This is a genomic window from Streptomyces sp. NPDC091282, from assembly GCF_044757385.1.
Lineage (GTDB): Bacteria > Actinomycetota > Actinomycetes > Streptomycetales > Streptomycetaceae > Streptomyces > Streptomyces gramineus.
In genome coordinates, this window is sequence record NZ_JBIVUX010000005.1 from 561,799 (window position 1) to 673,560 (window position 111,762).

Genomic DNA, 111,762 nt, shown 5'->3' on the forward strand with positions numbered 1-111,762 from the left:
ACGAAGGACGACGCGCCGCTGCACAGCCACAGCGCCGCCTGCGCCACCTCGACCGGCGCCGCGAACCTCTTCTGGACGGCCCGCGCGAAGAACGCCTGCTCCACGCCCGGCAGTTGCTCGACCACCGACTCCATCATCTCGGTGAGCGTGCTGCCCACGGCCAGGGCGTTCACCCGGATGCCCCGGTCCCCGTACGAGGCCGCCGCGGCCTTGGTGAGGCCGATCACCGCGTGCTTGGCGGCCACGTAGGGCGCGCCCACGCCGGTGGCGATGAGCCCGGCCACGCTCGCGGTGTTGACGATCGCGCCGCCGCCGGTGCCGAGCATGGCGCGGATCTGGTGGCGCATGCAGTTCCACACACCCCGGACGTTGACGTCCATGACGGTGTCGTAGTCGCTGTCCCGCATCTCGTGCAGATCGGTGCCGAGCGTGGCGTGACCGGCGTTGTTGAAGGCGGCGTCCAGGCGGCCGAACCGGTCCACCGCCGTCTCCACGACCCGTGCGACCTCCTCGCCGCTGCGCACGTCCGCGGTGACGTAGGCCGCCCGGCCGCCCTTGGCCTCGATCTCCTCGGTCACCGCGGCGAGCTGCTCGCCGCGGCGGGCCGTGAGCACGACGGCCGCGCCGTGCTCGGCGAAGAGCCGGGCCGCCGCCGCGCCGATACCCGACGACGCTCCGGTGATCATGACTACCCGGTCCCGCATGACGCACGCCTGTTCGATCATGAAGCCCAGTCAAACAGGCGTCCGGCGAACCGGTCAGCCGGATGGGACAGCCGTTACCGGCCAACCTGCCAAGAACGTTCCGAGCTGCCCGTTCTCCGGATCTCTTGGTAATTTCTTGACCTATGGTGGTGCTGTCGCGGGCCGTCCGCGGCACACGGGGGACGGGAGGAGGGGTGGGCGCGGATGGCGCGACAGGAGAGGGCCGAGCAGACCAGGCGGCGGATCGTAGAGGCGGCCGCCGCCGAATTCGCCGAGCACGGCTACGACGGCACCTCCCTGCACCGGATCGTCAGATCCGCCGGTGTCACCATGGGTGCGCTGACCTTCCACTTCCCCAGCAAGTCGGCCCTGGCGGACGCCGTCCAGGAGGCCGGCACCACGGCCACCCGTGAGGTGATGCGCCACTCCGCGCCCGTACCGGGCCTGCAGGGCGTGCTCGACGAGGTGCTGACGCTGGCCGACGCCCTGCGCACCACGCAGTGCATCCGCGCGGCCGCCCGGCTCACCCGCGAGGGCCACGCCGCCGACCACGGCTGGTACGGCACCTGGGTCCCCGGCCTGCGCGAGGCGCTGGAGCGGGCCTGGCGCGAGGAGCGACTGGACGGCGGGCTGACCCCGCTGGCCGCGGCCTCGCTGCTCTCGCACGTCCTGCTCGGGGTCGAGGCCGCGGTCACCGCCCCGCAGGCGCTGCGCAGCATCACCGGCGACGGACCCGAGGAGGGTCTGGCCCAGGCGCTGAAGGCGCTCGGCGCGCTGCTCGTCTCCTCGTCCGCCGCCGCTCCCGGCGACGGCTGACGGTCTCCGCGCGCTCCGCGAACGGGCCGCGTCCCGCCCCCGGTTCCGCTCACTGAACGCACCGTTCCGGACACGTGGCGTACGAGCGCGCCGGGCGCCCTCCGTGCCCACGGGGGAATTTCCGCGCCCGGTCCGCGCCCCTGGGCGCCGCTCCCGTCCCAGCTCAGCGATGCCGCCCCCGGCTCCGTGCGGCCCTCCCCGCCGCCGCGGGGCCACGGTCGGCCCTGGAAACATAGAGAATGTTCTGTATATTTGAGCCGGACCGGGGGAGAGGAGTCCGTCATGCATCCGGCCACCGAGCACGACCCGCCGGCCCAGCGGCTCTTCGCCCACCTGCCGCGGGCCGACCAACGGCGCTGGGCCGGCGTCTACCTGAAGGGGCTGCTGGCCACCCAGGGCAAGAAGTCGCTGCGCCGCATCGCGGCCTCGGTGACGCCGTCCCCGACGGCACCCCAGTCCCTGCAGCAGTTCGTCAACGACAGCGCCTGGCCCTGGCGTCCGGTCCGCGCCGAACTCGCCCGCTGGGTCGCCGGGCACACCGCCGCACACGCCTGGACGCTCTCCCCCGTGGTCATCCCGAAGCGGGGCGAGCTGGCCGCCGGCGTCCACCGGCGCTTCGTGCCCGCCCTGGGACGCACCGTCAACTGCCAGCTCGCCGTGGGGGCGTTCCTCTCCGGCGACCTGGGCGACGTCTCCGTGGACTGGCGGCTGTACCTGCCCCGGCGCTGGACCGAGGACGCCGCGCTGCGGCACCGCGCCCGCATCCCCGAGGTGACCGGCCACGCCACCGCGGCCGAGCTGTGCCTCGCCCTCGCCGACCAACTCGCCCGGATCACACCCCAGATGCCGCCCGTGGTCGTCCGCACCGACGGCCACATCGACGCCGTGGCCGTGCTGGAGGGACTCGGGGCGCGCGGCCTGGACTGGATCGTGGCCGTCCCCGGCACCCTCCCGCTGACCCCCGCCCCGGCCGCCGACCCCCACCAGGACGCCGCGGCGGCCCTTGGCGCCGTTCCCGCGGCCGACCTGCTGCGGCGCCGCGCCCGGCCGTCCGCCACCGCCGCCACCGCCGACCCCGCCCGGCCCCGGCTCGGCACCCTGCGGGTGCTGCTGCCGGCCGGCACCGGGTCCGCGCTGCTGGTCGGCGTCTGGACCACCGCACGCGCCGAGCCCGACCGGGTCTGGCTGACCAACCTGTCACCGTCCCGGTGCGACCGGGCCCTCGCGGTCATCGGCTCCGCCACGGCCGCCCGGGTCGGCGTCACCGAGGCCGAGCTGGGCCTGCACGACTTCGCCGGCCGCTCCTATCCGGGCTGGCACCGCCACGCCACGCTGGTGTCCATCGCCTCGGCGCACCGCAGGCTCGGGCACGAGGTGTGCCTGGCCCCGGGCGCCGGCTGACCGCCGTACGCCGGCCGACGGCCCTTCCCCCCGCACAGCACCACGGGAGCACCGCGCCCCGCAGGGCTCCCGCCGACCCGTTCGCCCGTACACCGCTCACCGGGCGGTGACGCCCAACCTTGAGGAGGGGCTGTGGAGTTCCGTGTCCTCGGACCGATCGACATCCGCGTGCAGGGGCGTGACATCACCCCCAGGGCGCCCAAGCAGCGGCAGGTGCTCGCCCTGCTCATGGCGAAGGCCAACCACCGGGTGTCCGTGCCGGCGCTGCTGAGCGAGGTGTGGGACGGCGAGCCGCCGCGCACCGCGACCACCGCGCTGCAGACGTACATCGGGGCGATACGCAAGGCGCTGGCCGCCGGCACCGGCACCAGCGCCCGCGAGATCGCCGACCACCGGCTCGTCACCGACGGCAACGGCTACGTGCTGCGCCTCGGACCCGACGAATGGGACAGGCCGCACTTCGAACGGCTGGTCCTGGAGGCCCGCGGCCTGCTGGACAAGGGCGAGGCGTACGCCGCCGCCGAGGTGCTCGGCACGGCGCTCGCCGTGTGGCGCGGGGCCCCCTTCGGCAACGTCCGGCACGGCAGCGGACTCACCGTGCAGGCCAGAGTGCTGAACGAGGCGCACCTCGCGGCCTGCGAGGCGCGGCTCGACGCGCTGCTGCTGAGCCGCCGCTTCCAGGAGGCCGTCGGCGAGGCCGTCGCCCTGGTCGCCGAGCACCCGTACCACGAGAACCTGCACGCCCGGCTGATGCGGGCGCTCTACGCATCCGGCCGCCGGGCCACGGCGCTGGAGGTCTACCAGTCCCTGCACCGCCGTATGACCGACGACCTCGGCATCCCGCCGTCGCCCGCCACCACCACCCTGCACCACGTGATGCTCCAGGACAGCCCCGACCAGCGCTACCTCACCGCCGCGGGCGCGGGCGCCCTGCACTGAGCCGCCGCGCCCCCGGTGGCGCGGCGCCGCTCCGGCGGCGGCCTCAGGTGCCCGGCGCCCCGTCCGTCCACAGACTCTCGACGGCCCGCGCGGGGCCGCCCACCGCGCGCACCCGCTCCATGGCCACCTGGACGAACGCCCGCAGCCTGGCCGTCTCGTGGCCGGTCGGCCACACGAACGCGTAGTCGATGCCCGGGGCGTCCGTGAGCGGCCGGAAGACCAGGCCGGGACGGCTGTAGTAGTGCGCGCCGGCGGCCGCGACCGGGGTCACGCCCTTGCCCGCGAGGACCAGCGAGAGCGCGTCCTCCCAGTGCGTCATGGCCTGCCCGTGCGGGATGGGCCGGCCCGACGGCGTCTGCCGCGGGAAATGGTGGTCCAGCCAGTGCGCCGGCACGTTCCCGGCCACCGTCAGCAAGGTCGCCTCCGCCAGGTCCTCCACGCTCACCGACGCCCGGCGTGCGAACGGATGCGTGGACGACATCAGCAGCACCCTCGGCTGCGACACCAGCACCGGACCCAGCGTCAGATCGGGTTCGGTCACCGGCGGTTCGGTGACCTGCAGCTCGACGTCTCCGGCGCGCAGCGGACCGTAGGGGTCCGAGATCTGCACCTGCCGTATCTGCACGTCCACGCCCGGATACCGGCGCCCGAACACCTCGGCGACGCTGTGCAGCAGATGGCCCGTGAACGCCCCCGAGAAGCCGATCCGCAGCGAGCCGGTGATGCCCCGCCCGGCCGCCATGGCCTTGGCGACGGCCTCCTCCAGCGCCCGCCACGCGGGAGCCAGATCGTCCCTGAGCTGCTCCCCGATGGGCGTGAGGGTGACCTGACGGCTCGTGCGGTCGAACAGCTTCGCGCCGACCCGGCGCTCCACCCGCGCGATGGTCTGGCTGACCCGGCTCTGCGAGACGCCCACGCGCTCCGCCGTCCGCCCGAAGTGCAGCTCTTCCGCGAGAGTCAGGAAAATCTCGATCTCCTGGCGTTCCATGACCGGTTGTCCCGCGCCCCTCACTTCCGCGACCTCGAACGATGAGTCCAGCGAATCGATCGTTGCACAGAACGTCCTTGTTGCGCAGGTCCCCCGATTCGAAGCTGGAGGAGCCAGCGAGATCATCAGGAAGGACCGCTCATGGCCGTCACCGAATCCTCTCCCCCCGCCAACACCACGCACGAGGCCACCGCACCTCCCGCCGCCGCCGGCGTCTTCGGGACACGTGAATGGCTGGTGCTGATCACCCTGTGCTGCGCCACCTTCATGTGCGGCCTGGACTTCTCCATCGTCACCGTCGCCCTGCCCGACATCGGCAACGCCCTCGGCTTCTCCTCGGCCGGCACCCTCCAGTGGGTGGCCACCGCGAGCCTGCTGCCGTCGGCGAGCCTGCTGCCCCTGTTCGCCCGGGTCGCCGACCTGATCGGCCGCAAGCGGCTGTTCACCCTCGGCGTCAGCGTCTTCACCCTGTTCTCGCTCGGCGCCGCCCTCGCGAACAGCCCCGGCGTGCTGATCGCCACCCGCATCGGCCAGGGCACCGCCGCCGCGATGATCGCCCCGTCCGCCATCGCCCTGATGACCGGCTACTTCCAGGAGGGCCCCAAGCGCGCCCGCGCCCTGGGCCTCAACGGCGCCGTCATGTCGCTGGGATTCGTGCTCGGCGCGCTCGGCGGCGGCGTGATCACCAACGGCTTCAGCTGGCGCTGGACCATGGTCGCGCTCTGCGTGATGGGCGCGCTGGCGCTGGCCGGGGCGCTGGCCCTGCCGACGATCGACGAGTCCCGCGCCGCCCACCGGATGGACATCCCGGGCGCGATCCTGGCCACCCTCGGCCTGTTCGGACTGGTCTACGGCATCTCCACCGGCGGTGACCAGGGCTGGACCCGTCCGGCCGCGCTCGGCCCGATCCTCGGCGGCCTGGTGCTGCTGGGCGCGTTCCTGCTGGTCGAGCGGCGCCACCCGGAGCCGCTGGTGCCGCTGTCGGTGCTGAACCGGCCCACCGTGAAGTGGTCGGGACTGTTCGGCGTCATCACCTTCGGCATGTGCGCCGGTACGACCGTGCTGCTGAGCCTGTACATGCAGGACGTGCTGGGCTTCACCGCCCTCCAGGCCGGTCTGAGCTACCTCGGCGAGGGCCTGGCCGCCACGCTCGGCGGCATGTACGTCGCCCGGCTGCTCGGCCGGTTCGGCGGCGTCAAGGTGCTCGCCGCGGGCCTGCTCATCCAGGGGGTCGGCACGGCCGGGATGTTCGCCCTGCCGGTCCACGTCAACCTGGCCGCGCTGCTCGTCACCTCGTCCGTCATGGGGCTCGGCCACGTCTTCAGCGTCGTCTCCTTCATCACCGTGATGACCACCGGCGTCACCGAGCAGGACCAGGGCGTCGTCGGCGGTCTGTCGCAGCTGCCGCAGTACGTGGCCGCGATCGGCGTCTCGGGTCTGAGCGCGATCGCCGCCGCCCGCACCAACGCCCTCGCGTCGGGCGCCACGCCGTCCCGCGCCGACATCCTGGGCGGGCTGCACGCGGGCATGGTCACGGCCGGTGTGGTCGCTCTCGCCGGCGCCCTGCTCGTCGGTGTCGTGCTGCGCAAGCGGACCGCTGCGTAGGCCGTCCCGTGCCGGGCCTGTGCCACTGCCCGCCGGAAGGAACCGTCCGCGCACCCGGCTCGGCCGCCCGCCGCCACCCGGCGGACGGCCGGGCCGTCCCCGTTCCCGAGCCGCGCCGGGCACCGCCGCCCACGAGGAGACCAGCCGTGACCGACAGCCGACTGCGCAGGCCCTCCGCCGTGCGTACGCTGCGCGTGGGGGAGATGAAGGTCAGCTACGTGCCCGACGGCGCGATGCTGCTGAAGCCGGCCGGCACCCCGCCCGCGGCCGTCGACCGCCACTGGGACAGGTACGGCGCCCACCTCAACGACACCCGCCGGCTCGTCGCCAACACCGGCGGCCTGCTCGTCGAGCACGGCACCCGGGCGCTGCTGATCGACGCCGGGTTCGGCCCGCGCGCGGTACCGGAGGACCCCGGCCACCCCGACCGCGGGGCGGTGCACGGCGGCTCGCTGCCCGGCAATCTGGCCCTGCTCGGGCGGGCGCCCACGGACATCGGGACGGTGGCCTTCACCTGCCTCCACCCCGACCGCGTCGGCTGGGCCCGCGTCGACCCGCCGCTGTTCACCCGGGCCGCCTTCGTCATCCCCAAGGCCGAATGGGACCACCGCGACCCCGCGGCGGCGGCCCTCGAATCCCGGTCCCGGCTGGTGCTCGCCGGTGACGAGGTCTTCCCCGGCGTCCACGCCATGGCGCTGCCCGGACACACCGGCTACGTCATCGCCTCCCGCGGAACGCGCCTGCTGGCCTTCGGCGACGCCCTGGTCTCCCCGCTCCAGATACGGCACCCCGAGTGGTCCGCGATCTCCGAGGCCGATCCCGCGGGAGCGGAGCTGCGCCGCCGCGAGCTGATCGCCGAACTCCTGCGCCCGGACACCGTCGGCTTCGGCATCCGCTTCGCGGACGTGGTCTTCGGCCGGGTGCTCCCGGACGGCCCGGACGCCGTCTGGCATCCGCTGTGAGCACCGTGCGCGGGGCGGCCCCTTCCTAGGAGTAGCTCCAGTCCATCTCGCTCTGCTGGACCGGTTCCCTGATCACCACCAGGCGCTGGGCGTCCTCGTCCCAGATGCTGACGGAACCGGTCTCGTCGTCGACGTAGGTCACCTGCCCGATGCTGTCGACCTGCCGGGTGTAGCCGGGGAAGTCGGGGTACTGCGCGGTTCCGGTGGACGTTCCGACGTCCGCGATCGCGTAGGTGCGGGCGGCGCTCGGTGCGGTCAGGGTCCTGGAGTAGCCGCCCTGCGAGGCGCCGCCGCCCGTGCCGGACATCGGCACGTCGTCGTCGTACACCGGCCCGGACGCCTGGCCGTCCGGCACGTTGGCGGCCTCCACCGAGTTGACGAGACGGGTGAGGGATCGTTCCGCCATGTGCAGCATGCGGGCCATCGAGGACACGGTGTACTCGTTGCTGAGCGCGGCCACGGTCTGGGCGAGGGCCTCGGGCATGTACCTGGGCTCGATGTGCGACTTCTCCTTGCCCTTCTCCCTGCGGCGCCACTCGGAGCGGAAGTAGTCGTCGCCCTCCATCACCGACTTGATCGTGCTCCAGCCGGAGGACTTCTCGTTCATGGACTTGCGGCTGGGCTTGGACGACTTCTTCTTGCCCGAATCCGCCTTCTTGTCGGCGTACCTGCCCTTGTCCGGCCTGCGGGTGACGGGCGCGCCCGCCTCGCGGCCGTCGCGGGCCTCGTGGCCGGTCCGGTCCTTCACGTACCGGTAGAGGGCGGACTTGATGCCCTCCATGCTCCGCTCGCCGTCCACCTCGTGGATGATCTCGGCGAGTTCCGGACGGCTCGCCCGCGCCGTCTCCTCCCAGTACTTGAAGAGGTTCTTCTTGTCCTCCGGCGTGCCGTTCAGCCAGGTGTCCTGGATCTGCCGGCGGTGAGCGGGGTCGGTGATGATGCGGTCGGCGCGCAGCCTCGACTTGATCTGGTCCGAGCCCTGGCCGACGCGGGCGGCCCCGGCCTCCGTGCCGGCGATGTCCTGCTCGCGCGTGTAGGAGGAGAAGACCGGCTTCCCGTGCTCGTCCGTGTCCATCTCGATGTCGCTGAGGGACGGGGTCCGGTAGTTCCGGCGGGAGGCGAGCCCGGCGTCCACGACGCTCTCCGGCCCGTTGTTCTCGTAGGCGTCCCCGGGCGGCTGCATGCGGGACAGGGCGGGCGTGGCCGGCATCTGCGACGCCAGGTGCAGCATGTAGCGCTTGAAATCGGGGTCGTTGACGACGTGCGCCTGGTGCCGGTACAGGTTCTCGAGCGATTCCCAGTAGTAGAAGCCGGGGTTCGGGTCGAAGTCGAGGTTCCCGAACCCCGCCGTGCTCCGGTAGTACTCCAGGGCCGCGGTGCAGCAGAGGCAGCCCCGGTACCGGCCCATGATGGCGTGCTGGCCCCGGACCTCCTTGGGCTTGATCCCGGACCGGTGCAGCGCCAGCAGCAGCTTCTGCTCGGCGTGCAGCAGCGCCTTCTCCTCCTTGAAGGTGAGCAGGAAGATCGAGCCCTCGAACTGATCGCTGGTGAGCAGCGTGTGCAGATGCCGATCGCTGACGTCCACCAGGGCCACGGGCTTGCCGTAGCGCTTGCGCAGGGTCTCGGCGGTGGCGTCGTCCGCTCCGCCGCGCTGGCCCGCCATGACCGCCTGGGTCTTGACGTCGGCCCGGTTCACCCGGTCCGAGTACTCCCGCGCGTCCGGTCCCGCCATTCCCCGTTCCCGGCCTGCCGTGCTCTGGTGCGTCGACACCAGGTCGGCGTAGCCGTCCTTGCTGCCGTCGGTCGTGAACCCCTTGAGCGCGTCCATCGACTCGTTGTAGTTCGAGGCGAAGAGCAGCCGGTTGTTGATCAGCATGCCCTGGACCTCGCGCTCGCGGTCGTCCCTGGCGCCCTGCTCCTCCTGCACGCCCGCGACCGCGTCGTACACCAGGAACGCCTGGTGGGACAGGGTCTGCGAGGTCTCGTCGTCCTCCATGGAACGCGCGTACCGGCGCCGGACCTGGTCGGGGCCCTGGCCGTGCCGTCCGCCGCCGTAGGCCTTCTTCCACTTCTCCTTGACGGCCTCGTCGATGTCCTTCGCCGTCTGCCGGGGCGTCTTCTTCTTGTCGTCCTTGCCCATGCGCTGCACGGGAGCCGTCCCCGGAGCGAGCAGCCGTGCGACGGCGTGGTTGCCGGCCGTGCCCTGCAAGGAGCGCATCCGGGCCAGCACGGGCCCGGCGGCCGACCGCTGGACCGTCCAGGCCGGTGCGGCCCCGTGGCCGCCCGCGCCCGCCGACGGCGCCGTGCGGGCGCCCGCCGCGAAGGCCGCGCCGTCGGCCGCCGCCGTCCGCTCGGAGTCCTGCCCGGGGTCGGTCACGCTGAGACCGGCGCCGTTGTCGGCGCCGGTCTCCCGGACGCCCCTCAGGTTCTTGTCGACGTGGCCCAGTTCGTGGCCCATGACCTCCTTGTTGCCGGCCATGCCCGGCCCCAGGAAGACATGCGCGCCCACCGTCATCGCCTGCGCGCCCAGCGCCTCGGTGGCCCGCTGCGCCACGTGGTTGTCGTGGATGCGGGCGCTGGAGAAGTCGTTCCGGTAGAAGGAGTCCGCCTCGGCGCGCAGCGCACCGGACAGCGGCCGGCTCGGCGAGGAGATGGCGGACGCCAGCAGCGCGCTCTGGGCGGCGGGGTCGGCGCCCTCGCCGCCGTCGTGACCGCAGCCGGAGCCGTGGACGTGCCGGTCAGGCCCGGCGTCACGGGCGACGACACCGGGATCCGCCAGGCGCTGGAGCGAGGTCAGCTCCGCGGAGGTCAGCGGGCGTGGTGCGGGCGGGACCGGGGCGGAGGCCCGCTGCCGGGCGCCGGGCGCGCCCCCGTCCGACTGCTCCGACCGCGACCGCATCTGTGTTCGCCTCCGCGTGGCTGGGGGATCATGTCCCGTTCATCCATGCACGCGTGCCGCGGCGGCGCAAGGGCCCGCCGTGCGCGATTCCGGGCAGAGCCCGCTGCCCTTGTGGGCCTTCGGGCGGTGCCGTTCGCGGCGGCGGCGCGGTCCGGCCGGTCCGCGCGCGGAGGGGTTCCGGCGCCCGCGACGCCCGGCACGGCCGGCAGCCGTCCGGCCCCCGGAGGAGTCCGGCCGACAACGGAGGCTGCCGTGACCGTGCCGCGGGTGCGCCCTACTTGCTGACGGCGAAACGCATCAGGGCCAGCTCGTCCCCCTGCTTGATCTTTCCCGTCGTGTTGATCACCTCCAGCTTCCAGGTGCCGCCGACCCGCATCGCCTTGGCGACGGCGCAGCCGTTGTCCTGGGTGAGCAGGCTCGGCCAGATGTCGGCGACCTGCTGGGAGCTGCCGCCGGTCGCGTCGTACACCTTGAAGCTGATGTTGCGCGCCTTCTGGAAGGAGCTGCCCTTCTTGTAGGCGGCGGCTATGAACACGATCGACGTGATGTTCGGCGGGATCCGGCCGAACTCGACGGTCACCGTCTCGTCGTCGCCGTCCCCGCGCCCGGTCTGGTTGTCGCCGCTGTGGACCAGCGAACCGTTGCCCATCGGGTCGAGCGAGTCGAGACCCGCGAGGCGCACCGGGTCACCGCCCTGCATGGCGACGGCGATCAGGTCGAGGTCGGTGCCGGTCTTGCGGCGGATCTTGCCGAGCACTCCGCCGGTGCTGCCGGCGGTGGGGTCCCAGGAGACCCCGAGGGACAGATGGGTCACTCCGTCCAGGTCCGCGGGACCGTCTTCCTTGGTGAGCGTGATCATGGGTGGCGCATCCTTGTGTCGGAGGGACTACAACACGCAGAGTGTGCCCGCCGCCCTCGCGGTTCCGTAGGAGGGGTCCGCCCACCGTGCTCGTCCCGCCCCGCCGAGCGGCGTCCTGGGACGGTGGCCGCGTACGGTGGGGGGCATGGCGCCGCCGCTTCCGGGACCGCTGGCCCACCTGGCTCCGCTGCTCGGCCACTACGGGTACTGGGCCGTCGGCGCCGTCGTCCTCGTGGAGGACTTCGGCGTGCCCGCGCCGGGGGAGACGATCCTGATCGCCGCGGGGGTCTACGCGGGCGCCGGACGGCTGGACATCGTGGCCGTGGCGGCGATCGCGTTCGCGGCGGCCGTCGTCGGGGACAACATCGGCTATCTGATCGGCCACACCGGCGGGCGGGCCTTCGTGCACCGCTGGGGCCGGTACGTGTTCCTGACGCCGGAGCGCTTCCGCACGGCCGAGGAGTTCTTCGTCCGGCACGGCGGCAAGATCGTCACCGTCGCCCGGTTCGTCGAGGGGCTGCGGCAGGTCAACGGCATCATCGCGGGCACCAGCGGCATGCCCTGGCTCCGTTTCCTCGCCTTCAACGCGCTCGGCGCCGCGCTGTGGGTCGGCCTGTGGACGAGCCTGTCCTATCTCGCGGGCACCCACATCACCGCGATCTACGACGAGATCAGCCGCTACCAGCTCTACGCGCTCATCGCTCTCGGCGTCCTGGCCGCCGCCCTCGTCCTGCGGCGGGTGCTGCGCCACCGCCGCCGCGACCGGCAGCAGGACTGACCCGGCCGCCCACGCCCGCGCGGGCGACACCGCCGCGGACATGCGAAAGGGCCGGCCACCGAGGGCCGGCCCCTTCGCAGGGCTGTACGGGATCAGATCACCATCGGTACCAGCGTCCCCGGCCGCCTCCGGCATTGGTGGAACGCATCACGAAACCGAGCAGCCACAGCACGAGCACGACGATGGCCACCCACCACAGCACCTTGACGGCGAAGCCGACGCCGAAAAGGATCAGGGCGAGAAGCAGAACAAGAAGCAAGGGAACCATGTTTATCGACCTCCTGGCCCTCCGAGTGCCCCGCCATTTCACCGTCACTCCCGATCAGTGCCTGGTTTGTGAAGGGAAAGTGTGGGCATAGGCTTTCTTCCCTGGCAGCGGGCGGTCCTTTCAGGAGACGATCCCGTACGGCCCTTCGCAATTGTCCGCCGGAACTCCGTTCTGTCCCGTCCCCTCATGAATGCGGCGACCCCGGGTAAACGACAGGGAGAACGACGGCGACAGCCTGCGACGAAAAGACAAGGACGACCCACGGGAAGAGTTCTATGGTCACCCCGCTGAAGACTCGGGCATCGGACGAACAGGAACCCGCGGCGCCCCTGCGGTACAGCACCGCGTGGGACACGGCGGCCGCGTCGGTCACCGACGCCCGCGCGGCCGTGCGCGCGCTGCTGGACCGGGCCGGTCACCCTCCCGGCCACCGGCCGAGCCAGGACGCCCAGCTCATCGTCAGTGAACTGGTCACCAACGCGCTGCGTCACGCGCCAGGTCCTGGCGGCCTGGCGCTGGAGGTGTCACCCGACACCGGCGTACTGCGCATCGCCGTGCGGGACAGTTCCCCGCAGCCGCCCGTACTGCCCGAGCACGACGCGGGCCGGGTCGGCGGACACGGCCTGCACCTGGTGATCCGGCTGTGCGGCAGGCTGCAGACCGTCGTGCACGACACCGGCAAACAGGTGGTCGCGCACTTCCGTCTGCATCCCGCCGCCGCACCGGAACCCGGGATTCTCTAGGGCGTGTGCGGACCCGGCCTGGGGCATGCGGATTTTCCAGGGCATGCGGGAAGGCCCTTTCCCGCGCCGGACCGGGTGGCCCGGGACCGTGCGGGAAAGGGCCGTCTCCGTCAGGTGAGCATGCCCTCGCGCAGGCGGGTCAGGGTGCGGGACAGCAGCCGGGAGACGTGCATCTGGGAAATGCCCAGGCGCTCGCCGATCTGGGCCTGGGTGAGTTCCTCCACGAACCGCATGTGGATGATCTGGCGGTCCCGCTCCTCGAGTTCGGCGACCAGCGGGGCCAGCGTGTGGAAGTCCTCGACCAGTTCCAGCGCGGTGTCCTCGGTGCCGATGAAGTCCTGCAGCGCGCTCTCGCCGTCCTCGCTGCCGCCGATCGCGGCGTCCAGGGAGGCGGAGTTGTAGCCGTTGGCCGCCAGCCGGGCCTCGCGGACCTCGTCCTCGGGCAGGCTCATCAGCTCCGAGAGTTCCTTGACCGTGGGCGTGCGGTCGAGGCGGCTGCGGAGTTCCTCGGTGGCGCGGGCGAGCTGGACGCGCGCCTCCTGGAGCCGGCGCGGGACGTGCACGGCCCAGGTGGTGTCGCGGAAGAAGCGCTTGATCTCGCCGACGATGTACGGCACCGCGAAGGAGGTGAACTCGACCTCGCGGGAGAGCTCGAAGCGGTCGATCGCCTTGATCAGGCCGATCATGCCGACCTGGACGATGTCCTCCATCTCCTCCGCGCCACGGCTGCGGAAGCGGCCGGCCGCGAAGCGCACCAGGGACATGTTCATCTCGATCAGCGTGTTGCGGGCGCAGCTGTACTCGGGCGTGCCCTCCTCCAGGACCGCAAGCCGGTCGAAGAACAGCTTCGACAACTCCCGCGCGTCCTTGGGCGCGACCTTGGACGGGTCCGCGATCTCAGGAACGTCCGCCCTCTGCCCGGCGGTCTGAACGGTCGTCGTCGGCATGCTGAGCCCTCCCAGTCGGTCACCCGTGTCGTGTCCTCGCCGGACCGTCGCCCGGCACGCACGCGTATACCCGGGTCTCCGTCAGGCATTCCTCATTTTATTGTCACGGGTTTCCAGGACCGGTGCCCCGGGTGCGCCTGGATGGCCCTGTCCTTCGGGGGCACCCGGTACGGCATGGCTACTGGATCGGTAACGGCAGGCGGACAGGATCGAGTTCGCCGTGCGGCGAACAGCAAGGCGGTCGACGTGGCCGCCCGCGCGGGCTTCGTCGCCCGCGGGATCATCTACGTGCTGATCGGGGTGCTCTCCCTGCGGATCGCGTTCTCCGGCGGAGGCGAGCAGGCCGACCGGGGCGGCGCGATCGCCGAGATCGCCCAGAAACCCTTCGGCACGGTGCTGTTGTGGCTGCTCGGCATCGCCCTGGCGGGGATGGCGCTGTGGCGGCTGTCCGAGGCCGCCTTCGGGCAGGCGGGCCCCGACGGCGACAAGGCGAGCAAGCGGGCGATGGCGGCGGGCCGTTGTGTCTTCTACGGGTTCGTCGCCTACTCCGTGCTCTCCTTCGCGGCCGGGGACAAGGGCAGCGGCAGCGGGAGTTCCGACAAGAACTCCCAGGACGTCACGGCGAAGGCGCTGGACTGGCCCGGCGGGCAGTGGATCGTCGGCGTCGCGGGTGCCGCGGTGACCGCCGCCGGCCTCTGGATCGCCGTCCGGGCCGTGATGCGCAAGTTCGAGAAGCACCTCAAGATGCAGGAGATGTCGGCGCGGATGCGCAAGGCCGTCGCCTTCTTCGGGGTGTTCGGCGGTACGGCCCGGGGCATCGTGTTCGCCACCGCGGGCGGCTTCGCCATCGCCGCGGCCGTCCAGCACCAGCCCGGCAAGGCCAAGGGCATGGACGACACCCTGCGCACGTTCGCCGGCACCCCCGCGGGCCCCTGGCTGCTGGCGCTGATCGCCGTCGGCCTGATGGCGTTCGGGGTGTTCTCCTGGGCCAACGCCCGCTGGCGCAAGGTCTGACGGACGGCTCGGCGCGGCCCGCGCCGGACGGCATTCCACGGCCCGCGGCCGGTCACCCGACCGGTGCGCGGGCCGCGACGTCCACCGGCTCCAGACGGCGCATCCGGCCCCGGCCGCGCCGCAGCAGCGGCCGCTCCAGCAGCGCGTACGAGGCGAGGGCCACCGCGAGCGTCGCCGCCAGGCCCGCCGGGAGCAGCAGGCCGCCCGGTACGCCGAGGTCGTGGAGGAGCCGCAGGACGGGGTAGTGCCACAGGTACATCCCGTAGCTGAGGTTGCGGCCGATCCACGCGGGCCCCGACAGCGACAGCAGGCGGGAGAGCGGGGACCGCGGGCACAGCTGAAGCGCGGCCACCACGCAGGCCGACAGCACGGCGGCGGCCAAAAATCCGGCCGTGTACCAGAGGGGGCTCCAGCCGCCGGTCTCGGTGATCGGGATCCGCCAGGCGATCAGCGCGAGGAGCGCGGCCGCCGGCGCCCAGAGCCGTCCCGCCCACCGGCGCAGCCGCTCCCGGCGGGGGTCGTCGGCGCGCAGCCGGGCCAGGACGAGGGCCAGCAGGGCGCCGACCAGGAGCTGATCGGCGCGGGTGTCGGGCCCGTTGTAGATGCGGTGCACGGCGGCGGGGTCCCACAGGACCGTCCGCCACAGCACCGGCAGCACGCACAGCGCCGCGACCGCGCCCAGCACCACGCGCGGAGCCGAGCGCCGCAGCAGCGCCAGCAGCAGCAGCGGCCAGGCGAGATAGAACTGCTCCTCCACGCCCAGCGACCAGGTGTGGCCGAGCGGCGCGGTGAGGTCCGCGGAGTCACCGGCCCGCACCAGGTTGACCACCGAACCCGCGGCCAGCAGCGCCGCCACCCACGTCCCGTGGAACAGCGGCAGGGGAAGGACCAGCGACAGCAGGGCGGTGACCGCGCACATCACCAGCAGGGCCGGCATCAGCCGCAGCCACCGCCGCCGGTAGAACGGCCACAGGCCGATCCCGCCGGTACGGGCGTACTCGGCGACCAGCAGCCGGGTGATGACGAAGCCGCTGATCGTGAAGAACACGTCCACGCCCACCGAGCCGCCGGGCACCAGGTCGGGCCGTACGTGGTAGACGATCACCAGCAGCACCGCGACGGTCCGCAGCCCGTCCAGCCCGGTCACCCGCCCGCCGCCGCCGAGCGCCGGTGCGAACCCCCGGCCGCCGCCCGCGCCCCGGTCCGCGGGCACGTCGGGCGGCGCCCCGCGCGCGCCGGATCCGAGCCGGGCGGTCCCGTCCGCGGTGCTCCGATGGAGGGTGCTCATGATGAGCGCCGTCTGCCCCCGCCGGCCGCGACCACACCCGTGCGCCGGTTCCCCGCAGGTCAGCGCCGTGGACCGGGCGGGGTCGCTACGGTGGGACGCGTGACTCGGGAACCGGGACGGCGGCGGTGGCGCGGGCCGGGTGCGCCGTCCGCCGGCGCGTTCGGCCCGGCGGTCGGGGCCCTCGTCGTGCCGGCGGTCGCGGTGGCGGGCGCGGTGGCGTCGGCGGCGGCCGGAGCGGACCGGCGGACGGCGCTGGCGGCCGGTCTGGCCGTGCTCCAGTTCGGTGCGCTGCGGTGGGTCCCGCGCCGTCCGGCGGCCGTGCTCGGCGTGACGGCGGTGACCGGCCTCGCGGTGTTCGCGCTGTTCCCGGCAGTGACCCTGACGGGCGCGCTGCTCGCCGCGCAGGTCGCGCTGTGCGCGCTGGCGGCGACGCGGCCCCGGCGGACCTCCCTGCGCGGTGCGGCGGCGCTGTGCGTGCCGGCGCCGCTCGCGCCGCTGGCCGGCGGCGGCCTCGGTCTGCCGCTCTACCTGCTGGCCGTCGCGCTGGCCTGGACCGCGGGGGAGCTGTACCGGACGCGGCGGGCCAGGGCGGCGGCGGAGACGCGGCGGGCGGTGGCGGAGGAACGGGCCCGCATCGCACGCGACGTGCACGACGTGGTCGCGCACACCGTGTCCGTGATGGTGATCCAGGCGAGCGCCGCCGAGGACGGTTTCACGGCCCGTCCCGAACAGGCCCGGCAGGCGCTGCGGGACATCGAGGCCGTGGGACGCTCGGCCCTGACCGAACTGCGCTGGCTGCTGCGGGCGTTCCGGGACGACGGGCCGGCGGCCGAGCCCGGCGCCGGGCCGCCGGGGCTGGCCCGGCTGGACGCGCTGGCGGACACCGCACGGGCGGCCGGTCTGTCCGTCGTCGTACGCCGGGACGGTCCCGGGGACGCCGCCGGGGACGGTCCGCCCGCTGCCGTGGACCTCACGGCCTACCGGATCGTCCAGGAGGCGCTCACCAACGTGCTGCGCCATGCCGAAGGCGCCGCCGAGGTGCGGGTGTCGGTGCGCCTCGGCGCGGCGGCGGTGGACGTCGAGGTGGTCGACGACGGCCGCCCGCGCCCCCGGCCGCGGACGGCATTGCCGGGCACGGGCAACGGCCTCACCGGCATGCGGGAGCGGGCGGCGCTGCTGGGCGGCAGCCTGCGCGCGGGCCCGCTCGACGGCGGCGGCTGGCGCGTGCACGCGACCCTGCCCACCGGGCACACGGCGGTGGCCGCCGGGGGCACGACACCGCCCGGGGAGGGCTCGACATGACGATCCGAGTCGTGGTGGCCGACGACCAGGCCCTGGTCCGTACCGGATTCCGCATGATCATCGACGCCCGGGACGACCTGGAGGTGGTCGGCGAGGCGGCCGACGGGGACGAGGCGGTGCGGCTGGTGCGCCGGACGCACCCCGACGTGGTGCTGATGGACGTACGGATGCCGGTCCTGGACGGCATCGAGGCGACCCGGCGGATCGTCGCCGACGGCGGTGCGGCCCGGGTGCTGGTGCTGACCACGTGGGACGTCGACGAGCACGTGCCGGCCGCGCTGCGGGCCGGAGCCAGCGGGTTCCTGCTCAAGGACATCCGGCCCGCCGAACTGGTCGACGCGATCCGGCGCACCGCCGAGGGAGGCCTGCCGCTGGCGCCGAGCGTCACCCGCCGCATGCTCGACCACCTGCTGCGCACCGCGCCCCGCACGGCCCCCGCGGAGGGGCTGGAGGGCCTGTCGCCGCGGGAGACCGAGGTGCTCACGCTGGTCGGGCAGGCGCTGTCCAACGCGGAGATCGCGCGGGAGCTGGACCTGTCGGAGGCCACCGTCAAGAACCACGTCTCCGCGGTGCTGCGCAAGCTGGGGCTGCGCGACCGGGTCCAGGCCGTGGTCGCGGCCTACGACCGCGGACTGGTCCGCCCGCGTCGCCCCTGACCATCCCGAAACGGGCGGCCGGCCCGGAAGGGGGCTCGTCTCCTCCCTGAGGATGACGTTCCCGCGCGCTGGGTCCCGGCGCCCATCGCGGGTCCGTCCCCGGGGCCGATCTGCGGCGGGCGCGCCGGGCCTAGCGTCGAAGGCATGACCGACGCGCTGCCCTACCGGATGTATCTGCTCGCCCACGACGCCTCGGCCCGCGGCCCCTACGACCGCCGCAGGACGGGGTTCCTGGTGCGGGCCGCCGTCCTCGTCGAACTCGCTCTGCGCGGGCATCTCGTGCCGGACGACGACGGCGCCGTCCGGCGCGCGGCCGAGGCCGCGCCGACCGGTGACCCGGTGCTGGACGAGGTCCTGCGGGAGGCCGCCGGCCGGCCGCACGGCTGGAAGACGCTCGTGCGGCGGCACCGCGAACGGACCCTGCGGGCCGTGGAGGACCGGCTCGCGGCCCTCGGCCCGGTCAGCGTCGACCAGCGCGCCGGCCCGTTCGCCCGCCGCCGCGTGACCGTGTCGGACCCGGCGGCCGTCCGGGCGCTCACCGCCCGTGCCGCGGCCGTCCTGCACGCCACCGGCCCGGCCGCCGAGGTCGACGCCGCCGACGCCGCCCTGGTCGTGCTGTCCGCGGCCGGTCACGTCCCGTCCGTCGCCCCGCGCCGCGACACCCGGGCCCACCGGGCCCGGATCGACGCCCTCACCGGACGGCTCGGCGCCGTCGCGCCCGGCCTGGAGACGGCGGTGCGCGGACTGCGGACGACCATGATCGCCGCCCAGGGCGGCATGGGCGGCAGCTGAACCACCACCGGCACCGACCACACCGCGACGGGGGAGACGATGCGCACGACCTCGAACCTACGACGACCGACCACGGTCCTGGCGTGCCCGGCCGCCGGCTGGACCGCCGTACCCGCCGGGCCCGCGGGCGCCGCGCAGCGGGTGCCCCGTCGTGACGGCCCGCGCCGCCGGTCAGCGCGGCACCGGCTCCGGCTCCCGCCCGGCACCGGCCAGGCGCCGCAGCAGGGGCAGCGCGTCGGTGGCGGTGCGGGCCCGCGCGGTGAGCAGGCGGGCGACGGGGGCGGGCAGGCGCATGCCGTCGCGCGGGACGGCGAGGACCCGCATGCCCGCGGCGGCCGCCGCGCGGATGCCGTTCGGGGAGTCCTCGACGGCGAGGCAGCCTGCGGGCTCCACGCCGATCCGCGCGGCCGCCCGCAGGTAGGCGTCGGGCGCGGGCTTGGCCCGCACCACGTCCTCGCCGCACACGACGGCGGCCAGCCGGTCGGTCAGGCCCAGGCCGTCGAGGACGGCGTGCACGAAGCGCCGCGGACTGGCGGTGGCCACCGCGACCGGGCCGTGCCGCTCGGCTTCGAGGACGAGTTCCAGCGCCCCCGGCAGCGCCCGCACCAGACCGGCGGCGTGCTCGCCGACCATCGCGGTGGTGCAGGCCTCGACGACGTCAGCGGCGTCGGCCGTACCGCCGCACAGGCCGGCGACGTACGACGCCCAGCCGCCGTTGCCGTGCAGCGCGGCGGTGTCCGCGGCGCTCCACCGGTGGCCGTGGCCGGCGCAGAACGCGGCGCAGGCGCGGGCCCAGCCGCCGGCGGTGTCGATGAGCGTGTCGTCCAGGTCGAAGACGGTCGCGCGGTGCGTCACGGCCACGCCGTCGCCCGGTCGCCGAGGTGCGGACGGGGCGCGAGCTGCTCGATGGAGATGAGCGTGAGCCCGTGCTCCGCGGCGAAGGCGCGCAGCCGGCCGGAGCGGGCCAGCGAGCCGTCGTCCTCGCAGACCTCGCTGATCGCGCCGACCGGCGACAGGCCCGCGAGCCGCAGCAGGTCGACGGCGGCCTCGGTGTGCCCGCGGCGTTCGGCGGTCCCGCCGGGCCGGGCCCGGAGCGGGAACACGTGCCCCGGGCGGATCAGCCCGGCGGGCCGGGTCCTGGGGTCGGCCAGGGTCCGCAGGGTCAGGGCCCGGTCCTCGGCGGAGATGCCCGAGCCGGTGCCTACCGCGTCCACCGACACGGTGTACGCGGTGGTGTCCGGCGGGCCCGCGCCGGTGTCCGGGGCGGGCGGGACCATCAGCGGCAGCTCCAGCCGGTCGGCGACCTCGGGCGCCAGCGGCGCGCAGATCAGGCCGCTGGTGTGGCGCACGAAGAAGCCGATGGTCCGGGCGGTGGCGAACTGGGCGGCCATGACGAGGTCTCCCTCGTCCTCGCGGTCCGCGTCGTCCGTCACGATCACGGGCCGCCCGGCCCGCAGTTCGTCGACGGCCGCGGCCACCGTGTCGCGCTCCGCGGGTGGCCGCGGCACCGAAACCGACGTCACAGGAACCAGCCCCTTCCCGGCTCAAGCGTTCCTGCGGGATGCATCGGCGGCCCGCGGCGCCGACTTGAGGCCGGGCACGGCGGCGCGTGCGGCACGACGGCCGCAGGCCGGGGCGTCCGGAGCGCTCCGGTGCGCCCCGGCGCTTCCGTACGGGCCGCGGGCGGCCGGCGGCTACCAGGCGAGGGCGTCCTGGGCGTTGTCCTGCCAGTAGGTGACGTTGGCGGCGCTGTTGAAGAAGACACCGCCGCCGGGCAGCGTCAGGGTCTTCTCCCCGTTGAGCGCGTGGCCGTTGCGGTCCGTGAAGATCACGCCGAGGGTCTTCTCCTTGGCGCCGCCCTCGCCCTCCGGGCTGGACGTCGTGATGCCCGCGTACGCCGACGCGCCGGGTTCGAGGGTCACGACGGCCTGCGGAGTGGTCTCGTCGGCCCAGGCCAGCGGCGCCTGGGCGTCGGCGCCGGCCCGCAGGAAGGGGGCGATGTAGGCGTAGCAGGGCTTGGTGCCGGTGTTGGTGGCCTTGAGCAGCAGGTGGTTGATCGGGCGGGACACCTGGGTGACCGTCAGCTTGGTGTTCGCCGTGGTGCAGGTGACGACCGAGGCGGCCTTCTTGGCGGTGGCGGCCGAGGCGGTCTGCGCGGTGGCCTGGACGCCGACGGCCGCGAGGGCGGCGGCGACGACCAGGGAGGAGGCGGCGGTGCGGGAGGCGAAACGGGAGCGAACGCGCATGAGAGAGCTGCTTTCTCTGAATATCCGGAAGATGCGGATCTGAAGGTCCGGACGCTGTCGTGCTCGGACGTTCAAAGCCTGTGCCGGGGGCCGTCCCGCGCGCCATCACCGACCGGCGGTTCGGGAAGCTGGAACGCGGACACCGACTCTGACCTGCGACGACGCGGTGTTCCTGGAACGCCTGACGGGACGGGACACGCTGGTGGGCGGCTCCGTCCCGGCGGCGGCAGGCCCTACGCTGATCCCCGTGAGGCAGACAGGCGCTCGGAAGGACGGTCGGCGATGACGCCCCTGAGCCCCGGGGACCCGGAGTCCATCGGCGGGTACACCCTTCTCGGCCGGCTCGGGGCGGGCGGCATGGGAGTCGTCTACCTGGGGGTCTCCGCCTCGGGACGGCGGGTCGCGGTCAAGCTCGTGCGCGGGCCGTACGCCGAGGAGGAGGAGTTCCGGACGCGGTTCCGGCAGGAGATCGCGGCGGCGCGCCGGGTGAGCGGCGCCTTCACGGCACCCGTCGTGGACGCCGACGCGGACGCCGAGCGGCCGTGGATGGCGACGCTCTACGTGCCGGGGGCCAACCTCGCCGAAGTCGTCGAGAAGAGCGGCCCGCTGAGCGGGCGTGAACTGCGCGCGCTGGGGCTCGGGCTCACCGAGGCGCTGCGGGACATCCACCGCGCGGGCCTGGTGCACCGGGACCTCAAACCGCGCAACGTCCTGATGACCGACGACGGTCCGCGCGTCATCGACTTCGGCATATCCCGCGCCGCGGACAACCAGAGCCTCACCACGACCGGGCGGATGATCGGCACCCCGCCCTTCATGTCGCCGGAGCAACTGGCCGCCCCGCGGGACGTCACCCCGGCCTCGGACGTGTTCTCGCTCGGCTCGCTGCTGGTCTTCGCGGCCGTCGGCACCGGGCCGTTCGACGCCGACAGCCCGTACATCACCGGCTACCAGGTGGTGCACGGCACTCCGGACCTCGCCGGGGTGCCCGGCGCGTTCCTGGCCATCGTCGAGCGCTGCCTGGACAAGGACCCGGCCGCCCGCCCGGAACTGACGGACGTGCAGCGGATGCTCCAGGCGCTCCCGGACTCCGACGACGCCCCCGCCCCGGTCCCGCACCCCGCCCCCGTACCGGACCCGGTCGTGGAGACCGGCACCGGCGCGGACCCGCGCCTCCGCCGTCGGACCCGCATGCTGCTCGCCGGCCTCGCCGCGCTGGTCCTCACCGTGCTGTGCGCCGTGACCGGGGTCCTCCTGTCCGGTCCTGACGCCCCCGCCGGGACCGCCGCCCCCGGCGCCACCGCCCGTGCCGCCGACCTGCCCGACGGCTGGCGGCCGTGGACGACGAAGCTGCGGTACGACGTGAAGGGCGTCCCGCTCGACTACGACAGCCCCGGCTGCGTGACGTCAAAAGACGCCCTGTTCTGCGGCGGCACGGGGTTCACGGCCGCCCGGGTCGACGCGGCCACCGGCCGTGTCCTGTGGCGGGCCGGCACCCGCCCGCAGGGGACGCGGCCGATCGGCGTCCGCGACGGCCTGGTCTACGTGTACGAGGATCCGGACGACAGGATCAGGCGCGTGGTGGCCCTCGACGCCGCCACCGGGCAGCGCAGGTGGCAGCGCGACATCAGCAAGTCCGAGCAGGCCGTCCCGTACGATGGCGGACTGCTGACCCTGTCCCCCGACTACGCGTCGTTCGTGGCCTACGGCCCGTCCGGCAAGGAGCTGTGGCGGGCGCCCTCGCTGGACGAGTACTGCACTCCGGTGGCGCTGGGCGGCAAGCCCTGGGCCCTGTGCTCACGGGGCACCGAGCCCGGACAGGCCCCGATCGAGCTGATGAAGCCGGAGGACGGCGGCTTCACCGAGGTCGCCACGCTCCCCGAGAAGGCGCCGGCGCTCGGCGCCGTCGGCGGCCGGCCCCTCTTCCTCGCCCCGCAGACCGCGAAGGACGTGTACGAATCCGGGTACGAGCGGCCGTACGACGCGCTGTTGCTGGTGTCCACGGAGACCGGGCAGGTCACCCGGACACCGCTCGCGCATCCGCTGACCGGCGCGGCGACCCTGGTGGACGGCGTCGTCTACTTCGTCCGCTCCGACGGGGTGGTCACCGCGGTGTCCGCGGACAGCGGCCGGCAGCTGTGGCAGAAGGTGACGGACGTGGAGAGCCTGTCCGCGCCCGCGGTGTCGGCGTCGCACCGGCGGGTCTACTTCGCCAACCGGTTCGGGCGGCTGCTGGCACTCGACAGCCGGACCGGAGCGGCGCTGTGGCGCACCTCCGCGCTCGCGGACCCCGGCGACAAGGCACAGGACTACCCGCCGCACGTCCTGCTCGTCGGGGACGCGATCGTGGCGACGGCCGGCGACACGGCCTTCTCCCGGGGCCCGGACGGCCCCGGCTGACCGGACGCGGACGTGGACGCGCGGCCGTCAGCCGTGCGGGTCGGCGCACAGGTCGAGGATCTTCGTGAACGGTCGGCGCAGCAGCACGGCCACCGGCTCGGGGTCCTCCTCCTTGTACCGGGCCAGCGCGGCGCGGGCGGCGGCCGCGTCCCGGCCCGGGTCGCGTCCTTCGAGCAGGGCCCGCAGGGCGCCCGCGGTGGCCTCGGCGACCGGGACGAGACGGGTCCTGGCCCGGGACAGGACCGCCGTGGGCCCGTCGCGCGCGGTGAAGAAGTCCACCTCGGCGGCCAGGGCGAGGACATGGGGCGCGGCCTGGGCGGCGCGGCCGATCCGGTCGCCCAGTTCCGCGACCTCGGCCCGGTGGCGGCGGCGCAGCGGATTGAACCGCATGGCTTTCCGCGCCTCCCCGGCCCGCTCCCCGTACTCCCGCAGCCTGGCCGCCTCCGCCTGCGTGTACGCCCGGTTCGCGTACGCGGCGTCCGGTGAGCCGATCGCGCGGGTGCCGCGGACCAGGCCCGCCGCCAGGTCGTCCGCGTACCGGCGGGCCAGCGTCGCCGCCTCCCGGCGGGGGTTGCGCGGCCACAGCAGCGGAGCGAGGACGGCGGTGACCGCGCCGCCCAGCGCGTTCTCCCACAGCCGGGCGAAGCCGTAGGACTCCGGCGAGGGGTTGGCGAAGACCAGCAGCGAGGTGACCGCGACCTGCACGTTCAGCGTGGTGCCCGAGCTGATGACGGTCCCGCAGAGCAGGGCGAGACCGAGCACGACGGCGAGGACGCCGGTGGAGGGGCGGAAGAAGTGGACCACGGTCACGCCGAGGGCCACGCCGGCCATCACGCCGAGGATCCGCAGCAGCAGGGCCGTCATCGAGGAAGCGGAGTCGCCGCGCAGGCACAGCAGCGGGACGATGGCGGCGAACACCGGCGGCTGTTCGGCACCGGCCCACAGCGCGGTCTGCCAGCAGAACAGCGCGATCACCAGGATCCGGGCCGCCGTCGGCCCCTGTGCCGAGAGCCTGGAGCGCACCCGCGTCCACGGCGAAACGCCTGTCACCCGCCCACCTTAGGCACCGCGCCCCGCCGCGCTCCGGTGCCGGCGCCCCCGCGTGTCACCCGGCGGCGCCGCTGACCGGACACGGCTCAGTGCGTCGCCTCCGGCTGGAGGTCCTGGCGGGGTGTCAGCGGCGGCTCGGCCACGGCCTCGCGCTGGGTGCGCAGGTAGCCGTAGACGGCCGAGGCGAGCGCGAGCAGCAGGAGCGGTCCGGCCACCCACGGGTAGCGGGCCATCTCCAGCGGCAGCCAGCGGTAGGACACCAGGAGCGCGACGAAGACGGTCGTGCCGTAGCCGACGAACCGGAGTCCGGGCCGGTCCCAGCCGCGGTCGAACGAGCGCAGCGCCGCCTCGACGGTGAGCGTGAACACCGCGCCGGCGATGAGGTCCACGCCGTAGTGGTAGCCGAAGCCCAGCGTCGCGGTGAGCGTGGCGACCAGCCAGAACGCGCCGGCGAAGCGCAGCACGCGGGGGCCGCTGCGGGAGTGGATGAAGATCGCGACGGCCCAGGCGGTGTGCAGGCTGGGCATGCAGTTGCGCGGGGTGAACCCGTCGAACGGCATGCCGTGCGGGGTGTCGACGGCCGGCATCGTGTGCGGCCACAGGTCGGCCACCTCCCAGTGGCCCGGGTCGTGGCCGCCGCCGACCGGCGCCTCCGGCCACAGGCTGACCGAGGCCCAGTGCTCGACGCCGGTGCCGTAGGCGAAGACCGGCCCGACCACCGGGAAGATCAGGTAGACGGCCGGTCCGAGGAGGCCGATCACCAGGAACGTGCGCACCAGGTGGTGCCGGGGGAAGCGCCGTTCGACCGCGACGTGGCGCAGCTGGTACAGCGCGACGGCGACCGCGGCCACGGCGAGCTGGCCGTAGACGATGTCGAGGAGGTTGAAGCCGACCGGTCCGGTGGCCGTGACGAGCCGGCCCACCAGCCACGACGGATCGCCCAGCGCGTGGTCGGCGGTGGCCACGTACTGGTCGAGCACCGTCGGGCGGGTCTTGGAGGTGAGGAGCAGCCAGGTGTCGCCGGTCTTGCGGCCGGTCACCAGCAGCAGGCCGAGCCCCGCGCCCTTGAGCAGCAGGACCCGCTCGTCGCCGGTGCGCCGGGTGACCGCGAGGACCGCGGTGCCCAGGATCACCCACAGCGCGCCGTTGCCGAAGGGGTGGCCGTCGGTCACCTGGACGCCGAGCGCCCACCGCAGCGCGGCGACGGCGAGGTCGATGCCGATCGCGGCGGCCAGTGCGACGAACCGTTGCCGCCAGGTCAGCACCGTCATCATCAGCGCCATGCCGGCGTACAGCAGGAAGCCCGACTTGGGGGCGAAGACCGCCTCCCGCGCCTGGTTGGTGAGCGGGCCCGGCAGACCGTAGTGCCGTGCCGCGATCTCCATGGCGAGCAGGAAGCCGAGGGCCGTGACCCCGGCCGCGGCCCAGAGTCCCGCACCGGCCCGGTGCCGGCGGGTGAGCGGCATCCCGTCGCTCGTTCGCGAAGGACCCCGCGATGGTATGGATCTCAATTTCCGGCCGATTCGCTAGACGACGACACCTGCCCGATCCGGGAAGACGGAAGGAGCGCCTGCCGGGTTCCGGTCTCGTTCAGGAAAGACTCCCGGATTGTTCACCCTCGCGTGGCGGGGGACCAGAGGGGGTCCACAGGTTGTGCACAGACGCCCCGCCGGGGCCGCTCACCCGGTGGTGTGAACCTCGTCCCGTACGAGCAGGGCAGGCACCGGAGTTGGGCATTTTGCGGTGGTCTGTCCGGCCTAGACTCCGCGGTCATGTCGCTCTGGCTGCTCAATCACTTCAGCACCCTCACGCTGGCCGTCCTCACCGTCGGCGGGACCGTCGGCCTGGCCGTCGCGGGCAGTGTGCTGCTGCGCCGCAGGTACCCGTCGCTGGCCCGCGGGGAGCACAACGACATGGTCGGTGTGACGCTCGGCATGTTCGGCGCCATCTACGGCATCATCCTCGCGTTCGTGATCGTCACCCTGTGGACGCAGCTGGAGGACACCCAGACCATCGTCGCGTCCGAGGCCACCGACGCGGCGCTCATCACCCGCGACGCCGCCTCGTTCCCGGCCGCGGTGCGCACGCGTCTGGAGGCCACGATGAGCGGCTACGTGCACGCGGTCGTCGAGGACCAGTGGCCCCGGATGCGCGCGGGCCACCCCTCCTACGGGGCCACCGAGACCCACCTCCAGGACGCCTTCGGGGTGCTGCAGGCCTACGACCCGAAGGACGAGCGCGAGCAGGTCTTCTACGAGCAGGCCGTCGGCCACCTCGACGACGTGGCCTCCCAGCGCCGGGCCCGCATCACCATGGCCCGCCAGGAACTCCCGCCGCTGCTGCAGGTGCTGGCCGTCGGCGGTGCGCTGGTCCTGGTCCCGCTCACGTTCCTGTACGGCATGCGCAAGCTGCGGGTGCAGATCCTGTTCGTCGCCTCGGTCGCCGGGCTCGTCGGCTTCAGCCTGCTGCTGGTCTTCGTCCTGGACCGCCCCTTCGCCGGCGATCTCAGCGTCAGTCCTGCCCCGTACCGGGAAGGGGCCCTCGCCAGGTACTGGACCCCGTGAGGATCATGGTCGCAGAGTGGGGTCCGTGCCTCGGGCGGTCCCGCCCGCGGACCACGGAACGGATGAGGAGTTGCCGGTGACCAGCGACACACGTACCGGACCGCCCGCCTTCGGCGGCGAGCGCGAGACGCTGCGGGCCTTTCTCGACTACCACCGGGCCACCCTCGCCATGAAGTGCGAAGGGCTCACCGACGAGGAGCTGCGGCGGCGGTCGATGCCCCCGTCCACGCTCTGCCTGCTCGGTCTGGTGCGGCACATGGCGGAGGTGGAACGGGCCTGGTTCCGGCGGGTGTTCGAGGACCACGACGCACCCATGGTGTGGTCCGACGAGATCGACTTCCAGGCGGCATACGACGCGAGCGCGTCGACCCGCGAGGAGGCGTTCACCGCCTGGGAGGCCGAGGTGGCGGCCTCCCGCCGCATCGAGCGCGAGGCCGCCTCGCTGGACGTCGCCGGATACCAGCCGCGCTGGCAGGAGGAGGTGTCGCTGCGCATGGTGATGACCCACGTCCTCCTGGAGTACGGCCGCCACAACGGCCACGCCGACTTCCTCCGGGAGGGCATCGACGGGACCGTGGGGGCCTGAGTCCTGCCGCGCGGGTCAGGCGTCCGCGCCGATCCAGACGGTCTTGGCGTTCATGAACTCGCGCATCCCGAGGTCGGACAGCTCCCGGCCGTAGCCGCTGCGCTTGACGCCGCCGAAGGGGATCTCGGGGTAGCTGGTCGTGTTGCCGTTGATGAAGGCCATGCCGGACTGCACGTCGCGGACGAACAGCTCGCGTTCGGCCTCGTCCTCGCTCCACAGGTTCGAACCGAGGCCGTAGGGATGCCCGTTGGCCTCCCGCAGCGCCTCCTCCAGGGAGGCGACCGTCCACACCTGGGCCACCGGGCCGAAGACCTCCTCGTGGTACATCCGCATCTCCGGGGTGATGTCGGTCAGCACCGTGGGCGGGTAGTACCAGCCGGGCCCCTCCGGGATCCGGCCGCCCAGCAGCACCGTCGCCCCCTTGCTCACGGCGTCGTCGACGTAGGCCGCCACGTCCTGGCGCCCCGACTCGGTGGCCAGCGGACCGACGTCGGTGCCCGCGTCCATCGGGTCGCCCACCGTCAGCGCGCCCATCTTCGCGACGAACATCTCCAGGAACGCCTCGCCGATGTCCTGGTGGACGAAGAACCGCTTGCCGTTGATGCAGGACTGCCCGTTGTTGAGGCACCGCGCCTTCACCGCGACGTCGGTGGCCCGGTCCAGGTCGGTGGAGGGCATGACGATGAACGGGTCGGAACCGCCGAGTTCGAGGACCACCTTCTTGATCTCGTCACCGGCGATCGAGGCCACCGACCGGCCCGCCGGCTCGCTGCCGGTCAGCGTCGCGGCGGCCACCCGCGGGTCGCGCAGCACCTGTTCCACCCGCCCGGAGGAGATCAGCAGGGTCTGGAAGACGTCGTCGGGGAAGCCCGCGTCCCGGAAGAGCTCCTCCAGGTACAGGGCGCACTGCGGCACGTTCGAGGCGTGCTTGAGCAGGCCCACGTTCCCGGCCGTCAGCGCGGGCGCCGCGAACCGCATGGCCTGCCACAGGGGCAGGTTCCACGGCATCACGGCGAGCACCACACCGATCGGCTGGTACGTCACGAACGTCTGCTTCGCCTGCACGCGTTCGGCGTCACCGTCCAGGTCGCGCAGGAAACCGGGGCCCTCGGCGGCGTAGAAGTGCAGCCCGTGCACGCACTTGGCCACCTCCTGCTCCGCCGCGCGGAAGGTCTTGCCCATCTCCTCGGTGATCATCCGGCTGACGCTCTCGACCTCCTTCTCCAGGCGTTCGGCCGCGTGCTGCAGCCAGCGCGCCCGCTCCTCGACGCTCGTCAGCCGGTACGTGGCGGCCGCGGCCGCCGCCCGCGCGAGCCGGTCCTCCAGCTCCTCGGAGGTCAGTTCGTCGAAGGTCCTGAGCACCTGGCCCGTCACCGGGCTGGTCGTTGCGATGGCCATGGTTCACTCACCTGTCCGCGGCGGCCAGCACCTCGACGAGTTCCTGGGCCAGCGGGCCCGAGGACGCCGGGTTCTGGCCGGTGTAGAGGTTGCGGTCCGCGACCGTGTACGGCTCCCACGCCGGGCCCCGCGAGTACTCGGTCGGCAGCTTCTTCAGCTCGTCCTCCAGCAGCCACTTGGCCTTGTCGGCGAAACCGACGCCGGCCTCCTCCTCGTTGCAGAATCCCGTCAGCCGGTAGTTCGCGAACGGCGTGTCGCCGTTCTCGTCGCGGGTGGCCAGGATCGCGGCCGGGGCATGGCAGACGATGCCGAGCGGATTGCCGGACGCGAGCGCCCTGCGCAGCAGTTCGCCGGATTCCGGATCGACCGCGAGATCCTCCATCGGGCCGTGTCCGCCGGGGTAGTAGACCGCGTCGTAGTCCTCCAGGCGCACGTCCCGCAGCGGGACGGGGTGGCGCAGTTCGTCCGCGGACTCGATGACGGCCTCCTCCTGGAGGGAGTTCTCCTCGCCGCCCGCCATGCGCGGCTCCAGGCTCATCGTGTCCACAACGGGGACGACACCGTGCGGAGTTGCCACGGTGACCTCGTGTCCGGCGGCGGTGAACACGCTGTAGGGCGCGACGAACTCCTCGGCCCAGTAGCCGGTCGGGTGCCGGTGTCCGTCCTTGAGGGTCCAGTAACTCGCGCCGGTCAGCACGCACAGGATCTTGGCCATGGGAAACTCCGGAGGTGCGCGGACGAATTGAGCAGATGAATTCAATTCTGAGCGGGCCGCCCGACGGCAGCAACTCGTGACGGATTCCCCCGCGTTTTCCCGCCGCCTGATAACGGCCTGTCCGCGGTCCGTTGCTATCCGCGCAGGTCCGCTGAGCGTGCAGGTCCGCCGCGCGCCGGTTCCGGTTTGACCGCCGTCGATACGGGACTACGCTGATCTAATCCCGAAACCCGACCTCCCGGTCCTCCCTTTTCGCTTTGTACGCCGAGGAATTCGTACGCCGAGGAAGTGGACGCACATGACCGCCTCTGGGATCTTGAAATCAGGCAAGGGCAGACTGGCCCTCGGGGTGTCGGTGCTCGCCGCCCTGACCGTGGTGCCCGCGCACGCGGCGGACGGCGCCGCCGCGGCGCCGGGCGGGCAGAAGCCGACGGTGGTGCTGGTGCACGGGGCGTTCGCCGACGGGTCCAGCTGGAACGCGGTGGTCCAGCGCCTCCAGCGGGACGGCTACCGGGTCATCGCTCCGCCCAACACGCTGCGTGGCATACCGCAGGACTCCACGTATCTGAACAGCCTGTTGAAGACGATCAAGGGTCCGGTCGTGCTGGTCGGGCACTCCTACGGCGGCGAGGTGATCTCGCAGGCGGCCGACGGCCTCGACAACGTCAAGGCGCTCGTCTACATCAACGCGATCATGCCGGACAAGGGCGAGTCGTTCTCCAGCCTCTCCGCCAAGTTCCCGGCGGTCCCGCTCACCAAGGCGTTCCAGCCGGTGCCGTTCCGTAACGGCGACGGCACCACCGGCACGGACGTGTACATCCAGCCCGCCAAGCTGCGCGCGACCTTCGCCCAGGACCTCTCGCAGCAGCAGGCGTCCGTCCTCGCGTCGACGCAACGCCCGATCGCCCAGTCCGCGTTCACCGACAAGGTCACCGCGGCGGCCTGGCGCACCAAGCCGGTCTACGTGCTCGTCGGCAACCAGGACCGGGCGATCAACCCGAGCCTGGAGAGGTACGAGGCCAAGCGCGCCCACGCGCGCAAGACCGTGCAGATCGACTCCTCGCACGTGTCCCTGATCTCGCACCCCCAGGAGGTCACCGCACTCATCGTGAGCGCCGCCCGGGACTCCGGTCAGCAGCAGCACTAGCACCCGCGGGCGGCAGGGCGGGCACGGCGGTCCGGTCCCGCCCCGTACCGCCACCCGGATGACAGGGCCGCCCACGGCGATCGCGGAAGCGAAGTGCCCGCACTTCACGGGACCTTCACCGGTTCCCGTCCCCGGGGCGACGAAACCCGCACATTCGGCGGCCTCGCACACACCGTCCCGATCATGCCGCTCTGACCAGCAACGACGCTCGTCCTGCCCCGGATTGCCGCTGCGTCGCGCGGCGCGCCGCCCAACGGCCGCGGCGCCCGCGCGGCTTGACGCGCCCGGCCGCTCCGCGTTTGCTTCCTTCACATCATCGGTTGCGCATGATGCTCCCCCCACTCGGAAGGCGCCTGATGTGAGCGCTCCTGTCCTCCACGGCACCCCCGTGACCCGTGCCGCCCTGGCCGTGGCCGCCGCCGTGTCCGCCCTCGCGCTCAGCGCGTGCGGGGTCGTCGACACCATCGGCGGAAGCGGTGACTCCGAGCCCTCGGCGAAGGGCGACGACATCACGGTGGGTCTGCTCCTGCCCGACAAGGACACGGCCCGGTTCGAGACGTTCGACCACCCCATCTTCACGAAGGAGGTCGCCTCCCTGACCCACGGCAAGGGCAAGGTCCTCTACGCCAACGCCGAGGCGAGCCCGGCCACCCAGAGCCGGCAGTTCCGGCGGATGGTGGACCGGAAGGTCGACATCGTCCTGGTGGACGCCGTCGACGCCAAGGCCATCGAGCCTGAGGTCCGCAGGGCGAAGGACGCCGGCATCCCCGTCATCGCCTACGACCGGCTGGCCCGGGGCCCGGTCGACGCCTACGTCTCCCACGACAACGAACTCGTCGGCGAGGTCCAGGGCCGCGCCATCATGACGGCGCTCGGCAGCAAGGCGGAGACCAGCGAGATTGTGATGATGAACGGCGACCCGGCGGACCCGAACACGGCGCGGTTCAAGGAGGGCGCCCTCGACGAGTTCCGCAACAAGGTCCGCATCGCCAAGGCGTACGACACCGACAAGTGGTCGCCGGTGGCCGCCGAGACGAACATGAAGAAGGCGATCCAGGCCGTCGGCCTCAAGAACATCGCCGCCGTCTACTCGGCCAACGACGGCATGGCGGGCGCCGTCATCGACGCGATGAAGAAGGCCGGGGCCACCCGGATCCCGCCGGTCACCGGTCAGGACGCCAACCTGGACGCGGTGCAGCGGGTCGTCTCGGGCGAGCAGTACATGACCGTCTACAAGTCCTTCCTGGACGAGGCCACCCAGGCCGCCCAGATGGCCGTGTACAAGGTCCAGGGCAAGGACATCCAGTACGACGCGCTCACCCACGACACGGTCGCGGGACCGGACGGCCGGAAGATCCCGGCGACCCTCGTGCCGGTGGTCTCCCTCACCAGGGACAACATCAAGGACACGGTGGTCGCGGACGGCGTCTACTCCGTCTCCCAGATCTGCACCCCGGCGTACGCGGCGGACTGCGCGGCGATCGGCCTGCACTGACCTCCGGACCGGCCTCCGTTCCGTCGCCCGTCGCCCGCTACGCGGCGACGACGGCGACCCCGGTCCTGCCGCCGTCCACGTCCACCACGGTGCCGTGCACGAAGGACGCCTCGTCGCCGGCCAGCCAGACCACGGCACGGGCGATGGCGTCCGGCGTGCCGACCCGGCCGGCCGGGGTGCCCTTCATCATGACCTCGCCCGGGTGGGGTTCCGTGCCGGGCGGGCTCGGGGGCAGGACCACGCCCGGCGAGACGGCGTTGACCCGCACGCCCCGCGGGCCGAACTCGGCCGCCCAGGCCCGGGTCAGGGTCTCCATGGCCCCCTTGGTGGAGCTGTACAGCGCGCCGACGGGCACGGCGAGCCGGGCGATCCACGAGCCGAGGTTGATGATCGCCCCGCCGCCTGCCGCCGCCATCTCCGGGGCGATCGCGGCGGTCAGGAAGAAGGGCGCCTTCACGTTCACCGCGTAGACGTGGTCGAACGTCTTCTCGTCGGTGGCGGCGGTGCCCGGCGCCGGATAGACGCCGGCGTTGTTCACCAGGATGTCGATCCGCCCGCCCAGGGTCTGCCGGGCGCGGGCGGCCAGGTCCCGGGAGGCCTCGGGGCTGCCGTCCAGGTCGGCCGCCAGGAAGTCGGCCCGGCCGCCCGCGGCGCGGATCCCCGCCACGACCTGTGCGCCCCGTTCCGCGTTGCGTCCGGACACGACGACGTGTGCCCCCTCGGCGGCGAACGCCTCCGCGATCGCCTGTCCGATGTTGCTGGTCGACCCCGTGACCAGGGCCGTCTTGTTCCGCAGCCGTTCACTCATGATGCCGTCTCCCTCGTTCCGTTCTCCTGTGCCGAGCGGCGTGCGGTCCACTGTGCGTCGCGTAAAATGGACCGGCAAGTCCAGAAGTTCGGCACGGCCGAGGGACCCACAGGAGGCGTCGGATGGCGCAAGCGCTGACCGCGAAGGGGCGGGCCACCCGGGCCCGGATCGTGGAGGGTGCCGCCGAGGTGCTGCGTGCGCACGGCGTCGCCGGCACCACGCTCGACGACATCCGCGGCCGTACCGGCACCAGCAAGAGCCAGCTCTTCCACTACTTCCCCGACGGCAAGGACGCCCTGCTGCTCGCGGTGGCCCGCTACGAGGCGGACCGCGTCCTGGAGGACCAGCAGCCGCACCTGGGCCGGCTGGACTCCTGGGAGTCCTGGGGGCGTTGGCGGGACGTGGTGGTGGAGCGCTACGAACTCCAGGGCGACCGGTGTCCGCTGGGCGCGCTGTTCCTCCAGGTCGGGCGGTCCTCGCCCGGGGCGCGCGCGATCGTCACGGAGCTGATGCGGCAGTGGCAGGAGCAACTCGCCCGCGGCATCCGCGCGCTGCAGGCGAACGGGCTGGTGTCAGCGGACCTCGACGTCGGCCGTACGTCCGCCGCGCTGCTGGCGGGCATCCAGGGCGGGGTCTCCCTGATGATGTCCACCGGTGACTCGGCCCACCTCAGGGCGGCCCTGGACACCGGTATCGAGCACCTGCGGCTCAGCGGGCCGGGGCGGGCGCGGACTTCTTGCGGGCCCGGTACGCAGCTGCCTTGATCTTGTTGCCGCAGGACTCCATCCCGCACCACTGCCGGCGCATCCCGCGGGAGCGGTCGATGTAGGTGCGGGTGCACTCCGGGTTCTCGCACTCCTTGAGCAGCGGCACGTCCGCCCCGCTCAGCAGCTCGACGGCGTGCCGCGCCACCAGGGAGAGGGCCTCCTCCGGGCTCGCCTGCGTCCAGCGGCCGGAGGGGGTGAGCTGCGGCACGGCCGGCGGCTTGCGCGCCGCGTTGTTGACCACGGTCAGGGCCGCCCCGTCGTACTCCTCGCCCAGCCGGCGTGCGGTCACCAGCCGGTAGACGGCCTCGCGCACGGCCCGCGCCTGCTCGACGTCGGCCTCCTCGCCGGGCGAGACCGCGTCGACGAGGCCCGACTCCACGTACCAGGCGTTGAGCCGGTCCGGCGTCACGAACATCTCGAAGCGCGCCGAACGGCGTGCCCGGAGCGTGGCGGCGAAGTCGAGGGCCGGGTTTCCGCAGACGAAGACGTGGTCGAGGTTCACATCACCATTCTGACGGGTGACTGAGCCGCCGACAAGGCCGGGCTCACAGGCCCAGGTCGGCGGCCAGGCAGGAGAACGACGCCCAGGATCCCTCGGGGTCGTAGGCGAACCGGGCCGGGTCGGCCGGGACGGCCGGGTGTTCCTCGACCATGTCCTCGTGGCGGACGCGTGCGGGCAGCGCTCCGAACCGGGCCCGCCGCAGTGCCGCCGCCGCGCTGTCCGTGACGCCCTCTGCGCTCTGGCTCCCCATCACTGGACTCCCTTCGTCCGGCACCGTGCCTGGTGTGACGTTCGCACGGATCGGCGTCACCAGTCAAGAGGGTGACGATCGAGAGAGGGGGAGGGTGTGTCTGGTATTTTCCCCTCTTCGGTTCACTGTCTTGACTGGTGACGAGAATGGCTGCGCTCTCTGATCACCGCTTCAGCGGGTGATGCCGCGCATCTCGAGTGGCTGTTCGTGGCGGGCCGGGCAGCGTGTTTCGCGGGTGCGGCGGGCCGGGCGGCCGTCCCGCGCTCGGACTCGGGGGCGTCGGCGACGCGAGGGCCGCCCGGTAATTCCGGTCCCGCGGTGTGCGGCGGCGCACCGGGGTGATTGTCTGGCCCCGGCAACCCGTCCCGACCCGGCCCCGCCGGCAGGAGGATCCCGCAGACATGAGCAGTGCCTACGCCTACGAGTACAAGGTCGTCACCTTCCGGGAGTCGCTGATCGGCGACGCCCTGGACAGCGACAAGCTGGAGAAGGTCCTCAACAAGCACGCCGAGGACGGCTGGGGCCTCAAGGCCATCACCGCCGCCGACGTCAAGGGCCGGATAGGTCCCGGCGCCGTCGAGGGCCTGCTGCTCACCTTCGAGCGCCCGCGCGGCTGACCCGGCCGGAACACGGAACGCCCCCCGGCCCGCAGTGGGCCGGGGGGCGTTCCTCGTGCGCGGGGGCTACTGCACCGGCTCCGGCTCCGGCGCGCTCTCCTCCTCCGCGGTGCCCGCCGGGTCGACCGGGGTCTTCACGGAGTCGAGGAGCAGCTGGGCCACGTCGACCACCGTGATGGACTCCTTGGCCTTGCCGTCGTTCTTCTTGCCGTTGACCGAGTCGGTCAGCATCACCAGGCAGAACGGGCAGGCCGTGGAGACGATGTCCGGGTTGACGGAGAGGGCCTCGTCGACGCGCTCGTTGTTGATGCGCTTGCCGATCCGCTCCTCCATCCACATCCGGGCACCGCCGGCGCCGCAGCAGAAGCCGCGCTCCTTGTGGCGGTGCATCTCCTCGTTGCGCAGGCCCGGGACGCTCGCGATGATCTCGCGCGGCGGCGTGTAGATCTTGTTGTGGCGGCCCAGGTAGCAGGGGTCGTGGTAGGTGATGATGCCCTCGACCGGGGTGACCGGGACCAGCTTGCCCTCGTCCACCAGGTGCTGGAGCAGCTGGGTGTGGTGGATGACCTCGTAGTCGCCGCCGAGCTGCGGGTACTCGTTGCCGATGGTGTTGAGGCAGTGCGGGCAGGTGGCGACGATCTTCTTGGCCGACTTCGGCTTGCGGGACTCGGCGGTCACCTTGCCGTCGTCGTCCAGCTCCTCGCCGAACGCCATGTTCAGCGCCATGACGTTCTCCATGCCGAGCTCCTGGAACAGGGGCTCGTTGCCGAGGCGGCGGGCGGAGTCGCCGGTGCACTTCTCGTCGCCGCCCATGATCGCGAACTTGACGCCCGCGATGTGCAGCAGCTCGGCGAAGGCCTTGGTGGTCTTCTTGGCGCGGTCCTCCAGGGAGCCGGCGCAGCCCACCCAGTACAGGTACTCGACCTCGGTGAGGTCCTCGATGTCCTGGCCGACGACCGGGACCTCGAAGTCGACCTCCTTGAGCCACTCCAGGCGCTGCTTCTTCGCCAGGCCCCAGGGGTTGCCCTTCTTCTCCAGGTTCTTGAGCATCGTGCCCGCCTCGGACGGGAACGCGGACTCGATCATCACCTGGTAGCGGCGCATGTCGACGATGTGGTCGACGTGCTCGATGTCCACCGGGCACTGCTCGACGCAGGCGCCGCAGGTGGTGCAGGACCACAGGACGTCCGGGTCGATGACGCCGTTCTCCTCGGCGGTGCCGATGAGGGGGCGCTCGGCCTCGGCGAGGGCGGCGGCGGGGACCTGGGCCAGCTGCTCCTCGGACGCCTTCTCCTCGCCCTCCATGGTCTTGCCGCCGCCGGCGAGCAGGTAGGGCGCCTTGGCGTGCGCGTGGTCGCGCAGCGACATGATCAGCAGCTTCGGGGAGAGCGGCTTGCCGGTGTTCCAGGCCGGGCACTGCGACTGGCAGCGGCCGCACTCGGTGCAGGTGGAGAAGTCCAGCAGGCCCTTCCAGGAGAACTGCTCGACCTGGGAGACGCCGAAGACGTCGTCGTCACCGGGGTCGGTGAAGTCGATGGGCTCGCCGCCCGACGTCATCGGCAGCAGGCCGCCCAGGGAGGTCTCGCCGGTGGCGTTCCGCTTGAACCAGATGTTCGGGAACGCCAGGAAGCGGTGCCAGGCCACACCCATGTCGGTCTTGAGGGCGACCACGATCATCCAGATGAAGGAGGTCGCGATCTTCAGCCCGGCGAAGAAGTAGGTGAGGTTCTGGAGCGTGGAGAGGTCCATGCCCCGGAACCAGGAGACCACCGGGTAGGAGATGAAGAACGACGCCTCGTAGGAGTCCACGTGGTGCTGCGCGCCCTCCAGGGCGTGCAGCGTGAAGATGCAGACGCCGACGATCAGGATGACCGTCTCGACGAAGTACGCCTGGCCGAAGTTCGAGCCGGCGAAGCGGGACTTGCGGCCCGGCCGGTTCGGCTTGCTCAGCTGGCGGATGACGATCAGCACCAGGATGCCGAGGACGGTCATGGTGCCGATGAACTCGACGAAGACGTTGTACGGCGCCCACTCGCCGATGACCGGCAGGATCCAGTCGGCCTTGAACAGCTGGCCGACGGCGTTGACGATCGTCAGCAGCAGCGAGAAGAAGCCGACCGCGACGAACCAGTGCGCCACGCCGACGATGCCCCAGCGGTTCATCCGGGTGTGGCCGAGGAACTCCCTCACCACCGTCACGGTCCGCTGGACGGGCTCGTCGGTACGGGTGCCGGCGGGCACGTTCTGACCGAGCCGCATGAAGTTGTAGATCTGCACGACGGCGCGGGCGAACAACGCCACGCCGACCACGATCAGAACCAGCGACACGATGATCGCGGCGAGTTGCATGGGGGCTCCTCGGGCCTGCGAGGGGTCTCTTCGGGTCTCTTCGCTAGAGAGGGTTCCCGAAATTACTAAGCGGTAACTTATGCAGTCGGTCTGAGACTACCCGCATCTTTACTCGCACTGTAGTCAGGTGCGAGGTGATCTGAATCGCTGAGGTGTGCCTGACCTGCCGTTGCCTTGCGGCGGCAAAGTGATCGTGTTATTCGTGTTACTCGTACTGAATTGTTACATTTGGGTCTAATTTAGACCTGTGCTCTACGGGATCGCCGCCGCCACCACCGCCCTGCTGCTCGCCGCCGTCCTCGCCGCGCTGATCCGGCCGCTCGCGCTGCGGCTGGGGCTCGTCGACCGCCGGCGGACGCGGCCCGTCCCGCTGCTCGGCGGCCTCGCCGTCGTGGGCGCCACCTGTCTGGTCGCCGGCGCCGGCGACTGGAGCGGGGTCGCCCCGCTCGGCAGCGGCGTCGGGCAGCTGCTGGCCGCCGGGGGAGCGGTGGCGCTGCTCGGGCTGATCGCCGACGTGTGGCGGCTGAAGACCCGCTTCCTGCTCCTCGGTACGGCCGTGGCCGCCGCGTGCGTGGTGCCGTACGCGGAGTTCGGCGTGGCCGAGGGGGTGCTCGGGGTCGGGTGGATCGCCTTCGTCGCCGTCGCCTTCAAGGGGCTCGACCACGCGGACGGGCTGGCCGGGACCGTCGGAGTGGTCACCGCCTTCGGGGTGGGGGCCTGCGCCTCCGCGGAGGTCATGGACGGGCTGGCCGTCCTGCTGAGCGTGCTCGCCGCCGCGCTCACCGGGTTCCTCATGCACAACTGGCATCCCGCGCGGACCGCCCTCGGTGCCACCGGCTCGCTGTTCGCCGGATTCGTGCTGGCGGCGGCCGCGCTGATCACCCGGACCGGGTACGACCCCGTCGCCAGCACCGGCGTGCTGTTCGCGCTCACCGCCGTCGCGAGCGCCGACGTACTGCTCGTCGTGCTGTCACGGCTGCTCGCCGGGCGGCCGGTGCTGCGGCGCGGGCCCGACCATCTCGCCCACCGGCTGCGGCGGCTCGGCCTGACCCCGCCGGGCGCGACCGTCGTCCTCGGGTCCGCGTCCTTCGCGGGCGTACTCGTCGGCGTGCTCGTGCATGGCGGCTGGGTCGGGCGGACAGGCGCCACCTGCGTCGCCTGCGTCACCGTCAGCGTGGTGCTGCTCCTCCTTCGGGTGCCGGTCTACGGACCCCGGCGCCTGGAATCGACGCAGGTCAGCGGCCACTTGCGTGTAAGGAACGGATAAGAGTTGAGTCGCCACGGCTCATGTCTGTTGACCCGCGGCGAGGCTTGATGCACACTTGAGTCCGTTCCACTCAAGTCAGCTGGAGGAAATCACCATGGCACGTGCGGTCGGCATCGACCTGGGCACGACTAACTCTGTCGTCAGCGTTCTTGAAGGCGGCGAGCCCACCGTCATCACCAACGCCGAGGGTGCCCGGACCACGCCGTCCGTCGTCGCCTTCGCCAAGAACGGCGAGGTTCTGGTCGGCGAGGTCGCCAAGCGCCAGGCGGTCACCAACGTGGACCGCACCATCCGGTCCGTGAAGCGTCACATGGGCACCGACTGGAAGATCCAGCTGGACGGGAAGGACTTCAACCCCCAGCAGATCTCCGCCTTCATCCTGCAGAAGCTGAAGCGGGACGCGGAGGCCTACCTGGGCGAGAAGGTGACCGACGCGGTCATCACCGTCCCGGCCTACTTCAACGACTCCGAGCGCCAGGCGACGAAGGAGGCCGGCGAGATCGCGGGCCTGAACGTCCTGCGCATCGTGAACGAGCCCACGGCGGCCGCGCTCGCCTACGGCCTCGACAAGGACGACCAGACGATCCTCGTCTTCGACCTCGGCGGCGGCACCTTCGACGTGTCCCTCCTGGAGATCGGTGACGGCGTCGTCGAGGTGAAGGCCACCAACGGCGACAACCACCTCGGCGGCGACGACTGGGACCAGCGCGTCGTCGACTACCTGGTCAAGCAGTTCGCGGCCGGCCACGGCGTGGACCTCGGCAAGGACAAGATGGCCCTCCAGCGCCTGCGCGAGGCCGCCGAGAAGGCCAAGATCGAGCTGTCCTCGTCCACCGAGACCTCGATCAACCTCCCCTACATCACGGCGTCCGCCGAGGGCCCGCTGCACCTGGACGAGAAGCTCACGCGCGCCCAGTTCCAGCAGCTGACCGCGGACCTGCTGGAGCGCTGCAAGACGCCGTTCCACAACGTGATCAAGGACGCCGGCATCCAGCTCGGCGAGATCGACCACGTCGTCCTCGTCGGCGGCTCCACCCGTATGCCCGCCGTGGCCGAGCTCGTCAAGGAGCTGACCGGCGGCAAGGACGCCAACAAGGGCGTCAACCCGGACGAGGTCGTCGCCATCGGCGCCGCCCTGCAGGCCGGTGTCCTCAAGGGTGAGGTCAAGGACGTCCTGCTCCTCGACGTGACCCCGCTGTCCCTCGGCATCGAGACCAAGGGCGGCATCATGACCAAGCTCATCGAGCGGAACACGACGATCCCGACCAAGCGGTCCGAGATCTTCACCACCGCCGAGGACAACCAGCCCTCCGTGCAGATCCAGGTCTACCAGGGCGAGCGCGAGATCGCGGCGTACAACAAGAAGCTCGGCATGTTCGAGCTGACCGGTCTGCCGCCGGCCCCGCGCGGTGTCCCGCAGATCGAGGTCGCCTTCGACATCGACGCCAACGGCATCATGCACGTGACCGCGAAGGACCTGGGCACGGGCAAGGAGCAGAAGATGACCGTCACCGGCGGCTCCTCGCTGCCGAAGGACGAGGTCGACCGCATGCGCCAGGAGGCCGAGCAGTACGCGGAGGAGGACCACCGCCGCCGCGAGGCCGCCGAGACCCGCAACCAGGGCGAGCAGCTCGTCTACCAGACCGAGAAGTTCCTCAAGGACAACGAGGACAAGGTCCCGGGCGAGATCAAGACCGAGGTCGAGGGTGCGATCGCCGAGCTGAAGGAGACGCTCAAGGGCGAGGACACCGCGGAGATCCGCACCGCCACCGAGAAGGTCGCGGCCGTCTCCCAGAAGCTGGGCCAGGCCATGTACGCCGACGCCCAGGCCTCGGGTGCCGCCGCCGGCGGCGCGCCCGCCGGTGACGCCGCGGACACGGACGACGTGGTGGACGCCGAGATCGTCGACGACGAGCGCAAGGACGGTGCCGCGTGACGGAGGAGACCCCGGGCTTCGAGGAGAAGCCCGACGTCCCCTCCGGCGCCACCTCCGACGACGCCGAGCCGAAGGCCGCCCCCGCACAGGGGGCGGCCCCGGCCGGGGACGCAAACGCAAGCGAGCTGGCCGGTCTGACGGCGCAGCTGGACCAGGTCCGCACCGCCCTCGGCGAGCGCACCGGGGACCTCCAGCGCCTGCAGGCCGAGTACCAGAACTACCGCCGCCGGGTGGAGCGCGACCGGATCACGGTCCGGGAGATCGCCATCGCGAACCTCCTGACCGAACTCCTGCCGACGCTCGACGACATCGGCCGCGCGCGGGAACACGGCGAACTGGTCGGCGGTTTCAAGTCGGTGGCCGAGTCGCTGGAGACGGTCGCGGCGAAGATGGGCCTGCAGCAGTTCGGCAAGGAGGGCGAGCCCTTCGACCCGACGATCCACGAGGCGCTGATGCACAGCTACGCGCCGGACGTCACCGAGACGACGTGCGTGGCGATCCTGCAGCCCGGGTATCGCATCGGCGAGCGCACCATCCGCCCCGCGCGGGTGGCGGTCGCCGAACCGCAGCCGGGGGCGACCGCGGCCAAGGCCGAGGGGGCCGACGAGGCCCCGGCGGCCGGCGACGAGAAGGACAACGGCCCTGAGGAGGGCTGACGTCATAGGTACCGAGCGGAAGGAGGGGCGTCGGGGATGAGCACCAAGGACTTCATCGAGAAGGACTACTACAAGGTCCTCGGCGTCCCCAAGGACGCCACCGAGGCCGAGATCAAGAAGGCGTACCGGAAGCTCGCCCGCGAGTTCCACCCGGACGCCAACAAGGGCAACGCCAAGGCCGAGGAGCGCTTCAAGGAGATCTCCGAGGCGAACGACGTGCTCGGTGACACCAAGAAGCGCAAGGAGTACGACGAGGCACGCGCCCTCTTCGGCAACGGCGGCTTCCGCCCGGGGCCGGGCGCGGGCGGCGGCAACTTCAACTTCGACCTGGGCGACCTCTTCGGAGGCGGCGCCCAGGCCGGAGGCGGCGGCTTCGGCGGTGGCGGCGGCGGCTTCAGCGACGTCCTGGGGGGCCTGTTCAACCGGGGCGGCGGCGCGGGCGCACGGACCCAGCCCCGGCGCGGCCAGGACATCGAGTCCGAGGTCACGCTCAGCTTCACGGAGGCCATCGAGGGCGCCACGGTCCCGCTGCGGATGTCCTCGCAGGCACCCTGCAAGGCCTGTTCGGGCACCGGCGACGTGAACGGCACACCCCGTGTGTGCCCGACCTGCGTCGGCACCGGCCAGGTGGCGCGGGGATCCGGCGGCGGCTTCTCGCTCACCGATCCCTGCCCCGACTGCAAGGGCCGCGGCCTCATCGCGGAGAACCCCTGCCCGGACTGCAAGGGCAGCGGCCGCGCCAAGTCGTCCCGGACCATGCAGGTCCGCATCCCCGCCGGGGTGACGGACGGCCAGCGCATCCGCCTGCGCGGCAAGGGCGCACCCGGCGAACGCGGTGGCCCGGCCGGTGACCTGTACGTCATGGTCCACGTCGACACCCACCCAGTGTTCGGCCGCAAGGAGGACAACCTCACGGTGACCGTGCCGGTGACCTTCACCGAGGCGGCGCTCGGCGGCGAGGTCAGGGTCCCGACCCTGGGCGGACCGCCGGTCACCCTGAAGCTGCCTCCGGGCACGCCCAACGGCCGCACCATGCGCGCCCGCGGCAAGGGCGCGGTCCGCAAGGACGGCACCCGCGGCGACCTTCTGGTCACCGTCGAGGTGAGTGTCCCGAAGGACCTGTCGGGGAATGCTCGTGACGCGCTGGAGGCGTATCGCGAGGCGACCGCGGGTGAGGACCCGCGGGCCGAGCTGTTCGAGGCCGCGAAGGGAGCATGACAGAGATGGACGGCCGTCGACGCAATCCGTATGAACTGACCGAGGAGACCCCGGTCTACGTCATCTCGGTGGCGGCCCAGCTCTCCGGACTGCACCCGCAGACGCTGCGCCAGTACGACCGCCTGGGCCTGGTCTCCCCGGACCGCACGGCCGGGCGGGGCCGCCGCTACTCGGCCCGCGACATCGAACTGCTCCGTCAGGTGCAGGCGTTGTCGCAGGACGAGGGCATCAACCTGGCCGGCATCAAGCGCATCATCGAACTGGAGAACCAGGTCGCCGCGCTCCAGGCCCGCATGGCCGAGATGGAAGCGGCCCTGGACGGCGCCGCGGCCGCGATGCGCCAGCGCGAAGCGGCGGTGCACGCCTCGTACCGCCGTGACCTGGTCCCGTACCAGGAGGTCCAGCAGACCAGCGCGCTGGTGGTGTGGCGGCCGAAGAAGGCCAAGGACTAGCGGCAGGACCGTCGGTACGCGTGCGAAGGGGCCCGAAGGACATGTCCTTCGGGCCCCTTCGCCATGCGGTCAGTAGTCCCAGATGCCGTAGGCAGCCTCGGTGACCGACGCCTCGGCGCCGGAGGCGTCCAGGCGGACGACCCGGTAGTAGTGCAGGCCCAGTTCGTCCCCGGACACGGTGGTGTCCATGAAGAACGAGGCGGTGCCCGTCGGGCCCTCGGACAGGGTGACGTAGGCCCCTGCGGCCGGGTCCCAGCGCTCCACGCGGTAGGCGGCGAACCGGGCGCAGTCGCCGAGGCAGCCGGAGCTCTCCGAGCAGCCGACGTGCAGCTCCGGGTAACGGTCCGCGCGGACGGTGGCCGTGGTCCAGCCGGGCGGCCGGGTGTCCGGCAGGGCGACCTCGACGGTCGTGGTGCGGAAGAAGTCGGGGCCCTCGTTCTCGTACAGGTGGAAACCGTCCGCGGCGGCCACGCGGTAGACGTGGGTGGCGCCGTCCGGCACGGTCGGGCAGATGATCCCGGTCTGCGAGGAGTTCGAGGTCCAGCAGTTCTTCGTCCAGACCGTCCCGCCGGTCTCCGGGTCGGTCGTGCCCTGCCACACGTAGTACTCGGTGACGTCGTCGTCGGCGGGCGGCGTCCAGGTCAGGCGGACGCCCAGCGGCACGGTTTCGGCCGTCAGGTTCTCCACCGGAGCCGGGCGCACGGTGTCCGGCGTGGTCGCCGTGGCGGCCGGACCGGGCCGCGACGCGTGACCGTACGGGTCGACCGTCACGACCGTGTAGTCGTACGCCGTCTCGGAGGCGCCGGAGACGTCCCAGCAGGAGCCGTTGATCTGCCGGTCCCCGGCGTACGCCGGGGCGTCGTCGCCGGTCCAGGTCCAGTAGGTGTGCGGGTCCGTCAGCGGCAGGTCCCGCGCGTCGTCCGGCTTGCACCCGGCCACCGTGCTGCTGACGCCGGTCGCCCGGTCGGTGCGCACGACCCGGTAGGTGAGCAGGGGCCGGTCCTCGCCGAAGGTCCACGGATCGGCGCTGCTCCACTCGACCATCACGCCCTCGTCGAACCGGTGCGCGGTGGTCCGGAAGGAGGGCACGGCCTCCGGGCGGTCCGCCATCGTCAGCGTGACCTGTGCCGGGGCGGCCGCGTTGCCCGCCGCGTCCACCGAACGCACCGCGTACCGGTAGCCGTCGGCGACCGCGAGCCGCTGGAGCGGGACGACGTCGGTGGCCTTGGTGGTGCGGACGGCGGTGCCGCTGCCGGGCAGCGCGTCGAGCCAGCCGCCGGTCGCCGGGTCGTACTGGAGGACCTGGTAGGAGGCGGCGCCGTCGACCGGGGACCACACCAGGTGGGGCACGCCGGAGCGGTACTCCGTCCGGACGGCGGACACGGCCGCGGGAGGCGTCCGGTCGCTGGTGGTGAAGGTGGCGGCGGCCGAGTACGCGGACCAGTTCCCGGCGGCGTCGCGGGCCCGGCCCCGGTAGGTCACCTTGCTGCCGTCGGCCGGCTGCCCGGTGTCGCAGATCGCGCCCTTGGTCCCCGTGTACACGGTGCTCCAGGCGCCGCTGACGGGGTTTCGCCGCTGCAGCTCGTACAGCGCGATGTCCGCCGCGTTCTCGGCGGTCGTGACGAGCTCGGGGCCGGGGTGGGGCCGGTCGGCCGGGCAGCTGTCCATCTCGACGAACGGCGCGGCGGGCGGCGTCCTGTCGGGGGTCGTGACGCCCAGGTCGGCGGTGCCGGCGGACCGGTTGCCGGCCCTGTCGTGGGCGCGGACCTCGTAGTAGTAGACGGCGCCGGTCCTCGGCGGGGTGTCGGTGTACGTGGTGGACGCGGTCGTGGCCAGGGGCTTGCTGCCGAAGGAGCCGCCCTTGAGCCGCCGGTAGACCCGGTACCCGGCGAGGTCCAGCTCCCGGTTCTTCGACCAGGTGAGCCTCGCCCGGCCGGTGGCCTTGTCGTACGAGAGGGACGTTCCGCTCGGCGTGAGCGGCGCGGTCTTGTCGACGGTCGCCGAAGTGCGGGGCGTGTAGGCGAACTTGACCTTGGCGGCGCCGGTCCAGTTGACGTAGTCGATCCGCAGGGTGTGCCGGCCCCTGGGAACGGTGACGGCGACGGTCCTGCTCACCGTCGAGGCCGTGTTCTTCCACAGGTCGATCCTGCGCACGCCGTCGAGGTACACCCGGATGCCGTCGAGTCCGGAGGCGGCGAGGGTGAACGGGCCGCCGGAGCCGAAGTCGCGGGTCACCGTCCAGCGGACGCCGAAGTTGTCCCGTGGCAGGCCGGAGGCGGGGGCGCCGCTCCAGCTCTCGCTGATCGTGGAGTCGCAGCCGGTCTTCCTCGGGGCGCCCTTGAACGTGGTGTTCGCGAACAACTGCCGTTGGTAGACGGGTGCGGTGCAGGTCGTCGTGGCCGCCGTGGCGGGCGCGACGGCGCCGCCGAGCAGGGTGCCGGCGGTGGCGAGCACCACGGCGCCGGCCGCGGTGCGTCTGGCTGGCTTCATTCGATCCTCTGGTCGTTTCCGTTATGACGGAGATGGCCGTTGCCGTTGTCGACTCATGAGGAAAGGAGTTGGTTGTACTGATCTTTGCCTTCCCATGAACTCCCTTTGGATGGAGGGTCCGTAAAGGGTGTTTGCAGGCGATTCCGCATCCCCTTCACAGTCGCAGCGGAGCGTAGTGTTGCGCACTCGTTAAGTGGTTCCGCTTGACGCCGGGTACGGCCTACGCGTTGTCTTTTCAGACATCTGGGTCGCAAGCAGTCCCAAGTCCGGAACGCACCTGAAGTGAGCCCCCGAATGCGTCGTATAGCCATGTTTGTGGCCGCGTCCACGATGACCCTCTCGCTCGCCGGCTGCGGCGTGCTCAACGCGTCGGGATCGTCGACCACCGCGAGCCCGACCAAGGGCAACGACATCACCGTGGGTGTGCTGATGCCGGACATCATCAACACCCGGTACCAGAACTTCGACTACCCGATCATGAAGGCGAAGATCGCCGAGCTGACCAACAAGCAGGGGCGGATCGCGTACGCCAACGCCGGGTCGATCGCCTCCAAGCAGTCCGAGCAGATGCAGAAGATGATCGACGACAAGGTCGACGTGATCATCCTGGACTCGGTCGACTCGCACGCCATCAGGGGCGAGGTGAAGAAGGCCAAGGCCGCGGGCATCCCGGTCATCGCCTACGACCGCCTCGCCGAGGGCCCGATCGACGCCTACGTCTCCTTCGACAACGAACTGGTGGGCGAGGTGCAGGCCCGCACGCTGCTGGAGGGGCTCGGACCGGACGCCGACACCTCCGACAAGGTCATCATGGTCAACGGCTCGCCGACGGACCCGAACGCCAAGCAGTTCAAGACGGGTGCGATGTCCGAGCTGTCGGGCAAGGTGGACATCCCCTCCGGCGCCTCCTTCGACACCAAGGACTGGGACCCGCCGACCGCCGGCAAGGAGGTCACCAAGGCCATCAACGCGATCGGCAAGGACAACGTGGCCGCCGTCTACTCCGCCAACGACGCCATGGCGGGCGAGATCATCAAGTCCCTCAAGGCGGCCGGCATCACCAACCTGCCGCCGGTCACCGGCCAGGACGCCGACCTCGACGCCATTCAGCGGATCCTCATCGGCGAGCAGTACATGACCGTCTACAAGCCCTACCCGAACGAGGCCGAGGCCGCCGCCGAGATGGCCGTCTACAAGGTGCAGGGCAAGGACATCCAGTTCGACGCGCTCACCCAGGACCAGGTCGACAGCCCGACCAACAAGGACATTCCGGCCCAGCTGGTGCAGGTCAGCGCCGTGACGAAGAGCAAGATCAAGGACACCGTCGTCGCCGACGGCATCTACAAGATCTCGCAGATCTGCACCGCCGCCTACAAGACGGCCTGCGCCGAGGCCGGCCTCAAGTAGCCCCCGGCGGGGCGCACAAAGACGCCGGGCCCTCCACGACCGCCGTCCGTCGTGGAGGAGCCCCGAGGCGGCCCTTCGGCAACGCCCCACCCCCGCACGCGAGTTGCGGGGCCCCGGCATCCGGCGGGGAAGGCCTGACCGGGCCCCTGCGAGGGCCCGGCGACCACCTCTGGCAGGCGCTGCCCGCGATGCCCGCGCGGCCCCGCCGCGACCGCCGTCATCCTGGTGCGGAGCGGCCCGCGGAGGCCGGGAGATAGGGGACGTACCAGGGTATTGCGACGCCCGGTGCGAGGGGAGCCGTGTTGCGGACCCGGTCCTGACCGCTCATAGTTGCGCTGCGGAAGAGGCAGCAAACCGGGGGTGGAATGGCCGATGGCCGGGCACGGGACGGACAAGCATCCACATGGTGCCGACCGACTGTGCGCCGCCGGGGACCGCGTGTACTCCCGGGCCGTGCGCCGGGGCCGGGTACCGCGCACGGACGCCGACGCGGTGCCGTGCCTGCTGGAGCTGGCACTGCTGCACCCCGACCCCGACGACATGGACTGGCTGGTGCCGACCTCCCCGCAGGAGGTCATGATCCGGCTGCTGCGCGGGGTCCACGACGAGGTCACCGACAGCCAGCGGCGGGTGGGCTCGGCGGTCTCCGCCTTCGAGTGGTACGCCGGTCTGGGACGGCAGTTGCAGGCCGCCTCGGCCTCCGCGGAGGGCACGGCGGCGATCCGGGTCCTGGACGGGCTGTCACGGATCCAGGCGGCCATGGACGAGGCGACGGAGGCCTGCACCAGTGAGGTGCTGACCGTCCAGCCGGGCGGCATCCGCCGGGAGTCGGAGCTGACCGAGGGACTGCACCGGGCGGTCGCCCTGCGCGGCCGCGGCGTTCGGATGCGGGACCTGTACACCCATGTCGCCCGGCACGGCCAGGGTCTGCTCAACTACCTGGAGCTGATGGGCGACGCGGTGGAGGCCCGGACGCTCGACGAGGTCATCGACCGCCTCATCCTCTTCGACCGCACGGTCGCCTTCATCCCCGCCAACGCCGACCGCACGATGGCCCTGGAACTGCGCCACCCCGCCCTCGTCGAGTACTTCGTCACCGTCTTCGAGCGCCTGTGGCGCCTCGCGATCCCCCTCACCGCCCCGCTCCCCGACACCGGCATCGAGGGCATCTCGCACCGCGAGCAGTCCATCGCGGCGCTGCTCGCCGAGGGCCACCAGGACGCGGTGATCGCCGAACGCCTCGGCATCAGCGTCCGCACCTGCCGCGCCCACATCGCCCGCCTCTCGGAGACGCTCGGCGCGGCCAGCCGCACCCAACTGGGCGTGCGCATAGCCCAGGTGGGCCTGGACCGGCCACCGGGCGAGACGGGCACGGCACCGCCCGCCGTCAGCCTTCCCGACCAGGAATCCCCGAGCGTGCGCTGAGGCGGCCGGGCCGGGCGGCTCCCGGCGCGCTCGGGGTCAACGGCCGGCCTCCGGCGCCGGAGGCGTGCTGTCGCTGTCCAGGATCCCCGACTGCGCTATCAGGTAGCCGAGTTGGGCACGGCTGCCGCTGCCGAGCGCCTGGGCCAGCTTGGCGATGTGGGCGCGGCAGGTGCGGACGTTCATCCCGAGCCTGCGGGCGATGGCCTCGTCCACGTGGCCCTCCACGAGCAGCTTCGCGATGGAGTGCTGGATCTCCGTGATGCCGTCGGGCGCCGCTTCGTAGGGCCCGTCGATGTTCAGCGGGACCGCGCGGGACCACATGAACTCGAAGACCTTGATCAGGTAGCGGACCAGGCCCGGGTGGCGCACTTCGAGCGCGACCTGCTGGTCGTCCCGGATGGGGATGAAGGCGACCGTCTCGTCACAGATGATCAGGCGTTCCACGACCTCGTCGATCGTGCGGTACTCCGCCTTGCCGTCGGCGAGGAAGGCGGCGTAGGCCAGCTTCTCCGGGCTGTGCCGCGCTGTGTGCTGGTACAGGGTGCGGATCCGGACCCCGCGCTCGACGAGCGGCCGGTCGCGCTCCATCCCGAGCAGCACGTTGCGCTCGGAGATCCGCTCGCTCGGATGGACGCTCAGCACCTCTTTCTGGCACTGGGCCGTGGCCAGGTTGAGCGCCGCGTTGATCCGTTCGCCGCCCTCCAGCACGGCGATCGAGTCACTGCTCGCCGCGACCTGTGTGCCGAGCATCATGAAGGGCTCGAACGACTCGGCCAGCTCGGTGGAGAGCCGCCGGCGGTCGGAGATCTCGCGTTCGAGAGGGCCGAGCCGTCGCGCCAGCGCCACCGCGGGGGGCACCGGACGCAGCCAGTCGGGGTCGTCCGGATCCGGGTGGAGCAGGGCGAACTCCATCAGGCAAGGGGCTGTCTCCGCCTCTGCGCGCGCGACGCGTCCCGCGCGCAGAGCTGTGGAGTAGACACGGGCACCGTCCTCACACAGTTCTGTCACAGCGTGGGGATGCGTCTCCTTTGTCTGATTCGTTATCAAATCTCCACCCCCCAGGGTCCTGAACATGCAGGAACATGATGCATTGATTGTGTGGCCATGACGTGCCCGAATGAGCCATCGTCGTACAAGACGGGGAAGCAGGAACTTCAAGTGAGGACGAAGTCGAACATGCGCGGGAAATTGCTTCGCTCGGTGCTTGTCGCGACCTGCTCCGTCGTCGCGGCCCTCGTTGCGTGGAGTGGTGTTTCCGGAGCGAAGGGTGATGTTCAGGCCAACACCAGCTGGCCGAGTGTCGCCGTGGACACCGTGGAAGGAACCGGGAGCTGACGTGACCACCCCACCGGACGACCGATCCTTCCGCCGCGAGATGGCCACCGCCTACCGCTCCGGCTGGCACTTCATCGACCTGGTCACCGCCATCCCCCACAGCGGTGACTCGCTGATGGTGACCGTGTTCGGAGAGCCGGTCGTCGTGACGCGCGACGAGGACGAGGACGTACGGGCCTACCGGTGCCTGCGCAAGCCGCGGGGCGCGCCACAGCCCGTGCGGTGTGCCGTCCGGTACGGAATGATCTTTGTGAACCTGGACCAACGGGACCACCGGCTGGCTGAGCCGGACGTCCCGGACGTGAGGACCATCTCGGCCACCCCCCGCAGTGCCTGACGCGATTCCCCCGTCGTAAAAGATCGCTCAGGTGCTTCCCCCCGCAGCGGCGTCACCGTGACCTGAACACGGTGACGCCGCTGCAGTTTTCGGGGGACATTTCTGTTTATCGGCTGGTTTCGGCCAAGGTCCACGGTGGCTGAATTCCGTCGCTGGACCGCCCGCAGAACGGGGTGGCCGCCCCGGCTCGGCGGCTCGATCCCGCCCCTCGCCCCTCGCCTTCGGTGTCACCGCGGCCCCGGCGCCCCTCTTTCTTCCCCTTCCGGCCGCCGGCCGGCCCCGCCGGCGTCTTCCGGCCGCCGTACCGTCGCGCCCCCGCCCTTCCGGCGCTCCGGGCCGCCCGTCCCCGAACCCGGCGAACCCGGTTCCCGGAAGGACTCCCGTCTCCACCTTGAGTGGAATAGACTCAACTTTGTGTACGTTGGCTGAGTCAGCCGAACGATGCCGAGGAGGAGAACGCGAACGTGGACGCCGAGCTGACCAACAGGAGCCGGGACGCGATCAACGCGGCCAGCAGCCGGGCCGTGACCGAGGGGCACGCGGACCTCACCCCTGCCCACCTGCTGCTGGCTCTGCTTGCGGGCCAGGACAACGAGAACATCACCGACCTGCTCGCGGCCGTGGACGCGGACCAGGCCGTCGTACGGCAGGGCGCCGAGCGGGTGCTGACCACCCTGCCCAGCGTGACCGGCTCCACGGTCGCGCCCCCGCAGCCCAACCGCGAGCTGCTCGCGGTCCTCGCCGACGCGGGCGAGCGGGCCCGCGACCTCGGTGACGACTTCCTCTCCACCGAACACCTGCTCATCGGCATCGCCGCCAAGGGCGGCGCGGCCGGCGAGGTGCTCGGCCGGCAGGGCGCCACCGCGAAGAAGCTGGTGGAGGCCTTCCAGAAGACGCGCGGCGGCCGCCGCGTGACCAACGCCGACCCCGAGGGCCAGTACAAGGCCCTGGAGAAGTTCGGCACCGACTTCACGGCCGCCGCGCGGGACGGCAAGCTCGACCCCGTCATCGGGCGCGACCAGGAGATCCGGCGGGTCGTGCAGGTGCTGTCCCGCCGTACCAAGAACAACCCCGTGCTCATCGGCGAGCCCGGCGTCGGCAAGACCGCCGTGGTCGAGGGCCTGGCCCAGCGGATCGTCAAGGGCGACGTGCCCGAGTCGCTGAAGGACAAGCGGCTGGTGTCGCTCGACCTGGGCGCGATGGTCGCGGGCGCGAAGTACCGGGGTGAGTTCGAGGAGCGGCTGAAGACCGTCCTGGCCGAGATCAAGGACTCCGACGGACAGGTCATCACCTTCATCGACGAGCTGCACACGGTCGTCGGCGCGGGCGCCGGCGGCGACTCCGCGATGGACGCCGGCAACATGCTGAAGCCGATGCTGGCCCGCGGCGAGCTGCGCATGGTCGGCGCCACCACCCTGGACGAGTACCGCGAGCGGATCGAGAAGGACCCGGCGCTGGAGCGCCGCTTCCAGCAGGTGCTGGTGGCGGAGCCGACCGTCGAGGACACCATCGCCATCCTCCGCGGCCTCAAGGGCCGTTACGAGGCGCACCACAAGGTGCAGATCGCGGACAGCGCGCTGGTCGCCGCCGCGACCCTCTCCGACCGCTACATCACCTCCCGCTTCCTCCCCGACAAGGCCATCGACCTGGTCGACGAGGCGGCCTCGCGGCTCCGCATGGAGATCGACTCCTCGCCCGTCGAGATCGACGAACTCCAGCGTGTCGTGGACCGGTTGAAGATGGAGGAGCTGGCGCTGGAGAAGGAGACCGACCCGGCCTCCCGGGAGCGCCTGGAGAAGCTGCGCCGCGACCTCGCCGACAAGGAGGAGGACCTGCGCGGCCTCAACGCCCGCTGGGAGCGCGAGAAGCAGTCCCTGAACCGGGTCGGCGAGCTGAAGGAGAGGCTCGACGCCCTGCGCGGCACCGCCGAACGCGCCCAGCGCGACGGCGACTTCGACACCGCCTCCAAGCTGCTGTACGGCGAGATCCCGCAGCTGGAGAAGGAGCTGGAGGCCGCGTCCGAGGCCGAGGAGGAGACGGCCAAGGACACCATGGTCAAGGACGAGGTCGGCTCCGACGACATCGCGGACGTGGTGGCCGCCTGGACCGGCATCCCCGCCGGGCGCCTCCTGGAGGGCGAGACCCAGAAGCTGCTGCGCATGGAGGAGGAGCTGGGCCGCCGCCTGATCGGCCAGACCGAGGCCGTGCGCGCGGTGTCGGACGCGGTACGGCGCTCCCGTGCCGGTATCGCCGACCCGGACCGCCCGACCGGCTCCTTCCTCTTCCTCGGCCCCACCGGTGTCGGCAAGACGGAACTGGCCAAGGCTCTCGCGGACTTCCTCTTCGACGACGAGCGGGCGATGGTCCGCATCGACATGTCGGAGTACAGCGAGAAGCACAGCGTGGCCCGGCTGGTCGGCGCCCCGCCCGGATACGTCGGCTACGAGGAGGGCGGTCAGCTGACCGAGGCGGTCCGCCGCCGGCCCTACACCGTGGTGCTCCTGGACGAGGTGGAGAAGGCCCACCCGGAGGTCTTCGACATCCTCCTCCAGGTGCTGGACGACGGCCGCCTCACCGACGGCCAGGGCCGCACGGTCGACTTCCGCAACACCATCCTGGTGCTGACGTCGAACCTGGGCAGCCAGTACCTGGTGGACCCCGTGCTCGGCGAGGAGGAGAAGAAGAGCCAGGTCCTGGAGACGGTCCGGCACTCCTTCAAGCCCGAGTTCCTCAACCGCCTGGACGACCTGGTCGTCTTCTCCGCGCTGGCCAAGGACGAACTGGCGCGGATCGCCCGGCTCCAGATCGACCGGCTGGCCCGGCGGCTGGCCGAGCGCCGGCTCACGCTGGAGATCACCCAGGAGGCCCTGGCCTGGCTCGCCGAGGAGGGCAACGACCCGGCGTACGGCGCCCGGCCGCTGCGCCGCCTGGTCCAGACCGCCATCGGTGACCGGCTCGCCAAGGAGATCCTCTCCGGCGAGGTCAAGGACGGCGACACGATCCGGGTGGACGCCTTCGGCGACGGCCTGCTCGTGGGCCCGGTGACGGCGCGGGAACCGGCCGCGGAGGGCGTCGAAAGCACCGGTCAGGAGTCCGGGAAAACGCTCTGAGCGGAATTGCGCCAACGGGAGATGAACCCGCCGGGGCGGGGGTTGCCACCCCCCTCCCCGGATGGGGGAGGATGGCGGGATCCGTATGAAGGGAAAATCACGGTGACCATCGACCCGTCCTCGATTCCGAACTTCGGGGGCCAGCCCGAGCCGCAGCCCCAAGGACCGGCGGGCCCCGTCGTCCCGGATCAGGATCTTGTGAAGCAGCTCCTCGACCAGATGGAGCTGAAGTACGTCGTCGACGACGAGGGCGACCTCGCGGCGCCGTGGGAGCAGTTCCGCACCTACTTCATGTTCCGCGGCGAGGACGAGCAGTCCGTCTTCTCCGTGCGGACGTTCTACGACCGCCCCCACAAGATCGACGAGAAGCCCCAGCTCCTGGAGTCCATCGACGACTGGAACCGGCGGACGCTGTGGCCCAAGGTCTACACGCACACGCATGACGACGGCACCGTCCGCCTCATCGGCGAGGCGCAGATGCTGATCGGCATGGGCGTCGACATCAACCACTTCGTCTCCTCCACGGTCAGCTGGGTGCGGGCCGCGATCGAGTTCGACAAGTGGCTGGTGGAGCAGCTGGGCCTGGAGGAGGCCGTCGACGAGGCCGGCGAGGCCGAGGGCGACGACGAGGCGTAGGCGGCGCTACAGGGGTGTGCCGGCGAAGACGACCAGGTAAGCGCCGTAGCCGAACGAGAGCCCGGCCAGGGCCGCGACCACCACGGACGCGTGCCAGGGCCGGGCTCTCGCCGTCCGGACCAGCGCGCGGGCCAGGGGGAGCAGGAGGGGGAAGGCCGGCAGCAGGAAGCGGGGCTTGGACTCGAAGAAGCCCGAGCCGCCGACCGCGATCAGCAGCAGGACGCCGGTGTAGGCCAGCAGCGGGAGCGGCGCCCGGTCCAGGAGCAGCAGCGCGAAGAGCACCACCGCCACCGCCACGATCATCAGGGCCATCGGGAAGACGAAGCGGTCGCCGCGGGCCAGCATGGCGCGGACGAAGCGCAGCGAACCCCGGCCGAAGTCGAACCGCGACCCCCAAAGGCGCTGTACGCCGAAGTAGCCGCCCAGCGGATCGCCGGTGCGCAGGCCCACCCACAGGACGTACCCGAGCCAGCCGAGCGGTGCCAGCGCCGCGCCCGCCCACACCCTGGGGGCGGCCCTGCCGCGGCGGCGGTGTGCCTCGCAGGCGGCGGCGACCAGCACGGCCGCCGCCACCGCGAAGCCGTTCGGCCGGGACAGGCCCGCCAGCGCGGCCAGGGCGCCCGCCCACAGCCAGTTCCCGGCCAGCACCGCGTACAGGGACCAGGCCGCGAACGCGGTCAGGACCGGTTCCGTGTACGCCATGGACAGCACGACGGAGTGCGGGAGCAGCCCCCACAGGAGGACCAGGGCGGTGGCCACCGTACGGCCGTGCAGCCGGGCGCCGACCGCGTAGATGCCCGCGGCGGCCACGCCCGCGGCCGTCCAGGACACCAGCAGCCCGGCGCCCGCCCCGCTCAGCGGGGTGACGGCGGTCAGGACGCGGACCAGGCCCGGGTACAGCGGGAAGAACGCCAGGTCGCTGTGGACGACGTCGGGGCGGAAGGAGAGGGTGCGGCCGTAGCCGTGGGCCGCGATACCCAGGTACCAGACCGAGTCCCAGGACCGGCCGAGCAGCGTCAGCGGATGCCTGCCGCCCGCCCAGGCGGCCAGCGCGACCACGGCCATGCCGGTGAGCCGGGCCGCCGCGAACAGCCCCAGCGCGACACCGCCCGCCGTGACGAGCGACGGCGTCAGGGCGGTGCTGCCGGTGGTCGGACCGGTGCTGGTGCTGGCGGTGGTGCTGGCGTGGCTCACATTCGCACCCTGCGGGGGACCGGGGCGAAGTGCGAGAAATATGCGCCCGATGGGGTAGCGGAGGAGCCCGCCCGCTGGCGTGGCGCGGGCCGCGGCCGGGCCGCCGGGTGGTATCGGCGGCGGCCCGCGCGCGGAGTGCCTAGGCCAGCCGCCGCAGCCGCTCCGCGGCCTCCTTCAGCACCTCGGGCCGCTTGCAGAACGCGAACCGCACGAACGGCGCCCCTTCCTCCCGGTGGTCGTAGAAGACCGCGTTCGGGATGGCGACGACCCCGGCGCGTTCCGGCAGCGAACGGCAGAAGGCGAAGCCGTCGCTCTCGCCCAGCGGGCGGATGTCGGTGGTGATGAAGTACGTGCCGGCGGTGTCGTAGACCGTGAAGCCCGCCTCCGCGAGGCCCGCGGCGAGGATGTCGCGCTTGGTCCGCATGTCGTCGCGGAAGGCCTCGAAGTAGGCGTCGGGCAGGGCGAGGGCCTCGGCGACCGCGTACTGGAAGGGGCCCGAGGAGACGTACGTCAGGAACTGCTTCGCCGCCCGCACCGCCGTCACCAGCCGGGGCGTCGAGGTCACCCAGCCGACACCGCGTTCATGCACCTGTTCGGGAGCCGTGCGGCACGCCCCGCCATCCGCAGCACGACGGAGCGAGGTCACAGCCGTATCGCCGAGCTCGTTGGCGCTGCACTGTCCGCCGTATCCTGACCACACACGGGAAGGAGCCGTCCATGAGCGTCGACGCGATCGTGCACACCGAGTTCCCCAAGGGATACACGGTCCTGTTCGGGGCCGACGGAAAGGTGATCATGACCCCGCAGAGCGAAGAGCACTCCAGCACCATCAGGTCGATGCAGATCGACTCTCTCGCCCTCGGTCGTCACGCGAAGGTCACCTCCGACGTCTACATCGACTTCCCCGCCGACGAGAACTCCGCCCCCGACCTGGCGATCCTGCGCGAGGACGCCCGCCGGGAGGGCAAGCGTTACAGCTTCGAGGACGTCCTGCTGATCTCCGAGGTCGTCTCGACCTCTTCCGCGCGCAAGGACTACGACGACTGCACCGCGAAGTACGGCCGCTACGGAATCCCGGTCTACCTGGTCGTGGACCCCTACGCCCAGGAAGTCGTCCTCCACACCCAGCCGACCGCCACCGGTTACATCGCCGCACACACTCACAAGTACGGCACGGGCAAGCTCCCCATCCCCCTGGCCGACGGCCGCACCTTCACCCTCGACCTCGACGAACTCCCGCGCCCGGAGCCCGAGGCGGACGCCCGCTGACGAAGGCCGCCGGTGCGGCCAGGCCCGCGCCGTCGGCGCACCGCTGCCATCGGACGTTGTCGTTCCTGGTCGGGGCAGTCGGCTGCGATTGCCTCGCCTTTCGCGATCGGGATCGGCCAGGGGGCGTGCCGAGGAGAACGAAGATCCCGAGCGATGGCTGTACGTGCCGATTCTGGGGACCCGGGCCGGTTACCGGGAGATGGAGCTGTTCATCGAGGAAGTGGAGGACATCGCCCTTGCCGACCGGCTGCGGATCGCCATCGGCGGGCGGGGCGCCTTCCGGCGCTTCAAAAGGCTGTCGCAGCCAGGGCCGCCGCCCTGGGATGTCTGCGTGTCACGCACCGAGACGCGCCCGACATGGTCTTGACCACGGCCGTATACGCAGAGCGCGCCGAGGAAAACCTGACCACGGCGTCCCGGCTGTTCCTTGCACTGTTGAAGCAGGACGACGGTGCCAAGTCGCTTCTGCTTGCGCTGCCCGAGGTGTTCCCGTGGGTGCGCCACCTGGACGCTGAGGAAGTCCGGGAATTCACTGTCGAGCTTCTGGAAGCGCTGTCCGACGCCGCTGAACTGGGTGCCAGGGAGGCTGTGCACCGAGCGATCGTCTCGTGGCGGGCCACCGCCCGCATCAACGCCGATCCTGACCAGCTCAGGGAAGCCCTCCGTCCGCTCGGTGGCGTCGACCTCGGCTCCGTCGAGGTGCACGAGTGAGTCCGACGAAAGGCGATCGGGCCAGTGTTCCTCCGCTGAGCGGCTGGAACGTCGTTTACGGCACGACGGAGCCCGCGACCGGTTGGAAGGAGCTGTGCCGGGTGGCGTTGCCGAACGCGCACCAGCGGCGGCCGGGTCCGCTACCTGGTCAGTCCGGACACTTCGACTGTGATCCTCGTGTATGCCTCCCCGCGACACCCGAAGGACACCGCATAGACTCCGGCGTTTCGCCCGTACGGAAAGCAAGGTGAACCGGGGTGCGGGGGGCGATGGGCTCTTGCGGTGCAGGTGGCGGGCAGACCGGAGTCGGAGGACGGCCCCGCCAAGGACGACTGACCCCGTTGAGCGGCGGTCAGTGCGCGAACGCCTTGCGGAGCCGTTCCGCCGCGTCCGCCAGTACCTCGGTGCGTTTGCAGAACGCGAACCTGACGTAGGAGGCGCCCGCCTCTTGATGGTCGTAGAAGACCGCGTTCGGGATGGCGACGACCCCGGCCCGTTCCGGCAGGGCGCGACAGAAGGTGAAGCCGTCGCTTTCGCCGAGGGGGCGGATGTCGGTGGTGATGAAATACGTGCCGCTCGGGCGGAAGACCCTGAAGCCCGCCCGCTCCAGGCCGCCCGCGAGCAGGTCCCGCTTGGCCAGCATGTCCGCGCGGAATTCCGCGAAGTATGAGTCGGGCAGGCGCAGGGCCTCGGCCACGGCGTACTGGAAGGGCCCGGAGGCGACGTATGTCAGGAACTGCTTGGCCGAACGGACCGCGGCCACCAGATTCGGGGTGGCCGTAACCCAGCCGACCTTCCAGCCGGTGAAGGAGAAGGTCTTGCCGGCCGACCCGATGGTGACCGTGCGCTCGCGCATGCCCGGCAGGGTGGCGAGCGGCAGGTGCCCGGCGTCGTCGAAGACCAGGTGCTCGTAGACCTCGTCGGTGACGACCAGCAGGTCACGTTCGACCGCCAGTTCGGCGATCGCCGTCAGCTCGGCACGGGTGAGGACCGTGCCGGTCGGGTTGTGCGGGGTGTTGACCAGCAGGAGCCGGGTGCGGGGAGTGACCGCGGCGCGCAGTTCGTCGAGGTCCAGGCGGAAGGCGGTGCCGTCCGGGCGGAGCGTGACCGGCACCCGGGTGCCGCCGGCCATGGCGATGCAGGCCGCGTAGGAGTCGTAGTACGGCTCCAGCGCGACGACCTCGTCGCCCGGCTCCACGAGGGCCAGCAGGGCGGCCGCGATCGCCTCCGTGGCGCCCGCCGTGACCAGCACCTCCGCGTCCGGGTCGTACGACAGCCCGTACCGGCGCTCCTGGTGCGCGGCGACCGCGGCGCGCAGCTCGGGGACGCCCGGACCCGGCGGGTACTGGTTGCCGCGTCCGTCCCGCAGCGCCCGCACGGCCGCCTCCCTGACCTCCTCGGGACCGTCGGTGTCCGGGAACCCCTGGCCCAGGTTGATGGAGCCGGTGCGCAGCGCCAGCGCGGACATCTCGGCGAAGATCGTGGTCCCGAACTCAGCAAGCCGGCGATTCAGAAGAGGACGTTCGCTGGAGGTCATGCCGGTCATCCTGCGCCCAAGCTCTGGAGTTCCTCAACTCTGCTTTGCCCGCCGCGGGGGCCGGGCATCACCGGTTCACGCCGCGCTCGCGCGGCGGCCGGGGCGCCCACGGGGGGTCGCTCCGCGCCGAACGAAAGTAGGTGGCGCCATGAACGCAGTCATCATCGTGGCGGTGGCCGCGGTCGTCTGCCTGGCGATCGTCGCGGGCGCGGTCCGCAAGGGCGGTACCGGCCGGCGGGGCGGGTCCGGCTCGTACGACGGGGGCGGCAGCTGGTGGGCCGGCGACTCGGGGTCCTCCTCGCACGGCGGAGGCCACGGCGGGCACGGCGGCGGACACGGGGGTCACTCGTGCGGCGGAGGGCACTCCTCCTGCGGCGGCGGCTCGTCGTGCGGCGGCGGTGGCGGCTGCGGCGGGGGCAACTGACCGGGAACCACGGGGGCCACGGGGGGACACGGGGGAAGCGGGGCGTCCGGACGGAGCGCGGGTACGGCTCCGTCCGGACGCTCCGGCGTGTGCCAGAGGGAGCAGGGTGCACCGCGTTGTTGAACAGTTGAGCTGTGGGGCCCTCTGAGGGATGGAAACCCCACGAAGTTGGGTAAAAACGCTGTGGTGGCGCCACTGTTCATGATTCCCTCTAAATCACCGAAGCAGTGCCTCGGACGTCCTGACGACACCCTTCCCCGGCCGGCCCTGCCGGGCCGATCTCCCGGTGTCCACCGAGGTGCGCCGGACCTCCCTCCTCCCCATCTGCGCGTTAGCGGAGCCGATCCATGCTCACGACCCTGAACACCACCTACACCGATACGCGCGCGGCCGACCTCGCCTGGGCCCTCGGTCGCGAGCCGCTGCCCGCGCTCGCCACCCTCGACCTGGAGCTGTCCGGGGCGAAGCTGCAGCTCCGACTGCTGGGCGCGTCCCACCAGGTCCTCCTGGAGGAGGAGTGCGGCGGCTGTTCGGAGACGGTGGCATGCATCCCGGGGTCCAGCACTCCGCTGCCGCTCGGCGTCGCCAAGCGCATCGGCGACTGGGAGTACGAGTTCGCGGCCCGCGTCGAGGTGCTGTCACCCGGCTCCTTCGCGGGCCGTGCCCAGGAACTCCTCGCCCTCGTCTCCGAGCACCCGTACGGCCTCGCGGGCGTCTTCCCGGGCAGCCCGCACGCGTTCACCGCACTGCTCGCCCAGCGCCACGAGGGCCAGGTGCACTGGCGGACCTGGCACGCCTACCCGCAGGACGGACAGCTGGTGGCGACCCGGACGCGGGTCGGCGTACGGGTCCCGGTGGCGCAACCCGTCCCGGGATGACATAAACCAACGAGCCGTCAAGGAGGCCGTTTTCCACACGTGTGGGTGACGAAGCGTACCGAGCGAGTGACGTAACGTCGCAGAGTGATCGATCCGCACGCACCCGCTCCTCCCGGCGCCCCGCCGCCCTGGGGCACCCTCGCGCCGCTGCCCGTGCGGCCGGGCACGGGCCGGTTCCTGGTCCTGGCGTGCGTCTTCGTCTGCGCGGCCTGCGGGCTCGTGTACGAACTCGAACTCGTCGCCCTCGCCTCCTACCTGATCGGCGACTCGGTCACCCAGGCCTCCGTGGTGCTGTCCGTGATGGTCTTCGCCATGGGCGTCGGCTCACTGGCCGCGAAGCGGCTGCGCTGGCACGCGGCCGCCGGATTCTGCGCCCTCGAGGCCGCGCTGGCGCTGGTCGGCGGCTGCAGCGCGCTGGCCCTGTACGCCGTCTTCGCCTGGACCGGCGCCTGGGGCGGCCTGTGGGCGGCCGGGCCGCGCTGCCTCCTGGTCGCGTTCTCCCTCGCCATCGGCCTGCTGATCGGCGCCGAGGTGCCGCTTTTGATGGAACTCATCCAGCGCATCCGCCGCCAGGACGCCGGCGGCGCCGTGGCCGACCTGTTCGCGGCGGACTACGTGGGCGCGCTCGTCGGCGGCCTCGCCTTCCCCTTCCTCCTGCTGCCCTTCCTCGGCCAGCTGACGGGCACCCTGCTCACCGGCACGGTCAACGTCCTGGCCGGCGGCGCCCTGGTCCTCGGCCTGTTCCGCGGCGACCTGACCCGCCGGACCCGCTGGCGGCTCCTCGTCGTCAACGTGACCGTCCTCGGCGTCCTCGCGACCGCCGCCGCCCACGTCGGCGACTTCGAACGGGCCGCGCGGCACGCCGTCTACGGCGACGACGTCCGGGTCGCCCTCCAGACGGGCGTCCAGGAGATAGTCCTCACCGGCGGCACCCACGGCCGCCCCCTCGACCTCTTCCTCGACGGCCGGCTGCGCGTCGGCGGCCGCGACGAACGCCGCTACCACGAAGCCCTCGTCCACCCGGCGATGAGCGGCCCGCACGCGCGCGTGCTGATCCTCGGCGGCGGCGACGGCCTGGCCGCCCGCGAGGTGCTCCGGCACACCGGCGTCGACCGCGTCGACGTCGTCGAACTCGACGCCGACCTGATCCGCCTCGCCCGCACCGACCCCGGCCTCGCCGCGCTCAACGCCCATGCCTACGACGACCCGCACGTCCGCGTGACCATCGCCGACGCCTTCTGCTGGCTGCGCGAGTCCGCGCCGCGCGCCGGGTACGACGTGGTGATCGCCGACCTGCCCGACCCGGCCATCACGGCCAGCACCAAGCTGTACTCCGAGGAGTTCTACGGCCTGGCCCGCCGCGCCCTCGCACCCGGCGGCCGCCTGGTCGTGCACGCCGGTCCGGTCCAGTCCCGCCCGCGCGACTTCTGGACGGTGGACGCGACCCTGCGCGCCGCCGGCCTGGCCACCACCGCCTACCGGGTGCACGGCCGCGACCCCGGCTTCGCCGCCGGACCCGACCGCTCGGCCGGCGGTTCCGGGTCCCCGCACGACTGGGGCTTCGTGCTGGCGACGGCGGGCGGGCGCGCACCGCGGCTGCGGCTGGCGGCGGGCGGTCCGCGGCTGCGCACGCTGACCGGACGGGAGCTGCGCGCCGACGCGTTGCGCGCCCCGCGGCCCGCACCGCCGCCCTCCACGCTGATCGATCCGCGGTACTGACCGCGGGCCCCCGGCCGTGCGTCATGGAGGGTACGGCGGCCCGACTCCTGGGTAGGCTCAGTCGGCATGGAGCACCAGGTGTACGTCCCGGCCCCGGCCTCGCGGCTCAGGGAGGCGCTGGCCGACCCCGCGCGGGTCGCCCGGGCGCTCCCCGGCCTCCAGCAGGACGCGGGCGCGGCCCCCGGCTCCGGCCGCGTCAAGGTCCGCATCGGCAGCCACTCGATCACCTACCGGGGCTCCTTGCGGGTCACCGCCCGGGACGACGGTTCCTACGCGGTCGACGGCGACGCCACCGAGGCGCGCGGCGACGGCGCGGTGAAACTGGCGCTCACGCTCCGCCTCGCGGACACGGACGAGGGGTGCGAGGTCACGGTGACGGGCACGGCGTCCGCCGGCGGGCGGGTCGCCGAACTGGCCCCGGAGGCCGTGGAGTCGGCCGCCACCCGACTGCTCAACCGGTTCGTGGAGGGGCTCGGGGAGGCCCGGCCCGAGCCGCCCGAGCAGCCGCCGCCGGTCTTCGAGACGGAGGCACCGCCGCCGTCGCTGGGACCCGAGCCGGTCGAGGAACCGCTGCCCGAGATCTTCGCCGAGGCGGCCCACGCCCGCCGCACGATGATCGGCCGCAGCGCCGAGGAGGTCGACCACGCGCCGCCCCGCGGCCGGTACGCGCCGGTTCCCGCGCCGCAGACGGTCGCGGCGGGCTCGGCCCTGCGCTGGGCCGCACCGGCCGCGGCCGTGGCCCTGGCCTCGGCGATCGTCGTCACCAGGGCACTGCGCAAACGCCGCTGACCGCCCGCGCCGCGCCCCCCGGTACTGTCATCCCGTGAGTAACGAAGACATCACGCTGACCGCGGGTGACGCGGAGGTCCTGCTGCGCCCCGGCAACGGCGGCCGTATCGCCGGCCTGAAGGTCGGGTCCCTCGAACTCCTGCGCCAGGGCGACCGCTTCGGCTGCTTCCCGATGGTGCCGTGGTGCGGCCGCATCCGGGACGGCCGCTTCCGGGACGGCGCCCACGTCGTCCAGATGCCGCTCAACTCCCCGCCGCACGCCATCCACGGCACCGCCCGCGACGGCGCCTGGCGCACCGCCCGCCGCTCCGCGGACGAGGCCGTGATCACGTGCGAACTCGGCGCCCCCTGGCCGCACCCGGCCCGCGTCACCCACGACGTGCGGCTCACCGAGGACTCGCTGACGCTGACGATGGCCGTGGAGACGTACGACGACTCCTTCCCGGCGCAGATCGGCTGGCACCCCTGGTTCAACCGCACCCTCGACGGCCAGGACGCCCGGGTCGACTTCACCCCGGCCTGGCAGGAGGAGCGCGGCGCGGACCACCTGCCCACCGGCAACCGCGTCGATCCCCGGCCCGGCCCCTGGGACGACTGCTTCGGCATGCCCGAGGGCGTCGACGTCACCCTCACCTGGCCGGGCCTGCTGGAGCTGAAGGTGGCCAGCCGCGAGCAGTGGGTCGTGGTCTACGACGAGCAGGACGCGGCCGTGTGCGTGGAGCCGCAGACCGGTCCGCCGAACGGACTCAACACGGCCCCTCGTCTGGTCACCCCGCTGGAGCCGCTGGAAGCCACCACCACCTGGACCTGGCGGCGCCTGTGAGCCCGTCGCCTCTAAGCTGGGCGGCATGACGGACGTACGCGCTGAGCTGCTGCAACAGATCAAGGACAAGGCCGTGGTGCACGGCAGGGTGACCCTGTCGTCGGGGCTGGAGGCCGACTACTACGTCGACCTCCGCCGCGTCACCCTCGACGGCGAGGCCGCCCCGCTGGTCGGCCAGGTGCTCCTCGACCTGACCGAGGGGCTGGAGTTCGACGCCGTCGGCGGTCTCACCATGGGCGCCGACCCGGTCGCCGGCGCGATGCTGCACGCGGCCGCCGCGCGCGGCCGCCGTCTCGACGCCTTCGTCGTCCGCAAGGCGGCCAAGGCGCACGGGCTGCAGCGCCGGGTGGAGGGGCCGGAGATCAAGGGCCGGCGGGTCCTCGTCGTGGAGGACACCTCCACCACCGGCGGCTCCCCGCTGGCCGCCGTGGAGGCCGTGCGCGAGGCCGGCGCCGAGGTCGTCGCCGTCGCGACCATCGTCGACCGGGCCACCGGCGCCGACGAGAAGATCCGCGAAGGCGCGGGCGTGCCGTACCTGTTCGCCTTCTCGAAGGATGAACTGGGGCTGGACTGACCCGCGGCCGGCGGATGGGATTGACCCGGATGTCTCCGGCGCCCTGCGCCCGGAGCATCGGTTCATGTCTGGAAAGATGGGGACGACGATGACGTCGTGCCTCAAGGTCTAGGTCAGGGCCGTAGAGAACCAGCAGTACGCCGACCCGCACACCCAAGGAGCGGACAGATGCCCATCGCAACCCCCGAGGTCTACAACGAGATGCTCGACCGGGCGAAGGCAGGCAAGTTCGCCTACCCGGCCATCAACGTCACCTCGTCCCAGACTCTGAACGCTGCGCTGCGCGGCTTCGCGGAGGCGGAGAGCGACGGCATCGTCCAGATCTCCACCGGTGGTGCCGAGTTCCTCGGCGGCCAGTACAGCAAGGACATGGTGACCGGCGCGGTCGCGCTCGCCGAGTTCGCGCAGGTCATCGCCGAGAAGTACCCGGTCAACATCGCGCTGCACACCGACCACTGCCCGAAGGACAAGCTGGACGCGTACGTGCGTCCGCTGATCGCGATCTCCCGCAAGCGCGTCGAGGCCGGTCTGACCCCGCTGTTCCAGTCGCACATGTGGGACGGTTCCGCCGAGACCCTCGGGGACAACCTGGCCATCGCGCAGGAGCTGCTGGAGCAGGCCCGCGCGGCCAAGATCATCCTGGAGGTCGAGATCACCCCGACCGGCGGTGAGGAGGACGGCGTCTCGCACGAGATCAACGACTCCCTCTACACCACGGTCGAGGACGCGATCCGCACCGCCGAGGCGCTGGGCCTGGGCGAGAAGGGCCGCTACCTGCTCGCCGCCTCCTTCGGCAACGTGCACGGCGTGTACAAGCCGGGCAACGTCGTGCTCCGCCCCGAGCTGCTCAAGGAGCTGGCCGACGGCGTGGCCGCGAGGTTCGGCAAGGCGTCCCCGTTCGACTTCGTCTTCCACGGCGGTTCCGGCTCCACCGAGCAGGAGATCGCCACCGCGCTGGAGAACGGCGTCGTGAAGATGAACCTGGACACCGACACCCAGTACGCCTTCACCCGTCCGGTCGCCGACCACATGTTCAAGAACTACGACGGCGTCCTCAAGGTCGACGGCGAGGTCGGCTCCAAGAAGACCTACGACCCGCGCACCTGGGGCAAGCTGGCCGAGGCCGGCATGGCCGCGCGCGTCGTCGAGGCCACGCAGCACCTGCGCTCGGCCGGAAACAGGATCAAGTAGGACGTTCGCGCGGCCGTCGCCCGACGGCCGCCCGGCGTTTTCCGCGGACCCGGTGCTACAGCGCCGGGTCCGCTGTATACCTGGAACCATGCCCGACGTCCGGCTGGCCTCCTCACAGGGCAAGTGGATCCTGCTCACCACCGTCCTCGGCTCCAGCATGGCGCTGCTGGACTCGACCGTCGTCAATGTCGCCCTGCCCCGCATCGGCCGTGACCTGAACACGAGCCTCGGGGCCCTGCAGTGGACGGTCAACGCGTACCTGCTGACGCTGGCCGGCCTGATCCTGCTCGGCGGCTCCCTCGGCGACCGGTACGGCCGCCGGAAGATCTTCGTGCTCGGGGTCGTCTGGTTCGCCGCCGCCTCCCTGCTGTGCGGCCTGGCGCCGAACGACATCGTCCTGATCGCCGCCCGAGCCCTCCAGGGCATCGGCGGCGCCCTCCTCACGCCGGGCTCGCTCGCGCTCATCCAGGCGTCCTTCCACCCCGACGACCGGGCCAAGGCGGTCGGCCTGTGGTCCGGGTTCGGCGGCATCGGCGCGGCCATCGGGCCGTTCCTCGGCGGCTGGCTGGTGGACGGCCCCGGCTGGCGCTGGGTGTTCCTGCTGAACGTCCCGCTGGCCCTGCTCTGCGTCCCCGTCGCGCTGCGCCATGTCCCGGAGTCCGTCGACGGGCGCGCGCACGGGAGGTTCGACGCGCTCGGCGCGGTGCTGGCCGCCCTGACCCTCGGGTTCGTGACCTACGCGCTGATCGACGCCGGGACCATGTCCTTGCTCGCCGTCGCGGGCCTCGCCACCGGCGTGGCCTTCGTGCACGTCGAGAGGCGCCGCGAGGACCCGATGCTCCCGCTGGACATCTTCGCCTCCCGCCAGTTCACCGCGCTGAACGTGGTCACGCTGTGCGTGTACGGCGCGTTCGGCGGCTACTTCTTCCTCACCGCGCTCCAACTCCAGGTGGTGGCGGGCTACTCGGCGCTGGCCGCCGGCACGGCCCTGCTGCCCAGCACCGTGCTGATGCTGCTCTTCTCGGCCCGCTCGGGCGCGCTCGCGGACAAGATCGGGCCCCGGCTGCCGCTCACCGTCGGGCCGCTGCTGTGCGCCACGGGGATGATGCTGATGCTGCGGGTCGGCCCGCACGCGAACTACCTGACGGACGTCTTCCCGGCGGTCGTGGTCATGGGCGCCGGCATGGTCACCCTGGTGGCCCCGCTCACCGCCTCGGTCCTCGCCTCCGTGGACACGGCCCGCGCGGGCATCGCCAGCGGCATCAACAACGCGGCCGCCCGCGCGGCGAGCCTGATCGCGGTGGCCGCGCTGCCGCTGCTCGCGGGGATGGGTCCGGAGGCCTACCGGTCGCCGGTGAGGTTCGACGCGGCCTTCGACCGGGCCATGCCGATCTGCGCGGGGGTGCTGGTGGCCGGCTCGGCCCTGGCGTTCGCGCTGGTCCGCAGGCCGGCCCCGGGCTGCGTCCGCCCGGAATGCCGCACCCACGGCAACGTGATGTCGCCACCTCTGGAGGCGAAGGGCCACTAGGCCGGCACCCACCGGCGTCTCGGCGGCCCGCCCCCGGATGCGTGAGCCGCCGTGTCCGGGCGCGAGACCCCGGCGGCCGCCGACCGGCGCCCCGCCGCCGGGTGGCCGCCCGAGGGCTCGTCCGGCGCGGCGGTGCTGGTCGGCGGCGGCGGGCGTCAGCCCTTGAGTTCGGTGTACGCCTCCGGGCTGCTGTCCTTCAGGAACTGCCGGCACCGCTCGTACTCGTCCTGCTCGCCGATCTCGCCCGCGGCACGGGCGAGCCCGGCCAGGCAGCGCAGGAAGCCGCGGTTGGCCCGGTGGTCCCACGGGACGGGACCGTGGCCCTTCCAGCCCGCCCGGCGCAGGGCGTCCAGGCCGCGGTGGTAGCCGGTGCGCGCGTAGGCGTACGACTCGACGACCGAGCCGCGCTCGAACGCGTCGTCGGCGAGCAGCGCCCAGGCCAGCGAGAAGGTCGGGAACTTCGCCGCCACCTCGACCGGAGCCAGCTTCTCCTCGCCCAGCAGGCGGTACGCCTCTTCGTTCTCGGGCAGATACGTCGGCTCCGGGCCGCCGAGCAGGTTCTTGTGCGTCGTCATGGCGCCAGTCTGCCACCGCGCCCCCGCCGGATCGGCCGACCGGGTGATCCGGTGCCGTTGGTGACCGGTGTGGCCCGTCTGGCAACGGGCGGCCCTTGCCGTGTGCGGGGTACGTTGCGGAAGATGCGGGTGGGGACCGGGGCCCCCGTGTCGAGAACGGCAGGGGCGGACCGCTACCCGGAGTACACAACAGGAGACAGCGATGTCCCTTCAGGCTCAGCCCCACGAGGCTTCGGAGCCCGAGACCCCGCATCTCGACTTCGCCGGCACCACGCCGTACGAGGACTACGTCAGGGCGGACGTCCTCACCCACCTCCAGCACACCCTCTCCGACGATCCCGGTGAGATGGTCTTCCTGGTCACGACCCAGGTCATGGAGCTGTGGTTCACGGTCATCGTCCACGAGTGGGAGACCGCGGCGGCCGCCCTGCGCGGCGACGACGTCCCCACCGCGATCGCCGCCCTCAAACGCTCCACCCGGGAGATGGAGGCGCTGAACGCCTCCTGGAAACCGCTCGGCCAGCTCACGCCCGCCCAGTTCAACTCCTACCGGTCCGCCCTCGGGGACGGCTCCGGCTTCCAGTCGGCGATGTACCGGCGGATGGAGTTCCTGCTCGGCGAGAAGTCCGCGTCGATGCTCGTCCCGCACCGCGGAGCCCCCCGCGTCCACGCGGAACTGGAGAAGGCCCTGCACGAGCCGAGCCTGTACGACGAGGTGGTCCGGCTCCTCGCCCGCCGCGGCCACCCGGTCCCGGACGCCGTGCTGCACCGTGACGTGTCCGAGCGGTACGACGCCTCGGACGCCGTCGAGGCCGCCTGGACGGCCGTCTACTCGGGCGACGGCGACGCCGAACTGGCCCGCCTCGGCGAGGCGTTGACCGACGTCGCGGAACTGGTCTGGCGCTGGCGCAACGACCACCTGGTCGCCACCCGCCGCGCGATGGGCGCCAAGCCCGGCACCGGCGGCTCGGCCGGCGTGGCCTGGCTGGAGAAGCGCGCCCGCAAGAACGTGTTCCCGGAGCTGTGGACGGCGAGGTCCCATGTCTGAACTGTCCCTGCGCGCGGAGAAGCTGGACGCGGCGGACGAACTGGCCGCGGTGCGCTCCCGCTTCGTCCTCGACGACGTGGTCTACCTCGACGGCAACTCACTGGGCGCGCTGCCCGCGCACGTCCCCGGCCGCGTCGAGGACGTGGTCCGGCGGCAGTGGGGCGAGCTGCGCATCCGGTCCTGGGACGAGAGCGGCTGGTGGACGGCGCCGGAGCGGATCGGCGACCGGATCGCCCCGCTGGTCGGCGCGGCGGCGGGCCAGATCGTGGTCGGCGACTCCACCAGCGTCAACGTCTTCAAGGCGCTGGTCGGCGCGGTGCGGCTCGCCGGGGAGGGGCGCACGGAGATCCTGGTCGACGCCACCACCTTCCCGACCGACGGCTACATCGCCGAGTCGGCGGCCCGGCTCACCGGCCGTACGCTGCGGCCGGTGGCACCGGCGGACGTGCGCACCGCGCTGAGCGACCGCACGGCCGCCGTCCTGCTCAACCACGTCGACTACCGCACGGGCCGGCTCCTGGACCTGCCGTCCCTGACCGCCGCGGTGCACGCGGCCGGGGCGGTGGCCGTCTGGGACCTGTGCCACAGCGCGGGCGCGCTGCCGGTCGGCCTCGACGAGCACGGCGTCGACCTGGCCGTCGGCTGCACCTACAAGTACCTGAACGGCGGTCCGGGCGCACCGGCGTACCTGTACGTCCGCCGTGACCTCCAGGACCGCTTCGACTCGCCGCTGCCCGGCTGGAACTCGCACGCCGAGCCGTTCGGGATGCGCGCGGCCTACGAACCGGCCGCGGGCGCGGTGCGCGGCCGCGTCGGCACCCCGGACATCCTCTCCATGCTGGCCCTGGAGGCGGCGCTTGAGGTCTGGGACGAGGTGCCGGTGGCCGCCGTGCGCGCCAAGTCGCTGGCCCTGACGGACTTCTTCCTGGAGTGCGTCGAGGCGTACCTGCCGGCGGGCCGCGTGGAGTGCGTGACCCCGCTCGCGCACGAGGAGCGCGGCAGCCAGATCGCGCTGCGCTGCCCGGACGCGGGGGACGTGATGAAGCGGCTGATCGAGCGCGGGGTGGTCGGGGACTTCCGCCATCCGGACGTGCTCCGCTTCGGCTTCACGCCGCTGTACGTCGGTTTCGCGGACGCGGAGCGGGCGGCGCGGGTCCTCGCGGAGGTCGTGTAACACCTCGCGGCGAGTCGACAAGCGGATACGGCGACCCGGCGCGGAAAGTCCGGGACGGTACAGAACCGTTTAATCCTCACCGTGCGTGACATCCACGTGTCGCCGCACGTCACCGGCCTGATACCGTCCCGGCCAACGGCCGAATTTCCCACCTGGTCCGCCAATTTCACTACACCGCTGAGAGGTTGGAGCATGCCGGACGACGCCGCAGCAGAACGGGCCGCCGCCGAGGAGGAGTCGGCCTTCTCGCATCCGCATGTCGCGCCCGACACCACGGCGGCCTACGGCGACCACCCCGACCAGGTGATCGACTTCTACGTCCCGCGCGGCGGCGAGACCGTGGCCCCGCTGGTCGTGACCCTGCACGGCGGCGCGTGGCGGGCGCCGTACGACCGCGGCCACCTCACCCCGTTCGCCGACTTCCTGGCCCGGCGCGGCTTCGCGGTGGCCAACGTCGAGTACCGGCGCGGCCCGGTCCTGCCCGCGCAGGGCGGCACGGCCCCGGTGGCCGGCCGCTGGCCCGACACCTTCGACGACGTCGCGGCCGCACTGGAGGCCCTGCCCGCGCTGGCCCGCGAGGCGCTGCCCCAGGCGGACCTGCGCCGCACGGTCCTCACCGGGCACTCGGCCGGCGGCCACCTGGCGCTGTGGGCGGCGGCCCGGCACGTCCTGCCGGCGGACGCCCCATGGCGCACGTCCGGCCCGGCACCGCTGCGGGGCGTGGTCGCCCTGGCGCCGATCGCCGACTTCGCGATGGCGGAGAAGCTGGAGGTCTGCGGTCACGCGGCGCTGCAACTGCTGGGCGGACAGGACCAGTTCACCGACCGGCAGCGCTACGCCGACCCGGCGCTGCTGCTGCCCACCGGCATCGCGACCACCCTGGTCCAGGGCCGCACGGACGACGTCGTCCCGCAGGCCGTCGCCGAGTCCTACGCGGACGCGGCGGCCAAGGCGGGCGAGGTGGTGGGCCTGACGCTGCTGGAGGACGTCGGCCACTTCCCGCTGATCGACCCGGCGGCGGACGCCTGCGCGGTGGTGGCCGAGGAGATCGCGCAACTGGCCTGGTGACGGCGGTCCGCGGCGGCCGTAGTCCCTGAGACGGACTCCGCAGAACCCGTCTCACAGGTGACGACGGCGGCTGTCGCCTCGTCCTACCGTCGTGTACGTGACCGAGACGACCCACACCCAGGCGATGCCGCCGCAGCCGCCGGACGACGCGTTCGAGCCGTACAAGCCGCGCAGTCCGGAGGTCCGGGCCGCCATGGACGCCCTGGGCAGGCTGCGGCAGGACCTGTTCCACGACGCCTTCGCCTACCGGCCGCTGCCGCCGATGAGTCCCGACCGGCCCTTCGTCCGCCGGCTGCCCGTCCGGTGGCGGGAGTACGCGGTGTGGACCCCGCATCTCGTGGTGACCGCGGCCGGCGGGATCGCGCTGCTGGTGGGCGTCGCGGGCGACTCGCCGGGCCCGGCCGGGGGCCTGCTGGCCACCCTGGTCGTGCTGGCACCGGTGCTGATGACGCTCGCCCGGCCCGTCGCCGCCTTCTGGCTGTCGCTCGTCGCGAGCTGGATCGGCACCCTGCTGAACGGGCCCTGGGACAACTGGCCGTGGACGACGGGCGGCTTCCTCTCCCACCTGGTCGTGCTCACGGTCGTCGCGGTCCGCACCCGTCCGCGCACGGCCGCCTGGATGTGGGCGATCACCGCCTTCTACGGCTTCGGGTTCGTCTCGGTCCTCGGCGGCGGCCACTACGACAACGACGTCGGCTCGATGCTGGTCGTCTCCGCGATAGCCCTGCTCGCCGTGACCATCCGGCAGATCCGCCGGGAGGCCGAACGGACCGTGACCGCCCAGCAGTCGGCGACGGCGCAGGAGCGGTCCCGGCGCACGCTCCTCGAGGAGCGGACCACGATCGCCCGCGAACTGCACGACGTGGTGGCCCACCACATGTCCGTCGTCGCCATCCAGGCGGAGGCCGCTCCGTACCGGGTGGAGAACCCGCCGCCGGAGCTGGAGAAGGCGTTCGTCACGATCCGGGAGAACGCGGTGGCGGCGCTCACCGAACTGCGCCGGGTGCTGGGCGTGGTCCGCGCCGCGGACTACGAGGCCCCCGACGCCCCGCAGCCCACCCTCGCCGACCTGGACGCGCTGCTCGCCAACGTGCGGGAGGCCGGCCTGACCGTCGACAAGGGCGTGACCGGAGCGGTCCGTGAACTCCCGCAGGGCGTGGAGCTGTCGGCGTACCGCATCGTCCAGGAGGCGCTCAGCAACTCCCTGCGCCACGCGCCGGGCGCGCAGGCCCGGGTGGAGATCGGCTATGTCATCGGCGGCCTCGGCCTGCGCGTCGTCAACGGGCCCCCGCCCCGGCCCGCCCTCCTCAAGCCCTCCCCGGGCGCCGGCCACGGCATCACCGGCATGCGGGAGCGCGTGTCGATGCTGAACGGCGCGATGACGGCGGCCCCGACGGCCGAGGGAGGCTACGAGGTGACGGTCTTCCTGCCGGCCGCCACCCCTGCCGAAGGTGACGCATGACGATCCGGGTACTGATCGCCGACGACCAGATGATGGTCCGCGAGGGCTTCTCGGTCCTGCTCAACGCGATGCCGGACATCGAGGTCGTCGGCGAGGCGGTCAACGGCCGCGAGGCGGTGGACCGAGTCCGTGAACTGGCCCCGGACGTCGTCCTGATGGACATCCGGATGCCCGAGCTGAACGGCATCGAGGCGACGCGGGAGATCGTGGCCGCCGACAGCGCGGCCAAGGTCCTGGTGCTGACCACCTTCGACCTGGACGAGTACGTCTACCAGGCCCTGCGCGCCGGAGCCTCCGGCTTCCTCCTGAAGGACGCCTCGGCGCGGCGGCTCGCGGACGGCGTCCGGGTGGTGGCGGCGGGCGAGGCCCTGCTCGCGCCCTCGGTCACCAGGCGCCTGATCACGGAGTTCGCCAAGCTCTCCGGCATCCCGCGCCCGATGTCCGCGGCCCACGCGGCCTACGGCGACCTCACCGACCGCGAGACGGAGGTCCTGGTCCTCATCGCGCAGGGCCTGTCCAACGCGGAGATGGCCGAGCGCCTGGTGGTGGCCGAGTCGACCGTGAAGACCCACGTCAGCCGCATCCTCGTGAAACTCGGCCTGCGCGACCGGACCCAGGCGGCGGTCTTCGCCTACGAGGCACGGCTGGTGACCCCGGGCTAGGGGCGGCTAGGGCCGGGCGATGCGGTGGAGCACGTTCGGGCGCAGTGGTCCGGCGGGCCGGCCGGGGTCGTCGAAGTCGCCGGCCGGGTCCCGGGTCATGCCGATCCGGCGCATCACCGCCTGCGAACGGAGGTTGGCGGCGGTGGTGACGGCGAGGATCTCGGCGAGTCCGAGGGTGCCGAAGCCGTGGGCCAGGACGGCCAGCGCGGCCTCGGTGGCGTAGCCGTGGCCCCAGGCCGGGCGGGCCAGGCGCCAGCCGATCTCCACGCCGGTGAACGCCATGCCCTCGTCCACGTCGTCGAGGCCGGCGAAGCCGATGAACTCGCCCGTGGCCCGCACCTCGACCGCCCACCATCCGTAGCCCCGCCGGTCGAAGTCGGCGCGGAACCTCGCCACGGAGGCGTCGCTCTGGGCGCGGGTGAGCGGGGCGCCGAGGTGCTCCCGGACCTCGGGGTCGGCGTTCATCGCCGCCCACGGAGCGAGGTCACGGTCGCGCCACGGGCGCAGGACGAGGCGTGCGGTACGGAGTTCGGCCATGCCGCCGAGCCAAGAGGACGTCCGGTCCCCGGGGCAATCGCTTTTCCCGCTCGCTCGGACGCACATGCCAAGTGCAAGGTCGTTGTTGCGATTCGATCGCGGGCGGTACGGGTGTGGACACAGTGTGCTCGTGTTGTGTTTGAATGGTGAACGAATCAGCCATGTGGCCGGTTCCTGCCCCAGTTGCCCTCTCTCGTTCCCCTCCCTCCCGGAGTGCAGAATCGTTTCGGCGAGGGCACCGCCGTCCCCGTTTCGCGTGAAGAGAGTTGCCCGCGATGACCGCTGACGTGTCCGAGTTCCACTATGGCCTGGTCACCCCGATAGCCGCCTACTTGATGGCGTTTCTCGGTTCCGTGCTGGCGCTGCGCTGCACCACCCGCTCGATGGGCCGGGGCCGCGGCGAGAAGAGGGCGGGCTGGCTCGCCCTCGGCGCGGTCTCCCTCGGGTGCGGCATCTGGACCATGCACTTCATCGCGATGATCGGGTTCAGCGTCGACGGCACGGGCGTGAGTTACGACGCGGCCCGGACGCTGCTGAGCCTCGCCGTCGCCATCGCGGTGGTCGCCGGCGGCGTCTTCCTCGTCGGCTACCGGGGCTCGGGCCCGGTCACCCTGGGCACCGCGGGCGTCGTCACCGGTCTCGGCGTGGCGGCGATGCACTACCTCGGCATGAGCGCGATGCACACCGGCGGGGCCGTGCGGTACGACACCACGATCGTCGCCCTCTCCGTCGTCATCGCCGTGGTCGCCGCGACCGCCGCGCTCTGGGCGGCGGTCTCGATCAGCGCGGTCTGGGCGACCGTCGGGGCCGGCCTCGTGATGGGCGCGGCCGTGTCGACCATGCACTACACCGGCATGGCCGCGGTGAGCGTCCACGTGTCGCAGATGCAGGCGGGCGGCCAGTCCTCGACGAGCCTGCTGTCGTTCCTCCTGATCATGCTGGCCGGACCGGTCATGGCCCTGGTCCTGGCCGGGGCGATCGTCATGTTCGACCCGGAGGTCGTGGGTGGTCAGCGCGACTGGCAGGCTGCCGAACACCCGCAGCCCGTGGCGCCGCGGGGCCGCTGAACACCGGGGGCTTCAGCCCTGGTCAGGAAGGGGACCGGCGGTCTACCGTCCGTCCATGGCAGCCTTCGACCCCTGGGACCCGGACTTCCTCGCCGACCCCTACCCCGCCTACGCCGAGCTCCGCGCCGGGGGCCGGGTGCAGTACTACGAGCCCACCGACCAGTGGCTGGTCCCGCACCACGCCGACGTCTCGGCGCTGCTGCGGGACCGGCGGCTCGGGCGGGCCTACCAGCACCGGTTCACCCACGAGGACTTCGGGCGGACCGCACCGCCGCCGGAGCACGAGCCGTTCCACACGCTCAACGACCACGGCATGCTCGACCTGGAGCCCCCGGACCACACGCGCATCCGCCGTCTGGTGTCGAAGGCGTTCACCCCGCGCACGGTCGAGCGGCTCAAGCCGTACGTGGCGAAACTGGCGGGCGAACTGGTCGACGGGCTGGTCCACGCGGGCGGCGGCGACCTGCTCGCCGACGTCGCCGAGCCGCTTCCCGTCGCCGTCATCGCCGAGATGCTGGGCATCCCGGAGGCCGACCGGGCCCCGCTGCGGCCCTGGTCGGCGGACATCTGCGGGATGTACGAGCTGAACCCCCCGCAGGAGACGGCCGCGAAGGCCGTCAGGGCCTCGGTGGAGTTCTCCGACTACCTGCGGGGGCTGATCGCCGAGCGGCGCGCGGAACCGGGCGAGGACCTGATCTCCGGCCTGATCGCCGCGCACGACGAGGGCGACCGGCTCACCGAGCAGGAGATGATCTCCACCGCCGTCCTGCTGCTCAACGCCGGTCACGAGGCGACCGTCAACGCCACGGTCAACGGCTGGTACGCGCTCTTCCGCAACCCCGCCCAGCTCGCCGCCCTGCGCGCCGACCACTCCCTGGTGCCCACCGCGGTGGAGGAGCTGATGCGCTACGACACCCCGCTCCAGCTCTTCGAGCGCTGGGTGCTGGACGAGATCGAGATCGACGGCACGACGATCCCGAGGGGCGCGGAGGTCGCGATGCTCTTCGGCTCCGCCAACCACGACCCCGACGTGTTCGACCGCCCCGGTGAACTCGACCTGGCCCGCCGCGACAACCCCCACATCTCCTTCAGCGCCGGCATCCACTACTGCATCGGCGCCCCGCTGGCCCGCATCGAGCTGGCGGCCTCCATGACGGCCCTGCTGGAGAAGGCCCCGACGCTGACCCTGGCGGCCGAGCCGGAACGGAAGCCGAACTTCGTGATCAGGGGGCTGGAAGGCCTGGCCGTCGGCGTCGGGTGAGACCCGTTCCGCCGCGGGCCGCCGTCAGACGGTGAGGTCCCGGCGGCGCACCCCCGCCAGGCCGAGGAGCACCAGCGCCACGGCCGCCCCCAGCAGGGCCGCCACCGGCCCCCACGCCATCGGCCCGCCCGGCAGCTTCGGCAGGTGGCCGTAGGGGGAGAGGTCCAGGACGGCGCGCGGGGCGTCCAGGGCCGGGCCCACCCAGCCGATCAGCAGGACCGCCACCGCCACCGCCCAGGCCGCCGGGGCCAGTCGGGGCGCGGCCCCGTACAGCAGCAGCGCCAGGCCGCCGATCACCCAGACCGCCGGGAGCTGGACCAGGCAGGCGCCGAGCACCGGGCCCGGTTCCCTGCCGTAACCGGGCGCGAGACCCAGTCCGGCCAGCAGCATGATCAGGGCCGAGCCGCCGAAGGCGACCGCGAGGTGGCCGGCCGCCCAGCGCAGCCGGCCCACCGCGCACGCCAGCAGCGGTTCGGCGCGGCCCGCGGTCTCCTCGGCGTGCAGCCGCATCACCGACGCCACCACGTACAGCGCGGCGACCAGCCCGAGGATCCCGGCCATCGAGGCGAGGAACGCGTCCGTCACCCCGCTCCGGCCGCCCATCCGCTCGAAGATCTGCCGGGCGCTCTCGTTGCTCCCGACCAGGTCGGCCGCGCTCCGCGCGAGACCGCCGAAGACCACGCCCGACAGCAGGAAGCCGAGCGACCAGCCGAGCAGCGCGCCCCGCTGGAGCCGCCAGGCGAGCGCGAAGGCGGAACCGAGACGTCCGGCGGCCGGTCCCGGGCGGGCCGGGAAGAAGCTCATCCCGAGGTCACGGCGGCCGGCCAGTACGTAGGCCACGCCGGCCTGCGCCAGTGCCGCGGCCGTGAACAGGCCCAGCACCCACCAGCGTTCGGCGGCGAAGGGCCGGAGGTTCTCCAGCCAGCCCAGCGGCGACAGCCAGGTCGACGGGGACGTGCCGTCACCGCGCGCCGCGTCGCCCGCCGCGCGCAGCACGAAGGCGGCGCCGAGCGACGCCGAGGTGAGGCCGCGCGCGAGGCGGGCGCTCTCGGTGAGCTGGACGGCGACCGCCGCGGCCGTGGCGAAGACCATGCCGGTCCCGGCCAGGCCGAGCCCGAGGGACAGCGCGCCCGCGATTCCCCGTCCGGCCAGGCCCGCCGTGATCAGCAGGGCCAGCACGCCGTTCGCGGCGGCCGCCGCCAGCAGGGCCGACGTCAGCGCGGCCCGGCGGCCCACCGCCCCGGAGGCCAGCAGTTCGGCGCGGCCGGTCTCCTCCTCCTCGCGGGTGTGCCGTACGACGACGAGCAGTGCGGTGACGGCCGCGAGGACACCGGCGTAGACGCCCACCCGCCATGCCGTCAGACCGCCGGGCGAGGTGTCGTGGAGCGGGCCGATCAGGGCCCGGAAGGCGGCGCTGGTCTGCAACTGGCGGACGAGGCCGGTGCGTTCGGACTCGGTGCCGTACAGGGTGGTCAGCGTGTGCGGCATGGAGAGGACCATCAGCGCGTTCACCCCGATCCAGGCCGGTGTGGTGACGCGGTCGCGGCGCAGCGCGAGGCGCAGGAGCGTGCCGGTGCCGGCGAGGGCGGTCATCGGGTGGCCGCCCCGTCCTCGTAGTGGCGGAGGAACAGTTCCTCCAGAGTCGGCGGCGTGGAGGTCAGGGAGCGTATGCCGCTCTCGCTCAGCGAGCGCAGCACGGCGTCGAGCCGGCCGGCGTCGACCTGGAGGCGGACCCGGTGGCCCCGGACGTCGAGGTCGTGGACGCCGGGGAGGCGGTCCAGCGCGCCCGGCGGGCCGGCGAGTTCGGCGCTCACGCTGGTACGGGTGAGGTGGCGCAGGTCGGCGAGCGAACCGGACTCGACCGTACGGCCGTTGCGGATGATGCTGACGCGGTCGCAGAGTTCCTCGACCTCGCTCAGGATGTGCGAGGAGAGCAGGACGGTCCGGCCGCGGTCGCGCTCCTCCGCCACGCAGCGCTGGAAGACCTCCTCCATCAGGGGGTCCAGGCCGGAGGTCGGTTCGTCCAGGATCAGCAGGTCCACGTCCGAGGCGAACGCGGCGACCAGGGCGACCTTCTGGCGGTTGCCCTTGGAGTAGGTGCGGCCCTTCTTGGTGGGGTCGAGTTCGAAGCGGTCGAGCAGATCGGCCCGGCGGCGCGCGTCGAGGCCGCCGCGCAGCCGGCCGTAGAGGTCGATGACCTCGCCGCCGGTGAGGTTCCGCCAGAGGGTCACGTCCCCGGGGACGTAGGCGATCCTGCGGTGCACCTCCACGGCGTCCTTCCAGGGGTCGCGGCCGAGGATCCGCGCGGCGCCGGAGTCGGCCCGCAGCAGGCCGAGCAGGACCCGGACGGCGGTGGACTTCCCGGCGCCGTTGGGGCCGAGGAAGCCGTGCACCTCGCCGGTCTCGACGTCCAGGTCGAGCCCGTCCAGGGCGCGGGTGCGGCCGAAGGACTTGTGGAGTCCGGCGACCGAGAGGGCCTTCGTCATGGTTCAGAACGTACGCTGCCTTCAGAAATTTGTGAAGTTAAGGAAGAACGGAAATCCCGACTAGGCTGGTGGTCATGACTACGGATGCGGCGGGGCGCGATCAGGGGGCCGTCTCGGACTTCGTCGAGAGCTTCGCGGCCCAGCTCGTCGAGGCCGGGATGCAGCGGATGCCGGCCCGGATCTTCGCGGCCCTGCTCTCGTCCGACTCCGGCACCCTGACGTCGGCGGAACTCGGCGAGCAGTTGCGGGTCAGCCCGGCGGCGGTGTCCGGCGGGGTGCGGTACCTGGCCCAGCAGCACATGGTCGCGCGCGAGCGGGAGCCGGGTTCCCGGCGGGAGCGGTACCGGGTGCACAGCGACCAGTGGTACGAGGCCCTCACCAGCCGGGAAGCGGTGATCAAGCGGTGGGAGGGCGCGCTGCGGGAGGGTGTGAACAGCCTAGGCGCCGACTCGCCCGCGGGCCGCCGGATGGCCGAGACGCTCGCGTTCTTCGAGTTCGTGGACACGGAGATCGGCCGCATGATGGAGCGCTGGCGGGCCCACCGGGAGGAAAGGTTCGGCACCGAGCAGTCCCGCTAGGGGCGCGGGGAACCGCGCGACCGGCCCGCCGCCGGGCCGCAGGTGCGTACGTACCCGCGGGAGCGTCGTGGCTGAGCGCGGAGTTCGCCGCGCCCCTGGCCTCGGCACCATGAGCCCCTTAAGGGGCGCGGGGAACTGCGCGACCGCTCTGCGGAACCGGTGCGCTACGAGGCTCCCGGCACCGTGAGCCCCCAGGCCCCCTCGACCACCCGCCAGGTCCGCCGCCGTACCGGACCGGTGATCCCCACGTCGGCCCGGTAGCGGAAGTCCGCGCCCGTGACCGTCACCGTCCGTCCTGCGGCCCGTACCGGCGTCGCCTCCGCGCCCACCGACGCCGGACGCACCTCCACCTCCGCCAGCCCGCCGGGGCCGCCCGGGGCCACCCAGATGCCCTCCACCGGCTGGTCCAGGTCCACCACCGTCTCCCCGTCGACCTCGACCCGCAGCCGCGACGGGCCGGGACGCGGCACGGCCGGGGCCGGGCGGGCGGACAGGGAGCGGACGAGCGTCTGGTACGGCCGCAGCCACCCCCGGGACGGCACCGGCTCCGCGGCCACCGGCACCGCCGCCAGCGGCGGGATCCGCAGCGCGCCCAGCACCACCCCGTCGCTGTCGTCGACCAGCAGGTCCAGGCGCCGCTCCACGCCGTCCAGGACGGCCCGCGCCGCCGCCACCGCACCCGTGGGCACCCCCAGCGTGCGCGCGACGCTCAGCGCGCCTCCCACCGGCACCATCGACAGCACACATCCGGCCAGCTCCCGCTGCCGGTGCAGAAAGGTCACGGCACGGATGAGCGCGCCGTCGTCGCCGATCACCACCGGCCGGCGGGACCCCCTGCGGGCCAGTGCCCTGGCGAATTCCTCGGGCCCCTCCGGCAGACACACCTTCGTGGTCGCACCCGCACTGAGCACGTCTTTCGCGATCCGGACGGATTCACCGTCCCTCTGCCGTGCCGCCGGATCGATGATCACCAGCAGCTGGTCGGACGTCGCGAATGTCGCCACCTCGGTCGTGCCTCGCTTCCTCGGGTAGCATCACTGTGCAAGAGCCCCTTGCGCTATTGCGCCAGGGGCTTCGTCTATTCCGGGGCATCCGGTCCGACGGTTGTGCGGCCAACGACGGTCGCGGTGGTACGCGGCGACGAACCTTACGCCCACGCCCCTGACCTTGGACATGCCCCGCCCGGAAGGGGTGTACGCGCGTGCCCGCACTTGTGCTGCTCGGTGCTCAGTGGGGTGACGAAGGCAAGGGAAAGGCGACGGATCTGCTAGGTGGCTCCGTCGACTACGTGGTGCGTTACCAGGGCGGCAACAACGCCGGCCACACGGTCGTCGTAGGCGACCAGAAGTACGCGCTCCACCTGCTCCCTTCCGGAATCCTCTCGCCCACGTGTGTTCCGGTCATCGGCAACGGAGTCGTCGTCGACCCGTCGGTCCTGCTCTCCGAGCTGAGCGGTCTGAACGAGCGTGGCGTCGACACGTCCAAGCTCATGATCAGCGGAAACGCGCACATCATCACGCCGTACAACGTGACGGTCGACAAGGTGACGGAACGCTTCCTCGGCAAGCGGAAGATCGGCACCACGGGGCGCGGCATCGGCCCGACCTACGCGGACAAGATCAACCGCGTCGGCATCCGGGTCCAGGACCTCTACGACGAGTCGATCCTGACCCAGAAGGTCGAGGCGGCCCTCGACGTCAAGAACCAGATGCTCACCAAGCTCTACAACCGGCGCGCGATCGCCGTGGAGCAGGTCGTCGAGGAGCTGCTGACGTACGCGGACAAGCTCGCCCCGTACGTCGCCGACACCGTCCTCGTCCTCAACCAGGCGCTGGAGGACGACAAGGTCGTGCTCTTCGAGGGCGGCCAGGGCACGCTCCTGGACATCGACCACGGCACGTACCCCTTCGTCACCTCGTCCAACCCGACCGCCGGCGGCGCCTGCACCGGCTCCGGCGTGGGCCCGACGAAGATCAGCCGGGTCATCGGCATCCTCAAGGCGTACACCACCCGCGTCGGCGCCGGCCCGTTCCCGACCGAGCTGTTCGACGAGGACGGCGAGGCGCTGCGCCGGATCGGCGGCGAGCGCGGTGTCACCACCGGCCGCGACCGCCGCTGCGGCTGGTTCGACGCGGTGATCGCCCGCTACGCGACCCGCGTGAACGGCCTGACCGACTTCTTCCTCACCAAGCTGGACGTCCTCACCGGCTGGGAGCAGATCCCGGTCTGCGTCGCGTACGAGATCGACGGCAAGCGCGTCGAGGAACTCCCGTACTCCCAGACCGACTTCCACCACGCGAAGCCGGTCTACGAGACGCTGCCCGGCTGGTCCGAGGACATCACGAAGGCCAAGTCCTTCTCCGACCTGCCGAAGAACGCGCAGGCGTACGTGAAGGCCCTGGAGGAGATGTCCGGCGCCCCGATCTCCGCGATCGGCGTGGGCCCCGGCCGGGACGAGACGATCGAGATCAACTCGTTCCTGTAATGCCTCGGTTCGCCGCTCGACTTGGGCCGGTCTTGGGAATCCTTGACCGGCCCTTGGGCTGTCCGTGGTTACGCCGGTAACGGGTGAGGGTCAGCATCTACGCGGGTAGCCCGCCGCCTCCCGCACGCAACTCCCCTCCCGATCGCCCTTCCAGGAGCCCTGAATGCCCGTCAATCCCATGAACCGCCGTGAGTTCGTGCAGAAGTCTGCCGTCACCGGAGCGGCCGTGGCCGTCGCGGGAACCGTCGGCGGCGGCACCGCCGAGGCGGCCGAGCGCGGCCACGGCCACGCCAAGCCCCCGAAGGCGCCCAAGACCTGGAGCTTCTCCATCCTGGGCACCACCGACCTGCACAGCCACGTCTTCAACTGGGACTACTACACCAACGCGGCGCCGGTGGACGCCAAGGGCAACACGTACGGCATCGCGCGCATCGCCACCCTGGTGAAGAACATCCGCAAGGAGCGGGGCGCGGACCGGGTGCTGCTGGTCGACGCCGGCGACATCATCCAGGGCACCTCGCTCGCCTCGTACTTCGCGAGCGTCGACCCGATCACCGGCAAGAACGGCAAGCGCGGCCCCAAGCACCCCATGGCCATCGCCATGAACGAGATGCGCTACGACGCGGCCGCCCTCGGCAACCACGAGTTCAACTACGGCATAGAGACCGTCCGCACCTTCGAGAAGCAGTGCGACTTCCCGCTGCTCGGCGCCAACGCGCTGGACGCCAAGACGCTCAGGCCCGCCTTCCGGCCCTACACCGTCAAGCACATCAAGGTGCCGCACGGCCCGGACATCAAGGTCGGCATCCTCGGCCTCACCAACCCGGGCATCGCCCTGTGGGACAAGGACAACGTCTCCGGGAAGATGGCCTTCACCGGCCTGGTCGAGCAGGCGAAGAAGTACGTGCCGCGGCTGCGCGCCCTCGGCTGCGACGTCGTCTTCCTCACCGACCACTCGGGCCTGGACGGCTCCACGTCGTGGGGCGACGAACTGCCCTACGTGGAGAACGCGTCGAACCTGGTCGCCGAGCAGGTGCCCGGCATCGACGCGATCCTCGTCGGCCACACCCACGTCGACGTGCCGACGTACACCGTGAAGAACGCGGAGACCGGCGAGGACGTCCTCCTCTCCGAGCCGTACTGCTACGGCTACCGCCTCTCCCGCTTCGACTTCGAGCTGGAGCACGTGCGCGGCTCCTGGAAGATCACCAAGAAGACCGCCACCACGCTGAACAGCAACACGGTCGCCGAGGACCCGCGGATCACCGAACTCCTCACCGCCGACCACGCGTTGGTGGTCAAGTACGTCAACACCGCGATCGGCACCTGCACCGAGACCATGTCGACGGCGGACGCCTGCTGGAAGGACGTGCCCGCCATCGACTTCATCCAGCAGGTCCAGATGGAGGGCGTGAAGGCGGGCCTGTCGGCGGCGGACGCCGCTCTCCCGCTGATCTCGGTGGCCGCGCCCTTCAGCCGCACGGCCGTCATCCCGGCCGGGGACGTGACGATCCGCGACGTCGCGGGCCTGTACGTCTACGAGAACACCCTGTACGGCAAGAAGCTCACCGGCGCCCAGCTCAAGGACTACCTGGAGTACGCGGCGAAGTACTACCACCAGGTCCCGGTCGGCACCGCGGTCGACACCGCCACCCTCACCAACGCCAACAGCTTCTGGGACTACATGTACGACACCGCGGCCGGCGTCGACTACGAGATCGACGTCGCGGCCGCCGAGGGCTCGCGCATCAAGAACCTCAGCTACGACGGCACCGCGGTCGCCGACGACCAGGTCTTCGTGGTGGCCGTCAACAACTACCGCGCCAACGGCGGCTCCGGCTACCCGCACATCGCCGAGGCGGAGATCGTCTACAGCACCCCCAACCAGGTCCGCGACCTGATGGTCGCCTACGCGACGGCGAAGGGCACCATCGACCCGAAGACGTTCGCGGCGGCCAACTGGAAGCTGACGCAGGGCGGGACGCCGGTCTTCCCGTAGCCCGTGCCGAGGGCGGGTTCACCGGGTCCCGCGGACTCGCCCTCCTCGCGGCTCGTTCAGCTCGGGCAGAGCCGCACCGCGGTCCTGACGAGGCCGGCGACCGCCCGGGACCGGCTGTGGGGCGGCCAGGCGATCACGGTCGTGACCGGCGGGGCGTCCGGCACCGGCACGGCGGCCAGGTCCTCGCGCAGCTGGGACCGGACCGACTCCGGCACCACACAGCAGGCCCGTCCCAGCGCGACCAGCTGGTACAGCTGGGCCTGGTCCCGGACCTCGGGACCGGGCCCGTCCGGGTACGTGCCGTCGCGGCCCCGCCAGCGCGCCGGCGGCAGGCCCGCCAGCTCGGTGACCTCGGTCATCCGCACCTGGTCGCGGGCGGCGAGGGGGTGCCCGGCGGGCACCACCACGACCTGGCGTTCCGTCTGCAGCTCCTCGGTGTCGAAGCCCGCCGTGCTGTCGAACGGCAGGTGCAGCAGTGCCACGTCGGCCCGGCCGTCGCGCAGCATGCGCTCCTGCTCGCCCACCCCGCACAGCAGCAGGTCGACGGTGACCGCGCCGGGTTCGGCGGCGTAGGCGTCGAGCAGCCTCGCCAGCAGTTCGCCGGACGCGCCCGCCTTCGTGGCGAGGACCACGCCGGCCCGGCCGGCCGCCGCGAGGGCCGCGCGCCGGGTGCGCTGCTCGGCGGCCTCGACGGCGTCCAGCGCCGCCCGCGCCTCCCGCAGCAGCACCGAACCGGCGTCGGTCAGGGCGACCTGACGGCTGGTGCGCTCCAGCAGCGCCGCCCCCAGCCGCCGTTCCAGCTGACGGATCGCCCGCGACAGCGGCGGCTGCGCGATCCCGAGCCGCCGTGCCGCCCTCCCGAAGTGCAACTCCTCGGCGACGGCCACGAAGTACCGCAATTCGCGTGTCTCCACGCCCGCCATGCTACCGATCCGGCCGCGATCGATACCCGTGCGGTATCGACGCGCACCCGATCGGTGTTGGCCCGCCCGGCCCGGCCCGCGCCAGGATCGAGGACATGACCGAAGACATCACCGAGGACATGACGCAGCGGAAGACCGCGCTGGTGACCGGCGCGAACAAGGGCATCGGCTACGAGATCGCCGCCGGGCTCGGCGCCCTCGGCTGGAGCGTCGGCGTCGGCGCCCGGGACGAGGAGCGCCGGGAGGCCGCCGTCGCCAAGCTGCGGGCGGCCGGGGCCGACGCGTTCGGCGTGCCGCTCGACGTGACGGACGACGCGAGCGTGACCGCCGCGGCCGGACTGGTCGAGGCCCGCGCGGGACGCCTCGACGCACTCGTCAACAACGCCGGCATCACCGGCGGCGCGCCGCAGGAGCCCACCACCGTCGACGTCGAGACGGTACGGACGGTCGTCGAGACCAACGTCATCGGCGTCATCCGCGTCACCAACGCGATGCTGCCGCTGCTGCGCCGCGCTCCGTCGCCGCGGATCGTGAACGTCTCCAGCAGCGTCGGCTCCCTCACCCGGCAGTCCGCGCCCGGCGCCGACCTGGGACCGATCGCCGTCGCCTACGCGCCGTCCAAGACGTTCCTCAACGCCGTCACCGTCCAGTACGCCAGGGAACTCCGGGACACGGACATCCTGATCAACGCCGCGTGCCCCGGCTACTGCGCCACCGACCTCAACGCTTTCCAGGGCGTCCGCACCCCGCAGCAGGGCGCGGCCACCGCCGTCCGCCTGGCGACCCTGCCCGACGGCGGCCCGACCGGCGGCTTCTTCGAGGACGACGGGGTGGTGCCCTGGTGACCCGCGCGGTGGCACGGGCTCATCCCGGTTGAGTAGCCGTACTCAGGCGGGTCCGCGCGGGCGGGAGTGAGATGGAGGCATGAGCTTCCCGCCGCCCTCGTACCCGCCCCCGTACCCGCCGCCGTACGGCCCCGCGGTCCCGCCGGAGCGCACCCTGCCGGGCGGCCCCCTCGGAGTGCTCTTCGCCGTGGTGACCGGGCTGCTGCTCGCTCTCGCCGTGGCGGTCAACGGCCTGCTGTTCTTCGGGATGGCCTTCGCCGGTGACAGCTGCGGTACCTCGGCCGGGACCGCGCGGTTCTGCGACGACTCCGGTGTGTGGATGCTCGTCGCGATGTTCGGACCGTCGGTCGCGCTGGCCGCCGCGGCGGTCACGGTCGTCCTCGGGGTGGTGCGGGCCCGGCGGCCGTGGACCGCGCTGACCCTGGGCGTGCTGGTCTACGCGGCCGGGCCCGCGCTCGCCCTGTTCAGCGTGTTCGGTTAGCCGACACCGGAGTCACTCCGCCCCGGCCGCCCCGACGAACGCGGCCCAGGAGGCCGTGGACACGGTGATCTCCGGGCCGTCGGTCACCTTGGAGTCGCGGATGTGGACGGTGCGGGGGCGGGGGGATATTTCGAGGCACTGGCCACCGCTGCTGTCGCTGTACGAGGACTTGCGCCAGGTGTATGCGGTTTCGAGGCACTGCCCGCCGCTGTCGTCGCTGTAGCTCGACTTGAACCATCTCAGGGTGCTGGTCATGTCCCGTCTTCTCCCGCCAATGTCCGGATGAGGCTGAGTGAGTCATCCGAACTCAGAGCCTGCGTTCGGATCTTGGCATACCGGTGGGTGAGTCGAGCGACCTTCGCTGGATCGCTGACCAGGAGGCTTTCCTCCTCGATCTCCAGGTAGACCACGTCGTGGTGCTCCTTGGTCTTCACCAGGACCATGTTCCCCGCAGCTCCGGCATGGCTGACCCGTAATCCCCGCTCCATCGGCAGCACTTGGACACTCACATTGTCCCTCTCCGCATCCCCCGCGAGCGAGCGCAATTGGTCCCGCAGTACATCCCAGCTCCCGAACGGCCGTCGCAGTACCGACTCCTCCAGGATCAGCTCGATCATGGCCGTCGGTTCCGCCCGGTCGAACAGCGCGCGCCGGGCCAGCCGTGCCTCGACCAGTTCCTCCACCTTCTCCTCCGGGAGCTTCGGGAAGCCGCCGCCGATCAGTGCCCGCGCGTACTCCGGTGTCTGGAACAGGCCGTCGACCACGAACGTCTGGTACGACGACAGCGACACCGCCTCCTGCTCCACCAGCGCGAAGTTCTTGAACTGCGCCGGATACTTGTCCAGCAGCACCAGCCCGCGCGCCTTCTCGAAGATGCCCAGGCCGCCGCCGATCGCCTCCTCCAGCTTGACGAGCATCTTGTCGCTGGGTGGCTGCACCCCCGTTTCCAGGGCGCTGACCGCGGACCCGGTGTAGCCGATCAGCTTCCCCAACTCCTCCTGCGTCAGCTCCTTTTGTTCACGGAGTGCCTTGGTCATGGCGGCCACGAGTTGTGTCGTGCCGCTCGCCTCCGTCCGCGTCATGCGGTCACCCCCGGACTCAAACGAACTCAAACGGCCACAACCACCGGGCCCGGAATTCCCAGAGTTTTCGGCTCTTGACTCTGAGTTATGGCGACGGTAGCCCCACCTGCCCAGACTGGTCCCATGAACACGCAAAGTGACCCCTTAAACCTCGACTGGCTCCCCGCGTCCGGGATCCAACTCCGCAAGGCGGGAGTCCAGTTCGACGCCTTGCGGGTGGACGACGGCGAGTGGGGGCGACGCGTCGCCGATCTGCTCGCGCGGATGACCGGGGGCGATCCCGGGCCGGTGATCGAGGTCGCGAGCAGGCGGCGGTGTGTGTACTTCCTGGTGGCCGCCGGGAGTGCCGAGCGGCACGTGCCCTGGCCGGCCGGGACCAGTCGGCTCGCCGCCGGGCCGGACCGGGTGTCGTACATCCCGGTGCCCGCGCTCGGCGGGACGACCTGGCCTTTGTTCTGGCGTTACGCGCCGACCGAGCCGGACCGTTTCGTTCATGCGCGATTGCTGCGCAGCGCGCTTCACTCCACGGAGTGAAATGTGTGAACTAAAGCCCAGGAAAAGGGTGTTCCGGCTTGCGTTCGCCACTTTGCGTGGCCCTAGAGTCGCGATCAACAGATTGCCCCCGCGGTGCGCCAACACCCGGGGGCTCGACACCGGGAGCTACCACTCCGATGCGCGTTCATCGTACGGCGCCGCTGCGCGCCTTCGCAGCCCTCACCGGCTCTCTGCACCGGGAGTACCGCCTGTCCTGGGCGGCCGCGGGCGTACTGGCGTACCTCTTAAGTCTTCCGAGCGGCTCGTGGATCACGGAGCGCATGCTCGCGGCGCGGCGCAGGGAAGGGTGCATGACGGTCGTCGCCTCCCTGCGTGAGCTGGAGGAACGGGGTCATCTGCGACGGGTGGTGCGACGGGACCCGGTGACACGGCAGTACTCGACGACCTGCGAGGTGTCCGAGAGGCCGTGCGAATTCGGGCCACCCAGGGGTGAACCGCGGAAATTTCACCCGGCGGCCGCGTAGGAACCAGAGAAAGGAACGTCGATGACTGTCACACTTGTCCGTCCCGAGACGGTATACCGACAGTATACTGTCCTCATGGCTGACACCACGATCAAGGTCGACCCCGCCGTCCGTGACCGCCTCCAGGAACTCGCCCGGGAACGCGGAATGAGCATGCGGGACCTGGTCGCGGAGCTGGCCGGGGCCACACCGACCAAGGAAGAGCAGCGCAAGCGGTACGAGGAGACGAGGGCGTACGTCGAGGCGCACTTCCTCGGCCGGCCGTACACGGAAGAGGACGAGAAGGCCGGCGAGAAGCTGTGGGCCGACATCGAGTCGGGGCGCATCGGGGAGGTCCAGTGACAGGGGAGGAGCGGTACCCGCTGCCGCGTGCCGTCATCTTCGACGACACGGCGGCCCTCGCGCTCGGCGCAGGGAACAGCATGGCCTCGCGGCTGGTCGTCGAGGCTGAGAAAGACCCCGCGCTGAGGGTCTACATCCCGGCGGTGAGCCTGGTCGCCGCGGAGCGGGAGCGGGCCGGTGTCGCCGAGCATGTCGGAGCCCTGCCGTCCGTCAACATCGAAGCGCTCGACTTCGCGGCGGCCGCCGCCGTGGGCAAGCGCCTGCGCCTTGCGAAGGGCAGGGCGGAGGACGGCAAGGACGAGCCCGACTGGAGCGGCGCCCATGTGCTGCACCTCGCCCTGCCGACCGTCGAATGGCCACGCGGCCGTGCCGTGCTGACCAGGACCCCGATGCGCTACCGGGGCACCGGCATCCGCACGATCCGCATCGTCGAGCAGAACTGACCTACGTAGGCCCCCTCCGCCTCAGCTGAACACGATCATCGAACCCTGCGCCAGGCTGCGGGTCGCCGCCGCGTGCAGGCCGAGCCAGACGTGCCGTTCGCGGGCGAACGGGCTCGGGTCGTAGGGAGCCGGGGTCGCCGGTTCCTCCAGGTCGGTGGGGGCGGTGGGCGCCTGCGGGGGAGCCGGGGGGTTCGCCGGGTCGATGCCGATCGACGGGGCGACGTACTCCAGCTCGCGCAGCAGGGCGTGGGAGGAGCCGAGCGGGCCGCCGCTCGCGAGGAGTTCGTCGCTGGAGAGCGGGCTCGGGAAGTCGACGGGGACGTACGCGCCGGCGTGGTCGTAGTGCCAGACGAGGTGCGACTGCTGGGCCGTGGACTCGAACATCTCCAGGAGCTGCTCGTAGTCGCCGCCCAGGTCGTCCACCGGGGAGACTGGCAGGCCGCAGACCTGGAGGAGATAGGCGCGGCGCAGGAAGTGGAGCGCGTCGTAGTCGAAGCCGGCCACCGGCGCGACCTCGCCGGAGAGTCCCGGCATGTACTGGTACACCGGAACCGGCGGCAGCCCGGCCTCGGCGAGCACCTTGTTGTACTGAGCGAGTTCCTCGGCGAACGGGTTGTCGGGGGTGTGGCACAACACGTCGACGAGCGGTACCAGCCAGAGGTCACAGGCCAAAGAGGGCTCCTCGTATCGGCGCGGTGTCCGCGCGTTCACAGCACGTGCGCAGCTAGGTGGTCTGGGAAGAGTAGTCGGTGCGGGACCGGTCAGCTCCCCCCGTGCAGGTCCCATACCCACACCCCACCGGTCCACCTACCGGGTTTTCCGGTCAGAGCCGCGACCGCCTCGCGCAGCTTGTCGTCGTTGGGCTGCGGCGCGACCACCAGGACGCCCGCCTTCCAGTACGCGAAGTCCTTCCGGGCCTGCGCCCGCCAGTTCTTGCCGATCACCGGCACTTTCCCGGTGTAGCGGACGTCGCGCAGCATGTCGGAGGTGAAGCGCGGGACGGCGCCGTAGATCCCGATGCGGTCCTCGCCGTAGGGGCCGTTGAAGTAGCCGCCGGGCAGCTTGAAGCCGAGGTCCGCCGCCGTCTGCCAGTGCAGCGCCTCCGCGGACCCCGGGTCGGGGAGCGGCAGCGGCACCAGGGACTCGCCCCTGCCCACGTACGACTTCCACATCCCGCTCGCGACGAACTCCGGGACCGGCGTCCGCGGCGCCGACTTGAGCGGAGCCGGGACGATCGGGAGCACCGCGAGCACGACGGCGAGCAGGCCGAAGTACTGGGTGCGGGCCCGCCGGGCGCCCAGCACCTCCTCCAGGGCGAGCGCGAGCAGCACGCCCAGCGCCGGGGCGCAGATCATCGCCACCCGGCCCTCGATCACCGACTCGAAGAGCGGCAGCTTGCGCACCAGCGCCCAGGGGCCCGAGTACACCGTGTCCGTCAGCGGGACGCGGATCTTCGGGCCCATGGACAGGACCGCCGCCGCCACCGACGTGAACGCCAGCGCCTTGACCAGCGGCCGCGACCACAGCCGTACCGCGACCGCGAAGGCGAGCAGGACCAGCGGCCAGCCGTAGAAGGCGTTCTGCTCGGTGGGGTTGAGGGACAGCTCGTTGGCGCGGGCCGGGTCGCCGAAGAGCATCGAGCGTTCGGAGAAGGCGATGAGCGAGAGCGGGCTGTTTCCCGCGTTGTCGCCGTGCAGGACGCTGTGGTAGCTCTGCGGACCGCTGAACTGCCAGTACAGGGGATAGGCGACGATCGGCAGGCAGACCGCGCCCGCGATCAGCAGGCCCCTGCCCAGCGGACGCCAGGACTCCCGCGCCACCCGCGGCCGTACGGCCGCGTACGCGACGGCGAACAGGACCATGCCGAGCGCCGCGAGCAGGAACGGCTCCTCGCCCAGGAAGACCTGGTAGGCCGCCATCAGGCCGAGCACGATCCCGTCCCGCCGGACCCGGGTGCCCGCCGCCAGCCGCAGGGCGCGGTCGATGATCAGCGGGATCATGAACAGGATCACGAAGTTGGGGTGCGCGTTGGCGTGGCTGACCATCGGCGGCGCGAACGCCGCCAGGGCCGCGCCGAGGAAGGCGGCACCCCGGTGCCGTACCACCCGCTTGACGAGCAGCCAGTACCAGGCGACGGCGGTCCCGGCCAGGCCCAGCGCCATGCAGACGGAGAGCGAGACGGCCGGTCCGGCGAGCAGCGTGAGCGGGGCGAAGGGGACGGAGACGCCCAGCATGACCGTGTTCGCCATCAGGTTGACGCCGTCGGGGAAGTTCTGGAGGTCGGAGAAGAACGGGTTGCGCAGGTGCGCGAGGTTGTCCGCGGTCACCGCGAAGAACCACTCCCACTGGTTCTGGTCCTGGAGGGAGTCGGTGAGGTAGCGGTGGCCCGGGTCGAAGAAGCGGCCCGAGTACAGGGCGACCGACAGGACCAGGAAGAGCACCGGGACCAGCAGGTCGGCCGGGCGCAGCCGGCGCAGCCGCAGCCGGGCCAGGTCCGCGAGGACCTTCGGGTAGGCCAGCGGGCCGACCTTGGAGCCGGGCTGGTGGCTCCAGCGGACCGGCACCTCGGCGATCGTCCCGCCGTCGCGGTGCAGGTGCTGGAGGACCTCGACGTCGATGCCCCAGCCGTCCAGCCGCGAGCCCGCGAAGGCCTCACGGCCCCGGTCGCCGTCGAACAGCTTGAAACCGCACTGGGTGTCCTTGATGCCGGGCACCGCGGTGGCCCGTATCAGCAGGTTCCCGGCACGGCCGAGCAGCTCGCGCAGCCGGTGCTGGTGGTCGAATATCTCCGCGCCCGGCACCGCGCGCGACCCGATCGCCGCCACGCAGCCCTCGCCCAGCGCCTTGTCGAGCTGGTCCAGTTCCTCGATCGGGGCCGCCAGGTCGGCGTCGGTGACCAGCACCCGGCGGCCGGTGCTGGCCGCCACCCCGAGGCGCAGGGCGTTGCCCTTGCCGCGGTTGCGGTCAGCGGTGACCAGGCGGACCCGCGGACGCCCTAAGGCGGCGACCTCGCGCGTCCCGTCGGTGGAGCCGTCGTCGGAGACGATCACTTCCCAGGTGCCGAAGCGGCTCTCGTGGTCGGCGAGGTAGCGGGTGACGGCGTCGAGCGTCGGGCCGAGCCGCGCCTCCTCGTTGTAGGCGGGGATGACCACGGACAGGTCGACGGTCTCCTGGGGCGCGGTCATCCGTTCTCCGACAGACGCTCGATGAGGGCGAGGGAGTGTGCGTTGTACGCGGCGACGATCGCGCGGGCGCCCTCGATGTCCCGCCGGGACAGCGTGTCGACCAGCTCGGTGTGCCCGGACCACAGCTGTCCGCGCGGATCGGGCAGCCGGCGCAGGTGCCGGACCGCGCACACCCAGGACTGCACGCGCAGCCGGTGCAGGAAGTCGCCGAGGTAGGGGTTGCCGAACAGCGTGGACAGCTCACGCCAGAAGCGCAGGTCGTAGCCGATCAGCACGGAGAGGTCGCCGGCGGTCGCGGCCCGCTGGGCCTCCTCGCCGCGCCGGCGGACGGCGGCCAGGGCGGCCGCGACCCGCGGCTCCCGGGGGTCCTTGAAGGCGGGGTGGCGGCCGTCGGCGAGGGCGTGGAACATGCCGTCCACGACCAGGCTGCGGGCCTCGATCATGTTCCGGTAGTCGGTGAGCGAGTACTCCGGGACCCGGAAGCCGCGGTGCTGGTCGGCGTCGAGGACGCCTTGCGCGGACAGGTCGACCAGGGCCTCGCGGACCGGTGTGGCGGAGACCCCGTACTGGTCGGCGATCTCCTTGACCGTGAACTCGCGGCCCGGCTGGAGGCGCCCGGCGAGCACCTCGTCACGGAGCGCGTCCGCGATCTGCTGGCGCAGGGTACTGCGGGTCACAGCGCCGTTGCCCGGCATGGTCGGGTGCCTCTCCTCACGCGTTCAGGTGACGTGCTCGCTTACATGTACATCTACGAGCACGCCACCTTACGCGTTCGGGTTCCGCGTGTACTCCTTCCGGTGCCGCGGCGGAAGGGGGGAGCGCGGGGCGCCGCTACACCGTGTACTCGTCGGCCACGCTCAGCGCGGCGTCGAGCGCCTCGAACCCCTCCTTCAGCTCCGCCTCGCTGACGTTGCACGGCGGCACGACGTGCGTGCGGTTCATGTTCACGAACGGCCACAGGCCGTGCTGCTTGGCGGCGGCCGTGAACGCGGCCATCGGCGCGTTCGCCTCGCCGGCCGCGTTGTACGGCACCAGCGGCTCCCGGGTCTCCCGGCTCCGCACCAGGTCCAGCGCCCAGAACATGCCGGTGCCGCGCACCTCGCCCACGCTCGGGTGCCGCTCGGCCAGCGCGGCCAGGGCGGGTCCGACGACGTCCGCGCCGAGCCGCTTCGCGTTCTCGACGACGCCTTCCTCCGCCATCACCCCGATGGTGGCGACGGCGGCGGCGCAGGCCAGCGGATGACCGGAGTACGTCAGCCCGCCCGGGTAGGGCCGCCGGGCGAAGGTCTCGGCGATCCGCCCGCTGATCGCGACCCCGCCGAGCGGCACGTACCCGCTGTTCACGCCCTTGGCGAAGGTCATCAGGTCGGGTACGACGCCGAACAGGTCGGCGGCGAACCACTCACCGGTGCGCCCGAACCCGGCCATCACCTCGTCCAGGACGAAGACGATCCCGTGCCGGTCGCAGAGCTCGCGGACGCCCGCCAGGTAGCCGGGCGGCGGGAGCATGATCCCGGCGGTCCCCGGCACGGTCTCCAGCACGATCGCCGCGACCGTGCCCGGCCCCTCGAACGCGATCGTGGTCTCCAGGTGCTCCAGCGCCCGCGCGGTCTCCTGCTCCTCGGTCTCCGCGTAGAAGCGCGAGCGGTACAGGAAGGGCGCCCAGAAGTGCACGACCCCGGCCGCGGCCCCGTCGGAGGCCCAGCGGCGCGGGTCGCCGGTGAGGTTGATCGCCTGCTGGGTGCCGCCGTGGTACGAGCGGTAGGCGGACAGCACCTTCGGGCGGCCGGTGTGCAGCCGGGCCATCCGCACGGCGTGCTCGATCGCGTCCGCGCCCCCGTTGGTGAAGAAGATCTTGTCCAGGTCGCCGGGGGTCCGCTCGGCGATCAGCCGGGCCGCCTCCGACCTGGCCTCCACGGCGAAGGCGGGCGCGAAGGTGGTCATCTTCGCGGCCTGCTCCTGGATCGCGGCGACGACCTTCGGATGCTGGTAGCCGATGTTGGTGAAGACGAGCCCGCTGGTGAAGTCCAGGTAGCGCCTGCCGTCGTAGTCCCAGAAGTACGACCCTTCGGCACCGGCCACGGCCGGCGGGTCGATGAGTTCCTGCGCGGACCAGGAGTGGAAGACGTGCGCGCGGTCGGCCGCCTTGACGGCGGCTCCGGCCTGGGGATTGGGCTGAGGGGTCATGGCGCCGAGCCTAGGAGTATCCGGCGCGGGCGCGATATCGGCGACCTGTTCCATGGTCAGGGGGATTCCGCGACAGTTTGTCCACAGCCCGTGGATGCGCCGGAGCGAACGGCACCTGTTACGCAACCGTAGACAAGGCGGGTCCCGGGCGTCCGGGCGGCCGGAATATTCTCGGCTGGATCACACCTGTGGAGAAGGGGCGGATCTGCCATGGAGAAGCTGGGGCCCGGGGATCCGCAGCACATCGGGAGGTACCGGCTGCTGGCGCTGCTCGGCGCGGGCGGCATGGGCCAGGTGTATCTCGCCCGCTCGGAGCGCGGCCGTACCGTCGCCGTCAAGCTGGTCCGGGCCGAACTCGCCGCGCAGGAGGACTTCCGGGCCCGCTTCCGGCAGGAGGTGCGCAACGCGCAGCGGGTCGGCGGGTTCTGGACCGCGCCCGTCCTGGACGCCGACACCGAGGCCGCCGTGCCGTGGGTGGCCACCGGCTACGTCGCCGGGCCGAGCCTCCAGCGGGTCGTCGAGCACGACCACGGGCCGCTGCCCGAGCGGTCGGTACGGATCCTCGCCGCCGGCCTGGCGCACGCGCTCGCCAACATCCACGCGGCCGGGATCGTCCACCGCGACCTCAAGCCGTCCAACGTGATGCTCACGATAGAGGGACCGCGGGTCATCGACTTCGGGATCGCGCGGGCCCTGGAGACCCTGCCCGGCGAGGGCATCACCACCACCGGGTCGCTCGTCGGCTCGCCGGGCTTCATGGCCCCCGAGCAGGTGCGCGGCGACCGGATCACCCCGGCCTCCGACGTGTTCAGCCTCGGCTCGGTGCTCGCCTACGCGGCCACCGGACGGCTTCCCTTCGGCGCCACCGAGGGCGGCGCGCACGCGCAGCTGTTCCGCATCGCGCAGGAGGAGCCCGACCTGGCCGGGCTTCCCGAGGGCATCGCCGACGTGGTCCGCGACTGCCTCCGCAAGGACCCCGCGACCCGTCCCTCGCTGGACGCCATCCTGGCCAGGACGGGCGCGGTCGACACGGTCGAGGAGGGCCGCTCCCGCGACCCCTGGCTGCCGGGGTCGCTGGTGGCCCAGCTAGGCCGGCACGCGGTGGAACTGCTGGAGGTGGAGGACCCGACGCTGTACGGGTCCGCGGCGCAGGCCCCGCGAAGCGGCGCGGCCGGCCCGTGGGCCTGGGGCGGCACCGCCGCGCAGCCGCGGCAGGCCGCGCCGCAGCCGCAGCCGGCGCCCGGCCCGCCGTCCCCCGAGCACGCCCCGGCCCACCCCGCCTACGGCTACCCCCAGCAGCACCCGCAGCCGGCGTCGTACAACCCCTACACCACCGTCGCCACCCCCGAACACGCCCCGCCGCCGCGCACCCCCCAGCCGCCGCCCCCGCCCTACGAGCCGGTTCCCGACGAGGAGCCGGGCCGCAACCGCCGCTCGGTGCTCCTCGTCGCGGTCGCCCTCGTGGTGATGCTGGCCGCCGGCGGTTCCGTGTACGGGCTCCTGAACAGCGGCGGCGGTGACGACGACAAGGCGGGCGGCCCCGCCGATTCAGCCCCCTCGGCGCCCGCCCGGACCTCCGCCGGGGAACCGGCGCCCACCGGATCGCCCTCCTCCTCGGCCCCCTCGGCCGGCAGCGTGCCCACCGGCTTCCTGGGCACCTGGGCCACCTCGATCGACAACTCCACCGGCCACAACACCCGGGAACTGACCATCCGCCAGGGCGCCGTCGGGGACCCGGTGCTGACCCTGGTCGCCGACGGCCCCGGCTACCACTGCGAGTTCGACGCGAAACTCACCGGGAAGCCGGGCACGTCCGGCCCGTTGGAGATCGGACCCTCCGCGGTGACGGCCGGTCGGCCCCGTTCGTCGTGCAGCGCCGGAGAGGCCACCGAGGTGACCCTGCTGGCGGACGGCAGGCTGAAGCGGGTCCGGAAGGACGGCGAGGAGAGCCTCACCTACAGCAAGCAGTGAACTTCCGCTTCCGCCGGGGCAGTTGAACGCTCGGCGAACATTGACCCGCGCGTCCGGATTGTCCCGTCGCGGCCGCTCCGCGCCCCTTACGGTGACCGCACCATCCGACTCCGGGGAGTGGCGGGGGCACCCACATGGAGTGGCTGAGCGCGGAGAACATCGTCGCCGTCGGCACCGCGGCGGCGGGCATCGTCGCGTCGGCCGCCATCTTCTGGTTCGAGCGCCGCGTCCCGCGCCGCAAACGGATCGGCTACCGCGTGCAGATGGACAACCCGATCGGCGACGACCTCCGCTCGGGACGGATCGGCCGGCGCCTCGGCCTCTTCGACGAGGCCCCGGACATGGCCGACGCCACCCTCGTCCTGCTGCGCATCGAGAACGACGGCTCGCAGGGCATCGGCCGCGACGACTACACCAGTCCCGAACTGCACGGCCTCACCGCGGTGTTCGGCGACCGGACGATCCGCGGCGTCTCGGTCACCCAGCCGACCGACACCGACCACCTCATGCCGCATTTCACCCCGGAGCGCGGCTTCGGCTACTCGGGCAACACCCTGCGCATCCCGCGCGTCCCGCTCAACCACGGAGAGCACTTCAAGCTCCTCGTGCTGCTGTCCGGCGGCGACGTCGGCCGGGAGATCAGGCTCATCGGCGGCCTCCACGACGGCGAGGTGCACCCCAACCGCAGCGCCACCCCCGACGACGCGACCCCGCTGTTCAGCCGCGCCTCCCGGCTCATCACCACCATGCTGACGCTCAGTGTCGTCACCCTGGCCGCGATCGTCGTGGCCCGCGACGACAGCCCGCCGCCGATCGGCTGCGCGAAGGGCTCGCTGGCCGTCTACGGCTCGACGGCGTTCGCACCGGTGGTCACGGACGCGGCCGAGAAGTACGAGAGGGAGTGCGAGGGCGCCTCGATCCGCGTCGACGCGCGCGGTTCGACGGCCGGGATCAGGGACCTGAACAGCGCGGGCGCCGACGCGAAGAAGAAGGGCTCCCCGTCCGTCCTCGCCCTCTCCGACGGCCCCAAGCCGCCCGGCATGCCCCAACTGCGCGAGAACCGGGTCGCCCTGGTGGTCTTCGCGCTCGTCGTGAACGACGGCGTGCGGCTGACGGACCTCACCGCCTCCGACGTCCGCCGGCTGTACCGGGGCGAGATCACCGACTGGAAGCAGCTGGGCGGCCCCGACCTGCCGGTGCGGCTGGTCAGCAGGGACGCCGACTCCGGGACCCGGCAGGTCTTCCAGCGGCGGGTGCTCGGGCGCGGTGAGATCGCCAACTCCTCCGTCGACTGCGTCCACCAGGACGACCCGACGGCGAAGGTGGTCCGCTGCGAGCTGGACTCGACCGACCAGGTGCTGTCGGAGGTGGCCCGGCTGAAGGGCGCGGTCGGCTACGCCGAGCTGAACGTGGCGGCCGGGGCGAAGGGCCTGCACATCCTCTCGCTGGACCACGACGCCCCGTCGGTGGAGGCCATCGAGCGCGGTGTCAGCCCCTACCCGTACCGCGAGATCGAGTACGCGTACACCTACGGCCGGCCCGCCGCCGACACGCTGGCGTCGAGCTTCCTGTCGTACCTGGTCAAGGGCAACGGCGAGGACGTCATCCGCACGCACGGGCACGTGCCCTGCTACACCCCGGTGGGGATGACGCTCTGCGGGTGAGGCGGGCGGGCGCGGGTCAGCCGAGGCTCACCCAGGTGCCCTGCGCGGCCGAGCGGCTCATCGCGTCCAGGGCGGTCGCGCTGTGCACGGCGTCCGCCAGGGTCGGGCCGCAGGGGGTGCCCTCCGCTATGGAACGCAGGAAGTTGCGGGCCTCCACGACCTTGAGGTCGTCGTAGCCCATGGCGTTGGCCGCGCCCGGCTGGAAGGCGCCGTACTCGCCGTGCCCGGGACCGACGAAGACCGTGGCCACGGGCTGGTCCTGGTAGGAGGTGCCGCGGCTGACCCCCAGCTCGCCCATCCGCCGGTAGTCCCAGAAGACGGCGCCCCGGGTGCCGTGCACCTCGAAGCCGTAGTTGTTCTGCTCGCCGACCGAGACCCGGCAGGCCTCCAGCACGCCGCGGGCGCCGGACGCGAAGCGCAGCAGGCAGCTGACGTAGTCCTCGTTCTCCACCGGGCCGAGCGCGCCGCCGGTGGCCAGGGTGTGGCCGGCGGTGGCACCCGTGGGGCGGGCACGCTCGGGGATGAAGACGGCGGTGTCGGCGGCCAGCGCGGTGATCTCGCCGAGCAGGAAACGGGCCAGGTCGACGCCGTGCGAGGCGAGGTCGCCGAGGACCCCGGTGCCGCCGCGGGCCCGCTCGTAGCGCCAGGTCAGTGCGCCGTCCGGGTGCGCCGCGTAGTCGCTGAGGAGACGGATGCGGACATGCGTGACGGTGCCCAGCTCGCCGGAGGCGACGAGGTCGCGGGCGTACGCGACGGCGGGCGCGTTGCGGTAGTTGAAGCCGACCGTGCCCTGGACGCCGGCCTTCGCGACGGCGTCGGCGACCGCGCCGGCGTCCGCCGCGCTCAGTCCGACCGGCTTCTCGATCCACAGGTGCTTGCCGGCCCCGGCCATCGCGACGCCGATCTCCCGGTGCAGGAAGTTCGGCGCGGTGACGCTGACGGCGTGGACGCGCGGGTCGGCGGCGACCTCGCGCCAGTCGCGGGCGGTGGACGCGAACCCGTACCGCGCGGCGGCCTCCTCGGCCCGGCCGGGCACCTCCTCGGCGACCGTCACCAGCTCGGGACGGACGGGCAGCTCCGGGAAGTGGTGGAGGACTCGCTGGTAGGCCTGGGTGTGCACCCGCCCCATCCAGCCGAACCCGACGACGGCGACGCCGAGCGTACGCACCATGTGGCTGCCCCTCTTCGGACCGTTGCGCGGACTGTCCGCTCACGATGGGGCGCCGGTCCGATCGATGTCAAGACATTAGGGCGTCGTGACAAATCCGGTCAGCGCGGCTCCGGCGGCCGCTGCCTGGGCATGTTGGGGCGGCTGCCGTTCGCGCCCGGCGGCAGCGGGAAGCGGCCGCCCAGATGCCCCGCGTCCGCGCGCGGCCCGGCCGTCACCGTCGCCTGCATGCCGAGCGGCGCCGGACCGGTCCGGAACTCCACCATCCAGTCGGCCGTCTCCGTGCGGACCAGTTCGGTCACGTCCTCCGAGAACCGCCGCAGCACCGCCAGGCACCGCTCGGCCGCCTCGCTCGCCGTGCCCTCCGCGGGGCCCAGCACCTCCCGGACGCTCTCCGAGGCCCAGTCGAACTGGAGCACCTGGAGCCGCCGCTGCACCGCCTGCGCGGTCGCCATGTCCCTTATCCAGCCGGAGGTCACCCCGAAGAACCGGTCGATGCCCACGCACGCCACCGCCATCAGCAGGGCGAGGTATCCCCAGGGCGCGACGCCGCCGACCGCCCCGGTGAGGTCCAGGAGCGGCAGCGCGGCGCCCAGCACGGCGCCCACGGCCGCCCCGCACCGCAGCGCCCGCGCTCCCCGCCGCTTCCAGATCCGGTCCGACAGGTACCACTCGGCGGTCCCCAGCGCCCCGCGCTCCACCCACCGGTACAGCTCGTCGAGCCGCTCGGCCGGTTCACCCCAGTCCCCGAGCGGGAAGGGCCGCCCGGTCAGATCACCCGGCCGCAGTCCTGCCGCGCCCTCGCCCCGCCCTTCCTGAGGCGGTCCCTCGGGCTGCATCTCCGGCTGGCCCACCCGGCACTCCCTACTGATCACAACCGCTCACGTTCCGTGACATCGGATCGTCATGGTGCACGTGACCTGGATGCTGACGACGGGCACCCTTCCTACCGCCCAATGGGTGGCGAAGGCCTGGCTTTCGGTTCTTTTCCGCTCGGAAGTGGGCCTTGATCAGGTATAGGGCCGCCAGGATTCTCACTCGAAAGAGTGGCGGGGCGATGGCTGCGTCGAGCACGTAGGCTCATCCACAGCAGTGCAGAACCGGCAAGACGCCGAGCAGGACGCAGACGACACGGACGCGGAACCAGGAGCTGATCGTGATCCCCGGTGGTGGCCAGCCCAACATGCAGCAGTTGCTCCAGCAGGCCCAGAAGATGCAGGAGGACCTGGCGCGGGCCCAGGAGGAGCTGGCGAACACGGAGGTCGACGGGCAGGCGGGCGGTGGGCTGGTGACGGCCACCGTGACCGGCGCCGGCGAACTCCGCACGCTGAAGATCGACCCGAAGGCGGTGGACCCGGAGGACACCGAGACCCTCGCCGACCTGGTCGTCGCGGCCGTCCAGGCGGCCAACGCGAACGCCCAGGCGCTCCAGCAGCAGAAGCTCGGCCCGCTCGCGCAGGGGCTCGGCGGCGGCAGCGGCATCCCCGGTCTGCCGTTCTGATCTCGCCGTTCTGATGTTCGTCGCCCGCGCGACACCCGTACCGCCTTCCTAGGACAGGCGGCAGCCAACTACGGTACGTACCGAAGACTCCAGGAAGGGCAGTCCGTTGTACGAAGGCGTGGTCCAGGACCTCATCGACGAGCTGGGGCGGTTGCCCGGCGTCGGTCCGAAGAGCGCGCAGCGGATCGCCTTCCACATCCTGCAGGCGGAGCCGGCGGACGTACGGCGGCTCGCCCAGGCGCTCCTGGAGGTCAAGGCCAAGGTCCGGTTCTGCGCGACCTGCGGCAACGTGGCGCAGGAGGAGCTGTGCAACATCTGCCGTGACCCGCGCCGCGACCAGTCGGTGATCTGCGTGGTCGAGGAGCCCAAGGACGTGGTCGCCATCGAGCGCACCCGCGAGTTCCGCGGCCGGTACCACGTGCTCGGCGGCGCGATCAGCCCGATCGAGGGCGTCGGCCCCGACGACCTGCGGATCAGGGAACTGCTCGCCCGGCTGGCCGACGGCGCGGTCACCGAGCTCATCCTGGCCACGGACCCCAACCTGGAGGGCGAGGCGACCGCCACCTACCTCGCCCGCATGATCAAACCCATGGGCCTGAAGGTCACCCGCCTGGCCAGCGGCCTCCCGGTGGGCGGCGACCTGGAATACGCGGACGAGGTCACCCTCGGACGCGCCTTCGAGGGGAGACGACTCCTAGATGTCTGACGCCACACTGCACGCGACCGCCCAGGACCCCGACGACTTCGCGGTCCAGATCGCCGACCAGGTCGAGAGTTTCCTGGTGGCCGTCACGGAGGTGGCCAAGGGCGACGAGCCGGACTCGGCGGTCCCCTTCCTCCTCCTGGAGGTCTCCCAGCTGCTGCTGGCCGGCGGCCGTCTCGGCGCGCACGAGGACATCGTCCCCGACGAGCGCTACGAGCCGGACCTGGGTCCCGAGCCGGACGTCGACGAGCTGCGCGAGAACTTCGCCCGCATGCTGGAGCCGATCGACGTCTACTCCGAGGTCTTCGACCCCTACGAGCCCCGCAGGGCGCCCGTGCCGGCCCGTATCTCGGACGACCTGGCCGACGTCGTCGCCGACCTCAGGCACGGCATGGCCCACTACCGGGCCGGCCGCACCACCGAGGCGCTGTGGTGGTGGCAGTTCTCCTACTTCTCCAACTGGGGCCCGACGGCCTCCGCGACCCTGCGCGCCCTGCAGTCCATCCTCATCCACGTGCGCCTCAACCAGCCCCTGGCGGAGCTGGACGGCCTGGACACCGACCAGGCGACGCTGGGCGACGAGACCCTGGAGTTCGAGGCGGGCCAGGTCATGCAGGAGGAGATCGGCGGACAGCTGGGCCTGCGGACCACGTGAGCCGGTGCCCCGGACCCCGGGGCACCGGACCGGTCCCGGTCTCGGCGGTCTCCTCGCCGACGTCACTGTGAGCCACCGCACTTTCCCGAGTGGGGTGCCGTGCGCTGGGCATGTTCCGTCCCGGAAGCGAGCGGCGGAACCCTCCGTCACGACGTCTCACCATGCGGGAGCACGCTGGTGGAACCCGGCCGCTCGTTAAACTGAGCCGACAGAGACAAACCGAGCGAGGAGCGCACGTGGGCCTTGTCGTGCAGAAGTACGGAGGTTCCTCCGTTGCCGATGCCGAGGGCATCAAGCGCGTCGCCAAGCGGATCGTGGAAGCGAAGAAGAACGGCAACCAGGTGGTTGTCGTCGTTTCCGCGATGGGCGACACGACGGACGAGCTGATCGATCTGGCCGAGCAGGTGTCCCCGATGCCCGCCGGCCGCGAGTTCGACATGCTGCTGACCGCCGGAGAGCGGATCTCCATGGCCCTGCTGGCCATGGCGATCAAGAACCTGGGCCACGAGGCCCAGTCGTTCACCGGCAGCCAGGCAGGCGTCATCACCGACTCGGTGCACAACAAAGCCCGGATCATCGACGTCACGCCGGGGCGCATCAGGACGGCGCTGGACGAGGGCAACATCGCCATCGTCGCCGGATTCCAGGGCGTCAGCGCGGACAAGAAGGACATCACCACGCTGGGGCGCGGCGGGTCCGACACCACGGCGGTGGCGCTCGCCGCCGCGCTGGACGCCGAGGTCTGCGAGATCTACACCGACGTCGACGGTGTGTTCACCGCCGACCCGCGCGTGGTGAAGAAGGCGCGGAAGATCGACTGGATCTCCTTCGAGGACATGCTGGAGCTCGCCGCCTCCGGTTCCAAGGTGCTGCTCCACCGCTGTGTGGAGTACGCACGCCGATACAACATCCCGATCCACGTCCGGTCCAGCTTCAGCGGACTCCAGGGCACGTGGGTCAGCAGTCAGCCGATTGGGGACAAGAAGGTGGAGCAGGCCATCATCTCCGGTGTCGCGCACGACACCTCCGAGGCCAAGATCACGGTCGTCGGTGTGCCGGACAAGCCGGGTGAGGCCGCCGCCATCTTCCGGACCATCGCCGACGCCCAGGTCAACATCGACATGGTCGTGCAGAACGTGTCCGCCGCCGCCACCGGCCTGACGGACATCTCCTTCACCCTGCCGAAGACCGAGGGCCGCAAGGCCATCGACGCCCTGGAGCGCAACCGGCCGGGCATCGGGTTCGACTCGCTGCGCTACGACGACCAGATCGGCAAGATCTCGCTGGTCGGCGCGGGCATGAAGACCAACCCGGGGGTCACCGCGTCGTTCTTCGAGGCGCTCAGCGACGCCGGGGTCAACATCGAGCTGATCTCGACCTCCGAGATCCGCATCTCGGTCGTCACCCGCGCCGACGACGTGCCCGAGGCCGTGCGCGCCGTGCACACCGCCTTCGGGCTCGACTCCGACAGCGACGAGGCCGTGGTCTACGGAGGCACCGGCCGATGACCGCCAAGCCGACGCTCGCGGTCGTGGGGGCGACCGGGGCCGTCGGCACGGTCATGCTCCAGATCCTGTCCCAGCGGGCGGACGTCTGGGGCGAGATCCGCCTGGTCGCCTCGCCGCGCTCGGCCGGCCGCAAGCTGACCGTGCGCGGGGCCGAGACCGAGGTCGTCGCCCTGTCGGAGGAGGCCTTCGACGGGGTCGACGTGGCGATGTTCGACGTGCCCGACGAGGTGTCCGCGCGCTGGGCGCCGGTCGCCGCGGCCCGGGGCGTCGTCGTGGTGGACAACTCCGGCGCCTTCCGGATGGACCCGGACGTGCCGCTGGTGGTGCCCGAGGTCAATGCGCACTGCGCCCGCAGCCGGCCGCGCGGCATCATCGCCAACCCCAACTGCACCACCCTGTCGATGATCGTCGCCCTGGGCGCGCTGCACGCCGAGTTCGGGCTGCGCGAGCTGGTGGTGTCGTCGTACCAGGCGGTGAGCGGGGCCGGGCGGGCCGGCGTGGAGACGCTGCGGGCCCAGCTGTCGATGGTCGCCGGCACCGAGCTGGGCACCAAGCCCGGCGACGTGCGGCGGGCCGTCGGGGACAGCACCGGGCCGTTCCCGGAGCCGGTCGCGCTGAACGTCGTCCCGTGGGCCGGGTCGCTGCGCGAGGACGGCTGGTCGTCGGAGGAGATGAAGGTCCGGGACGAGACCCGCAAGATCCTCGGGCTGCCGAAGCTGCCGGTCGCGGTCACCTGCGTCCGGGTCCCGGTGGTCACCACGCACTCCCTGACCGTGCACGCCCGCTTCCAGGGCGAGGTCACGGTCGACGGGGCCCGCGAGATCCTGGACACGGCGCCCGGTGTCGTCCTCTTCGACAATCCGGCCGCGGGCGAGTTCCCGACCCCCGCCGACGTGGTGGGCACCGATCCGACGTGGGTCGGGCGGGTGCGGCGGGCGCTCGACGACCCGACCGCGCTGGAACTCTTCGTCTGCGGCGACAACCTTCGCAAAGGCGCCGCGCTCAACACCGCGCAGATCGCCGAACTGGTGGCGGCGGAACTGACCGGCCGTTCAGGGGCGGCGGAGTTCGTGTGAACAGTCGGTGACCACGGGAAACGTCCCGGGTGGGAGCGAGCCCACCGGGGCCGTCCGGACCGGAAATGTGGCCATGAGCATGGTCCAAACCACTTGAACCACGACCCCTTGGCGTTCGAAGATTTCCCTTCCTGTCCTCCGCAACCAAGCGGGCGGCGGGGAGCGTCTTTGCGGTCGCCCTCTTACGGGGCGCTTACGCGGCCGGCCTTCGGGCCATGGGGGCGCATGATCCTGGCGTGGGGACGCCGTGATCGGGGCGTGGGGACGCCCGTTCATATGGGACACAAGGGAAGAGCGGGACGCATGACGGCATCTGAGGCACCGTCGGGTGCGCTGCCGGAGGCGCGCCGAACGGCCACCGCGGCGCCGGCCGGCCGGCCCGGCACACCCGGTGCGACCCCGCCCGGCGGGCCCGGCCCGAATGTGACGCCGGGCACGTACAACCCCGAGGGGGTCAGGCGTGTCCAACTGACGTGGCAGAGGTACTCGAACTCAGTGCGCCCCTCGGCGCGACGGCCCTGCGGCCGCCGTCCCGCGCGGGCCTGCGCCCCCGTCCGCCCGGTGCGGCCGGCGGCATGCCGGTGATCGCGCCCATGCCCGCAGCGCGGCCCACCCGCATACCCAGCCAGCGCGACGGCGCCGAGGAGACGGTGGCGGCAGGCACCACCGTCGACCACCTCACCGAGACCTACCGGGCGCACTACCGTTCGCTGCTCGGCCTCGCCGCGCTCCTCCTCGACGACACCGCCTCCTGCGAGGACGTCGTCCAGGAGGCCTTCATCCGGGTCCACTCGGCCCGCAAACGCGTCCGCGACCCGGAGAAGACCCTGGCCTACCTCCGCCAGACGGTCGTCAACCTCTCCCGCTCCGCGCTGCGCCGCCGCATCCTCGGCCTCAAGCTCCTGTCCAAGCCGATGCCGGACATGGCGAGCGCCGAGGAGGGCGCCTACGACCAGCTGGAGCGGCGCGACCTGATCAAGGCCATGAAGGGCCTGCAGCGCCGCCAGCGCGAGGTCCTCGTACTGCGCTACTTCGCCGACATGACCGAGGCCCAGGTCGCCGAGACGCTCGGCATCTCGCTGGGCTCGGTCAAGGCGTACGGGTCGCGCGGCATCGCCGCCCTGCGGGTGGCGATGGAGTCGGCGGCATGACGGACAGCCCCGAGGGAGGCGACTCGCATGATCGCCACGAGCCCTACGCCTGGCACGAGCCGACACCGGACGGTGCGTCACGCGCCGGTCGGGCGCCGCACGGAAGCGACGGCCCGGGGGAGCCGGACGGACCGCGGGGGGCGGGGGAGCGGCCCCGCGGCCACGGGCCTGCCGGACGGCGGGAGCCCGCGCGGGACCACGAGCAAGAGCACACGCCATCGCACGCTGGGAACGGAACTGTGAACCACGGCCCCGACGACAAGAGCCCCGAGGACCTCGGACAGGGCTTCGGCGGGATCGGCCCCGACCACGACGGGCTCGGCGCCGACGAACTGGCCCTGCGCCGCATGCTGCACTCCGCCGTCGACGACCTCGCACCGCGCGACGGCGTCCTCGACCACCTGCGGCGCGCGGTCCCGGCCCGCCGGGCCCGCAAGCGCCAGGCCGCCGTCGGCATGGCGGCCGCGGCCCTGTTCATCGGCACCGCGGTCCCCGCCCTGGTGCACGTCTCCCACTCCGGCGGCACCGACCCCAACACCTCCATGGCCGCCCAGGCCTCCCAGACCCAGGGCGGCTCCGGCGGCGGCAAGAACCCGGACGGCGGCTCCGGCACCGCGGGCGGCACCGGCGGCCGGGCGACCGGCCAGGAGCCCGGCGGCACCAAGGACAGCGGCAAGGACGAGAGCACCGGTTCCGTCGGCGGCACCAAGGTCGTCCCCTCCACCAGCGCCGGCACCACGGCCCCGGTCTGCACCTCCGACCAGCTCGGCACCCCGACCGCCACCGTCGGCGCCCCCGACTCGACGGGCGTCGTCTACGGCGGCTTCCAGGTCGTGAACGTCTCCAGGACCAGCTGTACCGTCGGCGGTCCCGGCAGCGTGGGCCTGCTCGCGCAGGGCGCGGCCGACGCCGGCAAGCTCAGCGCCGTACGGCACACCTCGGGCGACGCGGCGGCCGGGCTCCCCGACCCGTCCACCGAACTCACCGGCCTGGTCCTGGCACCCGGCGCGGCCTACGAGGAGAAGTTCGGCTTCGTCCCGCTGGAGACCTGCCCGACCAGCGGCTCCACCGGCGGCTCCGGCGACACCGGCGGTCCCACGACCTCCCCGAGCCCCTCCGCGGACCCCGGCGGCACCACCGGTACGACCACCACGGGGTCGGAGGGCGTCACCAGCCAGCTGCTCACCGAGGGCGGCACGGCCGACGGCTCCGTCGCCGTCTCCTACACCCCCGAGTCCGGATCCCCGACCGGCTCCGCGACGGTGCCGAACGCGTGCGCCGGGACGGTCTACTGGACCGGTGTCCTGCCTGCGGTATGACCGGCGGCGGGCGCCCTCGGGCGCCCGCGCCCGGACGGCACCGACGCTTCCCCTCCGGCCGGTCCTGACCGGCTGCTAGCGTGCGCGGGTGGAGGAACTCAAGGGCGTGTCCTGGCCGCCCGCACCGATCAGGACCGAGCGTCTCCTGCTCCGTGAGCCCGAGGGCCGCGACCGCGAGACCTTCGTCGAACTGCTCGCCTCGCCGGAGGTGCACACCTACCTCGGCGGACCCCGGCCCCGCGCCGAGCTGGAGCGCGAGCTGCCCGCGGTGCCCGAGCGGCGGACCGGGAGCTTCGTCGTCGAACTCGACGGGGCGATGATCGGCCTGATCCTGCTCAGGCGGGCGACGGGACACAGCCGTCCGGCCGCCGCGGACAAGACCGACCTCGGCTACCTGTTCCTGCCGCGGGCGTGGGGGTCCGGGTACGGGTACGAGGCGTGCTCGGCGGCGCTCGGCTGGCTCGCTCAGGCGCTTCCCGGCGAACCGGTGGTGCTCACCACCCAGAGCGCCAACGCCCCTTCGATGCGGCTCGCGGCGAAACTCGGGTTCACCGAGATGGAGCGGTTCGAGGCCTGGGGAGCGCAGCAGTGGCTCGGCCTGCGCTCCGCCGTCCCGCCGGCCGGCTGACCGGACGGCGGGTCAGACCGCGGTCGGCTCCGGGGCCGGGCTCTCCTCGTCCGGCACCAGGCCGAGCGCCGCGTCCCGGGCGAACTCCACCTCGCGGCGCAGCAGCCGGAACCACATGAACACCGTGAACCCCGCGAACACGAACCACTCGCCGGTGTAGCCGAGGTTCTGGAACGCCTTCAGGTCCAGCCCCGAGTTGTCCGGCGCGGTCGCCGGCACCGCCGTCATGCCCGCGTCGGCCTTGTCGAGCGTGATCCACGCGTCGTACACCGGGTACGGCACGAGGTTCACCAGCGAGGCCGCGCTGATCGCCGCCGTCTGCCCGGACGGCAGCCCGCCCTGAGTGCTGACGCCGTTGTCGCCGGGGGTCTCGGAGGCCTGCAGCGCGCCGGTGACGGTGACCTCGCCGGACGGCGGCGCGGGCACCTCGGCGGCGTCAGCCCTGCCGGGCAGCCAGCCGCGGACGACGGGCAGGGCGCGGCCGGAGTCGGTGCGCAGCAGGGCCAGGACGTAGAAGCCGTCCCTGTCGTCGAGTTGCCGGTCGGGGACCAGCAGCTGCTCGGCGTACCGGCCGCTGACGGTGGCCCGCCTGCCGGAGGTCGACTGGTCGACGGGGAGCAGGTCGGCGAGCGGACGGGCCGCTTCCGTCCGGGCGTCCGCCACCTGCTTGTCGGCGCTGCGGTGCGCCTCGACCCGCGACTCGAAGCGGCTCAGCTGCCAGGACCCCATGAAGATGCAGAACGGGATGGCGAGCAGCACGAAGACGTTGATGCCCCACCAGCGGGGTGTCAGCAGGAAGCGGTACACGCCTTCCACGGTACGGGTCGCTCGGCGGTGAGCCGGGATCGGGGTCGGCGCGGACGGGCGTCGGCTCGCAAAGTTGTCCACAGGCTGAGGACGCCCGCCAGCGCGTCAGGGGCGGGTGCGGGCACTATGGGGCCATGACTGCGGCCATGAGTGAGAGCGACATGCCGGACTGGGAGAAGCGCTTCCGCGCCCCTCGGGTCTCCCTGCCGGACTGGGCGGAGGACGCCCCCGACCGTTCCCTGTTCGTGTCGAACGCGACGGGGACGTATGAGCTGTACGCCTGGGACCGCGCGAGCGGAGAGCAGCGCCAGGCGACGAACCGGCCGAACGGCACGACGGACGGGCTGCTCTCCCCGGACGGCGCGTGGATCTGGTGGTTCGACGACAAGGACGGCGACGAGTTCGGCGTCTGGCGCCGCCAGCCCTTCGGCGGCGGCGCCGACGAGGAGGCGGCACCGGGCCTGGAGCCGTCCTACCCCTCGGGCCTGGCGCTGGGCCGGGACGGCAGCACGGCGGTCGTGGGCCGCTCCACCGACGACGAGGGTACGACGATCTACCTGGTCAGAGCGGGGCACAAGCCGCGGGAGATCTACCGTCACCATGAGTCGGCGGGCGTCGGCGACCTCTCCCACGACGGCTCGCTGATCGCCGTCGAGCACACCGAGCACGGCGACGCCATGCACTCGGCGCTGCGCGTGATCCGCCCGGACGCCACGCAGGTCGCCGAGCTGGACGACACCCGGGGCGGTGTGGAGGAACTGGGCCTGGAGGTCCTGGGCTTCGCCCCGGTCGAGGGCGATCCGCGGCTGCTCATCGGCCACCAGCGGCGCGGCCGCTGGGAGCCGCTGGTCTGGGACGTGCTGACCGGCGAGCAGACGGACCTGACCCTCGACCTGCCGGGCGACGTGAGCGCGGAGTGGTATCCGGACGGCAGCGCGCTGCTGATCGTCCACAGCCACGAGGCCCGCAGCGAACTGTTCCACTACGACCTGGCGGCGCACGAACTGACCGCGATCCCGACCCCGGCCGGTTCGGTCTCCGGGGCGACGGCGCGGCCCGACGGAAGCGTCGAGTACCTCTGGTCCTCGGCCGCCGAGCCGCCGGTGGTGCGCTCGACGACGGGCGAGGTGGTCCTGGACCCGCCGGGCATGAAGTGCCCGCCGTCCGTGCCGGTCTCGGACGCCTGGGTGGAGGGGCCCGGCGGCCGGATCCACGCGCTGATCCAGAAGCCGGCGGGAGCGCAGGGGCCGCTGCCGACCGTCTTCGACCTGCACGGCGGCCCGACCTGGCACGACAGCGACAGCTTCGCGGCGGGCCCGGCGGCCTGGGTCGACCACGGCTACGCGGTGGTCCGCATCAACTACCGGGGCTCCACGGGCTACGGCCGGGCCTGGACGGACGCGCTGAAGCACCGGGTGGGCCTGATCGAGCTGGAGGACGTGGCGGCGGTCCGGGACTGGGCGGTCGAGTCCGGCCTCGCGGACCCGGACCGGCTGGTCCTCACCGGCGGCTCCTGGGGCGGCTACCTGACGCTGCTCGGCCTCGGCACCCAGCCGGAGTCCTGGGCGGTGGGCATCGCGGTCGTCCCGGTCGCCGACTACGTCACGGCCTACCACGACGAGATGGAGGCGCTGAAGGCGATGGACCGCACGCTGCTGGGCGGTACGCCGGAGGAGGTCCCGGACCGTTTCGCCGCCAGCTCGCCGCTGACCTACGTCGACGACGTGAAGGCCCCGGTCTACATCTCGGCCGGTGTCAACGACCCCCGCTGCCCCATCCGGCAGATCGACAACTACGTCGCCCGCCTCGCGGCCCGCTCGGCCCCGCACGAGGTCTACCGCTACGACGCGGGCCACGGCTCCCTGGTGGTCGACGAACGGATCAAGCAGCTGCGGCTGGAGATGGAGTTCGCGGAGAGCCACCTCACGCCCGCGGCGGCCGCACCGACGGAGTGAACGACCGGCCCGGCCCGCACCCGGCGCCCCGAGGAGCGGCGTCCGGGTGAGCCGGGCCGGCTCCGCCCGGCCGGCGGCCCGTGCGGGCGCGGGGAACGGCGCGACCGGCCACGACGACCCGCACGGGACGGCGTCACCGCGCCCCGCCCACCGCCCCGCCCACCGGCCCGTCCGCCCGGCTCTCAGCCGAGCGAGCCGGCCGGGTGGGCGGGCGGCACCCGGCCGGACAGCTCCGCCAGCCCCCGGCGAGTGACCGCCACCACCACCCGGTCCCCGTCCCGCAGCACCCGGTCCCCGGCGACCTGCGGCTGCCCTTCGAGCGCCAGCACCCGCCACGACCCGGCCCGGAACGCCCCGTCCACGGTCCGCCCCTCCAGCTGCGGATGCCCGCCGACGTCCACGGCCGCCACCAGCAGCACCTTGCGCTCCACCGGGATCGCCCCGAGGATCTGCCGCCCCAGCATCGCCCCCGCGAAGGACGGCGCCGCCAGGTAGGAGACGCTCCGGCTCCGGGTGACCGCCCGCGGATGCGCGGCACGCAGCGTCCGGTACACGGCCGTCGCGAAGTCGTCGTCGTACAGCCGCAGGACCGCCTTCAGGTCCGGCCGGACCGCCCGCGCGTACAGCACGGCCTCCAGGTTCGTGGTGTCCGCGCTGGTCACCGCGAGCAGCGCCTGCGCCCGATGGATCTTGGCGGCCTCCAGGACGCCTTCCTGGGTGACGTCCCCGAGCACCACCGGCACCCGCAGCCGCCGGGCCACCGCCAGCCCGCGGGCCTCCGGATCGGACTCGACGCACACCACGGGCACGTGCAGTTCGCGCAGGCGCGTCAGCACCCGTGTCCCGATCTTCCCGAGCCCCAGCAGCACCACGTGCCCGCTCAGCCCCCGGGGCGGCTTGCGCAGCGCGGACGCCGTCCGGAAGGTGCCCAGCGCCTCCAGCACGGCCGCCAGCAGCACCGGCAGCAGCAGCAACCCCATGAGCCCGGTGAGCAGTTGGAGGATCTGGCGCCCCAGCGACTGTCCGACCGCGGGATCGTCGATGGCGAACAGGTCGAGGAGCGTGTAGTAGAAGGCCCGGACCGGATGGATGCCCGTCACCACCGACAGCGCGACGGCGAGCGCGACCACGCATCCCACGACCCCGGCCAGCGACCACCGCAGCCGCCGCGAGAACAGCGAGGCGAGCACCGGCAGGACCCCGACCCGGCGCCGGTCCTGCGCCGCCGCCGCGGACGAGGACGAGGAGACCTGCTCCAGCACCATCACGCCGCGGTCGCCGGCGTCGCGCACCTCCGCGTCGTCGGGCAGCAGCCGCGGGCCCTGGTCACCGGCGCCCTCCATCGGCGCGACATTGGTGTTGTTCAGCGAGAACAGCGCCAGCGTGCACAGCCCGCGGCCGGCGTCCGCTCCGGCGAGGGCGCCCGGCGGCAGGTCCACCGCCCGCAGCACCAGCCCGTCCGTCTGGATGACCTTGCCGGTGCCGGCGAGCGCGGTGGCGGCCAGCGCGGGCGCGGCGGTGTCGGCGTCGGAGAGCACGGTCGTGGACGTGTCGCCCGCACCGCCGTCCCCGTCACCGACCGCCAGCACGGCCGCCTGGTCCAGGAGTTCCTCGATGTGCTGGCCCAACCGCCGGTTGTAGAGCCGCAGGACCAGCCGGAGCCGCGGGTTCAGCCGGCGGGCGGTGAGGGCGGCCCGGATGTTGGTCTCGTCGTCGTCGTACACCAGGGCGAGCGCGGCGGCCCGCTCCACGCCCGCCTCGGCGAGCACCGTCTCGGTGGCCTCGACGGCCTCCAGCACGCGTTCACCGCGCGGGCCCTCACCGGCGGCCGGTCCGGAACCGGCCGTGGTGCCACCGCCGTTGCCGTTGCCGTTGGCCCGTCCGACGGCGGCGCTGACCACCCGGTCCAGGAGCGCGGCCGAGGCGGCGCGGGCCCGTCCGACCACCGGAGGCCTGGCGATCCGCACGTTCGGAGGCACGACAAGG

103 protein-coding genes and 1 pseudogene (2 of these 104 cut by a window edge) are annotated in these 111,762 nt (G+C 72.3%); 65 read left to right on the forward strand and 39 right to left on the reverse strand.

The window, feature by feature from the left end:
- A protein-coding gene (locus ACIQOE_RS25930) for a glucose 1-dehydrogenase (protein WP_362640150.1) crosses the window boundary here: on the reverse strand, positions 1-725 show its 5' portion. It extends 46 nt beyond the left edge of the window; only the first 725 of its 771 coding nucleotides appear in the window; its start codon is at positions 723-725; its stop codon lies beyond the left edge, outside the window.
- A gap of 183 nt (positions 726-908) precedes the next feature.
- On the opposite strand from ACIQOE_RS25930, the gene ACIQOE_RS25935 reads away from it, so the two are divergent.
- From ACIQOE_RS25935 to ACIQOE_RS25945, 3 genes are all read left to right on the forward strand, one after another.
- Positions 909-1,520 (forward strand): TetR/AcrR family transcriptional regulator, encoded by a 612-nt coding sequence (locus ACIQOE_RS25935; protein WP_362640151.1) that lies wholly within the window; start codon positions 909-911, stop codon positions 1,518-1,520.
- A gap of 282 nt (positions 1,521-1,802) precedes the next feature.
- Complete coding sequence (locus ACIQOE_RS25940; RefSeq protein ID WP_401414001.1) at positions 1,803-2,921, forward strand: IS701 family transposase; 1,119 nt, start codon at positions 1,803-1,805, stop codon at positions 2,919-2,921.
- Between the two features lie 132 nt (positions 2,922-3,053).
- Positions 3,054-3,860: an AfsR/SARP family transcriptional regulator gene (locus ACIQOE_RS25945; RefSeq protein ID WP_351317118.1), complete on the forward strand. Its 807-nt coding sequence runs from the start codon at positions 3,054-3,056 to the stop codon at positions 3,858-3,860.
- 43 nt (positions 3,861-3,903) lie between these two features.
- Here ACIQOE_RS25945 and ACIQOE_RS25950 read toward each other — a convergent pair whose 3' ends face one another.
- Positions 3,904-4,848 carry a LysR family transcriptional regulator gene (locus ACIQOE_RS25950; protein WP_363012803.1) on the reverse strand — a complete coding sequence of 315 codons (945 nt, stop codon included), beginning with the start codon at positions 4,846-4,848 and terminating at the stop codon, positions 3,904-3,906.
- Positions 4,849-4,989: 141 nt separating this feature from the next.
- Between ACIQOE_RS25950 and ACIQOE_RS25955 the strand changes: the two genes are divergently transcribed.
- Both ACIQOE_RS25955 and ACIQOE_RS25960 read left to right on the forward strand, forming a co-directional pair.
- Positions 4,990-6,453, forward strand: a complete 1,464-nt coding sequence (locus tag ACIQOE_RS25955) for an MFS transporter (protein WP_362171301.1) — start codon at positions 4,990-4,992, stop codon at positions 6,451-6,453.
- A gap of 146 nt (positions 6,454-6,599) precedes the next feature.
- A complete protein-coding gene (locus ACIQOE_RS25960; RefSeq protein WP_351317127.1) occupies positions 6,600-7,415 on the forward strand; it encodes an MBL fold metallo-hydrolase in 816 nt (271 codons plus the stop codon).
- A 25-nt stretch (positions 7,416-7,440) separates the two neighbouring features.
- Here ACIQOE_RS25960 and ACIQOE_RS25965 read toward each other — a convergent pair whose 3' ends face one another.
- Both ACIQOE_RS25965 and ACIQOE_RS25970 read right to left on the reverse strand, forming a co-directional pair.
- Entirely contained in the window at positions 7,441-10,314 is a 2,874-nt protein-coding gene (locus ACIQOE_RS25965) for a DUF4157 domain-containing protein (RefSeq protein WP_401414004.1), read from the reverse strand.
- Positions 10,315-10,588: 274 nt separating this feature from the next.
- Positions 10,589-11,173 carry a TerD family protein gene (locus tag ACIQOE_RS25970; protein WP_362640159.1) on the reverse strand — a complete coding sequence of 195 codons (585 nt, stop codon included), beginning with the start codon at positions 11,171-11,173 and terminating at the stop codon, positions 10,589-10,591.
- 145 nt (positions 11,174-11,318) lie between these two features.
- On the opposite strand from ACIQOE_RS25970, the gene ACIQOE_RS25975 reads away from it, so the two are divergent.
- Positions 11,319-11,951: a DedA family protein gene (locus ACIQOE_RS25975; protein ID WP_351317136.1), complete on the forward strand. Its 633-nt coding sequence runs from the start codon at positions 11,319-11,321 to the stop codon at positions 11,949-11,951.
- A 97-nt stretch (positions 11,952-12,048) separates the two neighbouring features.
- Here the strand turns inward: ACIQOE_RS25975 and ACIQOE_RS25980 are convergent, their stop codons facing one another.
- The gene (locus ACIQOE_RS25980; protein WP_351317139.1) at positions 12,049-12,219 is read right to left on the reverse strand and encodes a hydrophobic protein; all 171 of its coding nucleotides are present in this window, start codon (positions 12,217-12,219) and stop codon (positions 12,049-12,051) included.
- Positions 12,220-12,494: 275 nt separating this feature from the next.
- Between ACIQOE_RS25980 and ACIQOE_RS25985 the strand changes: the two genes are divergently transcribed.
- The gene (locus ACIQOE_RS25985) at positions 12,495-12,962 is read left to right on the forward strand and encodes an ATP-binding protein (RefSeq protein ID WP_365560727.1); all 468 of its coding nucleotides are present in this window, start codon (positions 12,495-12,497) and stop codon (positions 12,960-12,962) included.
- Positions 12,963-13,072: 110 nt separating this feature from the next.
- Here the strand turns inward: ACIQOE_RS25985 and ACIQOE_RS25990 are convergent, their stop codons facing one another.
- A complete protein-coding gene (locus tag ACIQOE_RS25990) occupies positions 13,073-13,909 on the reverse strand; it encodes an RNA polymerase sigma factor SigF (RefSeq protein ID WP_351317145.1) in 837 nt (278 codons plus the stop codon).
- Between the two features lie 174 nt (positions 13,910-14,083).
- Here ACIQOE_RS25990 and ACIQOE_RS25995 point away from each other — a divergent pair, with 174 nt between their 5' ends.
- Entirely contained in the window at positions 14,084-14,923 is an 840-nt protein-coding gene (locus tag ACIQOE_RS25995; protein ID WP_351317148.1) for a DUF1206 domain-containing protein, read from the forward strand.
- A 52-nt stretch (positions 14,924-14,975) separates the two neighbouring features.
- Here the strand turns inward: ACIQOE_RS25995 and ACIQOE_RS26000 are convergent, their stop codons facing one another.
- Positions 14,976-16,211: an acyltransferase family protein gene (locus ACIQOE_RS26000; RefSeq protein WP_401414007.1), complete on the reverse strand. Its 1,236-nt coding sequence runs from the start codon at positions 16,209-16,211 to the stop codon at positions 14,976-14,978.
- Between the two features lie 99 nt (positions 16,212-16,310).
- Between ACIQOE_RS26000 and ACIQOE_RS26005 the strand changes: the two genes are divergently transcribed.
- The 3 genes from ACIQOE_RS26005 (at position 16,311) to ACIQOE_RS26015 (ending at position 18,961) form a co-directional block, all read left to right on the forward strand.
- Positions 16,311-17,513 carry a sensor histidine kinase gene (locus ACIQOE_RS26005; protein WP_401414009.1) on the forward strand — a complete coding sequence of 401 codons (1,203 nt, stop codon included), beginning with the start codon at positions 16,311-16,313 and terminating at the stop codon, positions 17,511-17,513.
- Positions 17,510-18,169, forward strand: coding sequence for a response regulator transcription factor (locus ACIQOE_RS26010; protein WP_351317154.1), 660 nt, complete (start codon positions 17,510-17,512; stop codon positions 18,167-18,169). The genes ACIQOE_RS26005 and ACIQOE_RS26010 overlap by 4 nt, the downstream gene beginning before the upstream one ends.
- A 144-nt stretch (positions 18,170-18,313) precedes the next feature.
- Positions 18,314-18,961, forward strand: coding sequence for a GPP34 family phosphoprotein (locus ACIQOE_RS26015; protein WP_401414012.1), 648 nt, complete (start codon positions 18,314-18,316; stop codon positions 18,959-18,961).
- 171 nt (positions 18,962-19,132) lie between these two features.
- On the opposite strand, the gene ACIQOE_RS26020 is transcribed toward ACIQOE_RS26015, so the two are convergent.
- The 3 genes from ACIQOE_RS26020 to ACIQOE_RS26030 form a co-directional block, all read right to left on the reverse strand.
- On the reverse strand, positions 19,133-19,822 hold the full coding sequence (locus ACIQOE_RS26020) for an HAD family hydrolase (RefSeq protein WP_401414014.1): 690 nt from the start codon (positions 19,820-19,822) through the stop codon (positions 19,133-19,135).
- The gene (gene ribB / locus ACIQOE_RS26025; protein WP_401414016.1) at positions 19,813-20,484 is read right to left on the reverse strand and encodes a 3,4-dihydroxy-2-butanone-4-phosphate synthase; all 672 of its coding nucleotides are present in this window, start codon (positions 20,482-20,484) and stop codon (positions 19,813-19,815) included. The genes ACIQOE_RS26020 and ribB overlap by 10 nt, the downstream gene beginning before the upstream one ends.
- A 171-nt stretch (positions 20,485-20,655) precedes the next feature.
- Positions 20,656-21,207 (reverse strand): DUF4232 domain-containing protein, encoded by a 552-nt coding sequence (locus ACIQOE_RS26030; RefSeq protein WP_365560709.1) that lies wholly within the window; start codon positions 21,205-21,207, stop codon positions 20,656-20,658.
- A 282-nt stretch (positions 21,208-21,489) separates the two neighbouring features.
- On the opposite strand from ACIQOE_RS26030, the gene ACIQOE_RS26035 reads away from it, so the two are divergent.
- Entirely contained in the window at positions 21,490-23,607 is a 2,118-nt protein-coding gene (locus ACIQOE_RS26035) for a PQQ-binding-like beta-propeller repeat protein (protein WP_401414018.1), read from the forward strand.
- Between the two features lie 27 nt (positions 23,608-23,634).
- On the opposite strand, the gene ACIQOE_RS26040 is transcribed toward ACIQOE_RS26035, so the two are convergent.
- Positions 23,635-24,657 carry an FUSC family protein gene (locus ACIQOE_RS26040; RefSeq protein WP_401414020.1) on the reverse strand — a complete coding sequence of 341 codons (1,023 nt, stop codon included), beginning with the start codon at positions 24,655-24,657 and terminating at the stop codon, positions 23,635-23,637.
- Between the two features lie 86 nt (positions 24,658-24,743).
- Positions 24,744-26,123: a phosphatase PAP2 family protein gene (locus ACIQOE_RS26045; protein WP_401414022.1), complete on the reverse strand. Its 1,380-nt coding sequence runs from the start codon at positions 26,121-26,123 to the stop codon at positions 24,744-24,746.
- Between the two features lie 306 nt (positions 26,124-26,429).
- On the opposite strand from ACIQOE_RS26045, the gene ACIQOE_RS26050 reads away from it, so the two are divergent.
- Together ACIQOE_RS26050 and ACIQOE_RS26055 are read left to right on the forward strand one after the other, a co-directional pair.
- Positions 26,430-27,221, forward strand: a complete 792-nt coding sequence (locus ACIQOE_RS26050) for a DUF4239 domain-containing protein (RefSeq protein WP_351317177.1) — start codon at positions 26,430-26,432, stop codon at positions 27,219-27,221.
- Between the two features lie 76 nt (positions 27,222-27,297).
- On the forward strand, positions 27,298-27,807 hold the full coding sequence (locus tag ACIQOE_RS26055) for a DinB family protein (protein ID WP_362640179.1): 510 nt from the start codon (positions 27,298-27,300) through the stop codon (positions 27,805-27,807).
- Between the two features lie 15 nt (positions 27,808-27,822).
- Here ACIQOE_RS26055 and ACIQOE_RS26060 read toward each other — a convergent pair whose 3' ends face one another.
- Both ACIQOE_RS26060 and ACIQOE_RS26065 read right to left on the reverse strand, forming a co-directional pair.
- Positions 27,823-29,205: an NADP-dependent succinic semialdehyde dehydrogenase gene (locus ACIQOE_RS26060; RefSeq protein ID WP_401414024.1), complete on the reverse strand. Its 1,383-nt coding sequence runs from the start codon at positions 29,203-29,205 to the stop codon at positions 27,823-27,825.
- 7 nt (positions 29,206-29,212) lie between these two features.
- Positions 29,213-29,920, reverse strand: a complete 708-nt coding sequence (locus ACIQOE_RS26065) for a type 1 glutamine amidotransferase domain-containing protein (RefSeq protein ID WP_351317186.1) — start codon at positions 29,918-29,920, stop codon at positions 29,213-29,215.
- Between the two features lie 298 nt (positions 29,921-30,218).
- On the opposite strand from ACIQOE_RS26065, the gene ACIQOE_RS26070 reads away from it, so the two are divergent.
- Both ACIQOE_RS26070 and ACIQOE_RS26075 read left to right on the forward strand, forming a co-directional pair.
- The gene (locus ACIQOE_RS26070; RefSeq protein WP_401414027.1) at positions 30,219-31,067 is read left to right on the forward strand and encodes an alpha/beta fold hydrolase; all 849 of its coding nucleotides are present in this window, start codon (positions 30,219-30,221) and stop codon (positions 31,065-31,067) included.
- Positions 31,068-31,425: 358 nt separating this feature from the next.
- Positions 31,426-32,562 (forward strand): substrate-binding domain-containing protein, encoded by a 1,137-nt coding sequence (locus ACIQOE_RS26075; protein ID WP_362640184.1) that lies wholly within the window; start codon positions 31,426-31,428, stop codon positions 32,560-32,562.
- A 37-nt stretch (positions 32,563-32,599) separates the two neighbouring features.
- Here ACIQOE_RS26075 and ACIQOE_RS26080 read toward each other — a convergent pair whose 3' ends face one another.
- Complete coding sequence (locus ACIQOE_RS26080) at positions 32,600-33,370, reverse strand: SDR family oxidoreductase (RefSeq protein WP_351317195.1); 771 nt, start codon at positions 33,368-33,370, stop codon at positions 32,600-32,602.
- Positions 33,371-33,492: 122 nt separating this feature from the next.
- On the opposite strand from ACIQOE_RS26080, the gene ACIQOE_RS26085 reads away from it, so the two are divergent.
- A complete protein-coding gene (locus tag ACIQOE_RS26085; RefSeq protein WP_365569011.1) occupies positions 33,493-34,134 on the forward strand; it encodes a TetR/AcrR family transcriptional regulator in 642 nt (213 codons plus the stop codon).
- Here the strand turns inward: ACIQOE_RS26085 and ACIQOE_RS26090 are convergent.
- Positions 34,079-34,639 carry a CGNR zinc finger domain-containing protein gene (locus ACIQOE_RS26090; RefSeq protein WP_351317200.1) on the reverse strand — a complete coding sequence of 187 codons (561 nt, stop codon included), beginning with the start codon at positions 34,637-34,639 and terminating at the stop codon, positions 34,079-34,081. The genes ACIQOE_RS26085 and ACIQOE_RS26090 overlap by 56 nt on opposite strands.
- Positions 34,640-34,682: 43 nt before the next feature.
- On the reverse strand, positions 34,683-34,889 hold the full coding sequence (locus ACIQOE_RS26095) for a hypothetical protein (protein WP_351317203.1): 207 nt from the start codon (positions 34,887-34,889) through the stop codon (positions 34,683-34,685).
- A 401-nt stretch (positions 34,890-35,290) separates the two neighbouring features.
- Here ACIQOE_RS26095 and ACIQOE_RS26100 point away from each other — a divergent pair, with 401 nt between their 5' ends.
- On the forward strand, positions 35,291-35,506 hold the full coding sequence (locus ACIQOE_RS26100; RefSeq protein ID WP_351317206.1) for a DUF4177 domain-containing protein: 216 nt from the start codon (positions 35,291-35,293) through the stop codon (positions 35,504-35,506).
- A gap of 66 nt (positions 35,507-35,572) precedes the next feature.
- Here the strand turns inward: ACIQOE_RS26100 and ACIQOE_RS26105 are convergent, their stop codons facing one another.
- A complete protein-coding gene (locus tag ACIQOE_RS26105) occupies positions 35,573-37,855 on the reverse strand; it encodes a (Fe-S)-binding protein (RefSeq protein ID WP_401414031.1) in 2,283 nt (760 codons plus the stop codon).
- A 247-nt stretch (positions 37,856-38,102) separates the two neighbouring features.
- On the opposite strand from ACIQOE_RS26105, the gene ACIQOE_RS26110 reads away from it, so the two are divergent.
- The 5 genes from ACIQOE_RS26110 (at position 38,103) to ACIQOE_RS26130 (ending at position 43,384) form a co-directional block, all read left to right on the forward strand.
- A complete protein-coding gene (locus ACIQOE_RS26110; protein WP_351317212.1) occupies positions 38,103-39,122 on the forward strand; it encodes an MraY family glycosyltransferase in 1,020 nt (339 codons plus the stop codon).
- Positions 39,123-39,216: 94 nt separating this feature from the next.
- A complete protein-coding gene (gene dnaK, locus ACIQOE_RS26115) occupies positions 39,217-41,058 on the forward strand; it encodes a molecular chaperone DnaK (RefSeq protein WP_351317215.1) in 1,842 nt (613 codons plus the stop codon).
- Positions 41,055-41,714, forward strand: a complete 660-nt coding sequence (gene grpE, locus ACIQOE_RS26120) for a nucleotide exchange factor GrpE (protein WP_351317218.1) — start codon at positions 41,055-41,057, stop codon at positions 41,712-41,714. Before dnaK ends, grpE begins: the two co-directional genes overlap by 4 nt.
- Positions 41,715-41,750: 36 nt before the next feature.
- On the forward strand, positions 41,751-42,932 hold the full coding sequence (gene dnaJ / locus ACIQOE_RS26125; RefSeq protein ID WP_351317221.1) for a molecular chaperone DnaJ: 1,182 nt from the start codon (positions 41,751-41,753) through the stop codon (positions 42,930-42,932).
- Between the two features lie 5 nt (positions 42,933-42,937).
- Positions 42,938-43,384 (forward strand): heat shock protein transcriptional repressor HspR, encoded by a 447-nt coding sequence (locus ACIQOE_RS26130; RefSeq protein WP_351317861.1) that lies wholly within the window; start codon positions 42,938-42,940, stop codon positions 43,382-43,384.
- Between the two features lie 69 nt (positions 43,385-43,453).
- Here the strand turns inward: ACIQOE_RS26130 and ACIQOE_RS26135 are convergent, their stop codons facing one another.
- Positions 43,454-45,874, reverse strand: a complete 2,421-nt coding sequence (locus ACIQOE_RS26135; RefSeq protein ID WP_401414035.1) for a PA14 domain-containing protein — start codon at positions 45,872-45,874, stop codon at positions 43,454-43,456.
- Between the two features lie 294 nt (positions 45,875-46,168).
- On the opposite strand from ACIQOE_RS26135, the gene ACIQOE_RS26140 reads away from it, so the two are divergent.
- Both ACIQOE_RS26140 and ACIQOE_RS26145 read left to right on the forward strand, forming a co-directional pair.
- On the forward strand, positions 46,169-47,281 hold the full coding sequence (locus ACIQOE_RS26140; protein WP_365560671.1) for a substrate-binding domain-containing protein: 1,113 nt from the start codon (positions 46,169-46,171) through the stop codon (positions 47,279-47,281).
- A gap of 372 nt (positions 47,282-47,653) precedes the next feature.
- The gene (locus tag ACIQOE_RS26145; RefSeq protein ID WP_401414037.1) at positions 47,654-48,706 is read left to right on the forward strand and encodes a LuxR C-terminal-related transcriptional regulator; all 1,053 of its coding nucleotides are present in this window, start codon (positions 47,654-47,656) and stop codon (positions 48,704-48,706) included.
- A 36-nt stretch (positions 48,707-48,742) separates the two neighbouring features.
- On the opposite strand, the gene ACIQOE_RS26150 is transcribed toward ACIQOE_RS26145, so the two are convergent.
- Complete coding sequence (locus ACIQOE_RS26150) at positions 48,743-49,780, reverse strand: helix-turn-helix transcriptional regulator (protein ID WP_351317232.1); 1,038 nt, start codon at positions 49,778-49,780, stop codon at positions 48,743-48,745.
- A gap of 301 nt (positions 49,781-50,081) precedes the next feature.
- Here ACIQOE_RS26150 and ACIQOE_RS26155 point away from each other — a divergent pair, with 301 nt between their 5' ends.
- From ACIQOE_RS26155 to ACIQOE_RS26165, 3 genes are all read left to right on the forward strand, one after another.
- Positions 50,082-50,378, forward strand: a complete 297-nt coding sequence (locus tag ACIQOE_RS26155) for a (2Fe-2S)-binding protein (protein ID WP_351317863.1) — start codon at positions 50,082-50,084, stop codon at positions 50,376-50,378.
- Positions 50,379-50,842: 464 nt separating this feature from the next.
- Positions 50,843-53,488 carry an ATP-dependent chaperone ClpB gene (gene clpB, locus ACIQOE_RS26160; RefSeq protein ID WP_401414039.1) on the forward strand — a complete coding sequence of 882 codons (2,646 nt, stop codon included), beginning with the start codon at positions 50,843-50,845 and terminating at the stop codon, positions 53,486-53,488.
- A 102-nt stretch (positions 53,489-53,590) separates the two neighbouring features.
- Positions 53,591-54,124: a YbjN domain-containing protein gene (locus ACIQOE_RS26165; RefSeq protein WP_351317238.1), complete on the forward strand. Its 534-nt coding sequence runs from the start codon at positions 53,591-53,593 to the stop codon at positions 54,122-54,124.
- A gap of 6 nt (positions 54,125-54,130) precedes the next feature.
- Here the strand turns inward: ACIQOE_RS26165 and ACIQOE_RS26170 are convergent, their stop codons facing one another.
- Positions 54,131-55,318 carry a hypothetical protein gene (locus ACIQOE_RS26170; RefSeq protein WP_399011579.1) on the reverse strand — a complete coding sequence of 396 codons (1,188 nt, stop codon included), beginning with the start codon at positions 55,316-55,318 and terminating at the stop codon, positions 54,131-54,133.
- A gap of 139 nt (positions 55,319-55,457) precedes the next feature.
- Positions 55,458-55,892: pseudogene (locus ACIQOE_RS26175) on the reverse strand (aminotransferase class I/II-fold pyridoxal phosphate-dependent enzyme); the annotation flags it as partial.
- 143 nt (positions 55,893-56,035) lie between these two features.
- Between ACIQOE_RS26175 and ACIQOE_RS26180 the strand changes: the two are divergent.
- The 3 genes from ACIQOE_RS26180 (at position 56,036) to ACIQOE_RS26190 (ending at position 57,298) form a co-directional block, all read left to right on the forward strand.
- The gene (locus ACIQOE_RS26180; protein ID WP_401414042.1) at positions 56,036-56,587 is read left to right on the forward strand and encodes a Uma2 family endonuclease; all 552 of its coding nucleotides are present in this window, start codon (positions 56,036-56,038) and stop codon (positions 56,585-56,587) included.
- A 199-nt stretch (positions 56,588-56,786) separates the two neighbouring features.
- Complete coding sequence (locus tag ACIQOE_RS26185; protein ID WP_401414045.1) at positions 56,787-56,954, forward strand: hypothetical protein; 168 nt, start codon at positions 56,787-56,789, stop codon at positions 56,952-56,954.
- Positions 56,945-57,298: a prevent-host-death family protein gene (locus ACIQOE_RS26190; protein ID WP_401414048.1), complete on the forward strand. Its 354-nt coding sequence runs from the start codon at positions 56,945-56,947 to the stop codon at positions 57,296-57,298. The genes ACIQOE_RS26185 and ACIQOE_RS26190 overlap by 10 nt, the downstream gene beginning before the upstream one ends.
- Positions 57,299-57,650: 352 nt before the next feature.
- Here the strand turns inward: ACIQOE_RS26190 and ACIQOE_RS26195 are convergent, their stop codons facing one another.
- Complete coding sequence (locus ACIQOE_RS26195) at positions 57,651-58,844, reverse strand: pyridoxal phosphate-dependent aminotransferase (protein WP_401414050.1); 1,194 nt, start codon at positions 58,842-58,844, stop codon at positions 57,651-57,653.
- 139 nt (positions 58,845-58,983) lie between these two features.
- Between ACIQOE_RS26195 and ACIQOE_RS26200 the strand changes: the two genes are divergently transcribed.
- The 8 genes from ACIQOE_RS26200 (at position 58,984) to ACIQOE_RS26235 (ending at position 66,761) form a co-directional block, all read left to right on the forward strand.
- Positions 58,984-59,259 (forward strand): hypothetical protein, encoded by a 276-nt coding sequence (locus ACIQOE_RS26200; protein ID WP_351317349.1) that lies wholly within the window; start codon positions 58,984-58,986, stop codon positions 59,257-59,259.
- Between the two features lie 347 nt (positions 59,260-59,606).
- Complete coding sequence (locus tag ACIQOE_RS26205) at positions 59,607-60,137, forward strand: DUF2617 family protein (protein ID WP_351317352.1); 531 nt, start codon at positions 59,607-59,609, stop codon at positions 60,135-60,137.
- Positions 60,138-60,221: 84 nt separating this feature from the next.
- Positions 60,222-61,856, forward strand: a complete 1,635-nt coding sequence (locus tag ACIQOE_RS26210; protein ID WP_365568949.1) for a polyamine aminopropyltransferase — start codon at positions 60,222-60,224, stop codon at positions 61,854-61,856.
- 66 nt (positions 61,857-61,922) lie between these two features.
- Positions 61,923-62,645 carry an SRPBCC family protein gene (locus tag ACIQOE_RS26215; protein WP_401414053.1) on the forward strand — a complete coding sequence of 241 codons (723 nt, stop codon included), beginning with the start codon at positions 61,923-61,925 and terminating at the stop codon, positions 62,643-62,645.
- A 34-nt stretch (positions 62,646-62,679) separates the two neighbouring features.
- Entirely contained in the window at positions 62,680-63,468 is a 789-nt protein-coding gene (locus tag ACIQOE_RS26220) for an aldose 1-epimerase (RefSeq protein WP_401414055.1), read from the forward strand.
- Positions 63,469-63,493: 25 nt separating this feature from the next.
- Positions 63,494-64,042 (forward strand): orotate phosphoribosyltransferase, encoded by a 549-nt coding sequence (gene pyrE, locus ACIQOE_RS26225; RefSeq protein ID WP_351317363.1) that lies wholly within the window; start codon positions 63,494-63,496, stop codon positions 64,040-64,042.
- A gap of 168 nt (positions 64,043-64,210) precedes the next feature.
- Entirely contained in the window at positions 64,211-65,233 is a 1,023-nt protein-coding gene (gene fbaA / locus ACIQOE_RS26230; RefSeq protein WP_351317366.1) for a class II fructose-bisphosphate aldolase, read from the forward strand.
- An 88-nt stretch (positions 65,234-65,321) separates the two neighbouring features.
- Complete coding sequence (locus ACIQOE_RS26235; protein WP_401414057.1) at positions 65,322-66,761, forward strand: MFS transporter; 1,440 nt, start codon at positions 65,322-65,324, stop codon at positions 66,759-66,761.
- Between the two features lie 155 nt (positions 66,762-66,916).
- On the opposite strand, the gene ACIQOE_RS26240 is transcribed toward ACIQOE_RS26235, so the two are convergent.
- Positions 66,917-67,336, reverse strand: coding sequence for a DUF3151 domain-containing protein (locus tag ACIQOE_RS26240; RefSeq protein ID WP_351317372.1), 420 nt, complete (start codon positions 67,334-67,336; stop codon positions 66,917-66,919).
- A gap of 202 nt (positions 67,337-67,538) precedes the next feature.
- Between ACIQOE_RS26240 and ACIQOE_RS26245 the strand changes: the two genes are divergently transcribed.
- The 5 genes from ACIQOE_RS26245 (at position 67,539) to ACIQOE_RS26265 (ending at position 72,750) form a co-directional block, all read left to right on the forward strand.
- The gene (locus tag ACIQOE_RS26245) at positions 67,539-68,384 is read left to right on the forward strand and encodes a tryptophan 2,3-dioxygenase family protein (protein WP_351317374.1); all 846 of its coding nucleotides are present in this window, start codon (positions 67,539-67,541) and stop codon (positions 68,382-68,384) included.
- A complete protein-coding gene (kynU, locus tag ACIQOE_RS26250) occupies positions 68,377-69,558 on the forward strand; it encodes a kynureninase (RefSeq protein WP_365560652.1) in 1,182 nt (393 codons plus the stop codon). The genes ACIQOE_RS26245 and kynU overlap by 8 nt, the downstream gene beginning before the upstream one ends.
- A 192-nt stretch (positions 69,559-69,750) precedes the next feature.
- Positions 69,751-70,626: an alpha/beta hydrolase gene (locus ACIQOE_RS26255; RefSeq protein WP_401414060.1), complete on the forward strand. Its 876-nt coding sequence runs from the start codon at positions 69,751-69,753 to the stop codon at positions 70,624-70,626.
- Between the two features lie 97 nt (positions 70,627-70,723).
- Positions 70,724-72,088, forward strand: coding sequence for a sensor histidine kinase (locus tag ACIQOE_RS26260; protein ID WP_401414062.1), 1,365 nt, complete (start codon positions 70,724-70,726; stop codon positions 72,086-72,088).
- The gene (locus tag ACIQOE_RS26265; RefSeq protein WP_351317383.1) at positions 72,085-72,750 is read left to right on the forward strand and encodes a response regulator transcription factor; all 666 of its coding nucleotides are present in this window, start codon (positions 72,085-72,087) and stop codon (positions 72,748-72,750) included. The genes ACIQOE_RS26260 and ACIQOE_RS26265 overlap by 4 nt, the downstream gene beginning before the upstream one ends.
- Before the next feature lie 6 nt (positions 72,751-72,756).
- Here the strand turns inward: ACIQOE_RS26265 and ACIQOE_RS26270 are convergent, their stop codons facing one another.
- On the reverse strand, positions 72,757-73,287 hold the full coding sequence (locus ACIQOE_RS26270; protein ID WP_401414065.1) for a GNAT family N-acetyltransferase: 531 nt from the start codon (positions 73,285-73,287) through the stop codon (positions 72,757-72,759).
- 275 nt (positions 73,288-73,562) lie between these two features.
- On the opposite strand from ACIQOE_RS26270, the gene ACIQOE_RS26275 reads away from it, so the two are divergent.
- Positions 73,563-74,354, forward strand: coding sequence for an MHYT domain-containing protein (locus tag ACIQOE_RS26275; protein ID WP_401414067.1), 792 nt, complete (start codon positions 73,563-73,565; stop codon positions 74,352-74,354).
- Between the two features lie 55 nt (positions 74,355-74,409).
- On the forward strand, positions 74,410-75,615 hold the full coding sequence (locus ACIQOE_RS26280; protein ID WP_401414069.1) for a cytochrome P450: 1,206 nt from the start codon (positions 74,410-74,412) through the stop codon (positions 75,613-75,615).
- A gap of 24 nt (positions 75,616-75,639) precedes the next feature.
- Here the strand turns inward: ACIQOE_RS26280 and ACIQOE_RS26285 are convergent, their stop codons facing one another.
- Together ACIQOE_RS26285 and ACIQOE_RS26290 are read right to left on the reverse strand one after the other, a co-directional pair.
- On the reverse strand, positions 75,640-77,208 hold the full coding sequence (locus tag ACIQOE_RS26285) for an ABC transporter permease (protein WP_401414071.1): 1,569 nt from the start codon (positions 77,206-77,208) through the stop codon (positions 75,640-75,642).
- Positions 77,205-78,101, reverse strand: coding sequence for an ABC transporter ATP-binding protein (locus ACIQOE_RS26290; RefSeq protein WP_365560636.1), 897 nt, complete (start codon positions 78,099-78,101; stop codon positions 77,205-77,207). The genes ACIQOE_RS26285 and ACIQOE_RS26290 overlap by 4 nt, the downstream gene beginning before the upstream one ends.
- A 74-nt stretch (positions 78,102-78,175) precedes the next feature.
- Here ACIQOE_RS26290 and ACIQOE_RS26295 point away from each other — a divergent pair, with 74 nt between their 5' ends.
- Positions 78,176-78,679 carry a MarR family transcriptional regulator gene (locus ACIQOE_RS26295; protein WP_365560633.1) on the forward strand — a complete coding sequence of 168 codons (504 nt, stop codon included), beginning with the start codon at positions 78,176-78,178 and terminating at the stop codon, positions 78,677-78,679.
- Positions 78,680-78,843: 164 nt separating this feature from the next.
- Here the strand turns inward: ACIQOE_RS26295 and ACIQOE_RS26300 are convergent, their stop codons facing one another.
- Positions 78,844-79,683 carry a diacylglycerol kinase family protein gene (locus ACIQOE_RS26300; protein WP_365568927.1) on the reverse strand — a complete coding sequence of 280 codons (840 nt, stop codon included), beginning with the start codon at positions 79,681-79,683 and terminating at the stop codon, positions 78,844-78,846.
- A gap of 197 nt (positions 79,684-79,880) precedes the next feature.
- Here ACIQOE_RS26300 and ACIQOE_RS26305 point away from each other — a divergent pair, with 197 nt between their 5' ends.
- Together ACIQOE_RS26305 and ACIQOE_RS26310 are read left to right on the forward strand one after the other, a co-directional pair.
- Entirely contained in the window at positions 79,881-81,164 is a 1,284-nt protein-coding gene (locus ACIQOE_RS26305) for an adenylosuccinate synthase (protein WP_351317408.1), read from the forward strand.
- A 163-nt stretch (positions 81,165-81,327) separates the two neighbouring features.
- Positions 81,328-83,163, forward strand: coding sequence for a bifunctional metallophosphatase/5'-nucleotidase (locus tag ACIQOE_RS26310; RefSeq protein WP_401414075.1), 1,836 nt, complete (start codon positions 81,328-81,330; stop codon positions 83,161-83,163).
- A 56-nt stretch (positions 83,164-83,219) separates the two neighbouring features.
- Here ACIQOE_RS26310 and ACIQOE_RS26315 read toward each other — a convergent pair whose 3' ends face one another.
- Positions 83,220-84,077 (reverse strand): LysR family transcriptional regulator, encoded by an 858-nt coding sequence (locus tag ACIQOE_RS26315; RefSeq protein ID WP_399011563.1) that lies wholly within the window; start codon positions 84,075-84,077, stop codon positions 83,220-83,222.
- Between the two features lie 104 nt (positions 84,078-84,181).
- Here ACIQOE_RS26315 and ACIQOE_RS26320 point away from each other — a divergent pair, with 104 nt between their 5' ends.
- Positions 84,182-84,931, forward strand: coding sequence for an SDR family oxidoreductase (locus tag ACIQOE_RS26320; RefSeq protein WP_399011561.1), 750 nt, complete (start codon positions 84,182-84,184; stop codon positions 84,929-84,931).
- Positions 84,932-85,010: 79 nt separating this feature from the next.
- Positions 85,011-85,412 (forward strand): hypothetical protein, encoded by a 402-nt coding sequence (locus ACIQOE_RS26325; RefSeq protein ID WP_362643170.1) that lies wholly within the window; start codon positions 85,011-85,013, stop codon positions 85,410-85,412.
- A gap of 12 nt (positions 85,413-85,424) precedes the next feature.
- Here the strand turns inward: ACIQOE_RS26325 and ACIQOE_RS26330 are convergent, their stop codons facing one another.
- Both ACIQOE_RS26330 and ACIQOE_RS26335 read right to left on the reverse strand, forming a co-directional pair.
- Complete coding sequence (locus ACIQOE_RS26330) at positions 85,425-85,667, reverse strand: DUF397 domain-containing protein (protein ID WP_365560619.1); 243 nt, start codon at positions 85,665-85,667, stop codon at positions 85,425-85,427.
- On the reverse strand, positions 85,664-86,494 hold the full coding sequence (locus ACIQOE_RS26335) for a helix-turn-helix transcriptional regulator (protein ID WP_401414079.1): 831 nt from the start codon (positions 86,492-86,494) through the stop codon (positions 85,664-85,666). Before ACIQOE_RS26335 ends, ACIQOE_RS26330 begins: the two co-directional genes overlap by 4 nt.
- Before the next feature lie 123 nt (positions 86,495-86,617).
- On the opposite strand from ACIQOE_RS26335, the gene ACIQOE_RS26340 reads away from it, so the two are divergent.
- From ACIQOE_RS26340 to ACIQOE_RS26350, 3 genes are all read left to right on the forward strand, one after another.
- A complete protein-coding gene (locus tag ACIQOE_RS26340) occupies positions 86,618-87,028 on the forward strand; it encodes a hypothetical protein (protein WP_401414081.1) in 411 nt (136 codons plus the stop codon).
- 560 nt (positions 87,029-87,588) lie between these two features.
- Complete coding sequence (locus ACIQOE_RS26345; RefSeq protein ID WP_401414083.1) at positions 87,589-87,855, forward strand: hypothetical protein; 267 nt, start codon at positions 87,589-87,591, stop codon at positions 87,853-87,855.
- Positions 87,852-88,298, forward strand: a complete 447-nt coding sequence (locus tag ACIQOE_RS26350; RefSeq protein WP_363012762.1) for a hypothetical protein — start codon at positions 87,852-87,854, stop codon at positions 88,296-88,298. The genes ACIQOE_RS26345 and ACIQOE_RS26350 overlap by 4 nt, the downstream gene beginning before the upstream one ends.
- A gap of 21 nt (positions 88,299-88,319) precedes the next feature.
- Here ACIQOE_RS26350 and ACIQOE_RS26355 read toward each other — a convergent pair whose 3' ends face one another.
- The 4 genes from ACIQOE_RS26355 to ACIQOE_RS26370 form a co-directional block, all read right to left on the reverse strand.
- Positions 88,320-88,970, reverse strand: coding sequence for a hypothetical protein (locus tag ACIQOE_RS26355; RefSeq protein ID WP_351317435.1), 651 nt, complete (start codon positions 88,968-88,970; stop codon positions 88,320-88,322).
- An 89-nt stretch (positions 88,971-89,059) separates the two neighbouring features.
- The gene (locus ACIQOE_RS26360) at positions 89,060-91,483 is read right to left on the reverse strand and encodes a dolichyl-phosphate beta-glucosyltransferase (protein ID WP_401414085.1); all 2,424 of its coding nucleotides are present in this window, start codon (positions 91,481-91,483) and stop codon (positions 89,060-89,062) included.
- Positions 91,480-92,178: a GntR family transcriptional regulator gene (locus ACIQOE_RS26365; RefSeq protein ID WP_351317441.1), complete on the reverse strand. Its 699-nt coding sequence runs from the start codon at positions 92,176-92,178 to the stop codon at positions 91,480-91,482. The genes ACIQOE_RS26360 and ACIQOE_RS26365 overlap by 4 nt, the downstream gene beginning before the upstream one ends.
- A 136-nt stretch (positions 92,179-92,314) precedes the next feature.
- Entirely contained in the window at positions 92,315-93,670 is a 1,356-nt protein-coding gene (locus ACIQOE_RS26370) for an aspartate aminotransferase family protein (protein WP_351940567.1), read from the reverse strand.
- Between the two features lie 210 nt (positions 93,671-93,880).
- Between ACIQOE_RS26370 and ACIQOE_RS26375 the strand changes: the two genes are divergently transcribed.
- Positions 93,881-95,641 (forward strand): serine/threonine-protein kinase, encoded by a 1,761-nt coding sequence (locus tag ACIQOE_RS26375; protein WP_401414088.1) that lies wholly within the window; start codon positions 93,881-93,883, stop codon positions 95,639-95,641.
- Positions 95,642-95,775: 134 nt separating this feature from the next.
- Positions 95,776-97,305, forward strand: a complete 1,530-nt coding sequence (locus tag ACIQOE_RS26380) for a substrate-binding domain-containing protein (protein ID WP_401414090.1) — start codon at positions 95,776-95,778, stop codon at positions 97,303-97,305.
- Between the two features lie 16 nt (positions 97,306-97,321).
- On the opposite strand, the gene ACIQOE_RS26385 is transcribed toward ACIQOE_RS26380, so the two are convergent.
- Both ACIQOE_RS26385 and ACIQOE_RS26390 read right to left on the reverse strand, forming a co-directional pair.
- Positions 97,322-98,476: a Gfo/Idh/MocA family oxidoreductase gene (locus ACIQOE_RS26385; RefSeq protein ID WP_362643162.1), complete on the reverse strand. Its 1,155-nt coding sequence runs from the start codon at positions 98,474-98,476 to the stop codon at positions 97,322-97,324.
- Between the two features lie 98 nt (positions 98,477-98,574).
- Positions 98,575-99,327: an SLATT domain-containing protein gene (locus ACIQOE_RS26390; RefSeq protein ID WP_362643161.1), complete on the reverse strand. Its 753-nt coding sequence runs from the start codon at positions 99,325-99,327 to the stop codon at positions 98,575-98,577.
- Positions 99,328-99,629: 302 nt separating this feature from the next.
- Here ACIQOE_RS26390 and ACIQOE_RS26395 point away from each other — a divergent pair, with 302 nt between their 5' ends.
- The 8 genes from ACIQOE_RS26395 (at position 99,630) to ACIQOE_RS26430 (ending at position 107,014) form a co-directional block, all read left to right on the forward strand.
- Entirely contained in the window at positions 99,630-99,974 is a 345-nt protein-coding gene (locus tag ACIQOE_RS26395) for a YbaB/EbfC family nucleoid-associated protein (protein WP_351317457.1), read from the forward strand.
- A gap of 106 nt (positions 99,975-100,080) precedes the next feature.
- On the forward strand, positions 100,081-100,680 hold the full coding sequence (gene recR, locus ACIQOE_RS26400) for a recombination mediator RecR (protein ID WP_351317460.1): 600 nt from the start codon (positions 100,081-100,083) through the stop codon (positions 100,678-100,680).
- Positions 100,673-101,332, forward strand: a complete 660-nt coding sequence (locus tag ACIQOE_RS26405; RefSeq protein ID WP_351317463.1) for a DUF5063 domain-containing protein — start codon at positions 100,673-100,675, stop codon at positions 101,330-101,332. Before recR ends, ACIQOE_RS26405 begins: the two co-directional genes overlap by 8 nt.
- Positions 101,333-101,568: 236 nt before the next feature.
- Positions 101,569-102,840 (forward strand): aspartate kinase, encoded by a 1,272-nt coding sequence (locus ACIQOE_RS26410; protein ID WP_351317465.1) that lies wholly within the window; start codon positions 101,569-101,571, stop codon positions 102,838-102,840.
- Positions 102,837-103,916, forward strand: coding sequence for an aspartate-semialdehyde dehydrogenase (locus ACIQOE_RS26415; protein ID WP_351317468.1), 1,080 nt, complete (start codon positions 102,837-102,839; stop codon positions 103,914-103,916). Before ACIQOE_RS26410 ends, ACIQOE_RS26415 begins: the two co-directional genes overlap by 4 nt.
- A gap of 473 nt (positions 103,917-104,389) precedes the next feature.
- Positions 104,390-105,067: a SigE family RNA polymerase sigma factor gene (locus ACIQOE_RS26420; protein WP_351317471.1), complete on the forward strand. Its 678-nt coding sequence runs from the start codon at positions 104,390-104,392 to the stop codon at positions 105,065-105,067.
- A gap of 239 nt (positions 105,068-105,306) precedes the next feature.
- Positions 105,307-106,386 carry a hypothetical protein gene (locus tag ACIQOE_RS26425; protein WP_401414094.1) on the forward strand — a complete coding sequence of 360 codons (1,080 nt, stop codon included), beginning with the start codon at positions 105,307-105,309 and terminating at the stop codon, positions 106,384-106,386.
- Between the two features lie 88 nt (positions 106,387-106,474).
- Positions 106,475-107,014, forward strand: coding sequence for a GNAT family N-acetyltransferase (locus ACIQOE_RS26430; RefSeq protein WP_401414096.1), 540 nt, complete (start codon positions 106,475-106,477; stop codon positions 107,012-107,014).
- 12 nt (positions 107,015-107,026) lie between these two features.
- Here the strand turns inward: ACIQOE_RS26430 and ACIQOE_RS26435 are convergent, their stop codons facing one another.
- Positions 107,027-107,821: an SURF1 family protein gene (locus ACIQOE_RS26435; RefSeq protein ID WP_365560581.1), complete on the reverse strand. Its 795-nt coding sequence runs from the start codon at positions 107,819-107,821 to the stop codon at positions 107,027-107,029.
- 146 nt (positions 107,822-107,967) lie between these two features.
- On the opposite strand from ACIQOE_RS26435, the gene ACIQOE_RS26440 reads away from it, so the two are divergent.
- Positions 107,968-109,776 (forward strand): prolyl oligopeptidase family serine peptidase, encoded by a 1,809-nt coding sequence (locus ACIQOE_RS26440; RefSeq protein WP_351317483.1) that lies wholly within the window; start codon positions 107,968-107,970, stop codon positions 109,774-109,776.
- A gap of 182 nt (positions 109,777-109,958) precedes the next feature.
- Here ACIQOE_RS26440 and ACIQOE_RS26445 read toward each other — a convergent pair whose 3' ends face one another.
- A protein-coding gene (locus tag ACIQOE_RS26445) for an NAD-binding protein (protein ID WP_365560900.1) crosses the window boundary here: on the reverse strand, positions 109,959-111,762 show its 3' portion. Its footprint extends 77 nt past the window's final position; 1,804 of the gene's 1,881 nt are visible here — the last part of the coding sequence; the start codon falls outside the window, past its right edge; the stop codon is at positions 109,959-109,961.

Coding starts and splice junctions, on each gene's coding strand:
- ACIQOE_RS26200 (WP_351317349.1), top strand. CDS start 58,984: ATGAACGCAGTCATCATCGTGGCGGTGGCCGCGGTCGTCTGCCTGGCG.
- kynU (WP_365560652.1), top strand. CDS start 68,377: ATGTCTGAACTGTCCCTGCGCGCGGAGAAGCTGGACGCGGCGGACGAA.
- ACIQOE_RS26285 (WP_401414071.1), bottom strand. CDS start 77,208: ATGACCGCCCTCGCCGGCACCGGCACGCTCCTGCGCCTCGCGCTGCGC.
- ACIQOE_RS26275 (WP_401414067.1), top strand. CDS start 73,563: ATGACCGCTGACGTGTCCGAGTTCCACTATGGCCTGGTCACCCCGATA.
- ACIQOE_RS26335 (WP_401414079.1), bottom strand. CDS start 86,494: ATGACGCGGACGGAGGCGAGCGGCACGACACAACTCGTGGCCGCCATG.
- ACIQOE_RS26255 (WP_401414060.1), top strand. CDS start 69,751: ATGCCGGACGACGCCGCAGCAGAACGGGCCGCCGCCGAGGAGGAGTCG.
- ACIQOE_RS26130 (WP_351317861.1), top strand. CDS start 42,938: ATGGACGGCCGTCGACGCAATCCGTATGAACTGACCGAGGAGACCCCG.
- ACIQOE_RS26195 (WP_401414050.1), bottom strand. CDS start 58,844: ATGACCGGCATGACCTCCAGCGAACGTCCTCTTCTGAATCGCCGGCTT.
- ACIQOE_RS26215 (WP_401414053.1), top strand. CDS start 61,923: ATGGAGCACCAGGTGTACGTCCCGGCCCCGGCCTCGCGGCTCAGGGAG.
- ACIQOE_RS26340 (WP_401414081.1), top strand. CDS start 86,618: ATGAACACGCAAAGTGACCCCTTAAACCTCGACTGGCTCCCCGCGTCC.
- ACIQOE_RS26135 (WP_401414035.1), bottom strand. CDS start 45,874: ATGAAGCCAGCCAGACGCACCGCGGCCGGCGCCGTGGTGCTCGCCACC.
- ACIQOE_RS25935 (WP_362640151.1), top strand. CDS start 909: ATGGCGCGACAGGAGAGGGCCGAGCAGACCAGGCGGCGGATCGTAGAG.
- ACIQOE_RS26330 (WP_365560619.1), bottom strand. CDS start 85,667: ATGACCAGCACCCTGAGATGGTTCAAGTCGAGCTACAGCGACGACAGC.
- ACIQOE_RS26320 (WP_399011561.1), top strand. CDS start 84,182: ATGACCGAAGACATCACCGAGGACATGACGCAGCGGAAGACCGCGCTG.
- ACIQOE_RS26100 (WP_351317206.1), top strand. CDS start 35,291: ATGAGCAGTGCCTACGCCTACGAGTACAAGGTCGTCACCTTCCGGGAG.
- ACIQOE_RS25995 (WP_351317148.1), top strand. CDS start 14,084: ATGGCTACTGGATCGGTAACGGCAGGCGGACAGGATCGAGTTCGCCGT.
- ACIQOE_RS26050 (WP_351317177.1), top strand. CDS start 26,430: ATGTCGCTCTGGCTGCTCAATCACTTCAGCACCCTCACGCTGGCCGTC.
- ACIQOE_RS26280 (WP_401414069.1), top strand. CDS start 74,410: ATGGCAGCCTTCGACCCCTGGGACCCGGACTTCCTCGCCGACCCCTAC.
- ACIQOE_RS26065 (WP_351317186.1), bottom strand. CDS start 29,920: ATGGCCAAGATCCTGTGCGTGCTGACCGGCGCGAGTTACTGGACCCTC.
- ACIQOE_RS26085 (WP_365569011.1), top strand. CDS start 33,493: ATGGCGCAAGCGCTGACCGCGAAGGGGCGGGCCACCCGGGCCCGGATC.
- ACIQOE_RS26000 (WP_401414007.1), bottom strand. CDS start 16,211: ATGAGCACCCTCCATCGGAGCACCGCGGACGGGACCGCCCGGCTCGGA.
- ACIQOE_RS26095 (WP_351317203.1), bottom strand. CDS start 34,889: ATGGGGAGCCAGAGCGCAGAGGGCGTCACGGACAGCGCGGCGGCGGCA.
- ACIQOE_RS26310 (WP_401414075.1), top strand. CDS start 81,328: ATGCCCGTCAATCCCATGAACCGCCGTGAGTTCGTGCAGAAGTCTGCC.
- ACIQOE_RS26245 (WP_351317374.1), top strand. CDS start 67,539: ATGTCCCTTCAGGCTCAGCCCCACGAGGCTTCGGAGCCCGAGACCCCG.
- ACIQOE_RS26295 (WP_365560633.1), top strand. CDS start 78,176: ATGACTACGGATGCGGCGGGGCGCGATCAGGGGGCCGTCTCGGACTTC.
- ACIQOE_RS26405 (WP_351317463.1), top strand. CDS start 100,673: ATGTCTGACGCCACACTGCACGCGACCGCCCAGGACCCCGACGACTTC.
- ACIQOE_RS25975 (WP_351317136.1), top strand. CDS start 11,319: ATGGCGCCGCCGCTTCCGGGACCGCTGGCCCACCTGGCTCCGCTGCTC.
- ACIQOE_RS26290 (WP_365560636.1), bottom strand. CDS start 78,101: ATGACGAAGGCCCTCTCGGTCGCCGGACTCCACAAGTCCTTCGGCCGC.
- ACIQOE_RS25955 (WP_362171301.1), top strand. CDS start 4,990: ATGGCCGTCACCGAATCCTCTCCCCCCGCCAACACCACGCACGAGGCC.
- ACIQOE_RS26045 (WP_401414022.1), bottom strand. CDS start 26,123: ATGCCGCTCACCCGCCGGCACCGGGCCGGTGCGGGACTCTGGGCCGCG.
- ACIQOE_RS25940 (WP_401414001.1), top strand. CDS start 1,803: ATGCATCCGGCCACCGAGCACGACCCGCCGGCCCAGCGGCTCTTCGCC.
- ACIQOE_RS26270 (WP_401414065.1), bottom strand. CDS start 73,287: ATGGCCGAACTCCGTACCGCACGCCTCGTCCTGCGCCCGTGGCGCGAC.
- ACIQOE_RS26105 (WP_401414031.1), bottom strand. CDS start 37,855: ATGCAACTCGCCGCGATCATCGTGTCGCTGGTTCTGATCGTGGTCGGC.
- ACIQOE_RS25950 (WP_363012803.1), bottom strand. CDS start 4,848: ATGGAACGCCAGGAGATCGAGATTTTCCTGACTCTCGCGGAAGAGCTG.
- dnaJ (WP_351317221.1), top strand. CDS start 41,751: ATGAGCACCAAGGACTTCATCGAGAAGGACTACTACAAGGTCCTCGGC.
- ACIQOE_RS26190 (WP_401414048.1), top strand. CDS start 56,945: ATGGTCTTGACCACGGCCGTATACGCAGAGCGCGCCGAGGAAAACCTG.
- ACIQOE_RS26155 (WP_351317863.1), top strand. CDS start 50,082: ATGGCCACCGCCTACCGCTCCGGCTGGCACTTCATCGACCTGGTCACC.
- ACIQOE_RS26380 (WP_401414090.1), top strand. CDS start 95,776: ATGGAGTGGCTGAGCGCGGAGAACATCGTCGCCGTCGGCACCGCGGCG.
- ACIQOE_RS26385 (WP_362643162.1), bottom strand. CDS start 98,476: ATGGTGCGTACGCTCGGCGTCGCCGTCGTCGGGTTCGGCTGGATGGGG.
- ACIQOE_RS25985 (WP_365560727.1), top strand. CDS start 12,495: ATGGTCACCCCGCTGAAGACTCGGGCATCGGACGAACAGGAACCCGCG.
- ACIQOE_RS26360 (WP_401414085.1), bottom strand. CDS start 91,483: ATGACCGCGCCCCAGGAGACCGTCGACCTGTCCGTGGTCATCCCCGCC.
- ACIQOE_RS26180 (WP_401414042.1), top strand. CDS start 56,036: ATGAGCGTCGACGCGATCGTGCACACCGAGTTCCCCAAGGGATACACG.
- ACIQOE_RS26235 (WP_401414057.1), top strand. CDS start 65,322: ATGCCCGACGTCCGGCTGGCCTCCTCACAGGGCAAGTGGATCCTGCTC.
- ACIQOE_RS26060 (WP_401414024.1), bottom strand. CDS start 29,205: ATGGCCATCGCAACGACCAGCCCGGTGACGGGCCAGGTGCTCAGGACC.
- ACIQOE_RS26375 (WP_401414088.1), top strand. CDS start 93,881: ATGGAGAAGCTGGGGCCCGGGGATCCGCAGCACATCGGGAGGTACCGG.
- ACIQOE_RS26205 (WP_351317352.1), top strand. CDS start 59,607: ATGCTCACGACCCTGAACACCACCTACACCGATACGCGCGCGGCCGAC.
- ACIQOE_RS26030 (WP_365560709.1), bottom strand. CDS start 21,207: ATGCGCGTTCGCTCCCGTTTCGCCTCCCGCACCGCCGCCTCCTCCCTG.
- ACIQOE_RS26070 (WP_401414027.1), top strand. CDS start 30,219: ATGACCGCCTCTGGGATCTTGAAATCAGGCAAGGGCAGACTGGCCCTC.
- ACIQOE_RS26150 (WP_351317232.1), bottom strand. CDS start 49,780: ATGTTCAGGACCCTGGGGGGTGGAGATTTGATAACGAATCAGACAAAG.
- ACIQOE_RS26365 (WP_351317441.1), bottom strand. CDS start 92,178: ATGCCGGGCAACGGCGCTGTGACCCGCAGTACCCTGCGCCAGCAGATC.
- ACIQOE_RS26015 (WP_401414012.1), top strand. CDS start 18,314: ATGACCGACGCGCTGCCCTACCGGATGTATCTGCTCGCCCACGACGCC.
- ACIQOE_RS26140 (WP_365560671.1), top strand. CDS start 46,169: ATGCGTCGTATAGCCATGTTTGTGGCCGCGTCCACGATGACCCTCTCG.
- ACIQOE_RS25990 (WP_351317145.1), bottom strand. CDS start 13,909: ATGCCGACGACGACCGTTCAGACCGCCGGGCAGAGGGCGGACGTTCCT.
- ACIQOE_RS26185 (WP_401414045.1), top strand. CDS start 56,787: ATGGAGCTGTTCATCGAGGAAGTGGAGGACATCGCCCTTGCCGACCGG.
- ACIQOE_RS25980 (WP_351317139.1), bottom strand. CDS start 12,219: ATGGTTCCCTTGCTTCTTGTTCTGCTTCTCGCCCTGATCCTTTTCGGC.
- ACIQOE_RS26415 (WP_351317468.1), top strand. CDS start 102,837: ATGACCGCCAAGCCGACGCTCGCGGTCGTGGGGGCGACCGGGGCCGTC.
- fbaA (WP_351317366.1), top strand. CDS start 64,211: ATGCCCATCGCAACCCCCGAGGTCTACAACGAGATGCTCGACCGGGCG.
- ACIQOE_RS25965 (WP_401414004.1), bottom strand. CDS start 10,314: ATGCGGTCGCGGTCGGAGCAGTCGGACGGGGGCGCGCCCGGCGCCCGG.
- ACIQOE_RS26265 (WP_351317383.1), top strand. CDS start 72,085: ATGACGATCCGGGTACTGATCGCCGACGACCAGATGATGGTCCGCGAG.
- ACIQOE_RS26010 (WP_351317154.1), top strand. CDS start 17,510: ATGACGATCCGAGTCGTGGTGGCCGACGACCAGGCCCTGGTCCGTACC.
- ACIQOE_RS25970 (WP_362640159.1), bottom strand. CDS start 11,173: ATGATCACGCTCACCAAGGAAGACGGTCCCGCGGACCTGGACGGAGTG.
- ACIQOE_RS26035 (WP_401414018.1), top strand. CDS start 21,490: ATGACGCCCCTGAGCCCCGGGGACCCGGAGTCCATCGGCGGGTACACC.
- pyrE (WP_351317363.1), top strand. CDS start 63,494: ATGACGGACGTACGCGCTGAGCTGCTGCAACAGATCAAGGACAAGGCC.
- ACIQOE_RS26345 (WP_401414083.1), top strand. CDS start 87,589: ATGGCTGACACCACGATCAAGGTCGACCCCGCCGTCCGTGACCGCCTC.
- ACIQOE_RS26080 (WP_351317195.1), bottom strand. CDS start 33,370: ATGAGTGAACGGCTGCGGAACAAGACGGCCCTGGTCACGGGGTCGACC.
- ACIQOE_RS26325 (WP_362643170.1), top strand. CDS start 85,011: ATGAGCTTCCCGCCGCCCTCGTACCCGCCCCCGTACCCGCCGCCGTAC.
- ACIQOE_RS26370 (WP_351940567.1), bottom strand. CDS start 93,670: ATGACCCCTCAGCCCAATCCCCAGGCCGGAGCCGCCGTCAAGGCGGCC.
- ACIQOE_RS26145 (WP_401414037.1), top strand. CDS start 47,654: ATGGCCGGGCACGGGACGGACAAGCATCCACATGGTGCCGACCGACTG.
- ACIQOE_RS26240 (WP_351317372.1), bottom strand. CDS start 67,336: ATGACGACGCACAAGAACCTGCTCGGCGGCCCGGAGCCGACGTATCTG.
- ACIQOE_RS26440 (WP_351317483.1), top strand. CDS start 107,968: ATGAGTGAGAGCGACATGCCGGACTGGGAGAAGCGCTTCCGCGCCCCT.
- dnaK (WP_351317215.1), top strand. CDS start 39,217: ATGGCACGTGCGGTCGGCATCGACCTGGGCACGACTAACTCTGTCGTC.